The organism is Rhizobium bangladeshense (assembly GCF_001662075.1).
In the GTDB taxonomy this organism is placed as follows: domain Bacteria; phylum Pseudomonadota; class Alphaproteobacteria; order Rhizobiales; family Rhizobiaceae; genus Rhizobium; species Rhizobium bangladeshense_B.
Genome location: NZ_LYPL01000018.1, coordinates 1 through 112826 on the forward strand (window position 1 = coordinate 1; position 112826 = coordinate 112826).

105 protein-coding genes and 2 pseudogenes are annotated in these 112826 nt (G+C 61.9%); 50 read left to right on the plus strand and 57 right to left on the minus strand.

The genetic code is table 11. The features are described 5' to 3' along the window. From A7X77_RS33225 to A7X77_RS26970, 13 genes and pseudogenes are all read left to right on the plus strand, one after another. A pseudogene (locus A7X77_RS33225) lies at positions 1-129 on the plus strand (S-(hydroxymethyl)glutathione dehydrogenase); the annotation flags it as partial. A 3-nt stretch (positions 130-132) separates the two neighbouring features. Next, entirely contained in the window at positions 133-969 is an 837-nt protein-coding gene (gene fghA / locus A7X77_RS26915; RefSeq protein ID WP_064685897.1) for an S-formylglutathione hydrolase, read from the plus strand. 55 nt (positions 970-1024) lie between these two features. Continuing rightward, entirely contained in the window at positions 1025-1597 is a 573-nt protein-coding gene (gfa, locus tag A7X77_RS26920; RefSeq protein WP_064685898.1) for an S-(hydroxymethyl)glutathione synthase, read from the plus strand. A gap of 404 nt (positions 1598-2001) precedes the next feature. After that, a complete protein-coding gene (locus A7X77_RS26925; RefSeq protein WP_064685899.1) occupies positions 2002-2718 on the plus strand; it encodes a GntR family transcriptional regulator in 717 nt (238 codons plus the stop codon). Beyond that, positions 2715-3626 carry a dihydrodipicolinate synthase family protein gene (locus tag A7X77_RS26930; RefSeq protein WP_064685900.1) on the plus strand — a complete coding sequence of 304 codons (912 nt, stop codon included), beginning with the start codon at positions 2715-2717 and terminating at the stop codon, positions 3624-3626. The genes A7X77_RS26925 and A7X77_RS26930 overlap by 4 nt, the downstream gene beginning before the upstream one ends. Next, entirely contained in the window at positions 3619-5136 is a 1518-nt protein-coding gene (locus tag A7X77_RS26935) for an aldehyde dehydrogenase (RefSeq protein WP_064685901.1), read from the plus strand. Before A7X77_RS26930 ends, A7X77_RS26935 begins: the two co-directional genes overlap by 8 nt. Continuing rightward, positions 5133-6479: an NAD(P)/FAD-dependent oxidoreductase gene (locus A7X77_RS26940; protein WP_064685902.1), complete on the plus strand. Its 1347-nt coding sequence runs from the start codon at positions 5133-5135 to the stop codon at positions 6477-6479. Before A7X77_RS26935 ends, A7X77_RS26940 begins: the two co-directional genes overlap by 4 nt. Positions 6480-6551: 72 nt before the next feature. Then, positions 6552-7403, plus strand: a complete 852-nt coding sequence (locus tag A7X77_RS26945; RefSeq protein WP_064685903.1) for a glycine betaine ABC transporter substrate-binding protein — start codon at positions 6552-6554, stop codon at positions 7401-7403. Between the two features lie 87 nt (positions 7404-7490). Continuing rightward, positions 7491-8582, plus strand: coding sequence for a quaternary amine ABC transporter ATP-binding protein (locus tag A7X77_RS26950; RefSeq protein ID WP_064685904.1), 1092 nt, complete (start codon positions 7491-7493; stop codon positions 8580-8582). A 21-nt stretch (positions 8583-8603) separates the two neighbouring features. Then, positions 8604-9452: an ABC transporter permease gene (locus tag A7X77_RS26955; RefSeq protein ID WP_064685905.1), complete on the plus strand. Its 849-nt coding sequence runs from the start codon at positions 8604-8606 to the stop codon at positions 9450-9452. Further along, a complete protein-coding gene (locus tag A7X77_RS26960; protein ID WP_064685906.1) occupies positions 9449-10300 on the plus strand; it encodes an ABC transporter permease in 852 nt (283 codons plus the stop codon). The genes A7X77_RS26955 and A7X77_RS26960 overlap by 4 nt, the downstream gene beginning before the upstream one ends. 16 nt (positions 10301-10316) lie before the next feature. Next, positions 10317-11315, plus strand: coding sequence for a 4-hydroxyproline epimerase (locus A7X77_RS26965; RefSeq protein ID WP_064685907.1), 999 nt, complete (start codon positions 10317-10319; stop codon positions 11313-11315). Between the two features lie 29 nt (positions 11316-11344). After that, complete coding sequence (locus tag A7X77_RS26970) at positions 11345-12358, plus strand: GlxA family transcriptional regulator (protein WP_064685908.1); 1014 nt, start codon at positions 11345-11347, stop codon at positions 12356-12358. Positions 12359-12361: 3 nt separating this feature from the next. On the opposite strand, the gene A7X77_RS26975 is transcribed toward A7X77_RS26970, so the two are convergent. Genes A7X77_RS26975 through A7X77_RS26985 form a run of 3 tightly spaced genes read right to left on the minus strand, consistent with a single transcriptional unit; the run spans position 12362 to position 16015 of the window. After that, positions 12362-13642 carry a M24 family metallopeptidase gene (locus A7X77_RS26975; RefSeq protein ID WP_064685909.1) on the minus strand — a complete coding sequence of 427 codons (1281 nt, stop codon included), beginning with the start codon at positions 13640-13642 and terminating at the stop codon, positions 12362-12364. A gap of 41 nt (positions 13643-13683) precedes the next feature. Further along, the gene (locus tag A7X77_RS26980; protein WP_064685910.1) at positions 13684-14772 is read right to left on the minus strand and encodes a hybrid-cluster NAD(P)-dependent oxidoreductase; all 1089 of its coding nucleotides are present in this window, start codon (positions 14770-14772) and stop codon (positions 13684-13686) included. After that, positions 14762-16015, minus strand: a complete 1254-nt coding sequence (locus A7X77_RS26985) for an aromatic ring-hydroxylating oxygenase subunit alpha (protein ID WP_064685911.1) — start codon at positions 16013-16015, stop codon at positions 14762-14764. The genes A7X77_RS26980 and A7X77_RS26985 overlap by 11 nt, the downstream gene beginning before the upstream one ends. 111 nt (positions 16016-16126) lie before the next feature. On the opposite strand from A7X77_RS26985, the gene A7X77_RS26990 reads away from it, so the two are divergent. Further along, positions 16127-17014, plus strand: a complete 888-nt coding sequence (locus A7X77_RS26990) for a LysR substrate-binding domain-containing protein (protein WP_064685912.1) — start codon at positions 16127-16129, stop codon at positions 17012-17014. Here A7X77_RS26990 and A7X77_RS26995 read toward each other — a convergent pair whose 3' ends face one another. Together A7X77_RS26995 and A7X77_RS27000 are read right to left on the minus strand one after the other, a co-directional pair. Further along, on the minus strand, positions 17015-18667 hold the full coding sequence (locus tag A7X77_RS26995; RefSeq protein WP_064685913.1) for an acyltransferase: 1653 nt from the start codon (positions 18665-18667) through the stop codon (positions 17015-17017). It abuts the gene before it with no gap. Positions 18668-18735: 68 nt separating this feature from the next. Continuing rightward, positions 18736-19230, minus strand: coding sequence for an Lrp/AsnC family transcriptional regulator (locus tag A7X77_RS27000; RefSeq protein WP_064685914.1), 495 nt, complete (start codon positions 19228-19230; stop codon positions 18736-18738). Positions 19231-19403: 173 nt separating this feature from the next. Here A7X77_RS27000 and A7X77_RS27005 point away from each other — a divergent pair, with 173 nt between their 5' ends. Next, positions 19404-19610: a hypothetical protein gene (locus tag A7X77_RS27005; RefSeq protein WP_064685915.1), complete on the plus strand. Its 207-nt coding sequence runs from the start codon at positions 19404-19406 to the stop codon at positions 19608-19610. Between the two features lie 29 nt (positions 19611-19639). After that, positions 19640-23347: a trifunctional transcriptional regulator/proline dehydrogenase/L-glutamate gamma-semialdehyde dehydrogenase gene (gene putA, locus A7X77_RS27010; RefSeq protein WP_064685916.1), complete on the plus strand. Its 3708-nt coding sequence runs from the start codon at positions 19640-19642 to the stop codon at positions 23345-23347. 128 nt (positions 23348-23475) lie between these two features. Here putA and A7X77_RS27015 read toward each other — a convergent pair whose 3' ends face one another. Continuing rightward, a complete protein-coding gene (locus tag A7X77_RS27015) occupies positions 23476-24327 on the minus strand; it encodes a sugar phosphate isomerase/epimerase family protein (RefSeq protein WP_064685917.1) in 852 nt (283 codons plus the stop codon). A gap of 330 nt (positions 24328-24657) precedes the next feature. Here A7X77_RS27015 and A7X77_RS27020 point away from each other — a divergent pair, with 330 nt between their 5' ends. From A7X77_RS27020 to A7X77_RS27035, 4 genes are all read left to right on the plus strand, one after another. Continuing rightward, on the plus strand, positions 24658-25545 hold the full coding sequence (locus A7X77_RS27020) for a sugar phosphate isomerase/epimerase family protein (protein ID WP_064685918.1): 888 nt from the start codon (positions 24658-24660) through the stop codon (positions 25543-25545). A gap of 63 nt (positions 25546-25608) precedes the next feature. Continuing rightward, positions 25609-26778 carry a mandelate racemase/muconate lactonizing enzyme family protein gene (locus tag A7X77_RS27025; protein WP_064685919.1) on the plus strand — a complete coding sequence of 390 codons (1170 nt, stop codon included), beginning with the start codon at positions 25609-25611 and terminating at the stop codon, positions 26776-26778. Positions 26779-26780: 2 nt separating this feature from the next. Then, a complete protein-coding gene (locus A7X77_RS27030; RefSeq protein ID WP_156668164.1) occupies positions 26781-27497 on the plus strand; it encodes a FadR/GntR family transcriptional regulator in 717 nt (238 codons plus the stop codon). Beyond that, positions 27494-28468, plus strand: a complete 975-nt coding sequence (locus tag A7X77_RS27035) for an NAD(P)-dependent oxidoreductase (protein WP_064685921.1) — start codon at positions 27494-27496, stop codon at positions 28466-28468. The genes A7X77_RS27030 and A7X77_RS27035 overlap by 4 nt, the downstream gene beginning before the upstream one ends. Positions 28469-28539: 71 nt before the next feature. Here A7X77_RS27035 and A7X77_RS27040 read toward each other — a convergent pair whose 3' ends face one another. The 7 genes from A7X77_RS27040 to A7X77_RS27070 all read right to left on the minus strand — a co-directional run bounded on the left by A7X77_RS27040 (position 28540) and on the right by A7X77_RS27070 (position 35241). Beyond that, complete coding sequence (locus A7X77_RS27040) at positions 28540-29616, minus strand: ABC transporter ATP-binding protein (RefSeq protein ID WP_064685922.1); 1077 nt, start codon at positions 29614-29616, stop codon at positions 28540-28542. Further along, a complete protein-coding gene (locus A7X77_RS27045) occupies positions 29616-30725 on the minus strand; it encodes an ABC transporter ATP-binding protein (RefSeq protein WP_064685923.1) in 1110 nt (369 codons plus the stop codon). The genes A7X77_RS27040 and A7X77_RS27045 overlap by 1 nt, the downstream gene beginning before the upstream one ends. Beyond that, entirely contained in the window at positions 30722-30925 is a 204-nt protein-coding gene (locus A7X77_RS27050) for a hypothetical protein (protein WP_064685924.1), read from the minus strand. Before A7X77_RS27050 ends, A7X77_RS27045 begins: the two co-directional genes overlap by 4 nt. After that, on the minus strand, positions 30922-31881 hold the full coding sequence (locus tag A7X77_RS27055; protein ID WP_064685925.1) for a carbohydrate ABC transporter permease: 960 nt from the start codon (positions 31879-31881) through the stop codon (positions 30922-30924). Before A7X77_RS27055 ends, A7X77_RS27050 begins: the two co-directional genes overlap by 4 nt. Before the next feature lies 1 nt (position 31882). Continuing rightward, positions 31883-32788: a carbohydrate ABC transporter permease gene (locus tag A7X77_RS27060; RefSeq protein ID WP_064685926.1), complete on the minus strand. Its 906-nt coding sequence runs from the start codon at positions 32786-32788 to the stop codon at positions 31883-31885. A gap of 157 nt (positions 32789-32945) precedes the next feature. Then, a complete protein-coding gene (locus tag A7X77_RS27065; protein ID WP_064685927.1) occupies positions 32946-34256 on the minus strand; it encodes an ABC transporter substrate-binding protein in 1311 nt (436 codons plus the stop codon). A gap of 346 nt (positions 34257-34602) precedes the next feature. Further along, positions 34603-35241 carry a TetR/AcrR family transcriptional regulator gene (locus A7X77_RS27070; protein ID WP_064685928.1) on the minus strand — a complete coding sequence of 213 codons (639 nt, stop codon included), beginning with the start codon at positions 35239-35241 and terminating at the stop codon, positions 34603-34605. Between the two features lie 97 nt (positions 35242-35338). Here A7X77_RS27070 and A7X77_RS27075 point away from each other — a divergent pair, with 97 nt between their 5' ends. The 4 genes from A7X77_RS27075 to A7X77_RS27090 are packed head-to-tail and all read left to right on the plus strand — an operon-like array spanning position 35339 to position 39045. Continuing rightward, positions 35339-36535, plus strand: a complete 1197-nt coding sequence (locus tag A7X77_RS27075; protein WP_064685929.1) for a Tm-1-like ATP-binding domain-containing protein — start codon at positions 35339-35341, stop codon at positions 36533-36535. Between the two features lie 12 nt (positions 36536-36547). Further along, positions 36548-37390, plus strand: a complete 843-nt coding sequence (locus A7X77_RS27080) for a phosphoenolpyruvate hydrolase family protein (protein ID WP_064685930.1) — start codon at positions 36548-36550, stop codon at positions 37388-37390. Between the two features lie 26 nt (positions 37391-37416). Continuing rightward, the gene (locus A7X77_RS27085) at positions 37417-37830 is read left to right on the plus strand and encodes a cupin domain-containing protein (protein ID WP_064685931.1); all 414 of its coding nucleotides are present in this window, start codon (positions 37417-37419) and stop codon (positions 37828-37830) included. A 24-nt stretch (positions 37831-37854) separates the two neighbouring features. Then, positions 37855-39045 (plus strand): M24 family metallopeptidase, encoded by a 1191-nt coding sequence (locus tag A7X77_RS27090; protein ID WP_064685932.1) that lies wholly within the window; start codon positions 37855-37857, stop codon positions 39043-39045. A gap of 76 nt (positions 39046-39121) precedes the next feature. On the opposite strand, the gene A7X77_RS27095 is transcribed toward A7X77_RS27090, so the two are convergent. Both A7X77_RS27095 and A7X77_RS27100 read right to left on the minus strand, forming a co-directional pair. Further along, a complete protein-coding gene (locus tag A7X77_RS27095) occupies positions 39122-39715 on the minus strand; it encodes a DJ-1/PfpI family protein (protein ID WP_064685933.1) in 594 nt (197 codons plus the stop codon). Positions 39716-39767: 52 nt separating this feature from the next. Further along, positions 39768-40466 carry a GntR family transcriptional regulator gene (locus A7X77_RS27100; RefSeq protein WP_064685934.1) on the minus strand — a complete coding sequence of 233 codons (699 nt, stop codon included), beginning with the start codon at positions 40464-40466 and terminating at the stop codon, positions 39768-39770. A gap of 95 nt (positions 40467-40561) precedes the next feature. Between A7X77_RS27100 and A7X77_RS27105 the strand changes: the two genes are divergently transcribed. From A7X77_RS27105 to A7X77_RS27125, 5 genes are all read left to right on the plus strand, one after another. Continuing rightward, the gene (locus A7X77_RS27105; protein WP_064685935.1) at positions 40562-41596 is read left to right on the plus strand and encodes an Ldh family oxidoreductase; all 1035 of its coding nucleotides are present in this window, start codon (positions 40562-40564) and stop codon (positions 41594-41596) included. After that, positions 41593-42822: an iron-containing alcohol dehydrogenase gene (locus tag A7X77_RS27110; RefSeq protein ID WP_064685936.1), complete on the plus strand. Its 1230-nt coding sequence runs from the start codon at positions 41593-41595 to the stop codon at positions 42820-42822. The genes A7X77_RS27105 and A7X77_RS27110 overlap by 4 nt, the downstream gene beginning before the upstream one ends. Before the next feature lie 13 nt (positions 42823-42835). After that, entirely contained in the window at positions 42836-44323 is a 1488-nt protein-coding gene (locus A7X77_RS27115; protein WP_064685937.1) for an NAD-dependent succinate-semialdehyde dehydrogenase, read from the plus strand. A gap of 10 nt (positions 44324-44333) precedes the next feature. Beyond that, positions 44334-45200, plus strand: coding sequence for an alpha/beta hydrolase (locus tag A7X77_RS27120; RefSeq protein WP_064685938.1), 867 nt, complete (start codon positions 44334-44336; stop codon positions 45198-45200). 298 nt (positions 45201-45498) lie between these two features. Beyond that, positions 45499-48039 (plus strand): methyl-accepting chemotaxis protein, encoded by a 2541-nt coding sequence (locus A7X77_RS27125; protein ID WP_064685939.1) that lies wholly within the window; start codon positions 45499-45501, stop codon positions 48037-48039. Between the two features lie 35 nt (positions 48040-48074). Here A7X77_RS27125 and A7X77_RS27130 read toward each other — a convergent pair whose 3' ends face one another. Continuing rightward, positions 48075-49400, minus strand: a complete 1326-nt coding sequence (locus A7X77_RS27130) for an NAD(P)/FAD-dependent oxidoreductase (protein WP_064685940.1) — start codon at positions 49398-49400, stop codon at positions 48075-48077. A gap of 231 nt (positions 49401-49631) precedes the next feature. Between A7X77_RS27130 and A7X77_RS27135 the strand changes: the two genes are divergently transcribed. After that, positions 49632-50108 (plus strand): Lrp/AsnC family transcriptional regulator, encoded by a 477-nt coding sequence (locus tag A7X77_RS27135; protein ID WP_040112276.1) that lies wholly within the window; start codon positions 49632-49634, stop codon positions 50106-50108. A gap of 295 nt (positions 50109-50403) precedes the next feature. Continuing rightward, positions 50404-50760 carry a cupin domain-containing protein gene (locus tag A7X77_RS27140; RefSeq protein WP_064685941.1) on the plus strand — a complete coding sequence of 119 codons (357 nt, stop codon included), beginning with the start codon at positions 50404-50406 and terminating at the stop codon, positions 50758-50760. A 270-nt stretch (positions 50761-51030) separates the two neighbouring features. On the opposite strand, the gene A7X77_RS27145 is transcribed toward A7X77_RS27140, so the two are convergent. From A7X77_RS27145 to A7X77_RS27160, 4 genes are read right to left on the minus strand one after another with little or no spacing between them, the layout of a single operon-like run. After that, positions 51031-52533, minus strand: a complete 1503-nt coding sequence (locus A7X77_RS27145) for an NAD(P)/FAD-dependent oxidoreductase (protein ID WP_064685942.1) — start codon at positions 52531-52533, stop codon at positions 51031-51033. After that, positions 52530-52832, minus strand: a complete 303-nt coding sequence (locus A7X77_RS27150; RefSeq protein ID WP_064685943.1) for a (2Fe-2S)-binding protein — start codon at positions 52830-52832, stop codon at positions 52530-52532. Before A7X77_RS27150 ends, A7X77_RS27145 begins: the two co-directional genes overlap by 4 nt. Further along, positions 52813-53940: an NAD(P)/FAD-dependent oxidoreductase gene (locus A7X77_RS27155; protein WP_064685944.1), complete on the minus strand. Its 1128-nt coding sequence runs from the start codon at positions 53938-53940 to the stop codon at positions 52813-52815. Before A7X77_RS27155 ends, A7X77_RS27150 begins: the two co-directional genes overlap by 20 nt. A gap of 54 nt (positions 53941-53994) precedes the next feature. Further along, the gene (locus A7X77_RS27160; protein ID WP_064685945.1) at positions 53995-55317 is read right to left on the minus strand and encodes an NAD(P)/FAD-dependent oxidoreductase; all 1323 of its coding nucleotides are present in this window, start codon (positions 55315-55317) and stop codon (positions 53995-53997) included. 399 nt (positions 55318-55716) lie between these two features. Between A7X77_RS27160 and A7X77_RS27165 the strand changes: the two genes are divergently transcribed. Then, positions 55717-56400: an aspartate/glutamate racemase family protein gene (locus tag A7X77_RS27165; RefSeq protein ID WP_064685946.1), complete on the plus strand. Its 684-nt coding sequence runs from the start codon at positions 55717-55719 to the stop codon at positions 56398-56400. A 132-nt stretch (positions 56401-56532) separates the two neighbouring features. On the opposite strand, the gene A7X77_RS27170 is transcribed toward A7X77_RS27165, so the two are convergent. The 11 genes from A7X77_RS27170 to A7X77_RS33230 all read right to left on the minus strand — a co-directional run bounded on the left by A7X77_RS27170 (position 56533) and on the right by A7X77_RS33230 (position 68587). Beyond that, positions 56533-58188 (minus strand): ABC transporter ATP-binding protein, encoded by a 1656-nt coding sequence (locus A7X77_RS27170; protein ID WP_064685947.1) that lies wholly within the window; start codon positions 58186-58188, stop codon positions 56533-56535. Further along, positions 58188-59042, minus strand: coding sequence for an ABC transporter permease (locus A7X77_RS27175; protein WP_064685948.1), 855 nt, complete (start codon positions 59040-59042; stop codon positions 58188-58190). The genes A7X77_RS27170 and A7X77_RS27175 overlap by 1 nt, the downstream gene beginning before the upstream one ends. After that, positions 59039-59989, minus strand: coding sequence for an ABC transporter permease (locus tag A7X77_RS27180; protein ID WP_064685949.1), 951 nt, complete (start codon positions 59987-59989; stop codon positions 59039-59041). The genes A7X77_RS27175 and A7X77_RS27180 overlap by 4 nt, the downstream gene beginning before the upstream one ends. Before the next feature lie 86 nt (positions 59990-60075). Beyond that, entirely contained in the window at positions 60076-61686 is a 1611-nt protein-coding gene (locus tag A7X77_RS27185; protein ID WP_064685950.1) for an ABC transporter substrate-binding protein, read from the minus strand. Positions 61687-61746: 60 nt separating this feature from the next. After that, positions 61747-62460 (minus strand): HAD-IA family hydrolase, encoded by a 714-nt coding sequence (locus A7X77_RS27190; protein ID WP_064685951.1) that lies wholly within the window; start codon positions 62458-62460, stop codon positions 61747-61749. Positions 62461-62678: 218 nt separating this feature from the next. Further along, positions 62679-64055 (minus strand): aspartate aminotransferase family protein, encoded by a 1377-nt coding sequence (locus A7X77_RS27195; protein ID WP_064685952.1) that lies wholly within the window; start codon positions 64053-64055, stop codon positions 62679-62681. Between the two features lie 11 nt (positions 64056-64066). After that, positions 64067-64903, minus strand: coding sequence for a GNAT family N-acetyltransferase (locus tag A7X77_RS27200; protein WP_064685992.1), 837 nt, complete (start codon positions 64901-64903; stop codon positions 64067-64069). A gap of 179 nt (positions 64904-65082) precedes the next feature. Beyond that, complete coding sequence (otnK, locus tag A7X77_RS27205) at positions 65083-66363, minus strand: 3-oxo-tetronate kinase (RefSeq protein WP_064685953.1); 1281 nt, start codon at positions 66361-66363, stop codon at positions 65083-65085. Between the two features lie 270 nt (positions 66364-66633). After that, entirely contained in the window at positions 66634-67410 is a 777-nt protein-coding gene (gene otnI / locus A7X77_RS27210; RefSeq protein ID WP_064685954.1) for a 2-oxo-tetronate isomerase, read from the minus strand. 11 nt (positions 67411-67421) lie between these two features. Then, positions 67422-68366: an L-threonate dehydrogenase gene (gene ltnD / locus A7X77_RS27215; RefSeq protein ID WP_064685955.1), complete on the minus strand. Its 945-nt coding sequence runs from the start codon at positions 68364-68366 to the stop codon at positions 67422-67424. Next, positions 68363-68587, minus strand: coding sequence for a hypothetical protein (locus A7X77_RS33230; protein WP_156668166.1), 225 nt, complete (start codon positions 68585-68587; stop codon positions 68363-68365). The genes ltnD and A7X77_RS33230 overlap by 4 nt, the downstream gene beginning before the upstream one ends. Between A7X77_RS33230 and A7X77_RS27220 the strand changes: the two genes are divergently transcribed. The 4 genes from A7X77_RS27220 to A7X77_RS27235 all read left to right on the plus strand — a co-directional run bounded on the left by A7X77_RS27220 (position 68573) and on the right by A7X77_RS27235 (position 72405). Continuing rightward, positions 68573-69571 carry a LacI family DNA-binding transcriptional regulator gene (locus A7X77_RS27220; protein ID WP_064685956.1) on the plus strand — a complete coding sequence of 333 codons (999 nt, stop codon included), beginning with the start codon at positions 68573-68575 and terminating at the stop codon, positions 69569-69571. The genes A7X77_RS33230 and A7X77_RS27220 overlap by 15 nt on opposite strands. Before the next feature lie 16 nt (positions 69572-69587). Continuing rightward, positions 69588-70256: an aldolase gene (locus A7X77_RS27225; protein ID WP_064685957.1), complete on the plus strand. Its 669-nt coding sequence runs from the start codon at positions 69588-69590 to the stop codon at positions 70254-70256. Positions 70257-70448: 192 nt separating this feature from the next. Next, positions 70449-71117: a haloacid dehalogenase type II gene (locus tag A7X77_RS27230; protein ID WP_064685993.1), complete on the plus strand. Its 669-nt coding sequence runs from the start codon at positions 70449-70451 to the stop codon at positions 71115-71117. Between the two features lie 13 nt (positions 71118-71130). Beyond that, positions 71131-72405: an NAD(P)/FAD-dependent oxidoreductase gene (locus tag A7X77_RS27235; RefSeq protein ID WP_064685958.1), complete on the plus strand. Its 1275-nt coding sequence runs from the start codon at positions 71131-71133 to the stop codon at positions 72403-72405. Positions 72406-72487: 82 nt separating this feature from the next. On the opposite strand, the gene A7X77_RS27240 is transcribed toward A7X77_RS27235, so the two are convergent. From A7X77_RS27240 to argE, 6 genes are all read right to left on the minus strand, one after another. Further along, positions 72488-73945, minus strand: coding sequence for an NAD-dependent succinate-semialdehyde dehydrogenase (locus tag A7X77_RS27240; RefSeq protein ID WP_064685959.1), 1458 nt, complete (start codon positions 73943-73945; stop codon positions 72488-72490). A 69-nt stretch (positions 73946-74014) separates the two neighbouring features. After that, a complete protein-coding gene (locus A7X77_RS27245; protein WP_064685960.1) occupies positions 74015-75058 on the minus strand; it encodes a tartrate dehydrogenase in 1044 nt (347 codons plus the stop codon). A 9-nt stretch (positions 75059-75067) separates the two neighbouring features. Further along, the gene (locus A7X77_RS27250; RefSeq protein ID WP_064685961.1) at positions 75068-76531 is read right to left on the minus strand and encodes an aldehyde dehydrogenase family protein; all 1464 of its coding nucleotides are present in this window, start codon (positions 76529-76531) and stop codon (positions 75068-75070) included. Positions 76532-76655: 124 nt separating this feature from the next. Then, positions 76656-77009, minus strand: coding sequence for a cupin domain-containing protein (locus A7X77_RS27255; RefSeq protein ID WP_064685962.1), 354 nt, complete (start codon positions 77007-77009; stop codon positions 76656-76658). 38 nt (positions 77010-77047) lie between these two features. After that, the gene (locus A7X77_RS27260; protein WP_064685963.1) at positions 77048-77971 is read right to left on the minus strand and encodes a 2-hydroxyacid dehydrogenase; all 924 of its coding nucleotides are present in this window, start codon (positions 77969-77971) and stop codon (positions 77048-77050) included. 23 nt (positions 77972-77994) lie between these two features. Further along, positions 77995-79119 (minus strand): acetylornithine deacetylase, encoded by a 1125-nt coding sequence (gene argE, locus A7X77_RS27265; RefSeq protein ID WP_064685964.1) that lies wholly within the window; start codon positions 79117-79119, stop codon positions 77995-77997. A gap of 208 nt (positions 79120-79327) precedes the next feature. Here argE and A7X77_RS34230 point away from each other — a divergent pair, with 208 nt between their 5' ends. Further along, a complete protein-coding gene (locus tag A7X77_RS34230) occupies positions 79328-79459 on the plus strand; it encodes a hypothetical protein (RefSeq protein WP_280950358.1) in 132 nt (43 codons plus the stop codon). 1 nt (position 79460) lies between these two features. On the opposite strand, the gene A7X77_RS27270 is transcribed toward A7X77_RS34230, so the two are convergent. Together A7X77_RS27270 and A7X77_RS27275 are read right to left on the minus strand one after the other, a co-directional pair. Continuing rightward, a complete protein-coding gene (locus tag A7X77_RS27270) occupies positions 79461-79661 on the minus strand; it encodes a hypothetical protein (protein ID WP_040112258.1) in 201 nt (66 codons plus the stop codon). A 247-nt stretch (positions 79662-79908) separates the two neighbouring features. Continuing rightward, the gene (locus A7X77_RS27275) at positions 79909-80220 is read right to left on the minus strand and encodes a hypothetical protein (RefSeq protein WP_064685965.1); all 312 of its coding nucleotides are present in this window, start codon (positions 80218-80220) and stop codon (positions 79909-79911) included. 287 nt (positions 80221-80507) lie between these two features. Between A7X77_RS27275 and A7X77_RS27280 the strand changes: the two genes are divergently transcribed. Next, complete coding sequence (locus A7X77_RS27280; protein ID WP_064685966.1) at positions 80508-81413, plus strand: LysR family transcriptional regulator; 906 nt, start codon at positions 80508-80510, stop codon at positions 81411-81413. 53 nt (positions 81414-81466) lie between these two features. After that, on the plus strand, positions 81467-82597 hold the full coding sequence (locus tag A7X77_RS27285) for an HPP family protein (protein ID WP_064685967.1): 1131 nt from the start codon (positions 81467-81469) through the stop codon (positions 82595-82597). A 62-nt stretch (positions 82598-82659) separates the two neighbouring features. Here the strand turns inward: A7X77_RS27285 and ydiJ are convergent, their stop codons facing one another. The 4 genes from ydiJ to groES all read right to left on the minus strand — a co-directional run bounded on the left by ydiJ (position 82660) and on the right by groES (position 88129). Then, the gene (gene ydiJ / locus A7X77_RS27290) at positions 82660-85728 is read right to left on the minus strand and encodes a D-2-hydroxyglutarate dehydrogenase YdiJ (RefSeq protein ID WP_064685968.1); all 3069 of its coding nucleotides are present in this window, start codon (positions 85726-85728) and stop codon (positions 82660-82662) included. Positions 85729-85805: 77 nt separating this feature from the next. Beyond that, positions 85806-86072 (minus strand): hypothetical protein, encoded by a 267-nt coding sequence (locus tag A7X77_RS27295; RefSeq protein WP_064685969.1) that lies wholly within the window; start codon positions 86070-86072, stop codon positions 85806-85808. 66 nt (positions 86073-86138) lie between these two features. Then, positions 86139-87767, minus strand: a complete 1629-nt coding sequence (gene groL / locus A7X77_RS27300; protein WP_064685970.1) for a chaperonin GroEL — start codon at positions 87765-87767, stop codon at positions 86139-86141. 47 nt (positions 87768-87814) lie between these two features. Next, positions 87815-88129: a co-chaperone GroES gene (gene groES, locus A7X77_RS27305; RefSeq protein WP_064685971.1), complete on the minus strand. Its 315-nt coding sequence runs from the start codon at positions 88127-88129 to the stop codon at positions 87815-87817. Between the two features lie 354 nt (positions 88130-88483). Here groES and A7X77_RS27310 point away from each other — a divergent pair, with 354 nt between their 5' ends. The 4 genes from A7X77_RS27310 to A7X77_RS27325 all read left to right on the plus strand — a co-directional run bounded on the left by A7X77_RS27310 (position 88484) and on the right by A7X77_RS27325 (position 90023). Then, complete coding sequence (locus A7X77_RS27310; RefSeq protein WP_064685972.1) at positions 88484-88774, plus strand: hypothetical protein; 291 nt, start codon at positions 88484-88486, stop codon at positions 88772-88774. An 83-nt stretch (positions 88775-88857) separates the two neighbouring features. Then, on the plus strand, positions 88858-89214 hold the full coding sequence (locus A7X77_RS27315) for a hypothetical protein (protein WP_064685973.1): 357 nt from the start codon (positions 88858-88860) through the stop codon (positions 89212-89214). A 57-nt stretch (positions 89215-89271) separates the two neighbouring features. Continuing rightward, positions 89272-89598, plus strand: coding sequence for a DUF2934 domain-containing protein (locus A7X77_RS27320; protein WP_064685974.1), 327 nt, complete (start codon positions 89272-89274; stop codon positions 89596-89598). Between the two features lie 5 nt (positions 89599-89603). After that, positions 89604-90023, plus strand: a complete 420-nt coding sequence (locus A7X77_RS27325; RefSeq protein ID WP_064685975.1) for an HD domain-containing protein — start codon at positions 89604-89606, stop codon at positions 90021-90023. A gap of 54 nt (positions 90024-90077) precedes the next feature. Here the strand turns inward: A7X77_RS27325 and A7X77_RS27330 are convergent, their stop codons facing one another. Next, positions 90078-91181: a flavodoxin family protein gene (locus A7X77_RS27330; protein WP_064685976.1), complete on the minus strand. Its 1104-nt coding sequence runs from the start codon at positions 91179-91181 to the stop codon at positions 90078-90080. A gap of 246 nt (positions 91182-91427) precedes the next feature. On the opposite strand from A7X77_RS27330, the gene A7X77_RS27335 reads away from it, so the two are divergent. Both A7X77_RS27335 and A7X77_RS27340 read left to right on the plus strand, forming a co-directional pair. Continuing rightward, positions 91428-93803: a PAS-domain containing protein gene (locus A7X77_RS27335; protein ID WP_432431353.1), complete on the plus strand. Its 2376-nt coding sequence runs from the start codon at positions 91428-91430 to the stop codon at positions 93801-93803. A 46-nt stretch (positions 93804-93849) separates the two neighbouring features. Continuing rightward, positions 93850-94359, plus strand: coding sequence for an HIT family protein (locus A7X77_RS27340; RefSeq protein ID WP_064685994.1), 510 nt, complete (start codon positions 93850-93852; stop codon positions 94357-94359). On the opposite strand, the pseudogene A7X77_RS34455 reads toward A7X77_RS27340, so the two are convergent. The 9 genes and pseudogenes from A7X77_RS34455 to A7X77_RS27385 form a co-directional block, all read right to left on the minus strand. Further along, a pseudogene (locus A7X77_RS34455) lies at positions 94356-94778 on the minus strand (type II toxin-antitoxin system VapC family toxin). The gene A7X77_RS27340 and the pseudogene A7X77_RS34455 sit on opposite strands and share 4 nt — an antisense overlap. Then, positions 94778-95020 carry a type II toxin-antitoxin system Phd/YefM family antitoxin gene (locus A7X77_RS27350; protein WP_064685977.1) on the minus strand — a complete coding sequence of 81 codons (243 nt, stop codon included), beginning with the start codon at positions 95018-95020 and terminating at the stop codon, positions 94778-94780. The pseudogene A7X77_RS34455 and the gene A7X77_RS27350 overlap by 1 nt, the downstream one beginning before the upstream one ends. Before the next feature lie 170 nt (positions 95021-95190). Next, the gene (locus A7X77_RS27355; RefSeq protein ID WP_064685996.1) at positions 95191-97041 is read right to left on the minus strand and encodes a DUF2264 domain-containing protein; all 1851 of its coding nucleotides are present in this window, start codon (positions 97039-97041) and stop codon (positions 95191-95193) included. Between the two features lie 75 nt (positions 97042-97116). Next, positions 97117-98391: an ABC transporter substrate-binding protein gene (locus A7X77_RS27360; protein ID WP_064685978.1), complete on the minus strand. Its 1275-nt coding sequence runs from the start codon at positions 98389-98391 to the stop codon at positions 97117-97119. A gap of 40 nt (positions 98392-98431) precedes the next feature. Then, positions 98432-99145: a YesL family protein gene (locus A7X77_RS27365; protein WP_064685979.1), complete on the minus strand. Its 714-nt coding sequence runs from the start codon at positions 99143-99145 to the stop codon at positions 98432-98434. A gap of 20 nt (positions 99146-99165) precedes the next feature. Then, the gene (locus A7X77_RS27370) at positions 99166-100275 is read right to left on the minus strand and encodes an ABC transporter ATP-binding protein (RefSeq protein WP_064685980.1); all 1110 of its coding nucleotides are present in this window, start codon (positions 100273-100275) and stop codon (positions 99166-99168) included. Between the two features lie 15 nt (positions 100276-100290). Then, on the minus strand, positions 100291-101463 hold the full coding sequence (locus tag A7X77_RS27375) for a glycoside hydrolase family 88 protein (RefSeq protein ID WP_064685981.1): 1173 nt from the start codon (positions 101461-101463) through the stop codon (positions 100291-100293). Positions 101464-101467: 4 nt separating this feature from the next. Then, positions 101468-102304, minus strand: coding sequence for a carbohydrate ABC transporter permease (locus tag A7X77_RS27380; RefSeq protein WP_064685982.1), 837 nt, complete (start codon positions 102302-102304; stop codon positions 101468-101470). Further along, complete coding sequence (locus tag A7X77_RS27385; RefSeq protein ID WP_064685983.1) at positions 102301-103257, minus strand: carbohydrate ABC transporter permease; 957 nt, start codon at positions 103255-103257, stop codon at positions 102301-102303. Before A7X77_RS27385 ends, A7X77_RS27380 begins: the two co-directional genes overlap by 4 nt. Positions 103258-103503: 246 nt before the next feature. Between A7X77_RS27385 and A7X77_RS27390 the strand changes: the two genes are divergently transcribed. Then, positions 103504-105297 (plus strand): heparinase II/III domain-containing protein, encoded by a 1794-nt coding sequence (locus tag A7X77_RS27390; protein WP_064685984.1) that lies wholly within the window; start codon positions 103504-103506, stop codon positions 105295-105297. 34 nt (positions 105298-105331) lie between these two features. Continuing rightward, complete coding sequence (locus tag A7X77_RS27395; protein WP_064685985.1) at positions 105332-106171, plus strand: hypothetical protein; 840 nt, start codon at positions 105332-105334, stop codon at positions 106169-106171. Between the two features lie 84 nt (positions 106172-106255). Here the strand turns inward: A7X77_RS27395 and A7X77_RS27400 are convergent, their stop codons facing one another. From A7X77_RS27400 to A7X77_RS27415, 4 genes are read right to left on the minus strand one after another with little or no spacing between them, the layout of a single operon-like run. Continuing rightward, positions 106256-106987 carry an amino acid ABC transporter ATP-binding protein gene (locus A7X77_RS27400; RefSeq protein ID WP_064685986.1) on the minus strand — a complete coding sequence of 244 codons (732 nt, stop codon included), beginning with the start codon at positions 106985-106987 and terminating at the stop codon, positions 106256-106258. Beyond that, positions 106968-107627, minus strand: coding sequence for an amino acid ABC transporter permease (locus tag A7X77_RS27405; protein WP_064685987.1), 660 nt, complete (start codon positions 107625-107627; stop codon positions 106968-106970). Before A7X77_RS27405 ends, A7X77_RS27400 begins: the two co-directional genes overlap by 20 nt. Continuing rightward, a complete protein-coding gene (locus tag A7X77_RS27410; RefSeq protein WP_064685997.1) occupies positions 107624-108328 on the minus strand; it encodes an amino acid ABC transporter permease in 705 nt (234 codons plus the stop codon). Before A7X77_RS27410 ends, A7X77_RS27405 begins: the two co-directional genes overlap by 4 nt. A 59-nt stretch (positions 108329-108387) precedes the next feature. After that, on the minus strand, positions 108388-109191 hold the full coding sequence (locus A7X77_RS27415) for a transporter substrate-binding domain-containing protein (protein WP_064685988.1): 804 nt from the start codon (positions 109189-109191) through the stop codon (positions 108388-108390). Between the two features lie 205 nt (positions 109192-109396). On the opposite strand from A7X77_RS27415, the gene A7X77_RS27420 reads away from it, so the two are divergent. The 3 genes from A7X77_RS27420 to A7X77_RS27430 all read left to right on the plus strand — a co-directional run bounded on the left by A7X77_RS27420 (position 109397) and on the right by A7X77_RS27430 (position 112628). Then, positions 109397-110446 (plus strand): LacI family DNA-binding transcriptional regulator, encoded by a 1050-nt coding sequence (locus A7X77_RS27420; protein ID WP_064685989.1) that lies wholly within the window; start codon positions 109397-109399, stop codon positions 110444-110446. 123 nt (positions 110447-110569) lie between these two features. Beyond that, positions 110570-111238: a response regulator gene (locus tag A7X77_RS27425; protein WP_064685990.1), complete on the plus strand. Its 669-nt coding sequence runs from the start codon at positions 110570-110572 to the stop codon at positions 111236-111238. Next, a complete protein-coding gene (locus A7X77_RS27430; protein WP_064685991.1) occupies positions 111228-112628 on the plus strand; it encodes a sensor histidine kinase in 1401 nt (466 codons plus the stop codon). Before A7X77_RS27425 ends, A7X77_RS27430 begins: the two co-directional genes overlap by 11 nt. The last annotated feature ends 198 nt before the right edge of the window (positions 112629-112826 follow it).

Genomic DNA, 112826 nt, shown 5'->3' on the forward strand with positions numbered 1-112826 from the left:
GACTGGTACATGCAGGGCAAGATCCAGATCGACCCGATGATCACCCACACGATGCCGCTCGAAGACATCAACAAGGGCTTCGAGATGATGCACAAGGGTGAAAGCATCCGCGGCGTGGTGGTCTACTAAGCCATGAAAACCATCTCGATCGACAAGTCTTACGGCGGCACTCAGGGCGTCTATTTCAATCGCTCCGAGGCCTGTGACTGCGACATGACCTTTGCGGTGTTCGTGCCGCCGCAGGCGGCCGAGGGCAAACGCCCGGTTCTGTGGTATCTGTCCGGCCTGACCTGCACGCATGCCAATGTCATGGACAAGGGCGAGTATCGGCGGCTTGCCGCCGAACTCGGGCTGATCGTCGTCTGCCCGGATACCAGCCCCCGCGGCGATCACGTTCCTGACGAGCCCGACAATTGGCAGTTCGGCAAGGGCGCCGGATTTTATGTCGATGCCACCGAGCCGCCGTTTTCGGCGAATTATCGCATGTACAGCTACATCACCGACGAGCTGCCGCGCCTGCTTGCCGCGGAATTTCCCGCCGACATGGACCGCCAGGGGATCTTCGGTCATTCCATGGGCGGACATGGCGCCATCACCATTGCGCTCAAGAATCCGGGCCGGTTCCGGAGCTGCTCGGCTTTCGCCCCGATCAGTCATCCCTCGGTTTCCGGCTGGTCGAAACCGGCATTCCGAAAATATCTGGGGCCGGATGAGAAGACTTGGCGGGCCCATGACGCCTGCTCGCTGATCGAGGACGGGCACCGGTTCTCAGAATTCTTGGTCGATCAGGGGACGGCGGATTCATTCCTGGAGGATGGGCTGCGTCCCAACGAACTCCGGCAAGCCTGCGAGGCGGCGGGTATTCCCCTCAAGCTTCGCATGCAGGAAGGCTACGGCCATTCCTACTTTTTCATTTCGACATTCATGGAAGACCATCTGCGATGGCACGCGCAGAAGCTCGAAAAATGATTGCAGGGCTTGGCTGGGCATAACGCAAACGGCCAGGGAGGGAAGGAGAGAAGCAATGAGCAGCATAGCCATACATCCGGCAGTGGATTCAGGCTTTCGAGCGACTGACGCTGCTTTCACAGGCGGGACGCTGGTGTGCAAGTGCGCGAGCAATCCCGTGAAGGTCAGGATCAAGGGCGATATCGCCCACAATCACGCCTGCGGCTGCACAAAGTGCTGGAAGCCGAAAGGTGCCGTCTTTTCGGTCGTGGCTGTAGCGCCGACCGAAAACGTCGAGGTGCTGGAAAACGGCGACAAGCTCGCCGTCGTCGATTCCGCCGCCCTGATCCAGCGGCATGCGTGCAAGCAATGCGGCGTGCATATGTACGGGCCGGTCGAGCGCGAACACCCATTCCAGGGATTGTCCTTCGTCCATCCGGAGCGCTTCCAGGAGGGCGGCTGGGCAAAGCCGACTTTTGCGGCCTTCGTGTCGTCGATCATCGAAAGCGGCTTCGATCCTTCGAAGATGGACGCCGTCCGGTCCCAGCTGAAAGCGTCGGGCCTCGAGCCCTATGATTGCCTCTCGCCCGGCCTGATGGACTATATCGCGACCTGGACCGCCAAGAAGAGCGGCGTCCTGGCCGCGTAATTCTTCGGGGGGCGCCCAACAGGTGCTCCCCGAATGCCGCCGCCATCCGCATGTCGGAACCTCCAGCGATGGCCGGCGCTCGCGGCTCTTGAGGTCCGGTGATCGATCTCGGCCGGAACCAAGCCCACCGACCTGCCACGACAACGCATGAGACGAACTCCGCGGAGGCTGCCTCCGGCGGAGCTTTTGTCGTGTCCGTCACTTCCGCAGCGGCATCAAGCGTCCATCGGGGAAAAGGTCTTCGTCCCTGGGGACACCGGTCATCGTTGGCGCTCAAGCCCATACATCGCCGATTGTGTAATCATCGAATTATTAATGTGTACATAGAGTACACAATTATTGACTCCTCCTGAAGGGCGTGTCATTTTCCCCGGCGTAGAGCAACAAGCGGCCGGAGATCGACGATGGCGAAGACACCCAAGAGCAATCTCTACGAAGACCTGAAACGCCAGATTCTGACGATGGAGCTGGATCCGGACGCTGATCTGGACGAGGTCAGTCTGAGCGAGAAGTACGGGCTGTCGCGCACGCCGGTGCGAGACATATTCCGTCGCCTTGCCGGCGAGGGCTATATCGATATTCGCGAAAACAGGGGTGCGCGGGTCATTCCGATGAACCACTCCACGCTGCGGAATTTCTTTCTCGTTGCGCCGATGATCTATGCGGCGATCGGCCGTCTCGCGGTGCAGAACTTCAAGCCCGCCCAGCTTTCCGACCTGAAGCAGACGCAGGAACGATTTCGCGCCGCCAGCGAGACGATGGACCCGCTGGCAATGGTGCTGGAGAACAATCGATTTCACGAAATCTTCGGCGAGATGTCGGGCAACGTCTACATGCAGCCGAGCCTCGGCCGGCTGCTCATCGACCACGCGCGCATCGGCCACACGTTTTTCCGGCCGAGAAACGAGGACATGCGGCGGCGGCTTCGGCTGGCCGTCGAGCATCACGACAGCTTCATCGCAGCGCTCGGCGCTCACGATGAGGATGCCGTCGTCGATCTCGTTTTCGAACACTGGGAATTGTCCCGCGAGAACATGGAGATGTTCATCGCTCCGCAAGGCCTCAAGGCGGACGCCTTCGTCGGCGGTCCGGCCACGCAATTATTGGAGAAGTCATCGTGAAATTTGAGGGGATTTATACACCGGCGGTGACGCCGCTCGACAAGAATGGACAGATTGACCGGGCCGGGTTTTCCGCCGTGCTCGAGTCGCTGATCGAAGCGGGCGTCCACGGCATCATCGTCGGCGGCTCGACGGGCGAATACTACGCCCAGAGCAGCCAGGAACGGTACGAACTCGCAGCCTACGCCAAGGAAGTCATCGGGACGCGGCTGCCGCTCATTATCGGCACCGGCGCCACGCGTACCGAAGATTCGGTCGAATACGCAAAATCGGCAAAGGAAATCGGCGCGGACGCGATCCTGGTGTCGTCGCCGCCCTATGCGCTGCCGACCGAACGCGAAAACGCCGTTCATGCCCTGACCGTCGACCGCGCCGCGAACCTGCCGATCATGCTCTATAACTACCCCGCCCGCATGGGCGTGGTGATGGGCGAGGAATATTTCTCCCGTGTCGGCAAGTCGAAGAACGTCGTCGCCATCAAGGAAAGCTCGGGCGACATGGGCAACCTTCACCGGCTCGCCCGGAAGTTTCCGCATATTTCGCTGTCCTGCGGCTGGGACGACCAGGCGCTCGAATTCTTCGCCTGGGGTGCGAAGAGCTGGGTCTGCGCCGGCTCCAACTTCCTGCCGCGCGAGCATGTCGCCCTTTACGAAGCCTGCGTCATCGAAAAGAATTTCGACAAGGGCCGGGCGATCATGAGCGCGATGCTGCCGCTGATGGATTTCCTCGAATGCGGTAAGTTCGTCCAGTCGATCAAGCACGGCTGCGAGATCATTGGCCTGAGGGCCGGCCCGGTCCGCGCGCCGCTGCGCGGTATGACCTCCGAAGAGAAAAGAACCCTTGAGACTGTCGTCGCCACTTTGAAGCGCACGGTCGCCCAGATCACGTCGGGAGCCAACCATGCATGAACCTTTGACCGCCGCCGAATACAAGGCACTCGCCCAAGAACTCCATGTGCCCACCAATGCCTTCATCGACGGCGCGTACCGTCCGGCGAAGTCGGGCAAGACCTTCAAGTCCACCAATCCCGCGACCGGCGAACTCCTCGCCGAAATCGCCGCCTGTGATACAAGCGACGTCGACTATGCCGTCGCCAAGGCCCGCGAAGCCTTCGACGATGGCCGCTGGCGTCAGCTGACGCCTGGCGCGCGCAAGGAAACGCTGCTCAAGTTCGCAAAGCTGCTGGAGCGCAACCGCCACGAGCTTGCCGTCATGGAAAGCCTCGACAGCGGCAAGCCGGTCCGCGAGTGCCAGACCGTGGATGTCCCCGACACGATCCACACGATCCGCTGGCATGCCGAGCTGATCGACAAGCTGTACGACAACACCAATTCCGTCGGCCCCAATGCGCTGGCGATGGTCGTTCGTGAGCCTATCGGCGTGGTCGCCTGCGTCCTGCCATGGAACTTCCCGCTGCTGATGCTTGCCTGGAAAATCGCACCGGCACTCGCCGCTGGCTGCTCGGTGATCGTCAAGCCCGCTCAGGAAACCACGCTGACGACGCTGCGTGTCGCTGAACTGGCGCTCGAGGCCGGTATCCCGGCGGGCGTTTTCAACGTCGTCACCGGCAGCGGCAAGGATGTCGGCGAACCGCTCGGCTTGCATATGGACGTCGACATGGTCGCCTTTACCGGATCGACCCCCACCGGCCGTCGCTTCCTCCACTACTCTGCCGATTCCAACCTCAAGAAGGTGGTGCTCGAATGCGGCGGCAAGAACCCGGCCGTCGTGCTTGACGACGCCGAAGACCTCGATCTCGTCGCCGAGCAGGTGGTCAACGGCGCCTTCTGGAATATGGGCGAAAACTGCAGCGCATCCTCGCGCCTCATCGTTCACGCCAGCATCAAGGACGAACTCCTCAAGCGGATCGGCGCCTATATGCGCGAGTGGAAGACCGGCGATCCGCTCGATCCGGAAAACCGCATCGGCGCGCTCGTCAGCAAGAGCCATTTCGAAAAGGTGAGGTCGTTCCTCGACGACGTGAAGAGCGAGAAGCTTTCGCTGGCCTTCGGCGGGCAAACCCAGGACGGCGTCTTCATCGAACCCACGGTCGTTGACGGCGTGACACCTGCCAGCCGCCTGTTCAAGGAAGAGATTTTCGGGCCGATCCTGTCGGTAACGACATTCGAGACCCTCTCCGAAGCCGTGGCTCTCGCCAACGACACCAATTACGGCCTGACCGCGTCGGTCTACACGGGCAGCCTGCGCAATGCGATCCGGGTGTCGCGGGATATCCGTGCGGGTCTGGTCACCGTCAACTGCTTCGGCGAGGGCGATGCGAGCACGCCGTTCGGCGGCTACAAGGAGTCCGGCTTCGGCGGCCGCGACAAGTCGATCTTCGCCCACGACAATTATTGTGAACTGAAGACCATCTGGATCGACGTATCCGAACGCTCGGTCGACGAGACGATCCGATGAGCCGTCATGTGATCAAGCACCTGCCGACGGATACCGGTGTCTCGGGGTGGGAGGCGACCAGCGAGCGCGCCTTTCCCGTGACGGCGCTTGAACACGACATCACCGCCGACTGGCTGATCATCGGCGGCGGATTTGCCGGCCTGTCGGCGGCCCGCCGTCTCTCGCAGTCGCGCCCTCAGGACAAGATCGTCATCCTGGAGGCGCGCGAACTCGCCAAGGGCCCGGCCGGCAGGAATTCCGGCTTCATGATCGACGTGCCGCACAACCTGTCCTCGGGCGAGTATTCGGTGTCCGATGAAGAGGCGACCAAGGATGAGATCCGGCAGAACCGTCTGGCGATCTCCTTCGCATCGGATGTCGCGGCCGAATACGGCCTCTCGAGGGAAACCTTCGATCCCTCGGGCAAGGTGAATGCGGCCGCATCCGAGCGCGGGCTCGGGCTCAACGACAACTACAGGAAGTCGCTGGAGAAGATCGGCGAGGAACATCGCGTTCTCGACGCCGACCAGATGCGGGAGATGACGGGCTCGCGCTATTATCGCGGCGGGCTCTATACGCCGGGCGCGGTGATGATCCAGCCCGCCGACTATATTCGCGGCCTGGCGCGCGGCCTTTCCTCGAAGGTCGCCATCCACGAGCACTCGCCGGTGCTGGAGCTTTCGTGCGAAGGCCGGACCTGGAAGGCGAAGACCGCACGCGGCTCCGTTTCCGCGCCGAAGGTCATTCTGGGCGTGAACGGCCATATTCAAAGCTTCGGCCATTTCCGCGGCCGGCTGATGCATATCTTCACCTACGCCTCGATGACGGCGGCCTTTTCCCAGAACGAATTCGGCGGCGATGTCACCGGCGTCGATCGCTGGGCCTTGCTGCCGGCCGATCCGATGGGCGCGACGGTGCGCAAGATCACCACCGACGGTCGTTCTAGGATCGTCGTCAGGACGCGGTTCACCTATGACCCGGGCCTCAAAGTGTCGGAAAAGCGCGTCGCCGGTATCGCCGCCGAACAGCGCCGATCGTTCGACGCCCGGTTCCCCGGAATGGAGCGCCTGCCGATGGAATATAGCTGGGCGGGCGCGCTCTGCCTCAGCCGCAACCATGTGCCGGCCTTTGGTGAGGTCGAAGAAGGGCTGTTTTCCGCCTGCTGTGAAAACGGTCTCGGCACCGTCAAGAGCACGCTTGCGGGAATGATGGCGGCCGACCTGGCATCGGGCGCCGGCAGCCCCGAGCTCAACAAATTCAAGAACCAGCCGGAACCGACCAGACTGCCGCCAGAGCCCATCGCATGGCTCGGCGTCAACTCGGTCATCCGCTTTCAGGAATTGCGTGCAGGCCGCGAGGGATGATCCCTCGGGTCACGCAATATGAAGCTGCCCGTTCGCAGACTTCAAAGGGAACGCAAAACAGGAGTAACAACAATGAAAAATTTGTGGAAGGCGCTTTGCGCTGCCGCGCTGATCGGGATCAGCGTCCTGCCGGCCCGCGCGGAAGAAAAGACGATCAATCTGGGCACGATGGCGTGGGAAGACCTGACGCCCATCACCGGCATCACCAAGAAGGTTCTCGAAGATGCCGGCTACACGGTGAAGGTGACCGAGTTCTCCGAATGGGGCATCGCCTATGCCGCTCTCGCCAAGGGTGACATCCAGGCTCTCACCTCGCAGACGGATTATGTCGCGCAGGATTACTGGGACAAGAACAAGAACCGTCTCGAAAAGATTTCGCCGGTTTCGCACGGCCTCTACCAGGGCGTCGCCGTTCCCAAATATGTCCCGATCGACTCGCTGGAACAGCTCAATGAAAACGCCGACAAGTTCGGCGGCAAGATCATCGGCATCGAGCCGGGCGCCGGCCTGATGCGCGATACGGCGAATGCCGTCAAGGACTACGGTTTGAAGCTCCAGCTCGTCGAGGGCAGCACGGCCGCAATGACGGCGGCGCTGAAATCCGCCTACGATCGCCAGGAATGGATCGCCGTGACGATCTGGGAGCCGTCGTGGATGGTCCAGAAGTACGAGGTCAAGTACCTCAAGGATCCGAAGGGCGTATTCCCGCCGCCGCAGACCTATTACTGGATCGGCCATAAGGGCTTCTCCGAAGAATACCCGCATGCCCGCGAAGTCATGGCCAGCGTCTACGTGCCGATCGCCGACATCACCACCATCAACGGTGCAGTCAAGGACGGCAAGACCATGGACCAGGCTGTGCAGGATTGGATCGGCGCCCATGCCGACCTGATCAAGCGCTGGGAGAACATCAAGAAGAACTAAGACGTGTCGTGGCCGTCCGCTCCATCGGGCGGCCACCCTGAAGCTCAGCGAAAAAAAGCCAGCGCCATTGGCTCAAAGGGGATCGCTATGAAAGCCGCCAATATCGATGCCAAGGATGTCCTGATCGACTGTCAGTCCCTCTGGAAAGTTTTCGGGGGCAAGTCCGCTGCGGCGATGAAGTCGATCAAGGAGCGCGGCCTCGGCAAGAAAGAGGTTTTGCAGGAATTCAACTGCGTCGTCGGCGTCTCCGATGCGAGCATCGAGGTCCGGCGCGGCGAAATCTTCTGCATCATGGGACTTTCGGGAAGCGGAAAATCGACGCTCATCCGCCTCCTCAACAAGCTAATCACGCCGAGCTCCGGCAAGGTTCTCGTCAAGGGGCGCGACCTTGCCAGCCTGTCGCCCGTCGATCTCCGGCAGATGCGCGCCAAGAACATCGGCATGGTGTTTCAGAGCGTCGCTCTCCTGCCGCATCGCACCGTCCTGGAAAATGCGGCCTTCGGCCTCGAGGTCCAGGGAATTGCAAAGGGGGAGCGAAACAAGACCGCCGCCGCCGCCCTCGAAAAAGTCGGCCTCGCCGACTGGGTGAGCCGCTATCCCAATGAGCTTTCCGGCGGCATGCAGCAACGCGTCGGGCTTGCCCGCGCGCTCGCCTCCGACCCCGAGATCATCCTGATGGACGAGCCGTTCAGCGCGCTCGATCCGCTGATCCGGCGTCAGCTTCAGGATGAATTCCGCCAGCTGACGAAAGCGCTCGGCAAATCCGCCGTGTTCATCACCCATGATCTCGACGAGGCGATCCGCATAGGCGACCGCATCGCCATCATGAAGGACGGCGTCATCATCCAGACCGGCACGGCTGAAGAAATCATCCTCAACCCGGCCGACGCCTATGTGGCCGAGTTCGTCGCCGGCATATCCCGCCTGCATCTGATCAAGGCGCATTCCGTCATGCGCAGCGTTGCCGAATTCCAGCAGAGTGTGCCGAACTCGGATATCGCGTCGCTGGCTCGCACGACGCCGGACGCCGACATCGACGAGCTCATCTCTTTGACGATGCAGTCGGACCGCGACGCCATAGCCGTTGTGGATAATGATCAGGTGGTCGGCGTGGTTACACCGCGCAGCCTGCTGATGGGCGTCAAGGGAACCTCCGCCCACGATCTCACGGTGGCGTGAGTCCAACTGGAGCTGATTGACATGGATACTTCAGCCTTCACTGACGTTTTCGACGAATGGACGGACTCCGCGCTCGAATGGGTGAGCGACAATGGAGAGTTTCTCTTCGAGTATATCAGACAGGTTCTGGAAGGTCTCTATGATGGGATCCTCTGGCTCCTGGAGCTTCCGCCCTTCTACGTCGTCGCTCTGGTCGTGGCGCTGATCGGCTGGCGGCTGGTCAATGTCTGGTTTGCGCTGCTCAGCGGCATCGCCCTGGCGCTTTGTTTTTCGATGGGGCTCTGGCCGGAGACGATGAGCACTCTGGCCCTGGTGCTGACCGCGACTGCGATCGCCCTGGCGATCGGTATTCCGATCGGTATCGCCGCCGGCTTCTTCACCGCGCTCGATCGCTTCATGGAGCCGGGCCTCGATCTGATCCAGACGCTTCCGCCCTACATCTACCTGCTGCCGGCGATTGCCCTGCTCGGCTACGGGCCGGCGACGGCGCTGATCGCGACCGTGATCGTCGCGGTGCCGCCGGCAATCCGGCTGACCTCGCTTGGTATCCGCATGACGCCCAAGGAATTCATCGAACTTGGAGAGGCGCTCGGGATGACGCCGGCAAAGATGTTCTTCAAGATCCGTCTTCCCTTTGCGCTGCCGAGCATTATGGCAGGCATCAACCAGAGCCTGATGATGGCCTTCGGCATGGTGGTCATCGCCGGCATCGTCGGCTCCGGCGGGCTCGGAGAGACGATCTATGGCGCGATCAGGACGCTCGATATCGCGACCTCGATCAATGCAGCAATTGCAATCGTGGTACTGACCATGGTGATTGACCGGATAACCCAGAGTGCTGCCCGCCTGGGAACAGGGAGGAAGTCATGAATCCTGCGGACCTGCAATTTTCGCCGGGCGCTTTCCTGGCTCCGGCCGTCGATTGGCTCAACACCAACCTTCATCCGCTGTTTGCGGCGATCAGTACTGTCGTCGAAGCAGTCCTTTCGGCAATCGAGGCGGCGCTTCTCTTCGTGCCTCCCTTTGCGCTGATCGCGATCGTCGTCGTCCTGGCGTTCTTCGCCGTCAGCCTGCGCGCCGCCATCCTTGCCGGCCTTTGCCTCGGTTTCTGCCTTCTTGTCGGGCTGTGGACGGCATCGATGCAGACGCTCGCGCTGGTCACCGTCGCCGTCATGATTTCCGTGCTGATCGCCTTCCCGATCGGCGTGCTCTGCTCGCGCTATAAGACGCTGGAGGCCGTGGTTCGCCCGATCCTCGACGTGATGCAGACCGTGCCGCCATGGGTCTATCTCATTCCGGCGGTGATGATCTTCAGCCTCGGACGGGTGCCGGCCATCATCGCCACCATCGTCTATGGCATTCCACCGATGCTGCGCCTGACGACGCTCGCCTTCAACCAGGTGCCGAAGGTGTTCATCGAGCTCGGCAGCGCCATCGGCGCACCGCCTCGCTCGATCCTCTGGAAGATCGAGATCCCGCTCGCCAAGCAGACGCTGCTCGTCGGGCTCAACCAGTGCATCCTTCTGTCGCTCGCGATGGTGGTGCTCGCCGGACTCGTCGGCGCAGGCGGTCTCGGCGCGGAAGTGACGCGCGGCCTGACGCGCATGGAGATGGGGCTTGGCCTCCGGGCCGGCCTTGCGATCGTCGCGGTCGCTCTTCTGCTCGACCGGCTGTCGCGCGGCCTGCTCGATCGCGGCGGGATGCCCAAGGCGAGGTGAGCAAGGATATCATTGGATGAAAAACAGCTTCTTCTGCATCGATGCGCATACCTGCGGTAACCCTGTTCGTCTCGTCGCCGGCGGCGGGCCGTTGCTTCCGCACGCGCCGATCAGCGAGCGCCGGGAGATATTCCTCCGTGACCATGACTGGGTTCGCAAGGCACTGATGTTCGAGCCGAGGGGCCATGACATCATGTCGGGCTCGATCATCTATCCGGCCTATCGGGACGATTGCGATTTCGCCGTGCTGTTCATCGAGGTGAGCGGCTGTCTGCCGATGTGCGGCGCCGGCACAATCGGCACCGTGACCGCCGCCATAGAGGAAGGGCTGGTCAAGCCGCGTGAGCCCGGAAGAGTCGCCATCGAAACGCCGGCGGGCAGGGTCGACGTCACTTACGAGGAGAAGGACGGCTACGTCGATTCCGTTCGTCTCCACAATGTCGCGAGTTACCTTCATGAGAGTGATGTCGAGGTGGATGTGCCCGGAATTGGCCGTCTGCGCGTCGATATTTCCTATGGCGGCAACTATTATGCGGTCGTCGAGCCGCAGGAGAACTGGAGCGGGCTCGAGGACATGAGCGCCTCCGACATCGTCGCCTGCAGCCAGAGGCTCAGGGCGGCACTTGCCGGCATCTGCAATCCCGTTCACCCCGACGATGCCAGGATCTCGGGCGTGCATCACGCGATCTGGTGCGATCGTCCCATCAACGACGTGTCGGACGGACGCTGCGCGGTCTTCTACGGCGAGAAGGCGATAGATCGCTCGCCGGGCGGAACCGGCACATCCGCGCGCATGGCGCAGCTGCATGGCAAGGGACGGCTTACCGTCGGATCGAGCTATCGTCATGAAAGCCTGATCGGAACCATCTTCGAGGGCCGGGTGGAAGCCGAGGCAAACATCGGACCTTATCGCGGGATTCTGCCGAGTATCGGCGGCTGGGCGAGGGTCATCGGCCACAACACCATTTTTGTTGACCATCGCGACCCTCTAGCGCACGGTTTTCAGATCAGATGAGCGCATTCAGGAACGGTGATGAGATGACAATGCGACCTGGGCAGCATCGGCAGGCAGACGGCGCCGCGAAACCCGCTGCCCGGCTCAAGGTCGGGTTTGTTCTGTCGCGATCGTTCACGCTGTCGGCCTTCGCGCTGTTCGTGGACACGCTGCGGCTTGCCAGCGACGAGCAGGATCGTTCCGGACGAGTGCTTGCCGATTGGCAGGTGATCGGCAGCACGCGGCATCTGATCACCTCGAGCTGCGGCGTCCAGGTCGCTCCGACGTCGGATTTCGTCGACCCCACCCGGTTCGACTACATCGCCGTCGTCGGCGGCCTTCTGAGCGTGGAAAACCCCGTCGATCAGCAGACCATCACCTTCCTCAAGCAGGCGGATGCCAAGAAGGTGCCGCTGATCGGCGTCTGCACCGGTACGTTCATTCTTGCCGCCGCGGGCCTGATGAAGCGGCATGAATCCTGCGTCAGCTGGCTGCATTACAAGGAGTATCGCGAGCGCTTCCCCGACCTCAGCGTTCGCTCGGACCGGCTTTTCAATCTCGATCGCCAGCGCGGATCCTGCGCCGGCGGCAGCAGCAGCGCCGATATGGCGGCCCTGCTGGTCAGGAAATACATCAGCCGCGATGCGGAACGAAACGCGCTTGAAGTGCTGCAGATCGAGAAGGCTCGCGCTCCGGCGGACATTCAGCCCCGGCGTCCGCTCTACGACGATTACGACGATGCGCGCGTCAAGGCGGCGATGATCACCATGGAGCAGTTCGTCGACGGCAGCATGCCGATCGAGAAACTCGCCGCCATGGTCGGGCTCTCCAGGCGGCAGCTGGAGAGGATCTTCATCGAGAAGACGGGAATGTCGCCCGCCAAGGCCTATAATCGTGTCCGCATGGAGCGGGCAAAATCGATCCTCGCCCAGTCGAAGGCGCCGCTGATCGAGATCGCGCTGGATGTCGGCTTCGAAAACGCCTCGCAATTCACGAGGACGTTCAAGCGTACATTCGGGCAGACGCCCTCGCAGCATCGCGCGGCCGCTGCGAGAGCGCACTGAGTTTCAGATTTCTTCCCAGGGAAAGCTGTCCAGCCGCTCGGCGCCCTTTGCCGTGATCAGCGCCTGGGTCTCCAGTTTGATGCTTTCGGAGCCGGCCTCGGCGATCAGGCTTTCGACATTGAGCACCATACCTTCCTCGATGATGCCGCTGAAATCGGGATCGAAATCCGGATGCAGCAGGACACCGGGCCACTCATCCGCCATGCCGGTTCCGTGCAGGGCGAGCGTATAGCGATAAGGCTGGTATTTCTCCGGAATCCGCCACGACAACTCGTTGAACTCGCCGAAGGTCATTCCCGGCTTGATGACCGAAAGATTGTGCTCGATCTGATCCCTGGCCGCCGCGTAAAGCTCCTTCTGGTTGGCGTTCATGGCGACGCGGCCCGCCGTCCATGAGCGCGAGAGATCCGCGCAATAGCCGTAGGGGCCGATCATGTCGGTATCGAAGGAAATCATCTCGCCGCGCCTGATGACGTAATCCGAACATTCCTGATACCAGGGATTGGTTCTCGGACCCGCGGTCAAGAGCTTGGTTTCGAGCCATTCGCCGCCGCTGCGCGCATTTTCGAAGTGAAGCTCGGCCCAGATCTCGCGCTCGGTGCGGCCGGGCTCGGAAATCTCGTACATCCGCGCCATGCCTGCTTCGCAGACGCGGATCGTCCACCGCATCAGCTCGATTTCCGCGGCGCTCTTGATCGACCGAGCCCGCTCGGCCAGTTCCTGGCCGTCGAGCAGCGTCAATCCGCGTTCCCTGAGTTCGAAAGCGCCTGACGGTTCGAGCCTGTCCACCGCCAAGCGCCTGTTGCCGCCATTGCCGGTGACGAGGGCCGCGATCTCGTCGGCCCAGGCTTTCATGCGCGGCTCCATGAGGTTTCCCGCCGTGAAGAATATCCACGACTTCGCTGGCCGGACCTCGTCGATGCCGGACAGTCCCTCATTGACGTGTTCGGCGCCTTCGAATTCGAAGAGGATCGCCGGACCGTCGGCGAGGATCAGGGCGTAGCGCGACGGATTGTGCATCGTCCAGATGCTCATATTCGAGGAATCGAAAGCATAGCGGATGTTGACGGGATCGTAGAGCAGCAGGGCACCGCAATCCCATTCACGCATCTTTAGGCGCAGCCGCTCCAGCCGGTAGCGGCGCGCCCGGTCGAGCGTTGCGGCCGGCACGGGGCTGATGAGCGGCCGGTCGGCTCCCTCGGGGTTGAGATAGGCCTGCTTTCTCTCGTCCTTGAAGACGGTCGAGCCGGACGGCTCGGTGGAACAGCTTTCGTCTCGCAGCATTCGAGACAATCCTTCCTGTTCGTGAGGTGGGTGGGCGGCGCTTAGCGCTCGATGACGAGATCGCTGAGCGGCTTGGAGCAGCATGGCAGGAAGAAACCGGCGTCGATTTCCCGCTGGCGGATCCCGCCATTATGGTCCATCTCCACCGAGCCGGAGACAAGCTTCGACTTGCAGGTCCCGCAGACGCCGTTCGAGCAGGAGGAGGGCAGGCGGACGCTGCCTTTCTTTGCCGCTGAAAGCACGGTCTGGTCTGCGGGGACTTCCAACGTCTTGTTCTGTTTCGAAAATTCGACCTGGAAAGTCCTCGTCGCCGGCTGTGCTTCGACGTCGAGGCCTGGTTCGTCAATGACCGCGGCGTCGAAGCTCTCTTCGATATAGTTTTCTGCCGGGAGGCCGAGAGCAGCCGTGATCGAACGAGCGGCTGCCATGAACGGCGCGGGACCGCAGCACATGACGACACGTTCGGCGATGTCGGGAACGGCAAGCTTGAGGAATTCCGGCGAGATCCGGCCGGTCAGCCCTGGCCATGATAATTCGCCGGCGACCGTCTCGGGAAGAAACTGGAGACGCAGTCCCTTCATCCTCATTGCGAGCCCCGAAAGGTCATGGCGAAAGATCAGATCGGCAGGCGTTCTCGCTGCGTGCAGGAAGACGATGTCCGACGCTTCGTAGCGGTCCGCCAGGTCACGTGTGATCGACATGACAGGCGTGATGCCCGAGCCTCCGGAGAGCAGCAGAAGCTTGATCTTCTCGCCCTTGGGCCGGATGAAATGACCAAGCGGTCCCTGACCCTTGACGGTCATGCCTGGTGCCATATGGTCGTGGAGCCAGTTCGATATTCTGCCGCCGGGCACGCGCTTGACCGTCACCGTAAAGGTGTTGCTTCGATGGGGCGACGACGAGATGCTGTAGCACCGCGCCTCGCCATCCGAACCCATCGGGAAGTCGAACAGAAAGTACTGGCCGGCATCGAAGTGGAAATGCTTGCCTTCGGGCGACGCGAACGTGAAGCTTTTGACGTCATGCGTCTCCTGATGGACGTCGAGACAGACGAGGGTCTCGTCAGTCTCCGGATCCCAGACCTGCTGCGCGCTCTGACCTAGGCGCATGGATGTCAGATCAATACCCATGAGCGCGCATCCGGTCGATGTACCAGGTGGCGAACTTGTCGAGGTTCGTCTCGGAGAAGCGGGAATAGGGCCCCGGCTGATAGGCGGGATCGAGAGCGCCGGCATGGGAGCGGGCGACGAGGTCGGCGTCCTGATCCGTCGTTGCGACCCAGACATCCGTCAGCTTGTCGAGGTCGTAATCGACCCCTTCGACGGCGTCCTTGTGGACCAGCCACTTGGTCCTGACCAGCGTCTTGCCGGCCGAAAGCGGGATGACGGTCGCCACGACAGCATGGTCGCCCATGAAATGGTTCCAGCTGTTATGGCCCCAGAGATGCGTGTCGCCGAGATCCTTGCGGGTCATCTGCCCGAGGAGCTTGGAAGAGGCGGCGGTGGCGTCATGGGTCTGAGATTCGCCGGCGCCGGCGATGATCAGCCGCTGCGTGCGGAAGTTCGTGGCGCAGTCGGCGAGCTGCTCGATGGCGGCGGATGGGAAGCCATCGGCTTCCCATGCCTGAGTGCGTTCCTCGTAGAGCCGGAAATGCTCCTCGGCTTGTTCGCAGTCTTCGGGGCTCAGCGTTTCGGGATCGAAGCCGAAGTCGAGATCGACGAAGGAGACGCAGAGCTCTGGATGGTTCGCGGAGCAATGATAGCACTCGCGATTGTTCTCCATCGTCAGCTTCCAGTTGCCGTCCTCGATGACGTCGGTCTGGTGGGCGATCTTGGCATTGCGGATGTCGTAGGGTGCGAGGCGCTCGACCATCGCCTGCTCGAGAGCGGAAATGTCCTCGGGCGGATTGTCGGACAGGCAGACGTAAATCAAGCCGCCGATTGATTTGAAGGTAACCGGCTTCAGACCGTGACAGTCCTTGTCGAAATCCTTGCCCATATGGGGGGCATAGCTAAGCTCGCCCGTCAGCTCATAGGTCCAGGTGTGATAGGGACAGACGAGCTTCGAAACGATCGTCTTGCCCGGGTTGAGAAGACGGGAGCCGCGATGGCGGCAGACATTGTGCAGCACGCGGATTTCGCCGTCGTCGTCGCGCAGGAGGATCAGGCTTGTCTTGCCGATGTCGACGACGGTGGCGTCGCCGGGCTCCGGAACATCGCAGTCGAGGCCGACGCAGATCCAGTGCTTGTGGAAGAAGACATCGATGTCCGCTTCGAACACGTCTTCGCGGATGTAGAGCCCGGCCGGCAGCGAATGGCCGTCCGGGCGGGAGTCGAGAAGCGCCGAAATGGAAGAAGGAAGCCTGTTTAGCATGAGAACTCCTTATGTGATAGTTTCCCCAGATTGCTCTCGCAGCGCAGGGCTTTCAACGGCATAAAAAATCAGCTTCGCATAAGTTTTTGTCATGCGAATAGGAGTCTCGTGATGCAATTTCGAAGACGGCTGCCGTCACTGACGGCGCTGGTGACGCTGGAAGCGGTGTTGCGCAGGAAGAGTTTCACCCTGGCGGCGACAGAGCTCGGCGTCACTCAGGCGGCCGTCAGCCGGCAGATTGCATCGCTGGAGGAGGAGCTCGACCAGCCGCTGTTCCTGCGCAAGCACCGGGCGATCGAGCCGACGCCGGCCTGCGTCAGCCTCGGCGCGACACTGGCGAAGAGTTTCGCCGATATCGCCGAGAGCGTGGAAGCAATCCAGTCGCGCAGCCAGGACGTGGTGACGATCGGCGCGACCGTCGCGTTCTCTTCTTTCTGGCTGCTGCCGCGGCTGGCCGAATTCCGCCGGGCCAATCCCGGCATTCTGGTGCGGGTGATATCCCAGGATAACCCGATCACTCTGGACGACGGGGAGATCGACGTGGCGATCCGATACGGCGTGCCGCCCTTCAGCGATGGAACCGTCATCGCCTCGCGCGGCGACGTCGTCTGCCCCGTCTGCTCTCCCGACCACCTCCGACGCCGGGGAAGTGGCCCGCTCGGCCCCGCCGACGAATTCATCGAAACGGATGTTCTCGATCGCTCCTGGTATGGCTGGGCGCAATGGGTGTCGCTGACCGGCGGCGATGTCGAGATCAAGCCGTCGCTTCGCTTCAACCATTACACCGAAAGCATCGGGGCTGCGCGCGCGGGGCAGGGGATCGCTCTTGGTTGGCGCATGCTGATCGGCACCTTCCTGGAGGACGGAACCCTGGTGCCCGTCTCGGAAACCGAACTTGCCGCCGAAGGCCGCTACAACGTGATCGTGCCGATCAAAGCCAAGCGCAGCAATGCGCGCGATCTCGCCGCCGCCTGGCTGACGGCATCGTTGCACGGTTGATCAGAGGCCGAGGCCTGGGATCGCCGTTCGATGTACGCCCTTCGGGACGAAGGCGAACTGATCCGCCAGGCCGAGGAAGTCGGCCGCCAGGTGAATGACCGAAAGCCACATTTCCGTTCCCTGCAGGCTCGGCTCGCCGCCGTCGGCGAATGGGAAACCTTCGCCATCCCGCCATCTGTTGAGCGCTCGCGAGATGAGCCTGCGGGCGATCGCCTCGCCATCGGTGCGCCGGTAATCGGTCTGTCGGGCGATCAGCGTGAGCGGATGGATCGTATCGAGCAGGTTGCAGGCATTGTATTTCTCGGCAACGAAGCCCTTGTGGTTGTGGTAATTGAGATGAACCGTTTCGAGCGAGGCGTGCGAGTGCGGAAGCGGCATGCCGAACTGCGCGTAGGTGCCGCGCGTCAGGCGATAAAATCCGTTCACCGGCTGGAGCCATCCCTCCAGTGCCGTCGGCTCGCCCCAGAGGCCGGAGACGCTGTTGGCATTGCGGCTCAGCCACTCGAAGAGCGCCTGCCGCGGTCCTTTGATACCGAAATACCTTGCGTTGAAATACATCGCGGTTCCGATGGCATCGACGACGCTGCCGGAGTACCATGCCCGGCTCGACCAGGGCAGGGCGCTCAGCCATTGCTCCAGCTCCTGTGCATTGATCTGAACCGCCTGGATCGGGTGCCGTGGCCCGGAGCCGAGCAGCTCGAGCACATAGCCGACCGAAAGCACATTGTAGAGCGCCTTCGGATCTTCTCTTAACGCCCGGTCCTGCAAACGTGAATGCGCTTCCGGGAAAAGGCCGGTCTCCCGATCTTGAAGACCCTGAAGACGCTCGACGGTCTGCGACGGATCGAGCCCGGGCGGCAGATGCCCGAAGCCGGCAGCGATCTCGATGGCATCGCAGAGATGCCGGATCGCCGGCCGCCTGATCCCGTCGGCTTCCAGCGATTCATAGCCGTCAGGTGCTTTCCAGCGCGCAAGGATATCAGGCCATTGCTCTCTCGCCTTCTGCCCAAGCCTGACCAGCCGATCCTCGATCTCTCCTATCCCGGATTTCCTCGCCGGTGCGCCCCGGCTCCGCAGCACCTTTGCCGGTACGCCGCCGGCAATCGCAAGCGCAGGAATATCTTGCGTGACGACCGCCCCGGCCGCAATGACGGCGCCGTTGCCGATCGTGACGCCATCGAGGATCACGCAATTGGCGCCGATCCAGACATCGTCGCCGATCACAATGCCAATGCTGACGACGCCCTGGCGATGGATGGGCCGATCGGGATCGTCGAATCCGTGATTGAAGCCGACGATCGAGGCATGCGAGGCAATCCTGACCCCATTGCCGCACGTCACCTTGCCGGAAACGCAGGCATAGGGATTGATCGAGCAATCCTCACCGAGGATCACATCGCCCCGCACCAGCGCATGCCCCGCAATCCAGGATCGTTCGCCCACCGCCAGGCTCTCGGTGAAGATCGCAGCATCTTCGGCGATGTAGGAAGTCTCGGCCAATTCGGCACCACATGCTCGGCGGAGTTCTGCCTTGCGGGCGAGATGAGCGGGATGATCGAGATCCACTGCTGCGCGCTCCCAGGGAAGAAATCTAAGCCGGCGTGCTTCCCTTTGTTCGGTTGCCGATAACGGAGCGCTGTTGGCTTGGTCCATCTTGATCCTCGTTCTCAGATTCAGCCGCCGAATATCGGTTTAGCAGGACTGTCGGCAGCCGTCTTCCTTCACGAAAGACTCGAGTCGAACTTGTCCCAGCCTTCCTTGATCGTCTCCATCGCGACGTTGGTCGAGGTGTTGGCAACATGGGGCAGCGTCGAGATGCGTTCGCCGAGGACGCGGCGGTAGCGGCCGATGTCGCGGGTGCGGATCTTCAGGAGATAGTCGAACCGGCCGGCGATCATGTGGCACTCTTCGACTTCCCGGATTTTCTTGATGGCCTCGTTGAAGCTTTTCAGCGCATCCTCGCGCGTGTCGGAAAGCTTCACCTCGACAAAGGCGATGTGGTCGAGCTGCATTTTCGATGGATTGAGGACGGCCTTGAAGCCTTCGATATAACCGTCGCTGATCAGCCGCTTGAAGCGAATCTGGCACGGCGTCTTCGACAATCCGACCCGCGCGGCGAGATCGGTGATCGATAGCCTGCCGTCCTCGGCGAGCGCGGCGAGGATCTTTCTGTCGAATTGGTCTAATTCACTAAAGAAATCGGTTTCTGCAGCCATCTGAACTCTCGTGAACGAATTAATAAGTTCATACAGCCTGAGAATGGCCAAAATCAAGTAAGATCGCGATTTGTGCCTGTGATAGGTTATGTGCCGGCAATGGAGGAACGCGTCCAACCGGCCGGCAGCTTGCCGGGACCGCTATCGGCGCCGAACGCAAAATGGGGAGTGACATGCACAAGAAAGAGACGGGTGAGGATCAAAAGCCGGATCTGCTCGTTCACTATCGACCACTGGCGATAAAAGCCGTGGCGGCGGCATTCACCCTTAAGCGCGACAAGCCGGATGCGCGCCCGCTCCGCGAGACGGAATATTCCGGCCCGATTTTCACGGACGATGCCACCTGTGATGATGAGCCCGGTGTTCCATTTATCCGTTAGACGAAACTTTCACTGATCAGGGATTTCCCATGTTGAACGCAGCGATCGACCCCGCATCCTCCAAAGAACCTGCCGGCGGCGTGCCGTTCGCCGCTTTTGCGCCGCCGATCCGGCCGCAATCGGAACTTCGCCAGGCGATCACTGCGGCCTATCGCCGTCCGGAAACCGAATGCCTGCCGCCCCTCGTTGCGGCCGCGCGCGTTTCCGAGGCCAAACGCTATGACATCCGCAGTACCGCTCGCACGCTGATCGAAGCTTTGCGCGCCAAGCACAAGGGCACCGGCGTCGAAGGGCTGGTGCAGGAATATTCGCTTTCCAGCCAGGAAGGCGTGGCGCTCATGTGCCTTGCCGAAGCGCTGTTGCGCATTCCCGATACCGACACCCGCGACGCGCTGATCCGCGACAAGATCGCTGAGGGCAACTGGACGTCCCATATCGGCGGCGGGAAATCCATGTTCGTCAACGCCGCCACCTGGGGCCTCGTCGTCACCGGCAAGCTGACGTCGACGGTCAACGCCCGCAGCCTGTCGGCAGCGCTGACGCGGCTGATCGCGCGGGCCGGCGAACCGGTGATCCGCCGCGGCGTCGACATGGCGATGCGCATGATGGGCGAGCAGTTCGTCACCGGTGAGACGATCGAGGAGGCGCTGAAGCGCGCCCGGCCGCTCGAAGCGCGCGGCTTCCGCTATTCCTACGACATGCTGGGCGAGGCCGCGACGACGGCCGCCGACGCCGAGCGTTATTTCAAGGACTATGAAAAGGCGATCCACGCCATCGGCAAGGCCTCGAACGGGCGCGGCATCTATGACGGCCCTGGCATTTCAATCAAGCTTTCGGCGCTGCACCCCCGCTATGTCAGGGCGCAGGCAGGTCGTGTGATGGGAGAATTGCTGCCCAAGGTCAAGGCGCTCGCCGTGCTCGCCAAGACCTATGATATCGGCCTCAACATCGATGCCGAGGAGGCCGACCGGCTGGAGCTTTCGCTCGATCTGCTCGAGGAGCTCTGCTTCGCGCCGGAGCTTGCCGGATGGAGCGGGCTTGGCTTCGTCGTGCAGGCCTATGGCAAACGCTGCCCCTTCGTGCTCGATTACATTATCGATCTCGCCCGCCGCTCCGGGCGCCGGATGATGGTCCGTCTGGTCAAGGGGGCCTATTGGGACGCAGAGATCAAGCGTGCCCAGCTGGATGGCCTCAACGACTATCCGGTCTATACCCGCAAGATCTACACCGACGTCGCCTATATCGCTTGCGCGCGCAAGCTGCTCGGTGCGCCGGATGCGGTTTTCCCGCAGTTCGCGACCCACAATGCGCAGACGCTGGCGACGATCTATCATCTCGCCGGTCCCGATTTCGCTGTCGGCAAATACGAGTTCCAGTGCCTGCACGGCATGGGCGAACCGCTCTATGACGAGGTCGTCGGCAAGGAAAAGCTCGACCGGCCCTGCCGCATCTATGCGCCAGTCGGAACCCATGAGACGTTGCTCGCCTATCTGGTGCGCCGCCTCCTCGAGAACGGCGCCAACTCCTCCTTCGTGCACCGCATCTCCGATCCGAACGTTTCGGTCGAGGCGCTGATCGCCGATCCCGCCGAGACCGTTGCGGCCATGCCTGTCGTCGGTGCTCCTCATGTACAGATCGCTGCGCCGAAGGCGCTCTACGGCCATGCCCGCGCCAATTCGGACGGGCTCGATCTCTCGAACGAGGCGACGCTGACGGATCTGGCGCAGGCGCTCGCCTCCACGGCCGCGAGCCCGTGGCATACGCTTCCGATCCTCGCCGACGGTTCCACGGATGGGGTGACGCGCGATGTTCTCAATCCTGCCGATCACCGCGACGTCGTCGGCACGGTCACCGAAGTGAAGGTCGAAGACGCGGCCCGTATCGTTGCGATGGCGGCCGACTATGCACCGCAATGGGCGGCCGTGCCGCCGGCCGAACGGGCGGCCTGCCTGGAGCGGGCGGCCGATATCATGCAGGCCCGCATCAAGACCCTGATGGGCATCGTCATGCGCGAGGCCGGCAAATCGGCGGCAAACGCCGTCGGCGAAGTGCGTGAGGCGATCGACTTCCTACGCTATTACGCCGAACAGGCGCGAAAGACCCTCGGGCCGTCCCACGCGCCGCTTGGGCCGATCGTCTGCATCAGCCCGTGGAATTTCCCGCTGGCGATCTTCACCGGACAGGTGGCCGCCGCGCTGGTGGCCGGCAATCCCGTGCTGGCCAAGCCCGCCGGCGTGACGCCGATCATCGCCTCGGAGAGTGTCAAGATTCTCCACGAGGCGGGCGTGCCGGTCGGCGCTCTGCAATTCGTGCCCGGCAGCGGCCGGCTCGGCGCCGGCATGGTCGGGGCTCCTGAGACCGCCGGCGTCATGTTTACCGGCTCGACCGAGGTCGCCCGCATGATCCAGGCGCAGTTGGCCGAACGGCTGTCGTCGACCGGCAAACCGATCCCGCTGATCGCCGAAACCGGTGGTCAGAACGGCATGATCGTCGACTCCTCGGCATTGGCCGAACAGGTCGTGGCCGACGTTATTGCGTCTGCTTTCGACAGCGCCGGCCAGCGGTGCTCGGCTCTTCGGGTTCTGTGCCTTCAGGACGATATCGCCGACAGGACGCTTGCCATGTTGAAGGGCGCCTTCCGCGAACTAACGGTCGGACGTACCGATCGCCTGAGCGTCGATGTCGGGCCCGTCATCAATGACGGCGCGAAGTCGGAGATCGATCAGCATATCGAGCAGATGCGCGGCGCAGGCTGCAAAGTGGAGCAGTTGAAGCTGCCCGCAAGTGCTGCGGCGGGCACCTTCGTTCCGCCGACGATCATCGAGATCAAGTCGCTGTCGGATCTGACCAAGGAGGTCTTCGGACCGGTCCTGCATGTCTACCGCTTCAAGAGAAACGGGCTCGACCGCCTGATCGACGACATCAATGCCTCGGGTTACGGCCTCACATTCGGACTTCACACGCGGCTTGACGAAACCATCGCGCATGTGACGAGCCGCATCAAGGCCGGCAACCTCTACGTCAACCGCAACATTATCGGCGCCGTCGTCGGTGTCCAGCCGTTCGGCGGCCGCGGCCTGTCGGGAACGGGTCCGAAGGCAGGCGGCCCGCTCTATATCGGCCGCCTGGTGCAGCGCGCCCCGGTGCCGCCGCAGCAGGATTCGGTTCATACGGACCTTGCCCTGCGCGACTACATCGTCTGGCTCGACAAGAAGGGCTTGTCGGGCGAAGGGGAGGCGGCGCGTGGTTATGCCGGCCGCTCGGCGCTTGGGCTCGAACGCGAACTCACCGGCCCGGTCGGCGAGCGCAATCTTTACGCGCTGCATCCGCGCGGCCGCATTCTGCTAGTGCCGCAGACGCAGAGTGGACTCTACCGCCAGATCGCCGCAGCGCTTGCAACGGGCAATCATGTCGCGGTGGATGCCGGTTCCCTCTCGAAATCGCTGCTCGCTGATTTGCCGGCTGCAGTCGGGAGCCGGCTTTCCTGGACCTCGGATTGGGAGAAGGACGGGCCATTCTCCGGCGCGCTGGTGGAAGGCGATCGCGACAGGGTTCTTGCCGTCAATAAGAAAATCGCCTCGCTACCCGGTCCGCTGCTGCTGGTCCAGGCTGCGACAACCGACGAGCTTGCGAGCGATCCCGAGGCCTATTGCCTCAACTGGCTGCTGGAGGAGGTGTCGACCTCGATCAACACTGCGGCTGCGGGCGGCAATGCAAGCCTCATGGCCATCGGCTAAGCAACGCGTCTTCCTCGAGCCGGAGAAAACGGCGGTCCTGCATGAGCTGCATGACCGTCGGCATTCCTTTGGCCGTTTTGGCCGCGTCCGCAGCTGTCCGGATAGAAGTCAGGCAGCCCGGTTGATAGTCATGCCGCCGCGCGCCATCCGTCGCGGATATGGCGGTAGCCTTCACGATAGACCGACTCCGGTGTCTCGGAGAAGTCGCGCCAGACCTTTGTCGCTGCGGCAAGCTCCTTGAGCGCCCGACCGAAGGCCTCGATTGTCAGCCATCCGTCGTAGCCGCTCGCGCGCAGGGCCCTGAAGGTTTCGGCCCAGGGAATGTTGCCACGGCCTGGTACGCCGCGGTCGTTCTCCGAAATGTGGACATGCACGATGCGGTCACTGTTTCGCGTGAAGGCGCCGATGGGATCGGCTTCTTCGATATTGCTGTGGAATGTATCGTACATGGCGCGGATATTCGGATGTCCGATTGCGTCGATATGTGCCGCAAGGTCATCCATCGTGTTGAACAGGTAACATTCGAAGCGGTTGAGCGCCTCAAGTCCGATGGTGACGCCGTGCTTTGCTGCATGATCGCCGATCGCCAGTTGTGAGGAAACTGAGCGCTTGAGTTCCGCCGCGCTCGGCCCGCTCCCCGAAAATTTTCCCAGCGTCGAGTGTAGCGGCCCGCTCAGCATTGTTGCGCCGAGCGCATCGCTGCAGTCGATTGCCCATTTCACGTAGTCGATGCCGCGCTTGCGGGTTGCGGCGTCGGGGGCGATCAGATTCATCGCGGGGTCGCCAATGGCGGAAACGGCGGTCCGTTCCAGGCCGATCCGGTCGAGCAAGGACCCGAGCCGCCGGTAGTTGTCGGGTGTGCCCGAAAAGACCGGAATTTCGACGCCATCAAACCCCGTCTCCTTGATGTCGCGTAACAGTGCCTCGTGTTTTCGGCCGACACTTGTCGTCCAGAGGAACATGCACATGCCGATCTTCATTTTTCCTCCCCTCGGCCTCGCGGCCAATACCCGTCAGCGGCTTTACTTAATCTGGTCATACCAAATGCACAATCGTGGTCAAGCCAGTTGATCCGCCGTGCTGAACGTCGAATTCGCACGTATCCGTGAAAATGAAGCGAAAACATCCGCGCCGCTTGGAAATCTAAGCAATTCAGGCTCGTCTTGCAGAGGCTCTGGAATTAGGTTAGATCTTTCAGACAACAAAAATTGGCCAAACCAGATTGCCAGGTAAACAAGCTGGTCAGGACAAGGGGATGTTTCGACGCCAAGTGGCTGTCGAGCGTGGCCGCAACAGTCTAGGAGGACCCCATGCATCTTTCGACACACAACTGGATGCGGGCCGAACCGCTCGCCGTCACGCTGAAGCGCATCAAGAAATACGGCTACGAGAGCATCGAGATTTCCGGCGAGCCGGCTCAGTACGACGTCAAGGAGACGCGTGCGCTGCTGAAGGAGCACGGCATCCGCTGCTGGGGCGCCGTTACGCTGACCCTCGGCGAGCGAAATCTTGCTGCCAGGGATGAAGGCCAGCGCGCCAGGTCAGTGGACTATGTCAAGAGCGTCATCACCATGGTCAGCGAACTCGAGGGCGAGATCCTCACGCTCGTGCCGGCGACGGTCGGCAAGGTCGTGCCGGATGGGACCGAGGAGGAAGAGTGGAGATGGGTGGTTGACGCCACCAGGGAGTGTTTTGCCCATGCTCAGAAGAGGGGCGTGCGCATTGCCGTTGAGCCGCTCAACCGTTTCGAGACCTATTTCTTCAACCGTGCCGCCCAGGCGCTGGCGCTCGCCGATGCCGTTAACCCCGAATGCGGGGTCTGCCTGGATGCCTTCCACCTGAACATCGAGGAGGAAGACGTGTATGAGGCGATCCGGCTTGCCGGTAAGCGCCTGTTCGATTTTCACATCGCCGATAACAATCGTTTCGCCGCCGGCCTCGGCCACCTCGACTGGCCGAAGATCATCGGCACGCTGAAGGAGATCGGTTACGACGGTGCCGTCACCAACGAATTCGTCGCTCCGGTTGACCGGACGCCGGCCACCAAATATCCGGACATGGTCGAGCGCAACCCCGTCGACATCCCCCCGGAGCAGCTGAAATTTATCCAGGACCACGGCTCGAGCCTCCTCACTGAGAAATTCTACGACGATCAGATGCGGATTACCGCCGAGACGATCCTGCCGCTGATCAAGTAACGAACGGAAGACATATGCCCGCGGCCAGCGGCCCGCGGGCCGTGAGGAGCGGGGATCCGGGACATGCGTATCAAAACCGTCGAGGCCTGGTGGGTCAAGATTCCCATCGAGGCGAGCCGTCAGCACCGCAGCGACTTCGGCCGGCTGACGACTTTCGATGCTGCGATCCTGCGTATCGAAACGAACGACGGCATCGTGGGTTGGGGAGAGGGTAAGAATGCCGCAGGCAGTGCGGGCACCTACGGCACGCTGGTACACATGATCAATCAAGAGGTAGGGCCAAAGCTCATCGGCCGCGATCCTGGCGACATCTCCACCATATGGGAGATGCTCTATAACGGCGTACGCCACGAGACGGCGGCGAGTTCGGGCCACGCCATGCCCGAGATCGCTCGGCGCGGCCTTTCCGTCGCGGCGATCAGCGCGGTCGACATCGCACTCTGGGACATTCTCGGCAAATCGCTCGGCGTCCCAGTCTGGAAGCTGCTGGGTGGCCGCAAGGCAGATAGGTTGCCAGCCTATGCCTCCGGCGGTTGGGAGAGCGCGGAGAAGATCGGCGAGCAACTCCGGTCCTATATCGCGGCCGGCGGTTTCAAGTCAGTCAAGATGCGGGTCGGCGCGATGGATCGTGCGCCGCATGTCTCGGCAGCGCGCGTGCGGGCGGCTCGCAAAGCGGTCGGCCCCGACGTCGACTTGATGGTCGACGCGCACGGCACCTATACTGTTGCCGAAGCGAAGCGGTTCATCCAGATGGTTGCCGATTGCGACCTCGCCTGGTTCGAGGAGCCGGTGATAGCCGATGACAAGCCTGGCCTGGCGGAGGTGCGCGCGGCCGGGAATGTGCCGATCGCTGCCGGCGAGAGCGAGGCGACGCGTTTTGCCTTCCGAGATCTTGCCATGCTTCGGGCCGCCGACATATTTCAGCCCGATCCGGCCTTCTGTGGCGGCATTACGGAGGCGATGCGCATCAGTTCGCTCGCCAGCGCATTCAACCTCCGTTTCGCCCCGCATCTTTGGGCCGGTGCGCCGTGCTTCTTCTCCGGCCTGCACTTGTGCGCGGCCTCCCCGGCAAGCTTCGTCATCGAATACTCGCTCGGCGCAAATCCGATGATCCATGACCTTGTCGAGGATTCTGTGTCTGTAAAGGACGGTATGATAGAGATCCCGGACAGACCTGGTCTGGGTTTCACAATCAATCAGCGGGTCCTGGAGACTCATGCGCAAAGACACTGACGATGAAAGAAAACTCCCTCCTCTCCGATCTCGCGGCACATCTTTTCTCAAACTCGAGCGACAACGGCCGCACGCCATCGGAGCGCGAGCTTGCGGAGCACTTCAGCGTCAGCCGCGGCCAGATTCGTGAGGCGCTGGCCATTCTGGAGGCTATGCGCATCGTCGAGCGCCGAGCCAAGTCGGGCATCTACCTGACGACGACGGAGGCGAGCGTGGAGGCAATGGCACTTTTTGCCCGCGCCGGTGTTCCGCTTGATCCCATCCTGATCTACGAGACCGTGGAGCTTCGCAAGATCCATGAGATCAAGGCCGCCGAACTCGCCTGTAATCGGGCGACGGAGGAAAATTACCAGCGCTTGCGCGATATCCTGGCCGCGTCCGAGGAGAAGCTTGCCGCGGGCGAGGGGCTGGCACGCGAGGACCGGGATTTCCATCTGGAGATCGTGCGAGCCACCAAGAATAGCGTCTTTTATCGGGTGTGCAGCGTCTATTACGTCATGGGCGAGCACCGGCTGCCGATCTATTTTGCCGATGCCGCCCGCAGCCGGCGCTCGCATGAGGAGCATATCCGCATCTACGAGGCGCTGCTTGCCCGAGACGGCAACCTCGCCCAGGCGCTGATGAGCGCGCATCTTCAAGGTGCCGAAAGCTATTGGAAGGGTCTCATCGGCGGTCCAGGCGGCAGCCGGATAGGCGTAACCGGCGGGAAGGGCCGATGAGCTTCATCTTTTCCACACATCCCCTGCATCCCGCGGCCGAGGCCATGCTTCAGGCTGCAGGTGATCTGCGCGTGGCTTCCGCGCCGGATCCAGAAACCCTGCTGCGAGAAGGCCGCGGCGCGGGCATTATTGTCGTGCGCGCGCCGATCCCGCCGGCCTTCTTCGAGGATGCGCCGGCGCTTCGGGCGGCGATCCGCCATGGCGCCGGCCTCGACATGGTGCCGATGGAGGCGGCGACCCGTGCCGGCGTGCTGGTCGCCAACGTGCCTGCTGTCAACGCGTCGACCGTCGCCGAGCACGTCATCCTGGTGACACTGGCCCTGCTGCGTCGCTTTCGCCAGATGGACCGGGAACTGCGCCAGGACGGCTGGGCGGCGGGCCGCGTCCAGTCGGATGCGGCCGTCGATCTCGGCGGCCGCACCATGGGTATCGTCGGTATGGGCAATGTTGGCAAGGCGATCTTCAAGATCGCGAAGTTCGGCTTTGGCCTGCAGGTGGTCGCGACGAGCCGGTCGCCCGAAAGCGTGCCGGAGGGCGCGCGCTTTCTGTCGATCGATGAGCTTGTCGCGCTGGCCGACATCGTCGTGCTCTGCTGCCCGCTGACGCCGGAGACGACTGGCTTGCTCAATGCCGGGCGCATTGGTCGCATGAAGCCCGCGGCCATCCTGGTCAACGTCTCACGCGGTCTCGTCGTCGATGACGCGGCGCTGATCCAGGCGCTGCGCGATGGCCGCATCGGCGGAGCCGCGCTCGACGTCTTCGCAACGCAGCCGCTGCCACTCGACCACCCCTATTTCGGCTTTGCCAACGTTATTGTCACTCCGCACCTGGCTGGTCTGACGGAAGAGAGCATGATGCGCATGGGAACAGGCGCGGCGAGCGAAGCGCTGCGCGTCATCAAAGGCGACTTGCCCGTCAATTTGCGTAATCCCGAAGTGGTAGAGCACTACCGCCGGCGCTTTCCGGCATAGCGGGCCATCCGATGGAAGCTTGGCTGTTTGCTGTGCCGCCGAGAGCATCGGCATTTTTCTGGCGGATCAGCTTAGCCGGCGTGCCGCAGGCTTACCCCGCTTCCGGCGTCAAACAGCACGACCTTTTCCGGATTCCACGAAAAGCGAACCGTGTCCTCGATACGAAGTACCGTTTGCGTCGGCACGGTCGCGTGGATGAACTTCTCGCCGGTGCGTAGCGTCACAATCTTTTCGACGCCATGGTTCTCCACGTCGTGTACCCGCGCTTCCCCTGGCGCGCCGCTGTCGAGGAAGATGTCCTCCGGACGGATGCCGAAGGTGAGCGGGCGACCGTCCGCCGCGATCGCGTGGCGGTTGCCCAACGGCAGCCGGTAGCCCTCGCTGGCCACTGCCTCGCCGCCGGCAAGCGTACCGGTGATCAGGTTCATCGGCGGTGAACCGACGGCGCGCGCGACGAAGGTGTTGACCGGGTTCCGGTAGATCTCCTGCGGTGTGCCTGTCTGCACCAATTGGCCGTTGTTCAGGACGCCGATCTTGTCGCCCATCGACATGGCCTCTATCTGGTCATGGGTGACGAAGAGGAAGGTCGCGCCGAGGTTCATCTGCAGGTTCTTCAACTCCGTGCGGAGTGCTTCGCGAAGCTTCGCGTCCAGCGCCGAAAGCGGTTCGTCCATCAGGAACACCCGCGGCTTGCGCACGATCGCCCGGCCGATCGATACGCGCTGCATCTCGCCTCCCGACAGCCGATCCGTCTTGCGGTCGAGGAGATGCTCGATACGCAGGGTCTTCGCCACTCGTGCGACTCGCTCCTGGATTTCCTGGGGCTCAATGCGGCGGATACGGGATTTCAATGGAAATTCCAGGTTCTCCCGAACCGTATAACGCGGGTAAAGCGAGTATTGCTGCAGCACCAGCGCTACGTCCCGCTCGGCGGCGCCCCAGTCGGCGACGTCGTGCCCGTCGATGAAGATCTGGCCTGCCGTCGGCTTCTCAAGACCGGCAATCAGGCGCAGCGTCGTCGTCTTGCCGGCGCCGGTCTGCCCGAGCAGCACGAAGAACTCGCCGTCGGCGATGTCGATGTTCAGGTTTTTAAGTGCTGTGTGGGTGCCGAAAGTCTTGGTGATGCCCTTGAGTTCGATATGCGCCATCAGAGTCTGATCCCAAGCGATGAACCGGTTGTCGTGTTGAAGAAATGCGCCTGGGCGGGGTCGATGCGGGCCCAGACGGCTTCGCCAGGACCGGGCACGAAACCGCTCTTGGTGCGTGCCCTGATCATTTGCTGGCCGACCTTCAGGTCCACGATATCGTGCGAACCGAGCGGCTCGATAATATGCGCCTCGACCGGAACGAAGCCCTCACGCGCCTCCCGCGAAACGACCACGCCCTCCGGCCGAACGCCGAGTGTCAGCTGCCCGTTCGCGGCCCTCGCCTCAGAGAGACGGTTGGCGAGAACCGCGGGGAACTCGAAGCCCGTTGGCCCATCGCCGACCTGGACGCTCGTGTGGCCGCCCGTTTCACTGACGGTTGCCGGCGCCATGTTCATGACGGGGCTTCCGACAAACTGCGCCACGAACATGTTGGCGGGTTGCCCGTAAACCTCTTCCGGCGTGCCGACCTGCTGAAGGATGCCCTCGTGCATGATGACGATGCGGTCGGCGAGCGACATGGCCTCCACCTGGTCATGCGTCACGTAGATGGTGGTGGAACCCTGCTTGATATGCAGACGCTTGATTTCCGCCCTCATCTCCTCTCGCAGTTTCGCGTCCAGCGCACCGATCGGCTCATCCATCAGCATGGCCTTTGGGCGTCGCACCAGCGCGCGGCCGATTGCGACACGTTGCATGTCCCCACCTGACAGCGCCGATGGCTTGCGGGCCAGCAAATCGGTAATGCGCAGCACGGCGGCGATCTCCCGGACCGCCCTATCGACATCGGCGCGGCTCATCCGGGTGGCGCGGAGCGGGAAGGCGATGTTTTCGTAGACCGTCATGTGCGGATAGAGCGAGAAGGACTGGAACACCATGGCGATGTCCCGCCCGGATGCCTTGATATGCTGCACCGGCCGGCCATCGATCAGGATGTCGCCGTCGTCGATCGTCTCCAGACCCGCGATGGCCCGCAACGTCGTCGTCTTGCCGCAGCCCGATTGTCCGAGCAGCACGATGAACTCGTTGTCGGCGATGGCGAGATTGAGGTCTTTGATGACCTGGACCGCCCCGAAATACTTCTGGATGGCGCGTAGTTCGATCTGCGTCATGTATCGCTGCCTTCGTCTCGTTGCGCATCCTGGGGGATTTTGCTCGTCACCATGAAGGCGATCAGTCCGACAAGCGTCATCGTCATGCCGTAGCGGTGCAGAAACAGGTTCCAGGGCTGGCAGAGCGCGATGATGCCCAAGATCATCAGATACTGCGAACCGGGTTCGAGATATTTCTGGTTGAAGGCGCGAAAGGTCATTTGCGGATCGCTCCGAAGCTCATGCCGCGCAGGAGATGGTTCCTGAGCAGGAAGGTAAAGATGGCGACCGGTAGCAGGAACAGGAAGGTACCTGCCGCGATGACCGTCCAATCCGGCAGTCCGGAGCCGACCTGGCTCGGGATGAAGGGTGGAGCGGTTTGCGCCCGCCGGTTCGTCATGATCAGTGCAAATGCATATTCGTTCCAGGCCGTGATGAAGCAGAAGACGGCTGTCGCGGCTATGCCGGTCGCCGCTTCCGGAATGACGATCTTGAAGAAGGCCTCCATCCGCGTGTAGCCGTCGACGAGGGCGGCCTCCTCGTATTCCTTCGGGATCTCGTCGATGAAACCCTTCATCAGCCAAACGGAGAAGGAAAGGTTGAAGGCCGTGTAGAGTATGATCAGGCCCCAGTGCGTGTCGTTGAGGCCTACGACGCGGTACATGAGGAACATCGGGATCGCCACGACAACGGGCGGAAGCATGCGCGTCGACAGGATGAAGAAGAGAAGGTCTGCCTCCCCCTTCACTCTGAAGCGCGAGAAGCCGTAGGCGGTGAAGGTACCCATGCCGACTGCCAGCACGGTGGAGGTAATGGCGACGATCAGCGAGTTCATGAAGCGGTTCGGATAGCCGGATGGCTGCACCTCGCCGCGGCCGGAGCGGACGATCTTCTCACCGCCGTCGAACACCATCCGCTCCCACCAGGGGGCGGCGGCATATTCTTCGGGCGTCGGCACTCCGCGCAGCTGCGAGCGCTTGGTGAAGAGCTTCACCAAGGGTGAGAGTTCCGGCTCAAAGAGCACTGTCGGCGGTATGGTTGTGGCGAGGTTGCGCGGCTTGAAGGCCGTGGAGGTGATCCAGTAGATCGGCGCCAGGAAGATCAGCGTAATGACGAGTACGGCGGCGATTGCGACCCGGTTCAGCGCGCGTTCGGAGCGGGTTTGGACGGCCGCCATCTCAGCGCTCCTTCACTTTGTTAAGGTACTTGACGTAAATGTTGGTGATGGCGAGGATCATGATGAGCACGATGTAGGCGAGTGCGCAGGAGCGCCCCGTCTGCCATTCCTGGAAGGCCATCTTATAGAGCCGAATGGAGATTACTTCCGTCGTCGGCTGGCTGGTCAGGATGTAGGCGAGGTCGAAGGTTTTGAAGGCTTCCATTGTACGGAAAATGATTGCGATCATCAGGATCGGCGCCACCAGCGGCAGCGTGATGCGGAAGAAAGTATAGAACGGTCCTGCCCGGTCGATCGCCGCTGCCTCGTAAAGGTGCTTTGGCACGGCCGAAAGGCCGGCGAGCGACAGCAGCATCACGAAGGGCGACCACATCCAGATGTCCGTGATGGCGACCGCATAGAGCGCCACATCCGGATTCGACAGCCACTCGAAGGAGCCGAGGCCGAGCGTGTAGTTGATGATGCCAAAGGAGGGATCGTAGAGCAGCTTCCAGAAGAGGCCGACCACTGCCATCGACAGCATCATCGGCAGCAGCAGCAGTGTCGTCAGAAGACCCTTCAGCGGAATATCGCGGTTGAGCAGCATCGCCGTGCCGAAGCCGACGATCACCTGCCCCGTCACCGAGACGATCACATATTTCGCGGTGATGGCAAAATTCGACCATATGAACGGATCATTGAGCAGCTCGCGATAGTTCTGCAGGCCGACGAAATTGGCCGGCGCGTTCGATGAGGCGCGAAAGTCGGTGAAGGAATAGCCGAGCGAATAGATCAGCGGAAAGATGTTGAAGACGATCAGGAACAGGATCGTCGGGATGATGAACAGGTTGCGAATGCGGATGTCGCTCATGCCGCGCGACGCGGCACGCGAGTTCGTGTCCAGCGATGTCATGACTGCGGTGGCCAATCCTCTCCTCCTCCGAGAGTTCGGCGCCGGATGCCGGAAGGCATCACGATGCGCGAAGTGAATGCCGGGCGCCGCGCCCTCTCGAACCGCGCCCTTCGGCGCGAGATGCAGAATGAAATGGGAGGGGCGGCGGAGCCCCTCCGCTGATCGCGTTTTGCTACTTGTTACGTCCGTATTTCTTGAACGTCGCGTTCCAGTCAGCCGCCAGAGCGTCGAGCGCTTCCTTCGCCGAGCCTTGGCCGGCGGTGACGAAGGGATAAATGCGCTGGTTCATCTGGATCAGCAGTTCGGCATATTCAGGCGTTGCCCAGAAGTCCTTCACCTTGAACATGGTCTCGTAGAAGGCCTTGTTATACGGTGTCGCGTTCTGAAATTCCGGGGATTCAAGCACCTTGGCGCTTGCCGTGTAGCCACCGAGTTCGGCCCAGCGCTTCTGGGTCTCGTCCTTGATGAACCATTCGAGGAATTTCATCGCCTCTTCCTGGTTGTTTGAATAGGAGATGACCGATATGCCCTGGCCACCGAGCGCTGCGAACTGCTCGCCATTCGGGCCTGCCGGGTTGGCAAAGAAGCCGGTAACCTTGGCGTTCGGGTTCGACGCCTCGTTCACCAGAGCAGGGAAGAAGGCGAAATAGTTCATGCTCATCGCCGCCAGGTTCTCGGTAATCGCCTGGTTGTTCTCGACGAAGAAGGACTTGGCCCAGCCCGGAGGCGTAAAGCCGTAAAGCTCGCGATACAATTCGAGCGCTTTGACGTTCTTCTCAGAGTTGATGATGCCGTCAACCTTGTAGGTCTGGTAGTCGCCGAGTTCTCCTCCGAACGAGAAGATTGCGTTCTCGACACCCATGACGAGACCGTCATAAGAATTGTCGGTGTAGATAGCTATTCCGTAGCGCTTCTGATCTGGGCGATGGAAGAACTCGGCGATGTCGCGCATCTGGGCCCATGTCTTCGGCGGGGCGAGGTCGTAACCGTATTTCGCCTTGAACGCCTCCATCTCCTTGGGATCTTCGAACCAGTCCTTGCGGTAGGACCAGCCGACGGCGTCACCTTCTGCAGGAACTGACCAGTACTTCTTCGAGTTCGCCGGATACTCGGAGTAGTATTTCACCGTCGCCGGAGCCATCACCTGGGTCAGATTGTGCTTGGTGAAAAATTCCGTGAGATCGACGTAGTGTCCAGCTTCTGACGCAGCCCCGATCCACTGGCTGTCGCCGACGACCATGTCATAGGCTGAGCCCTTTGCGTTGAATTCGGTGAAGGCCTTGGTCTGAAAGTCGGACCATGGTGTCGTCTCGACAGTGACCTTGACGCCGGTTTCAGCCTCGTATTCGTTGGCAAGTTCCTGAAGGTAATTTGCCGGGTCCCACTCGGCCCAGAAAATCGTCAGTTCCTGGGCCTGTGCGGACGTTCCGCAGGCCCACATCAATCCGACACCGGCGACGAGACCGGTCATTGTTTTGCGCATAACGTTTCCTCCCATTTATGCACGCTTCCCGCGTCGTCGCGGGCCTCCCGATCTGGCTTCTTGATCCTCCTGGGTGGTTTTCGTGCCGGGGTCCTCCCCGACCCCTAGCGCGTTTCAGATCTCAAGCCTGAATATTATATCCCTGATCTGGTAGTACCAAACGCCATTATCGTCAAGGGCGGCCCTTGGAGAGCTTCATCAACGGCATGTCTTCCAGAATTCTGGACATTTTCCCGCGATTTGCGGCTCCATTGATGCAGCCCTGTCGGGCGTCTCACTTTTCGCATCGCCAATGACGACCACGAACATGTCTTCATCTGGTCGAACCAGTTGACGGGCTTCCATATCATCCTTTGCTCTCAGCCTGACGTAACGCGCTGTCAACGAGCGCCTTGGCAGCCCACTCGGCAACAGACTGGGCGCTTTCAGAGGTCAGGCCCCAGATATCCTTCAGAACGATCAGCACCTCGACGCCGAAAACAAGCGAAAGCGCCTGCGCAAGGCGTTCCCGGGACTCCGGCGGCACGGCGCCCTGCAGGGGGGCCGTCACGGACTTCAGCAGGTCGACCCGGTGGCCGCGCGTGAACAGCGGCTCGTTGCCGAGCGTTCCCGCCTGGCGCTGCGCCCACTGGTCCAGCGAAAGTTTCAGCGCGGCCTTGAAAGTGGCCTCGAACTCGTCGATGCGCGGCATCGCGGTCGCCAAAAGGTCGGCGACGCGGGTGCGTGCATCCGGACTGTCGGACGACCAGCCGAGTATCGGTCCCAGAGCTTCATCGACCACGGCATGCACGAGCGCGGCCTGACTCGGAAAGTAGCGGTAGGCCGTCGCGCGCGACACTTCGGCGGCCTCGGCCACTTCGCTTACCGACGGAGTAATGCCCGACTGCATGAGTCGCGTTGCTGTTTCGAGCATCAGTTTTCGCGTGCGGGCACGTGGGCCTCGCTCGGTCCTCGCTGTTTCGCTCTGTTGACGTGAGACATCCATATCTTTATGATACGCGCGTCTCACAAATTTGCAAGGGCCCACCGCTTGCCCCGAGGTGGGATATGCTGGGAGGAACCCAACCGATCTCGGAGGGGAAATGAAGCAGATCTACGTGGTCGGGACGGCCGACACGAAGGGCGAGGAGCTTGCCTACCTCGCCGCTTGCATCGAAGCGGCGGGCGGGGCTGTAGTACGCGTCGATGTCGGCAGCCGTGCGCCCCGGACCGCTGTCGATGTGAAGGCCGATACGGTTGCGGCATGCCACCCCGACGGTGCTGTAGCCGTCCTTGCCTGTGAGGACCGCGGAAGGGCGGTCGAAGCGATGGGCATTGCCTTCGCGCGCTTCCTCGTGGGGCGCCAGGACATCGCCGGCATCATCGGTATCGGTGGCGGCGGGGGCACCTCGATCATAACTGCGGGCATGCGCCAATTGCGGCTCGGCCTGCCAAAGATCATGGTCTCGACACTCGCCTCCGGCGATGTTGCTCCCTATGTCGATGTTTCCGACATCGTGATGATGCCTTCGGTCACGGACATGGCGGGCCTGAACCGGCTTAGCCGCGTCATCCTCCACAACGCCGCCCAGGCGATCACCGCCATGTCCCACCGGCCGGCTGAGGTGACTGCATCGAAACCGGCGCTCGGGCTTACTATGTTCGGCGTGACTACACCTGCCGTATCCGCCATGGTCGAGCGCCTGCGGACGGATTATGACTGCCTGGTCTTCCACGCTACCGGCACGGGCGGGCGGGCAATGGAGAAGCTGGCCGACAGCGGTCTGATTTCAGGCGTGCTCGATATCACGACGACCGAGGTCTGCGACCTGCTTTTCGGAGGCGTCCTGCCTGCCACCACGGACCGTTTCGACGCGATCGCCCGCACCGGCCTGCCCTATGTCGGCTCGGCCGGCGCGCTCGACATGGTGAACTTCTGGGCTCCGGAGACTGTCCCGCAGCGTTATGCTGGCCGGCTGTTTTACCGCCACAACCCGAATGTCACCTTGATGCGCACGACCTCGGCCGAATGCGCTGAGATCGGCCGTTGGATCGGCGAAAAGCTCAATCTCTGCCACGGCCCCGTACGCTTCCTCATTCCCGAAAAGGGCGTCTCGGCCCTCGATGTCGAAGGCGGTGCGTTCTTCGATCCGCAAGCCGACGCCGCGCTCTTTGCCGCGCTTGAGGCGACGGTGAAGCCAACGGTGTCGCGACATATTGTTCGCCTGCCGCTCCATATCAACGACCCGCACTTCGCAGAAGCCGCCGTCGCGGCCTATCGTGACATCGCCAACCCCTGAGAGACAAAATCGATGCCAGCCATACCGCGCAAGACCATCCTCGAAAAATTCCACGGCATGATCGCAGCCGGTGTGCCGATCGTCGGCGGCGGCGCCGGCACCGGCATCTCTGCCAAGGCTGAGGAGGCAGGCGGCATCGATCTCATCATTATCTACAATTCTGGGCGCTACCGCATGGCGGGGCGCGGGTCTGCGGCCGGACTGCTGGCCTACGGCAATGCCAACGAAATTGTGAAGGACATGGCGCTCGAAGTGTTGCCGGTCGTGAAAAAGACGCCGGTGCTCGCCGGCGTCAATGGCACGGACCCCTTTGTGCTGATGCCGCGCTTCCTCGCCGACCTGAAGGCTATGGGCTTTTCAGGTGTACAGAACTTCCCCACGATCGGCCTCTTCGACGGCCGGATGCGGCAGAGTTTCGAGGAGACAGGCATGAGCTACAATCTGGAGGTCGAAATGATCGCCACCGCCCACGGGCTCGACCTGCTGACGACGCCCTATGTCTTTAACGAGAGCGAGGCTATCGCCATGACAGTCGCCGGCGCCGACATCGTCGTGGCGCATATGGGGGTAACGACCGGCGGCACGATAGGCGCCACATCCGGCAGGTCGCTCGATGACTGCGTCGACGAGATCGCCGCGATCGCCAAGGCGGCGCGGTCCGTGCGCGACGACGTCATCGTCCTCTGCCACGGCGGCCCTATCTCCATGCCGGAGGATGCGCGCTACGTCCTCGAGCGTTGTGCTGGTTGCCACGGCTTTTATGGTGCAAGCTCGATGGAGCGCCTGCCGGCGGAGGCTGCAATCCGCAAGCAGACGGAAGACTTCAAGGCGCTCGCCCTTAGCGCGGTCGTCTGATGGAAGGGCATGGAGGAGGCCGTTTCATGGAAAAGGACAAGTACTTCATCTATCCCGAGGATGTGAGCGCCTTCGGTTTCGACTGGGGCAAGCTGTCGCTGACCGTGGCGCCCGAGGTCAACGGCGCCAGCCGCTTTTCCGGAGGCGTCGTCGAACTGCCAAGTGGCGAGGGCCATTCCCGCCACAATCACCCGGGCGCAGAGGAAATCATCTTCGTGATTTCCGGCGAGGGCGAGCAGATGGTCGAGGACGAGAACGGTAATCCGATGACGCGGCAGGTCGCCAGCGGCTGCACGATCTATATTCCCGAAAGTCGCTTTCATTCGACCAAGAACACTGGCGGCGGGCCTATGCTCCTCTTCGTGGTCTATTCACCGGCGGGACCGGAGCTTGCGCTTCGCGATTTGCCAGACTTCCGCCTGCTGCCGCAGGGCCTCTGAGGCGATATTCTGGGAGAAAAGACAATGAACGACAATGCCGGGCAAACAAGGCAGCCCACCGTGGCGCCCTTCGATACGGCCAAGCTCGACCGCCTCATGGAGGAAGCCGGTATCGACGTCATCGTCGCCACCTCCAAACACAACACGCAATATCTCATGGGCGGCTACAAGTTCATCTTCTTCGCCGCCATGGATGCGATTGGTCATAGCCGGTACCTGCCGATCTTGATTTACGAGAAGGGCACGCCTGATCACTCCGCCTATGTGGGGAACCGCATGGAAGGCGCAGAGCACCAGAATAATCCATTCTGGACGCCCGCCGTGCATACGGCGACCTGGGGCACGCAGGATGCAGCGGGGCTCGCCGTCGAGCACCTGAAGAAAATCGGCAAGACCGGTGGGCGCATCGGCATCGAGCCAGCCTTCCTGCCGTCCGACGCCCGCGATCTTCTTGCCTCTCGGCTGGATGGCGCTCGATTTGTCGATGCCACGCATGTTTTGGAGCGGCTGAGGGCCGTCAAGACACCGGACGAACTGGCAAAGCTTAGACGCGCCTCCGAACTGATCACCGACTCGATGCTGGCGACGATCGCGGCGGCACGCGCCGGTTCGACGAAACTGGAGATCATCGAGCAACTGCGCCGGGAGGAGACGAACCGCGGGCTGCACTTCGAATATTGTCTGCTGACGCTCGGCGCCAGTCACAACCGCGCGGGCTCGCCGCAGGCCTGGGCCGAGGGTGAGATCCTGTCGATCGATTCAGGCGGCAACTATCACGGATATATCGGTGACCTATGCCGCATGGGCGTGCTCGGCGAGCCGGATGCGGAGCTGGAGGACCTTCTGGCCGAGGTCGAATGCATTCAGCAAGCGGCCTTCGCCAAGGTCAGAGCAGGGGCGCCAGGCAGTGAAATGATCGTGGCGGCGGAAGCCGAGCTCAAAGCCTCGCCATCAGCGGCCTATACCGACTTCTTCTGCCATGGCATGGGCCTCATCAGCCACGAAGCACCATTCCTCATGACGAACCACCCCGTCGCCTATGAGGGTGTCGATGCCGACAAGCCACTGGAGGCCGGCAGTGTGATCTCGGTCGAGACGACGATGCTGCACCCGAAACGCGGATTCATCAAGCTGGAGGATACGCTCGCCATCACCGATGGCGGCTATGAAATGTTCGGCGACCGTGGACGAGGCTGGAACCGCGGCGGAGTGTGATTGCGCTCCGTGAGCCCTCAATGGAAGGCCCGGCAGATGTCACTGCCGGGCCTTTCCGTTTCTTGGTGCGGTGGTCTCAGTTGTGGCGGATCTCCGTTCCCAGCACCTTCAGGCATTCGCGCATAAAGGCGGCGAGCGCGGTCCAACCCTTGGCCGAGACCATTGAACCATCGACATGGGCCTCGGTTGGCGACAGGTCGATATAGGTTCCGCCCGCCAGGGTGACCTCGGGCTCGCAGGCAGCAAGCGCACCCACCGTCTTGCCGCTAACGACACCGTCGACCGCGATCAGGATCTGGACTCCGTGGCAGATAGTGAATATCGGCTTCCTCTGCTCATGGAAGTGGCGCACCATCGCCTGCACGCGTTTGTCGGTGCGGATATATTCCGGTCCGCGCCCGCCGGCACAGTAGACAGCATGATACTGGTCGAGTTGTTCCGCGGCTTCGGAAAACGTCTTGTTGATCGTGACATTGTGCCCGAGTTTCTCCGTATAGGTCTGATCCCCCTCGAAATCGTGCAGCGACGTCCTGAGGATGTCGCCGGCCCTCTTGTCCGGGCACACGACGTGCACCGTATGACCGACCGCCTCCATCGCCTGCTGGAAGACGAAGATTTCATACTCCTCGGTGAAATCGCCGGTGAGCATCAGGATTTTCTTGCCTGGCATGGGTTCTCCTCCTCGTTGTCAGATGGGCAGGCGGGTCTTGCTTTCCGATTCCTCAGATCTCGTCGAACGCCGGCAACAGCCGGTCGCGCGAATGTTCGATGTGGATGCGCATTGCGCTCGCAGCCGCAGCGGGGTCGCGCGTCGCAAAGGCATCGAGCAGCATCTGGTGCTCGCCGAGTGCCTCCTCGGTGACACGGCGATGGAACATCAGGCGAAAGATGTGGAAATGCGTGTGTTGGAACGCCAGCGTCTCGCGGATCAACTCGTTCCCGGCAAATTCCATGATGCGGTCGTGGAAAATAGCGTCCTTGCGGGCGAAGGCCGAATAGTTCGCTCGTTCGTCCCTGTTGTCGCTATGGGTCATCACGCCCGCGGCCTCCGTCAGGATGGCCAGCTTTTCATTGTCCATCGACTCGGCCGCCTTCGCAGCGCCGGCAGGTTCCAGCAGCAGACGGAGTTCGTAGAGTTCGTCGAAGCGGCGGCGCGTGATCTGGGGCGCGGCGCGATAGCCGATGAGATGCTGCTTTACGACGAGACCCTCGCCTTCGAGCCTTCCGAGGGCTTCGCGGATCGGCGTGTGGGAGACGTTGAACTCCCTTACCAGGTTGTCGACCGTGATGCGCGCGCCCGGCGCGATCTTCAACGACATGAGCTGGTTGAAGATTGCTTCATAGACATCGCCGGCCAAACTGTTGGCGCGTGGTATCTGGGTCGTCGCCGTCGAAGGTTCTTTGCGTCTTGCCGAAATCATCTGCTGCCTTGCCTCTTGACAGGTTCAATCGCTAGCACGATGCTGCCCCCAAGGCAATCCTATATCCTATACGATTTAATATAGGGAAGAAAATCATGCGAGTATCCGAAGCCGCAGCCCTCGCGCTTGCCACCCGTCTGCTGGAAGAGCATGGCGCGCCGCGCGACCATGCAGCCCTGCAGGCACGCGTCCTGGTAACGGCCGAGATGAAGGGGCATCCCTCGCATGGCCTCTACCGGCTTCCGCGCCTCGTCGAACGGATCAAGCGAGGTGTTGTTGACCCGCAGACGAGGGGAACGCAGCGCTGGCGCGCGGATGCTGTTCTGGAGGTGGAGGGTTCTTCGGGATTTGGTCCCGTCGTCGCCATGGCCGCGATCGAGCGGCTGGCGCCTCACATTCCTGATCTAGGAATCGGCCTCGCCGCCGTGCGCAATGCGAACCACCTCGGCATGCTCGCGTATTATGTGGAGGCCATCGCTGCGATGGGTTTCGTCGGCATCGCGCTTTCGTCGAGCGAAGCCCTCGTCCATCCATTCGGCGGTACACGCGCTATGCTCGGCACCAACCCCGTCGCTATCGCCGTGCCGACCGCCGGGGATCCCCTCGTGCTGGACCTTGCCACCAGTCTCGTGCCGATGGGCCGGATCCATCACCATGCTGCGACCGGCAGGCCCATTCCCGAGGGCTGGGCGCGTGATGCGGCTGGTAAGCCGACGACCGATCCGCAACGCGCCAAGGACGGCGCGATTGCACCCTTCGGCGATGCGAAGGGCTATGGCCTCGGCATTGCGATCGAGCTGCTGGTGGCGGCTCTTGCGGGTTCGGCGGTCGCACCGGATGTGCGCGGCACGCTCGACAACCGGTCGCCGTGCAACAAGGGCGACATCTTCATCTTGATCGAGCCCAGTCTGGCGCCGGGACTTCCGGCGCGGCTGTCGGCCTATCTCGCTGCGGTGCGTGCTTCACCATCCGAAGTGGCCGGCGAAGCGGTTCGCGTCCCAGGCGATCGTGCCCGCCGCCGGCGCTCGGTTGCAAGCCGGAACGGTTTTGAGGTCGACCAGCGCCTCTGGGAAGACCTCAACGCGCTTTCCCCCTCCCGCATACTGGCCTTCGAGGGGCAAAGATCATGAGCCTGTTTGCCGCCTTGAGGCTGCCGCGGGAAATCCTGTTTGGCATCGGTCAGCGCCATGCGCTCGCGCGCGTCGCCAGCAGGACCGGGCGGCGCGCACTCGTCTGCACGGACGCGCGTTTTGCCGCAACGCCGGTCTTCGCGGAAATGATCGCCGCGGTCGAAACCGCCGGCATTGCCGTACTCGTGCATGACCAGACGCTGCCGGACGTGCCGCGCGATACGGTCGCGGTCTGCGTCGAGGCCGCCCGCGGCTTTGAGCCCGATATGGTGATCGGCATCGGCGGTGGCAGCTGCCTCGACCTGGCGAAATGCGCCTCGCTGCTGCTCACTCATGGCGGCGCACTTGTAGATTACTACGGTGAGTTCAAGGTGCCGGCACCGGTCCTGCCGGTCATCGCGGTGCCGACGACGGCAGGCACAGGCTCCGAGGTGACGCCAGTTGCGGTTGTCTCGGATCCCGACCGCACCCTGAAGGTAGGCATTTCCAGCCCATATCTCATCGCTGCAGCGGCGATCTGTGATCCGGAACTCACCTTATCCTGCCCGCCAGAGCTCACCGCGATCGCCGGGGCGGACGCGCTGACGCATGCGATCGAAGCCTTCACGGCCATGCGCCGCCCCGGCGACCCGGATCTCGCGCAGCAGCACGTCTTCATCGGCAAGAGCGATCTCTCCGACCAGTTCGCCCTGCATGCCATCCGGCTCCTTGGCCGGAGCTTGGAAAAGGCCTTCGCCGACGGCTCGGACATCGATGCACGCGCCGATGTGATGATGGGCGCGCTCGCTGCGGGCTGCGCCTTCGGAACCGCGGGTACCGCTGCGGCTCATGCGGTGCAATATCCCGTCGGCGCCGTCACTCATACGCCGCACGGGCTCGGCGTGGCGACAATGCTTCCCTATGTCATGACATATAATCGCCGTGTCGCTGCCCCGGAGATCGCCACTGTCGGCAGGGCGCTCGGCCTCGGCCCCATCGGGGTGGAGGACGACGAGACGCTTGCCGATGCCGCCATCGGCGAGGTCAGTCGCCTGTTCGCCGCAATCGGCATTGCGCCGACGCTCGCCGGGCTCGGCCTGCCGGAAGACCGGATCGACTGGGCGGCCGAACAGGCGCTCGGCATCGGCCGGCTGATCAAGAATAACCCACGCTCCCTGGATTCGGCCGGCATGCGCGCTCTCGTGCGTGCCGCCTATAACGGCGACTTCGCCGCTTCCGCCCTCTGATTAGGAAACAATCATGAACGTCAACCAGAATCCTCCACATCCAGACCACGATTCCTTCGGCCTCGGCTCGTTTTCCCGCGGCCTCCATATCGGTGGCGCCTGGCGGCCCGCAGCGGGCGAGGGCCGCATCGAGGTGGTCGATCCCTCGACCGAGGCGATTATTGCCGCAGTGCCCGATGCAACGGCCGCGGATGCTGCGGCGGCCGTTGAGGCTGCCGCAAGCGCAGCGGAAGGCTGGCGCGAGACGCCCCCGAGAAAGCGTTCCGAGATTCTGCGCCGCTGCTTCGAACTTATGGTGGAGCGTTGCGAAATGCTTGCCAGGCTCATTTCGCTCGAGAATGGCAAGGCGTTGCGCGACGCGCGCGGCGAGGTGGCCTATGCGGCGGAGTTCTTCCGGTGGAACGCCGAGGAGGCGGTGCGCATCTCGGGTGAGTTCGGCATTGCCCCGGCCGGTGCGAACCGGATCGTCGTCGATTACCAGCCTATCGGGGTCTGCGTTCTCGTCACGCCGTGGAATTTCCCGGCCGCGATGGCGACCCGCAAGATCGCTCCCGCCCTTGCCGCAGGCTGCACCGTTGTCCTGAAGCCAGCAAGCGAGACGCCGCTGACAGCCTATGCGCTTGCGGCTCTCTACGAGGAGGCTGGTGTGCCACCCGGTGTCGTGAACGTGATGACAACATCGACGCCTGGCCCCGTCATCGCCGCCATGCTGGCCGACCCGCGCGTGCGAAAACTCTCCTTCACAGGCTCGACGGGCGTTGGCCGCACGCTTCTGGCGGAAGCGGCCAATAATGTCATCTCCTGCTCCATGGAACTCGGCGGCAACGCGCCATTCATCGTTTTCGACGACGCGGACATTGACGCGGCGATCGAGGGGCTGATGATTGCGAAAATGCGCAATGCCGGTGAGGCCTGCACGGCTGCGAACCGCATTTATGTCCAGTCCGGTATTCACGATGCCTTCGCGGAGAAATTTAGCCGACGCATGGCAGCGCTCAGGGTCGGCTCGGGTGTGGATGTTGCTACCGAGTGCGGTCCGATGATCACACGCAAGGCAGTGGAGAAAATCGAACGCCTGGTTACCGACGCCATTTCGCGCGGCGCACGCGTTCTCTGCGGCGGACAAAAATCAGTAGGACGGGGCTTCTTCTATCCGCCGACGGTGCTTGTCGATGTTTCCCCAACCTCGGACATGGGCTGTGAGGAGATTTTCGGTCCCGTTGCGCCGCTCTACCGTTTCGAGAGCGAGGCCGAGGTCATCGCTGCCGCCAACGATACCGAGTATGGCCTCGCCGCCTATATCTATACCCGCGACATTGGCCGCGGCATGCGGGTCGCCTCCAAGGTCGAAGCTGGCATGATCGCCCTCAATCGTGGACTGGTCTCCGATCCCGCTGCCCCCTTTGGCGGTGTGAAGCAGAGCGGCCTCGGACGCGAAGGAGGGCAGCATCACGGCATCGCGGAATTCATGGAAGCCAAGTACATTGCCACAAGCTTCTGAGGAGGAGCCTTTGGCCGCCGATCCGTTCCGAATTCGCGATCATGTTTCAGATTTCGACGAGATCGTCGGCGATATCCGTGCCCGCAGTCTTGCGACCCGGCGCACTGTCACAATGGAAGCCAGCATCGCCTACGGGACAGGGCCGGGCGAGACCCTCGATATCTTCCTGCCGGATAATCCCAGCTTGGACATGCCGATCCACATGTTCATTCATGGGGGCTATTGGCGGATGTTTTCCAAGGAGGACTATTCCTGCGTCGCGGAGACCATCACCGGCGCCGGCGCGGTCGCAGCGATCGTCGACTATTCGTTGATGCCCGGCGCGAGAATGGACGTCCTGATTGGTCAGGTCGTGAAAGCCAAGGCTTTCCTGCTGGCGCACGCCGATCGTTTCGGCGCCACACCGAAGCGGTTCTCCGTCAGCGGTCACTCCGCCGGTGCACATCTCGCAACCTTTCTCTTCCATCGCGCGCCAGCGCCTTCAAGCGTCGTGGCTGCTTTCCTGCTCGGCGGGCTATACGATCTCGAACCCCTGCAAACCTCCTTCCTCAGTAACGAGATCGCCTTGAGCGACGAGGAGGTGCGACGGTTTACGCCCATGCGTCACGAGCACGATCCTGCGACGCGTGTCGCTCTGATGACCGGCGAACTGGAAACTGCTCCGTTCAAAAGCCAGGCAAATGCGTTCAGAGACGTTCTTGCTGCCCAAGGGCTCGAAGTGCTGGCAACGTACGCTGCAGACGGGAATCACATGAGCACGGTACGCGATCTCGCCGTTGCTGGAACACCTGTGGCGGCAGCATTGCGCGCCCTAATTGCCAATGATGCCGACGAGGAACCGAAGCAATCAACCTCCCCAGACCGCCGTTTTTCGTGATGTGGCAGTCGAAGATCGATGCATCGTCATAACCGGGTATCGATTTGTACCGGCGTCATCGACGCCAAACACGGGGCTTGTCGGGACCGGATGAGGGTAGGCCGCGCTCTTCCGCCATTTTACCTTTGCCGAACAACTCGACACCATTGACCATTTTTTTAGGACTTATCCCTATCGTCATCGCCTCAGGCGCTGCCACCGCCAATTGAGGACGTTAGTCGATTTGCACGGAGTCGTGCTGTTGCGTGGTGGTGTGCCGGATTGAGAGCCGAATTGCTGGGCGGGGGCCACACATTTCATGTCGTTAATTGATCGACTGTTACAGCGTATGCGGATCGTGACGAAGGTCCTTTTCTTTGTGGTGCCTCTCGTCGTCCTCATCGCCGGCATCGGCCTATTCGGCTATTTCACGGCTGGTACCCTGAATGGCCAGATGACGCTGACGCGGCAGACGATCGATACGCTTTCCAGTTTTCAGCAGCTGCGATCCTCGCTGACCGCCTTTGCCGACCTCCCGACACCGGCGACGCGCGATCGGCTGGTCGCCAGCATCGCCGATCAACAGAAGGGTGCGGCGACGCTCGATGCCATGTTGATCAATCCCGCCCAGAAACAGCAGATCTCCGCCGTGCGCGAACTCGGGGCTAAGATGCAGGGCGGCGCCGACGCGCTTTGGGCCGTCTCGCAGGAGCGCAGCAATACCGAACAGGCAATCGACAACGCCGTCGCCCAACTGTTCAAGGAAAGCCAGACCGCCCGCAAGCAGCTCGACGTTCTTCAAGACCAGGCCAACGGCAAGGAGGCCTTCGTCCGGGCGCTTCTTCTCGACGCCTCGGCCTACAAAAATCTCGCGGGACGCATTGCGAAATTGCGCAAGGCGACCGCAGGCGCAGCCGACCCTCAGAAACTTGCTCAAGCCATCGGCAGCCTTCTGCCGCCGCTGGTCAAGGAAGTCGGCGCGAGCGAGGCGCTTGGCTCCGATAAGGCGAAAGGTCAGATCGCCCCGCTGAAACCGGTTCTGGACAGGCTTGCCGCGATGGCGAAGGACAGCGCCAATTTGTCGCTCGACGTCCATGCTCCCGTCGACCAAGATCTGCAGCGGTTCGAGGAGCAGTTTGCAAAACTTGCTTCCGGCAATGCGGATACGGCTATCGAGCGCTTTGCCGGCATGGATGCGAGCATAGCAACTCTTCGCACCATGGTGGCGATCGTCAATGCCGCTTTCAAATCGATCGACGATCTGCGACTGCATCTCAGCGAGATGAACAGGCGGGTCGATGCCGAGTCGCGGGATGCGGTTCTGGTGGATCTGAATGCTCTACGCGAAAGCGCTGCAAAGCTTGAGCCCTTGAGCGGCAAGAACGCCGCTTTGAAGGATCTTGCCAATAAGATCGAGCCTTCCCTTGCCTTGATTGAAAAGGGCACCTCGGCACTGATATCGATTGCCGATCGATGGCAGGGCGACAAGCAGGCCGCGACCGAGCTGGTGGCGGCCGCAAGTCACACGCTCGAACAGTTCGTCAGCACGGCGCAGGAGAGCGGCAAGGAAATCAGCCAGCGCTCGGCCACCATGTCCCTTTCGGCCATGATTGCGGGCACGGTGCTCGCCATCATCGGCGGCCTGATGCTGATCGAAACGCTGCGCGGACCGCTGAAGCGGATTACCCAGACGATGACGAGACTTGCCGCCGGGGATCTCAATGTTCCGATCGGCGACGGCAAGCGTGGCGACGAAATCGGCGATATGATCCGGTCCGTGACCGTCTTCCGCGATCAGGCGCTCGAAAAGACAAGGCTTGAAGAAGTCGCTGAAACGAACAGGGCGCGGGACGAGCAGGAACAGGCTCGCCGCGCAGCCGAACAGGCACGCATCGAAGCTGAGCAGAGCGAGGCGTTGGACGTCCTGTCCGACATGCTCGGCAAACTCGCCGACGGCAATCTTGCTGCGGTGATGAGCGAGGAACTGGCCGCCGATTATGTCGCGATGGCCAGGACCTACAACCAGGCGATCGATGCGCTGCGCCGGACGCTCGCCGAGGTCCGCAATACCACCTATGAAATCGCCGAGGGCAGCACCAACCTTTCGGGTGCGGCCGACGATCTGGCGCGGCGCACGGAACAGCAGGCCGCCGCGCTCGAAGACAGTTCACGCGTTCTTGGCGAGCTGACCGCCAGCGTCCGCACGACGGCGGAAAACGCGCGCCAGACATCGGTTTCCGTCGCCGAGGCGCACCGGCAGGCGGAGCATTCGGCGGCCGTCGTCGCCAAGGCCGTCGAGGCGATGGACGCCATCAACCGGTCGTCGGACAAGGTATCGAGCATCATCGGCGTGATCGACGAGATCGCCTTCCAGACCAACCTTCTCGCACTCAATGCCGGCGTGGAGGCGGCGCGCGCGGGAGAGGCAGGCAGGGGTTTTGCCGTTGTCGCGCAGGAAGTGCGCGAGCTTGCGCAGCGCTGCGCCAAGGCCGCCCGCGAGATCAAGGATCTCATCTCCAACAGCGCATCGCAGGTCGGCACTGGCGTTCGGCTCGTCGAAGAGACCGGCGAGGCGCTTTCGGCGATCATGGAGCACTTCACCTCGATCAACGGGCTGGTGCAGGTCATCTCGACGGCGACGAGCACCCAGTACAAGGGGATCGACGAAGTCAATAACGCCGTTCGCGACATCGAGCATATTACCCAGCATAACGCCGCCATGGTCGAGGAGAATACCGCGGAAATTCACAGGCTCCGGCAGCAGGTGGAACTGCTGAACGAACGCATCTCCCGCTTCCAGACCGCAGACGGCCGCAGGGCGTCACAGGCCGCCGGCCAGCGGATCGCCCTGGCCTCCTGAGCGGCGCGTCATGTCTTCCTCTGGGACGCGCCTCTTTAGAAATCGGCGACTTTGCCCCAGGCGGCCGCCGCGAAGCGGCTGGGATGGTAGGGCCGCGGATCGACGATCGGCTCATCGCCGGTGACGATATCGGCAATCAGATGACCGGCGCCGGGTCCGATGCCGAAGCCATGACCGCTGAAGCCAGCAGCGAGGATCAAGCCGGGGAGGGTGGCGAGCTCACCGATCCCAGGCACGCCGTCCGGCGTGCTGTCGATATAGCCCGCCCAAGCTGCACTGATGCCGGTGTCCTTCAAGACAGGCAGAAGCTCGAGCGCCCGTGCAAGCGTCACGGCAATGGTGGCCGCGTCGACCGCCGGGTCGAGGATGCGCATGCGCTCCATCGGCGTCGGGCTGTCGAGCCGCCAGCGCGCCAGGGATTCATGGCCGGAACGAATTCCCTCCAATCCGCCGGGTGCGAGGCTCCGCCAGCGCCGGGCGAACATCGGCAGGAACTGCGGCGCGAAACGGAGCTGCTGTGCGGTGGGATCGACCCGGCCGCGGCCGCTGATCGCCAGCGTGTAACCGCCATCGCCGCGACGCGTCACCGAAACTGCCGATGTATGCAGCGCATCCGGCAGGCCGCTCGCGCCTGGTGACACCGACAGGATCGACGAGCGGATCGAGGCTTGTGGAAATCGGATGCCAAGCTGCCGGCAGAAGGAGGAGGCCCACGCCCCGCCAGCCAGTATTGCGACTTTTGTCCGGATCGGGCCGTGCTCGGTAACGACACCCGCAAGCCTGCCGCCTTCAATGTCGATGCCACGCGCTGCGCAGGATTGATGCACTGTGCCGCCGAGCTTCAGGATCGCACGCGCCACGGCCGGCGCGGCATTGGCCGGATCGGCGATCCCGTCCGTTGGTGAAAACACCCCGCCCTTCCAAGCGGCGCCGGTGGCACGCCCCCGTTCGGTTGCTTCCGCGCCGTTCAGCATATGAGTCGTGACGCCGACCGACCGGGCAAAATCGCGCCAGCGAGCCCAGCCGGAAAGTTCGTCCTCACTGTTGCTGAGATAGAAAAGACCACAGCGCCGGAAGCCGGTGTCCTCGCCGGTCTCGGTCGCGAATTGCTCCCACAGATCGAGGCTCTTCGTCGACATCGGCAATTCCCGGGCGTCGCGGTTCTGCTGCCGGCACCAGCCCCAATTGCGGCTCGACTGTTCCGCCCCGATCAGGCCTTTCTCGACCAGGGCGACCTTCAATCCGCGCCGGGCGAGATAATAGGCAGCGAAAACCCCGACGATGCCGCCTCCGATCACCACCGCATCGGCGGCAGCGGGCGGCTGTGGTGCGGTGTCGACGCGCGTGAGCGGTGCGGGCATGGTAGGGTCTCCGGTTCAGGACTAGTTTAACGGATCCGCAGCCACGCCTTTGCCGGAGATCGACCGGCGGCAGCAGAAGATTCTGTCTTGTGAGGAGCCCGGCAGCCGTTTGTGCTTCGCCCTGTCCCGCAATCTGATCGACACCGCCCCGGTATGTGTTAAGGTCGGTGTTGGGAAGCCGCAGCATAATCTGCTGTGTCGCTGGCGGTCTCAAGCACACGAAGGCGCGTGATGAAACTCGATCGGATCGACATAAAAATCCTCTACGAACTGCAGAAGAATGGCCGCGTCACCAATGTAGAACTCGCCGAGCTGGTCAACCTGTCGCCGAGCCCGTGCCTGATGCGGGTGAAGAAGCTGCAATCCGAAGGTTACATCGAAGGCTATTCGGCTCAGATCAATGTCAGCAAGCTCGGCCAGACGCTCACCGTGTTCACCGAGATTACGCTGAAGAACCATCGCCAGATCGACTTCGCCCGTTTCCTGGCGGTAATCGAGAAGGTCGATCAGGTGATCGAATGTCATCTGGTTTCCGGAGGCTATGATTATCTCTTGAAATTCGTCACCGCCGGCATCGACGAATATCAGACGATCATGGAACGGCTCACCGACATGGACGTCGGCATCGACAAATATTTCAGCTTCGTCGTCCTGAAGTCGCCGATCATCAAGGCACATATGCCGCTGACAACCTTATTCCCGCATTAGAGAGCGCGCATCGCTCTTAGTGGCCCGCACGTGGCCTCCTCGGTGACAGCTGTCGCAGCAGTCGGCAGGTTTGGCTGGATCGTGGAGAGATTTCGAAATTATCGGCTAAAACAACGCTTTGTTCGGCAACGCCAACTTCCGCATTGCCTTAATCTCGGGTGCCACCACGATCCACCCCAGGGGCAATAGGGGTCCGCACTGCTCAACCTGGCCACTGCCCTATCGCGCTCGGAAGCAGTCTACCCCCCCCCCCGCCTCGTAGATTCAGAACTGCCTCCCAAAGAAGGAAGATGACATGTCACTGCTGGTCACCATCGACACCGATCCGGATTTCACTCCAAAGGATGCGATCCCCGGACCGGAGCGGCTCATTTCGGGCAATCCCTTTTTCAAGACTTGGGCCCAGGATGCGTCCAAGGGAGAGAAGGTGTTAACCGGCGTCTGGGAAGCGACGCCCGGCGAGCATCATTCGATCAAGGGAACGACCTACGAATTCTGCCACATCATTTCGGGTCTCGTAGAAATCGAGGAGAAGGGCGGGGAGACGAAAACCTACCGTGCTGGTGACAGCTTCGTCATGAAGCCGGGTTTCGTCGGTGTTTGGCGGACGATCGAGACTGTCCGCAAAATCTATCTTTGTGTTTACGAGTGACCGCACAAAACTCAGGTGCGCCCGACGATTGGCGCACCTGTGAATTCAGCAATGGGCGATTTCGGGAATTTGAACCGCCGCGATAGTGCGCCTCCTCAAAAGCCCACGGCGATGGTCTGCCCGCTCTTGTGATGCTACGGGGCTCGTGAGCAGCTCCTTCGGTGCCCGCCTCACAATCGCTCCACTGCGATCTGCGAACGCTCCATCAGTTCTTGCCGACGCCGCGAAGATGAGCGCGACGACAATGCCCGACGACAGCGGCAGGGGAGATCAGTGGTCCTGCGCACCATCGGCGGCCCTTTCGACGAATCCGGCGACGGCGATGATGGCTGTCTCCGTGTGCGGCAAAGCGGCCAGCTCGCCAAGTGTCACAGGTTTGACGGGAGGGCGCAGTCGATAGTAACCGACCTCGCCGGCCGCAACGCCACGGCATTGTGCCAGGAGTTCAACCGCGGTCAGACCGCATAGCCGGCCTTGACACGGTCCCATTCCACATCGTGTGAACGCCTTCATTTGGTTGGGGCCCGGCACGCCGAGTGCCGCAACTTCACGCAACTTACCGGCTGTGATTTCCTCGCAGCGGCAGACGATGGTGCCGTCGTCTGCCGGCACACGAAACGTTTTGGCGGGTCGGAACCGATGCTCGATGAAAGTCCTGCCTCTGAGGGCGCGAGCGAGCTTTCGTGCGAGTCGGCTCCGACGCTGTTCGTAGGCGCCCTGCTCAATGCGTTTTAGATCGAGCGCCGCACTCAGGCCAGCGAGCTCTCCCTGTAGGGCTGAGGCAATCGCCCCGACGATTCCCGCCGCATCCCCGGCGATCGAAACCCCCGGAACCGAGCTTGCGCCGCAAACGTCGACAGTCGGGCGGGCGGCGGCCGAGCGCTCGTCCCAGACATAATCGCAGCCGGCGGCCAGCGCGAGATTGAGGTTTGGTGCGATCCCTTGGTGCAGAAGGAGCAGGTCGCCCGGAATGTCCCAGGATCTGTTGCCGCGACGAACCCTTAAAGCGCTGAATTGTCCGGAACCGACTGCCTCGATCGCAGTCACGCCGCGGATGACACGGGTTCGACGGCGAACGTCGAAGAGGAGGTTCAGGCCCTTGAGTGCATAGGGTGACGTGGCAAAGGTAAACATGTGCGGCAGGGCTAAGCGCCAGTTCTCGACCGGCGTGGTATCGACGACTGCCACCACGGACACGCCTGCCCGGAGAAGTTGGCTTGCCAGCAAGTACAGCAGCGGCCCGGTCCCGGCGAGAATGGTTCGCCCGGTCGGCACGAGACCCGACGATTTCATCAGGATCTGCGCCGCCCCCGCCGTCATGACCCCGGGCATGGTCCACCCCGCGAACGGGAACGGACGCTCGAGCGCGCCGGTCGCGAGGATCACGCGATGGGCTGCGATCGGTCGAGCGATGCCACCGAGCGAGATCCCGACCTCGAGCGGATGCGCGCCGTCGCCAGTTTCCTCGTCGGCAGGCCCGACGCTCCAGACCGTCGCCCGACGGGCATAGCTCAAGTCTGCCGCCAGAAACCGCTCTATGAGCATCCGACCGGCAGCGTAGTCCGGCCCCATGCGCGCGAGATCGGCGTTCGAAGCCCGGTCCACCGACCGATAGATCTGGCCGCCGGGGGATTCGTTTTCGTCGGCCAGCAATACGGTGATGCCCTGGGCCGAGGCTTCAACGGCTGCCGCGAGGCCGGCAGGCCCCGCGCCAACAACGATCAAGTCGTAGGCAGGCGCGAGATCAGCGGCAGAGTGAATGTTCCGGATCATGCTTCCTGTCCCACCACGCCCGCGCCATCCTGCGTTTCGACCCGCATGCCCTCTGCCACGGTGATCAGGCAAGCCTGTCGGTTCGCCCGGCCGTCGATCTTGACGAGGCACTCGAAGCACACGCCCATCATGCAATAGGGACCGCGGGCAGCGCCGGAAACCGGAGAGCGGCGGGTGGTGCAATGTCCGGCAGCCAGTAGCGCAGCGGCGACGCTGTCGCCGCTGCGGGCGGTGGTCGGCGCGCCGTTGAATGTGAAGGAGACCGAACTCTCGGTATTGTTAGGCAGTCGTCGGAACACGGAACCTCCGGGAATGAAATGCGGAGAGATCTGCGCAGAGACCGCCGGCCGAAATTTGCCTCGGCAGTACCAGCGCATGGTTCGCAGCCAGGGTTACGCCGGAATGACAGGCGAATGCAAACGCACCTGGAAACCTCTCAGATTGCTCGTAAATGGGGTAGCCGTCCGGCGTCACGACGCGGAACGCCGCCCAGGTCCGCACCGCCTTGACATCCCTGAGAAGTGGGAATGTGCGCACAGCGCGCTCGGCCAGGACCGCCGTAATCGGCCCTCGCGGCCGCTGGTGATCGATCGTCGCTTCCTTGCTCTCGCCGATCAGCACGGAGCCCTCATCTGTCTGTCGCAGGTAGCCGGTGGCATGGCTGAGGAAGGGCTTCAGCCGCTCGGTGACGATAATTTGGCCGCGGCTGGGCGAGAGGGGAACGTTCAGCCCAACCATCGGCGCGAGGGGGGTGTTGCCGATTCCGGCAGCAATCACAATCTTGCCGGAAGTCAGCGTCCACCCGTCCCCAGTCAATTCGAACGCGCCGGCCCGATGGTGGATCCCAGTCGTCTTCCGATGCGGCAGATAATGAACGCCACGCTGCTGCAGCGCCTTGTGAAAGGCGGCGAACAGCCGCAGCGGGTTTGCGTGTCCATCCAGAGGACTGAAAATCGCGCCTGCCACGGTCTCCCCGACCAAGGGTAAGCGGCGGCGTGTCTCCGCCTGATCGAGTATCTCATATTCGAGCGGCGGAGTACCGTCCGCATCCATTCCCCGCTGGCTGGCGAGCTTCGTCATGGATGCGACGCCGCGCTCCAACTCCGTTGGCGTGAGCCGAATTGAGAAACCGCCCGATTGGACAAAACCGGTGTCGATGCCGGTTTCAGCCTTGAGTTCGGCTGCCAGCCGATGCCAGTTCGCCGTCGAGGTTCGCGACCAACGGGAGTAGGCCGCGTTGCCGAGGCCCTTGCTTGAGCTCCAGACGAGACCGAAATTTGCCCGGGCGGCCCTGTTTGCCAAGTCGCCTTCATCGACGATTGCGACCCTTTGTCCGCATCTCGACAGGCCCCAGGCTATCGATACGCCTACCAGCCCGCCGCCGATGACGATGACGTCGTAATCCATTCCGCTAGCTTTCCCTAGGCACCCCACGGGCCTTCTCCGGATTTGGCCTCACGATTAGATTGCGCCGACTTTGACCTTCGAACCGTCAAGGAGACGCGACAGGCGGAAGGGGGTGGGGTCGACACAGGGTGTATCATTGGCAACCAGGTCGGCCGCCAGGCGGCCGATGCCCGGGCCAAGACCGAAGCCATGGCCGGAGCAGCCCGCGGCCAAATAGAGCCCTCTCACACCGTCGGCCGGCGAGATGACCGGCACCGCGTCCGGCGTGAAATCCACGTAGGCTCCCCAGCTGTCGGCGAGTTCGACACCCGCCAATGCAGGAAACTGCTCGGTGACCCGTTTCAAAATAGCCGCAATCGTGCGGCGGCTCGGCGGCGGGTCAAGAACGCGCATCCGCTCGAAGGCCGATGGTTTACTCTTGTTCAAGCTTCCGAATGCTTCCGGACCCTGGAGGAAGGATTTGCCGATGCCGAACTGCACCGCTTTCAGACGCTTCATGAACATCGGCATGAACCAGCGGGCGTAGCGTATGCCTTGTGGGGTGATGTCGAGCATCGCCCTGCCGCTGATCGCAAGCGTGTAGCTGCCATCCAACCGGCGGGTCAGCGCGCAGTCCGGTGTATAAATCGCCTCGCCCACATTCGCTGTGGGCCGCGTACGAAGCGCTGTCTGGCGCACGCTGGCTTGCGGAAACAGGACTCCGTGCTGGCGACAGAACATGGACGTCCAGGCACCGCCGGCGCAAAGAACGGCTTGGGTCCGGATCAGCCCCTTTTCTGTGATCACCCCGGCTACTGCTCCATTCGCCAGATCAAGACCTCGCGCAGCGCATTCTTGATGGACCGTTGCTCCGAGTTTGCGAGCGCCCTCAGCGATCGTCGGCGCGGCGATGGCAGGCTCGCCCTTGCCATCGTCAATTGAATGGACTCCGCCGAGCCATCGGCGGCCATTTGCCGGGATTGCGGCAGCCGCTTCTGCGGCACCAAGCATCTTCGTATTGACTTGGAACTGACGGGCCGTATCACGCCATGCTTCCCATTCCGCCAGTTGCTGCGGATTGTCGGTAGCGTAGAGCAAACCGCATCGACGAAAACCGACGTCCGCGCCAATTTTGGATTCAAACTCACTCCAGAGCCGCAGCGCGACGCCCGAGAGCGGCAACTCCCGCTCATCCCGGTTCTGCTGGCGGCACCAACCCCAGTTGCGACTCGACTGCTCGCAGCCGACTTGGCCTTTTTCGACCAGGGCGACCGAGAGTCCCCGCTCCGCTAGAAAGAAGGCCGCCGTTGCGCCAATGATGCCGCCGCCGATGACGACGACATCCGCCTTGGCGGGGAGTTCTGCATCGCTGTGTATTCGTTTGAGGAGTGGAGACATGGAGACTGACCTGAATTGATTGGAGCCGATCTATACGGCTCTGTTTGCTGCCCCTGCGGCAGAAGCATCCGAGGCAATGACGACTATCGCGGTAGGCTGCCTGGATCAAAGATTGGTGTCACGGCGCGTCCTCGAAGTGAACTCAGGTGAAGCTACCGGAGGAAGGCGAGCAGGATGCATCGAATGAAAACGCAGGGACGGCGGAAAGTTCCGTGTTCGGCGACATGACAGTCAAAACTTCGGCCGTCGAGCAGGTAAGTTGTCAAGCATCCTCTGACGACAGTGGTTTCGGATCGACTTCCGGTCGGAACACGACAGATGCCGGTTTCAGGGCCACACCAACCCGACTGCTGCCGCTCCAATTGATGAGCGCGCTCAACCAAAATAGAGATCTAAGCCATGCCTACGGAATTTCATGACTCCCCTGCGCTTGCCATGATCCATACGGTTCCCGGGATCATCCCCGCATTTAACGAACTCGTCGGTCTCCACCTGCCCGGTTGGCGCTCGTTCAACATGTTAGACGAGAGCCTGTTGGGAAACACCATTCGCGAAGGCGCGCTGTCACCTCAGACCATGCGGCGGCTTGCGGGTCACATTTGGTCGGCGATGGATGCAGGGGCCTCGGCGGTCCTCGTCACCTGTTCCTCGCTCGGTCCTGCGGTGGATGCGGGAACGCCGCTCTGCCCCGTACCGCTCTTTCGGATAGATGATGGCATGGCGATTGAGGCGATCCGACGCGGGAACCGAATTGGCGTCCTTGCAACCCTGGCTACGACAATGAATCCTACAACCCAGCTAATTGAACGCCATGCTCAAAGAATAGGGCATAGGGTTTCCGTGACCGGTCGTCTTTGCGATGGCGCCTTTGATAAATTGCGGAGCGGGGACAGGGCGGCGCATGATGCGATGGTACGTGAAGGCCTCGCTTCGCTTGTGGGAAGCGTCGACGTGGTCGTACTTGCTCAAGCGTCAATGGCGAATGCTCTCAATAAAATGAGCGAGGCATCGGTACCGGTCCTTACTAGCCCTGAGCTTGGTGTCCTGCACATGTCCTCCGCACTGAACGCGCTCCCACGTTGAAGCAAGTGCGCACAGTTGGGCCAGCGGTTCACCGGTTTATCGCAAAGCAGTGACCAAAGAAGGCCCCGCGCAGGCTGCGCGGCATCGTCTAGACAAACCAGTCTACCGCGAGCCGCACCATCGGACCTGACCTCAGTGCCGGCAATAGGCCCGCACGAGTTCTGGATCCTGCCTGAGCCCATCGAGCCACGCCGGATCGAGCGTCGGTACGGACGAGAACAGCAGTTGCGAATAGGGATGTTGCGGCGCTTTCACTTTCGAGGGGGTGATTTCCTCGACTTTCCGGCCGCCGTACATCACGACGATCTCGTCGCAGATCGCCTCCACCACCGAGAGGTCGTGGCTAATGAAGATGTAGGAGAGGCCGAGTTCGCGCTGCAATTCCTTGAGCAGGTCAATGACGGCGGCAGCGACAACGGTGTCGAGGGCCGAGGTGATCTCGTCGCAAAGGATCAGCTTCGGATCGGCGGCGAGCGCCCGGGCGAAGTTGACGCGCTGCTTCTGTCCACCCGAGAGTTCTCCCGGCCTGCGGTGGCGCAGGTTGCGGGGCAGGCGCACCATGTCGAGCAGTTGATCGATCCTGATGTTTTGCGCCTGTCGACCCATGCCGTGGTAGAACACCAGCGGCCTGGCGAGGATATCCTCGACGGATTTCGCCGGATTGAGGGCGGTATCGGCATATTGGAAGACGATCTGCATCTCGCGCAGCTGATCGCGTGAACGCTCGCGCGCATTGCGGCGCAGCTCCGTGCCGTCGAAGACGATCTTGCCGGTTGCGGCCGGCAGGATGCCGGCGATTGTGCGCGCGAGAGTCGACTTGCCACAACCGGATTCGCCGATGATGCCGAGGTTGCGTCCTCTTTCGACCGTCAGGCTCACATGCTCGACCGCGCGAACGAGAGGCAGGCCGTCAGCTTGGCGCTGCCCGTAACCGGCAACGACGTCTTCGATCTTCAAGAGCGGCGCCGTCGCGTTCTCGGCAAGGCTTGTTGGGCCGCGCGGTTTCGGTTCGAAGGCTGCAAGCAGTTGCCGGGTATAGGGATGCTTCGCATCGTTGAGGATTTCTTCGGTGGTGCCGATTTCCTGGGCCTGCCCCCCTTTCAATACCACGATGCGGTCGGCGATCTGTGCGACGACAGCAAGGTCGTGCGAGACATAGACGCCTGATATGCCGCCCTTCTTCATGACCGATTTGAAGGCGCGCAGCACTTCGATCTGGGTCGTCACGTCGAGCGCAGTCGTCGGCTCGTCGAAGATGACAAGGGTCGGGTTGCCGATCAGCGCCATGGCGGCAGCCAGACGCTGCAGCTGACCGCCGGAAACCTGGTGCGGATAACGGCTGCCGATCGTTTCCGGTTCGGGCAGGGACAGCGCCCGGAAGAGTTCGACCGCCTTGGCACGCGCATCTTCCGGCGACATCAGCTGATGTATACGCGTGACCTCGATCACCTGATCCATGATCGATGTGGCCGGATTGAAGGCGGCGGCGGCCGATTGCGGCACGTAAGCGACCTCCGTGCCACGTAGTTCGGCGCGCTGTTTTTCGCTTAGCCTAACCACGTCCTTGCCGCCGACCAAAACACTGCCGCCGGAGATGCGACAGCCCGGGCGGGTATGGCCCATAAGGGTCAGGGCGATCGTGGTCTTGCCGGAGCCGCTCTCGCCGATCAGCGCGACGATTTCGCCCTCGGCAATGTCGAGGCTGACGCCTTTGATGATCTCGACGCGCCGGCCGGAATCGGTGGTTGCTTCGACCCGGAGGTCACGAATGTCGACGAGATTGGCCATTACTCACTCCGATCGCGGATTTTCTGCGGCAGGTTGTCGATCAGCAAATTGACACTGATTGTCAGGCTGGCAATGGCGAGCGACGGAAACATGACCGCCGGCGCACCAAACGGAAGACCGCCGATATTCTCACGCACGAGTGCCCCCCAATCGGCATAGGGTGGCTGGACGCCGAGGCCGAGGAAGGAAAGGCCGGAGAGCAGGAGAACGATGAAGACGAAGCGGAGCCCAAAATCGGCAAGTACGGGACCCACGATATTGGGCAGGATTTCGGATCTGATCAGGTAAAGGGTGCTTTCACCGCGTGTGCGGGCGACGGTGATGAAGTCCATGGAATTGACGTTGACGGCGAGCGCCCGAGCGAAACGATAGGAGCCCGGGATATAAATCACCGAAAGGGTCAGGATCAGAACCGGGATCGACGATCCGACGGCTGCAACCACGACCAGGCCAAAGAGCTTGGACGGAATGGAATTCATGGCATCGAGGAATCGGGACAGCAGCGTATCGAGCCAGCCACCGGCGACGGCCGCGATCATGCCGAGCACGACGCCGCTGAAGCAGGCGATCGTCACTGCTGCGAGCGAGATGCCGACCGTGTAGCGCGCGCCCATCAGGATGCGCGAGAAGACATCGCGGCCGAGATAATCCGATCCCATCCAGAACTGCTGGGATATCGGCCCGAAATAGTCGTAATCGACGATTTCGCCCACCGGGTAGGGGATGAGCAAGTGCGCGAAGATCGCGATAAAAGCCCAGAAGAGGATGGCGGCGAGCCCCACGAGCCCGACGAGGTTGAAGCGGTAGCCGAGCCGGCGCGTCATGGCGGGCTGTTGTTCGATATGGGATGTCATCGCAACCTCGGATTTGAAAGAATGGCAATGATATCGGCAAGCGTGATGAGGATGAGGTAGCCGACACAGAAGATCATAGCGCAGGTCTGAATGAGCGGCAGGTCGCGCGTGGCCACCGCATCCACCATCAGTTTGGCAATGCCCGGATAGTTGAAGATGGTCTCGACGATGATGACCCCGCCCAGCAGATAGGATAGCGAAAGCGCGATCGCGTTGACGATCGGACCAAGGGCGTTCGGCAATGCATGCTTCAGAACAATGCGACTGCGGGAGGCGCCTTTCAGCAACGCCATTTCGGCATAGGGCGTGTTCAGAGTTTCAACCACGGCAGCCCGCGTCATCCGGATCATCTGCGCCGATACGCCGAAGGTCAGTGTGATCACCGGCATCGCATAGACCCGCAGTAGATCGGTGAAGGATTTCGCTTCATTCGTAAAGGAAATTGCCGGGAGCCACTGCAGATAGACCGCAAAGAACAGGACGGCCGATGTTGCGATCATGAATTCGGGCACGGAGATCACGCCAATCGTAAGCACCGTGACCGCCCGGTCATAGAGCGAGCCCCGCATCATGGCGGCCGTGATGCCGAGCGTCAGCGCGATCGGAACCGCGAACATGGCGGTTATGCCGGCGAGTTTCATAGAGTTTACGAAACGCCCTCCGATCAAGTCGGCGATCGGCATGTCGTTGGCGTAAGACGTGCCGAGGTCGCCGGACAGCAGCCCTGTCATCCAGTAGACGAAACGCAGGAATGCCGGCTCGTCGAGATGCATGGCCTTGCGTAGCCCCTCAACCGCCTCCGGGGTCGCGGCCTGCCCGAGCAGGATCGACGCCGTGTCACCGGGAAGCATCGTCGTTGCGAAGAACACCGCGAAGGAGACGATCAGCAGCGTGACAGCGGAGATGAACAGTCGACTGGCAATAAGAGACAGGACCGGATTCTTCATATGCAGGCCTCCCGTCGGCCGTTGGCTGACAGTATATTACGAAACAGGGGGACGAGCGGGGGCTTATCGCCCCCGGCATATGCCGATCAGCCTTCCAGCCAGATATATTCCGGGAAGGAGTAGCCCATCATGCCGCCGAGCGGGTTGGTCTCAAGTCCCTTGACCTTGGAGGACACCGCATCGACGTTAGAGAGGTAAGCCGGAATGATGGTGCCGGCTTCTTCCGACACCATGACCTGCATCTCGTTGTAGATCTCGCGGCGCTTGGCCTGGTCGAGCGAGCCGCGCGCTTCGAGCAGCATCCGGTCGAATTTTTCCGACTTGTATTGGCTCTCGTTCCATGGCGCATCGGATGCATAGAGGAGCGAGAACAGGATGTCAGGTGTCGGCCGCGGATTGATATTGCCAAAATGGATCGGCGCCTTGAGCCAGTAGTTGTCCCAGTATCCGTCGGACGGTACGCGCTGCACGTCGAACTTCATGCCGATTTCTGCGCCGGCGGCCTGGACGATCATGGCCATGTCGATTGCCGAATTCGCTGCATCGGACGCGATCACCGGGATCGACTGACCGAGAAGGCCGGCTTTCTCGAAGAGGAACTTTGCTTTTTCGGGATCGAACGCTTTCGGTTTCAGGTCCCCATTGTAATAGAAGTTCGACGGGGAGATCGGCTGATCGTTTCCGATCTCGGCGAGCCCGCGCAAGGCCGATTTTTGAATCTGCTCGCGATTGATCAGATATTTCATGCCCTCTACGAAGCCCTTTTTGTCGCCGGGCGCTGTGTCCAGGCGGATATTCAGGTTCGTGTAATTGCCGGCGGTCGTCTTATTGAGGAAGAATCCTTCCTTGCCGTCCACGAGGCGCACAGAGCGCGGATTGATGGCGGCAGCGAGGTGGATGTCGCCCGAGAGCAATGCATTGACGCGGGCGTTGTCCTCAGCGATCGCGAAGAATTCGAACGAGTCAACGTTCGGATGGTCGGGCTTCCAATAATTCTTGTTCTTCAGGCCGACCGAGCGAACGCCGGGCTCGAAGACCTCGCGGACGAAAGCGCCGGTACCGTTGCCCTTGGAGAAGTCGGTCGTGCCGTCGGCGACGATCATGAAATGGTGCATGCCGAGGATCATCGGCAGGTCGGCATTCGCGGTTTCCAGCGTGATCTCAACCGTCAATTTGTCGACCGCCTTGAACCCGGTCATCTGCTTGGCGATCTTGGCGACCTTCGAGCCGACCGCCGGGTCGAGATGACGCTTCATCGAGAAGACGACGTCGTCGGCCGTAAGCGGCTTGCCGTCGTGGAAGGTAACGCCGCTGCGCAGCTTGATCGTCCAGACCTTTGCGTCCTTGGTTTCGACCGACTCGGCGAGCTCCATTCGCGGCGTGCCATCGGACTGGATATAGGTCAGGCGATTGTAGAAGGCGCAGCAGCGCACATAGTCGGTCGAAAGCGAAGCCTTCGCCGGATCGAGCGTGTCGGCCGTCGAGGACGACCAGCCGGCCGCCTTGAGGGCGCCGCCGGCAACGGGCGTGGCCGCGACCGCCTGCGAGGCGCGGCCGAGGATGAGGCCGCCCGCAGACATCGCGACGCCGCCCGCCAGCATCAGTTGCAGAAGTTCGCGCCGAGTCGCGCCGCGGCGGATGGCGGTTTCGATCATGGCGTCGTCGGCTCTGGTCCAATTGGTGATCTTGTCGTTCATCTCATTCCCCTTTTCTTTTGCGGCGGCTGCCTTGCGAGGCGAGTCCGCACCGGTTCATAGTCAGGCACGCGCGGCGGCCACGGCAGCGGAAAGGCCTGCCATGGACGTGAAATGATAGTCTGGGGTCGTGAATTCGGCCGGTTCGATCGTGCCGCCGTAACCCTTCTGGTCATGGCGCCGCTCGATCCAGCAATTGGTCAGCCCCAGCTTCCTGGAAATCCCGATATCGTGATACTGGCTCTGGGCGACGTGCAGGATGTCGTCCTTCGAATGGCCTTCCGAGGCGATGTAGCCGAAGACCTTCTCGAAGAATGCAGGATCGGGTTTTTCGGTCCCGGTATCGTCGGCGGTGAAGGCGGCATGGAAGGGATTGCCGAGCTCCTTCTCGAAGAAAGCAAAGGCCCAGCGGCGGGCATTGGTCATTGCAACGAGGCGGTAATTTTTCGCCAGGCTTGCCAGTGCTGCGGCGCTGTCTGCGAAACCCTTCCAGCTCTTCGCCGAGTCCCGCAGCCGCTCGCCATATTTGCGATCGACGGGCAGGCCGAGCTTCGGTGCGATCGCCAGATAGACACGCACGAGGTCGTCGGGAAAGAGGTCGGCGTCGTCGGAGTAGCGGGCCTCACGATAGAGGCTGAGCGCCCGCTCGCCATCGACTTCATGCCCCGTTTCGGCAGCGATCTCGGCGAGACAGGTCTTGATGCCGCCCTCGAAGTCGATGAGCGTACCGACGACGTCGAAGGTCATGTACTTGAATTCCGGAAGGCTCTTGCTCACGCGAATTCCCCAGTGTTCGGCTCCGATGGGAGCACGGCTTCTGAAAGAAGAATTTTCTGTTCCCGGCGGGATCTCTGTCCCGCTCTTTATGAAGGCCCGCATTTGTCGGGATCCGGGCCTTTCGTCTGTTTCAGTTTGTCACCTGCCCTGCGCCGGATTCTCCGAAAAGGCGCTGTGGGGCGGCACAAACTACCGAATCTGACCGTTTCGCGGTATTTTCAGGCCTGCAGCGCCCGGCGCACATCCGGGTCCTCAAGCGTCTCGTCCAGCGTGATGCGCGTGCGCTCGACGATCGCATCGATTTCCGCTTCGGTGCAGCATAGCGGCGGCGCATGACCGAGGACGCCGTTGCCGAAGGCGCGGATGACGAGGCCGTTCTCCCAAGCGCGATCGAAGATCCGGCGGGCGGGTTCGGCGGATGCCGGCAGCGGCGTCTTGTTGCTTTTGTCGACCACCAGCTCGACGGCCGCGAGCATGCCGCGGCCACGGACATCGCCGACGAGTGGGTGATCTCTCAGCGATTGGAGACCCCGCATCAGCCGCGCGCCAGCCTTGACGCCATTCTCGAGAAGGCCGTTTTCGTAAAGCTTCAGGACTTCCAGGCCGACGGCGGCGCTGACGGGATGAGCCGAATAGGTGTAGCCGTGACCGATAGCGGTGGCGCCGGCCCCCTCGGCAATCGTTTCATAGACGTGGTCGGACATGAAGACGGCGCCCATCGGGACATAGCCGGAGGTGAGGCCCTTGGCGGTCGTCATGAAATCCGGCACGACCCCTTCCTCGCTGCAGGCAAAGAGCGGCCCGGTGCGGCCAAAGCCGGTGATCACCTCATCCACCACGAAAAGGATGTCATGCTCGCGGCAGAATTGGCGCATTGCCTTCACCCAGCCTTTCGGCGGTACGAGGACGCCTCCCGAACCCTGGATCGGTTCGACGTAGAAGGCGGCGACTCGCTCCGGCCCGATCGCCTCGACCTTGCTTTTCAATGCCGCGAGCGAGGCTTCGATGATCGCCTGCGGATCATCGCCGACAGGGTTGCGGTAGGCGTAATGAGACGGAATCTTATGCTGCCAGTCGAAGGGAATGCCAAAACCGGCATGGAAGGCAGGCAAGGCAGTCAGGCCCGCACCGACTGTCGAGGAGCCGTGATAACCCTGCTCGACCGAGATGAACTGATCGCGTTCGGGCCGTCCACGGGCGTTCCAGTAATAGCGGATGAACCGGATCGTGCTGTCCACCGCGTCGGAGCCGCCGAGCGTGAAGTAGACATGGTTGAGATCGCCCGGCGCCCGATCGGCGAGTTCTGCGGCAAGCCGGATCGCCGGCTCGGAGCCGAGGCCGAAATAGGCCGTTGCGTAGGGAAGCTCCCGCATCTGCCGGGCCGCTGCCTCGACGATGCTCTCGTGACCGTAACCGGCATTGACGCACCAGAGGCCGGCGAAGCCATCGATCAGCTGTTTGCCGGAGGCGTCGGTGACCGTTGCGCCCTTGGCCGAGGCCAGCACGCGCACGCCATGCTTTTCATGACTGCGGTAGGAGGCTACCGGATGGATGAGATGGGCGCGGTCGAGTTCGATGAGCGAGTTGGGGTACATGGGATCTCCAATCAGCCGAGCGCCTGGCTGGCAAGGGCGAAGGTGGTGGCAGCAGGGGCGGCGGCGTGGCCGACCGATGGGTTCTTCATTGCGATGGCGCCGTCGACTTCAGCGAAGCCGTGTTCGGCGAGCCATGGGGAAAGTCCGGCCGCGGCCGTCGTATCCACCCTGAGGAAGCGTCCTGGCCGCCTGGCGACGTGATGTTCGATGAGTTTCCTGGCGTCGTCGATGTTTGTGGCAACCACGGGTCCGATCACCTCGCCGCGGCCGAAAGCGCGCAGGCAGGCGAAGCCCGACACGCCGGCGTCGCGACGAATGACCGCGAACTCGCCGACCTTGGCGAGATAGGAGAGTAGGTCTTCGCGATCGGCGCCGAAGGCAAGGCGATCGAGTGCCATGATGGCAGGGAGATCGTCGGCGGTGGCGGTCTCCGTGCCGGCCGGCGCAGGGATTTCTCTGGCTAGGCCTTGGTGCTGCAGCACGGTTCCGGTTTCATGAAAACCAAGCTTTTGGTAGAGCGGCAGGCCCGCCCTTGTCGCGACCAGCCGGAGCGGGCGGTTTCCTGCGATCTGCAGCGCGGCCTCCATCAGCCTGCGGCCGAGGCCGCGCCCACGCGTCGTCTCGTCGACGATGACCATGTTGATGGTGGCGCAATCTTCCTTGTACCTCGTGACGACAACGGTGCCGACGACCCTGTCGTCTTCAGTTGCGACCATTCCCTCGCTCAGGGCGAGCGCCATCTGCCAGTCTTCCGTCCTATGCGGCCAGCCCGCCTGTCGGGAAAGCGCAAGGGCGGCGTCCAGATGGTCGGGCCTGAACGCGGCGATCTCGATCTGACGTGTTTGCATGGGGCGATCCTTGATGTTCTGCCCGCAAGTCTGCCGGAGTGCCGGCGGGCAGATCATCTGAAGGCCGTGGTTCAGGCAGTATCTTATGGCTTTGCGATCAAGGGTCGCCGAATCTTATGCTGGCGGACCGGCCCTCTCGTAAACCGCTTGCTGCGAGTGTGTTGCAGGCCTGAGTCTGGTTACTGCATCATCGCCAGCGCGGCAGTGAAGAAATCTTCGTCTCCGAAATTGCCTGATTTCAACGCCAGAAGCATGTCGCCTTGCGCATTGCCAACCGTGCGCAGCACCGGCACGCCGGGAGCGATTTCGGGGCCGATCAGAAATGCCGGGATGGCGAGCTTGTCGACTGCGGCCCCCGATGTCTCGCCGCCCGCGACCACGAGGCGCCGCACGCCTCTTTCCACCAGTTCGGCGGAGATGATCGATGTGGCGGTCTCGATCGCGTGGCCCGAGGCCTCCCGCCCATAGTGCGATTGCAGCCGGGAGACGGTTTCGGGGGCCGCGCTCGCGGCGACCACAACGGGGCCGGCAGAAATGCGGTCTCCGGCCCAGGAAATCGCCGCGGCGATCTCATCCGGGCCGGCGGCCAGCAGCCGCTCGGGATCAAGCCGCAGCACGGGCATCGCTCGTTCGGCGGCGTCGATCTGGCGCAGTGTCGCCTTCGAACAGCTGCCGGCAATGATCGCCGAAAGCCCGCCGACGGGGCGAGTGACATCTTCGCCCGTCGCGCGGCCGGATATCCGGCCGGAGCGGACGAGCGCGCGGGCAAGGCCGAGGCCGAGGCCGGACGCGCCGGTGGATACCGGTGTTTCCACCGCGATCTCGCCCAGCGTTTCCAGATCCGTTTCGAAAATCGCGTCGGCGATAGCCATGGTCGCGCCCGTCCTTCCCAGGGCATCGAGCTTCGCCTTGGCGGCGGCCGGTCCGGCTGCGATTGCTGGGAGATCGATCAGTCCGACGGTGCCGCGCGATTGCCGGGCGAGAACCCGCACGAGATTGGCGTCGTGCATTGGGTTCAGTGGGTGGTCCTTGAGCGGGCTTTCGTTCAATGGCTGGCCGCCGACGAAGAGGTGGCCGAGATAGACGGTGCGTCCTGTCTCCGGAAAGGCCGGTGTAACCAGTACGCCGCCACCGCCCGCAGCCTCGCTCAAAGCCTCGGTGACGGGACCGATATTGCCGGCATCGGTAGAGTCGAAGGTCGAGCAGATCTTGTAGAGCACATGGCCCGCGCCCTGCTGGCGCAACCAGCGCTCAGCCTTGGTCGCAGCGGCCACCGCCTCCGAAGCTGGAACGGAGCGGATTTTCAGCGAAACGACCACAGCATCGACATCCGGCAGCGCCAGTGACGGATCGGGAATGCCGACTGTCTGCACCGTGCGCAGGCCGTTCTTCGTCAGCGTATTGGCGAGATCGGACGCGCCAGTATAGTCATCCGCGATCGATCCGAGCGAAATAGCCATTGTTAGAGCCTTTCCTGGTTAGATGAAGCATTCTGCCGGAGCAGGTTTTCGTTAGGGCAGAGGCGATTAGCGACGGGCATGCCCCTTGATATGTTCGAGCCGATCGCCTCTGATCCTGGCAGAAAGATGCCCGGCCTTTCTGATTGGCTGAAACGGGCCGGCTGATACCGGCCGGCGTGGCCGTAGAGTTTGGCTACGACGTGCGCCGGCCGGTCGGCCATCCGACTTCGCTTGAGCCACCAGAATGTTTCAATCTGACCACGAAAGGCTCTAGCTCCGTGCAAAAGGGGCAAACCAGCCCAGACCGTCCAGCGTCCGGCCGCGCGGAATATATTCGCAGCCGATGAAGCCGTTGTAACCCAGCCGGTCGATTTCGCTGAACAGGTATGGATAGTTCAGCTCTTCCCCGTCTGGCTCGTTGCGTGACGGTACGCTGGCGATCTGAATATGGCCGGTGATCGGCAGCAGGCGCCGCAAAGCCATGGCGACGTCACCATGGAGAATCTGGCGGTGATAGATGTCGAATTGCAGCTTCAGGTTCGGCAGACCGCATTCGGCGATCAGCTGCTCGGCCATGGCGAAGTCGTTGAGGAAATAACCTGGCATGTTGCGCCCGTTGATCGGCTCAAGCAGAAGGTCAAGGCCCTTTTCAGCAAGTCGGCCGGCAGTGTAGGCGACGGAGCGCCGGTAGGCGGCGCCGGCGTCTTGATCATAGGGATCGGCGATACCCGCCATCAGGTGCAATCGTCTGACGCCGGTCGCCGCCGCATAATCCAGTGCCCGCCCGACATTCGCCTTGAGGTCATCGAACCGACCGGGAAGGGCCGCGACGCCGCGCTCGCCCGCAGCCCAGTCGCCCGGCGGCAGGTTGAACAGGGCCTGCTGCAGACTGTTGCGGGCGAGCCGTTCGGCGATGGCCTCCGGCGGAGCCTCGTAGGGAAAAAGGTATTCGACGGCGGAAAAGCCCGCATCGGCTGCGGCGTCGAAGCGGTCGAGGAAGGCCCATTCGTTGAACATCATCGTCAGGTTGGCGGCGAAAACGGGCATGTCGACGCTCCTTACCGGCTTTGCGGCTCTTTAGCGGAGCCGGGCAATTCCGCGCCGGAAAGCTGCGCGTAGAGCCGTGCGAGCGAGGCATCGTCGTCGCGGCCCATGCCGGCTCCGGCCGCGGCCAGGTACATCTGCAGGGCGGCTGACGCCAGCGGCGCCGGATATCGTTCGGAGCGGGCCATATCCTGGACGATACCGAGATCCTTGACGAAGATCTCGATGCTGCTGAGCGGAGTGTAGTCGCCGGCCAGCACATGCGGCACGCGGTTTTCAAACATCCAGGAATTGCCGGCCGAGGCGGTGATGACTTCATAGACCTTGACGAGGTCGAGGCCCTGCTTGGCCGCAAAGCTTATGGCCTCGCAAGCGGCCGCGATGTGCACGCCGGCGAGAAGCTGGTTGATCATCTTGAAGGCGGCGCCGGTTCCGGGGGCGTCGCCGAGCTGGTAGACCTTGCCGGCCATCGCGTCGAGGGCGGGACGCGCCCTATCGAAAGCCTGTCTGGAGCCCGAGGCCATGATCGTCAGCTCGCCTTGCGCCGCCTTGGCAGCGCCGCCTGATATGGGCGCGTCGAGATAGTGCAGGCCGAGAGCCTCGGACCTCGCCGCCAGATCGCGCGCGACGGCGGGGTCCATCGTCGCCGACGAGATGAAAACTGCGCCGGGTTTCATCGTAGCCGCAATGCCCTGCGGCCCAAACAGCACTGCGTCCGTCTGTGCACCGTTGACCACCACGGAGACCACGATGTCGGCGTCCTTGGCAGCGTCGGCAGGGTAAGCAGCGCCACGTCCGCCCTCGGCCACGAAGCGATCGACCGCCGTCGGCGTTATGTCGCATCCAACCACGTCGAGACCGGCGCGCTTCATCGACCGCGCCATTCCCATTCCCATGGAGCCGAGGCCGATGACGGCTGCGACGATGGCGGCGCCAGGGTTTTCAGCACGTCTTGTCATGGCACATCCTCCGGTCGCCAGCCGATTTTGGCAGCGCTGCCAATCTTTCTAAACCATTCCCGCAGCGCTGCCAACGGGAAATTGGCAGCGCTGCCAAATATATCTTGCTTCTTGCCCGAAGTGGTGAAAAATGAAGCCCGCTGCGACCGCCCACGAAGCGACTGCTTCGCGCCGGGCGCTTCCCAAAGCCGGATCCGAAATTGACGATGGAATTCAAACATCAGCCGACGGTCACCCTCGCAGAGGTCGCAGAAGCGGCCGGCGTCGGCGAGAGCACGGTGTCGCGCGTTCTGCGCAACCACGGTTCTTTTTCGGGCAAGACGCGCGAGCGGGTAATGGCCGCCGTGGAACGGCTGGGCTATGTGCCGAACCGGATCGCCGGAACGCTGGCTTCCACCACTTCGCGTCTTGTCGCCTTTGTTATTCCCTCATTGTCTAACATCGTCTTTGCCGACGTCCTGGGCGGTGCCGGCGCCGTCCTGGAGGAAAACCGATATCAGGCGGTCTTCTCGGTGACCGACTATGATCCGGCTAAGGAGGAGGCGCTCGCCGCCGCGATGCTTGCCTGGCGGCCGGCGGCGGTGATGCTGGCAGGATACGAACATACCGAAGGCACGGCGAAGATGCTGCGCGCCAGCGGCTGCCGGGTTGTGGAACTGCTCGATCTGGACGGCGATGCGCTGGATATCGCAGTTGGCTTCTCGAACCGCGCGGCCGGGCGGGAGAGCGCTGCCTTCCTGCTCGGGCGCGGCTACAGACGGATCGGCTATGTCGGTCACGACCTGAACCGTGATACCCGCGCCGGCAAGCGCTTTTCCAGCTTTTGCGAAACGCTCGACGCCAACGGCACGCCCCTGGTCGCCCACGAAATTCTTGCCGGCCCTTCCTCGGTCGAGAACGGCAGGTTGGGCCTGGAGCGACTGCTTGCATGGGCGACCGATCTCGATGCCGTCTATTTTTCCAATGACGACATGGCGTTGGGCGGTTATTTTCATTGTCTGGCGCAGGGGATTTCGATCCCGTCGCAGCTCGCCATTTTCGGCTATAACGGCCTCGATATCGGCCGGGCGATACCGCAGCCGCTGTCGACCATCCGGACGCCGCGCGTGGCGACTGGTGAGATAGCCGCGCAGCTGATCGTCTCCAAGGCGCCGCCCCAGGCCGTCGATCTCGGCTTTGAACTGATCGAGGGGGCAACTGCCTGATATTGGAGGAAGTGTCATGTCCGACGCGCGTCAGCGTGAAGAAATCTGCCGATACGGGCGCTCGCTATTCGAGCGCGGGCTGACGCCCGGCTCGTCGGGCAACATATCGTTGCGACTGGAGGACGGAGGCTGGCTGGTCACGCCGACCAACGCCTCGCTCGGCTTTCTCGACCCGGCTCGGATATCGCGGCTCGACGCCGGAGGCCGGCTCCTATCCGGCGACAAGCCGACCAAGGAAATCCCGCTGCACACAGCCCTCTACGATACGCGCGGCAGCGCCCGCGCCATCGTCCATCTTCATTCCACTCATGCGGTGGCGCTGACCATGCTGCCGGAGATCGATCCGCGTGCCGCCTTGCCGCCGATGACACCATATTATCTGATGCGCGCCGGCGAAACGGCGCTGGTTCCGTATTACCGTCCCGGCGATCCGGCGGTGGCCGACGCGATCCGCGGGCTGGCCGGCAAATATTCGTCGGTGCTTCTGGCCAATCATGGGCCCGTCGTCGCCGGTGACAGTCTGGAGGCGGCGGTCTTCGCAACCGAGGAACTGGAGGAAACGGCGAAGCTCTATCTGCTGCTGCGCAACCTCAATCCCCGCTTCCTCAGCCCGGAGCAAGTGGCCGATCTCGTCAAGACCTTCGGCCTCGATCTTCCCTCGCACCACGATCACGATCACGATTGAACCCGTCGTCGCTTCGAGGATCATCGAGCTCGACGGCATGATCGCCTGCGGGAGCGCGCAACCTTCTGCCAAACCCCGCTTTCGATACGATAGATTCTGCTTCCGATGCCGCCGATTCAGGCAAGAGATGGGCAAAGCGGTGCCTATGATTGTGAACACGTTCCCCAGTTCCGATCGTTCGAGGATATGCAGATGACTACGTTCCGTCCGAAATACATCACTTTCGATTGCTACGGCACGCTGACCAACTTCCAGATGGCGGAAGCAGCGCGCGACCTTTACGGCGTCCAACTCGACGAGCCGCGTATGGCGGAGTTCATCAAGAATTTCGCCGCCTATCGACTTGATGAGATCATGGGCGCCTGGAAACCCTATGCCGAGGTGGTTCACAATTCGCTCGAGCGGACATGCAAGCGCAACGGCGTGACCTTTCGTGACGAAGCCGCGCAAATGGTTTACGAACGTGTTCCGACCTGGGGGCCGCATCGCGACGTACCTGAGGGTCTTGCCAGGGTTGCCAAGGAAATTCCCTTGGTCATCCTGTCCAACGCCATGAACGCCCAGATCATGTCGAATGTCGAAAAGCTCGGGGCGCCCTTCCACGCAGTCTATACCGCTGAGCAGGCCAATGCTTACAAGCCTCGTTTCCAGGCTTTCGAATACATGTTCGACATGCTGGGCTGCGGGCCGGAGGACGTGCTGCATTGCTCGTCTTCCTTCCGCTACGATCTGATGTCGGCGCATGATCTCGGCATCAAGAACAAGGTCTGGGTCAATCGCGGCCACGAGCCGGCCAACCCCTATTACGGTTATGTCGAAATCCCGCATATTTCAGGCCTACCGGGCGTCGTCGGGCTCTGATGGAGACAATCGGATGCAGTTCCAATCCTACTGGCACGCCACGGCCCCCCCTTTTGCGGAGGCGGCCAAAGGTCCTGTCGAAGGACATTATGACGTGGCCGTCATCGGCGCCGGTTTCACCGGGCTTGCAGCCGCGCGCCAGCTCGCAAAGGCCGGCGTCAAGGTCGTCGTGCTCGAGGCCGAGCGGGTCGGCTGGGGAGCATCGGGACGCAATGGCGGCCACCTCAACAACGGGCTCGCCCACAGTTTCCTGTCCGCCAAATCCGCACTCGGCGTTGAGCGGGCCGTTGCACTCTATCGGGCGTTCGATGCTTCCATCGATACGATCGAGGCAATCATAGCGGAGGAGGGGATCGACTGCAGTTTCCGTCGTGCCGGGAAGCTGAAGCTTGCCTCCAAGCCACAGCACTTCGATGCCATTGCCCGGAATTTCGAGGCCGTGCACAGGGAAGTCGATCCGGACACGGCGCTTCTGACGGCAAATGAGCTGAAGAGCGAGGTGGGATCGCCCTTCCATGGCGCGATGCTCTCGAAGAAGAGCGCGATGATGCATATGGGCCGCTATGTCGTCGGACTTGCCGCCGCAGCGGTCCGCCACGGCGCGACCGTCTTCGAACAGGCGGCGGTGGTAGCTCACAGGCAGGGTAACGGCCGCCACCGCCTTGAGACCGCGCGGGGCACCGTCACGGCCGACCACGTGCTGGTTGCGACCGGCGCCTACACGCCGTCGCTCTTCGGCTATTTCCGCCGCCGGATCATTTCCGTCGGCAGCTTCCTGATCGCCACCCGTCCGCTGAGCGATGCCGAAATCGCCGCGACGATGCCGGGAAACCGGACCTGCGTCACGTCGATGAACATCGGCAATTATTTTCGGCTGTCGCCGGACAAGCGGCTGATCTTCGGCGGTCGCGCCCGCTTTTCCGCCACGTCGGATCAACAATCGGACGCAAAGAGCGGCGATATTCTGCGCGCCAGCCTGGCGGAAATCTTCCCGCAGCTTGCCGGCGTCGAGGTCGACTATTGCTGGGGCGGCCTCGTCGATATGACGAAGGACCGGTACCCCCGCGCGGGCTATGTCGACGGCGTGTGGTACGCCATGGGCTATTCCGGCCACGGCGCCCAGCTTTCCACCCACCTCGGCATGATCATGGCTGACGCCATCATGGGCAAGGCGGACCGTAATCCGGTGAAGGGGCTTGAATGGCCCGCAGTTCCCGGCCATTTCGGCAAACCGTGGTTCCTCCCGGTTGTCGGGCTTTATTACAAGACGCTTGATCGCTTCAAGTAAGCGAGAAACAACAGCAGTTCGCATTCTAATCGCGAAAGCGGCGCCGGAATGATTTTCCGGCGCCTTTTGTTCTTCCGGTGGCTCAAGCGAGCCCGCCGATGTGGAAGCTCTTCATTTCCAGATATTCCTCGATGCCGCATTGCGCGCCCTCGCGACCGAGGCCGGATTGCTTGACGCCACCGAACGGGGCGACCTCGGTGGAAATGGCGCCGGTGTTGAGGCCGATCATGCCGAATTCGAGCGCTTCGCCGACACGCCAGGAGCGTTTCAGGCTCTCAGTGTAGAAATAAGCGGCAAGGCCGAAGGGGGTGGCATTGGCGATGCGGATCGCCTCTTCCTCTGTGTCGAAGCGGAAGAGCGGCGCAACCGGTCCGAATGTCTCTTCACTGGCAAGCTGCATCTCGGTCGTCGCGCCGCCAAGCACCATCGGCGCCACATATTGATCGCCGGCCGGTATCGAACCCGCCGTGGCGAGGATCTTAGCGCCCTTTTCCACAGCATCGTCCACATGGCGCTTGATTTTCTCGATCGCCGCCTTGTTGATCATCGGCCCGATATCCGTGCCGGCATCGGTACCAGCCCCGACCTTCATGGCCGCGACCCGCGCGCCAAGCTTGGCGGCAAAGGCCTCGTAGACGCCGGACTGGACGAGAAGGCGGTTGGCGCAAACGCAGGTCTGGCCGCCATTGCGGAATTTCGAGGCGATCGCGCCTTCCACGGCAAGATCGAGATCGGCATCGTCGAAAACGATGAGGGGCGCGTTGCCGCCGAGTTCAAGGCTGAGCCGCTTGACGCTGTCGGCCGCGCCGCGCATCAACAGCGAGCCAACGCGGGTCGAGCCGGTGAAAGAAATTTTGCGGACGGTCTGGTTGCCCATCAACTCGTCGCCGATTCCGGCCGGCATGCCGGTGACCATGTTGATCACGCCCTTGGGTATGCCGGCCCGCTCCGCAAGGACGCCAAGCGCCAGCGCCGAAAACGGCGTCAAGTCGGATGGCTTGATGACGACCGTGCAGCCGGCCGCGAGCGCCGGCCCCACCTTGCGGGTGATCATCGCATTAGGAAAATTCCACGGCGTGATGATCGCCGATACGCCGACGGGTTCCTTCAGGACGACGATGCGCCGATCTGCTGTCGGTGAGGGAATGGTCGTTCCGGCGATACGGCGGGCTTCCTCGGAGAACCATTTGATGAACGAAGCGCCGTAACGGATTTCGCTGCGTGCTTCCGCCAGTGGCTTGCCCTGTTCCCTGGTGAGGATCAGCGCCAGATCCTCGATATTGTCGAGCATCAGATCGTGCCAGGCTTCCAGCAAGGCGGCGCGCTCGGCATGGGTCTTTTTCCGCCACGAGCCAAAGGCTCTTTCCGCCGCCGCGATTGCGGCCCGCGTATCGGCTCCGTCCATATCCGGCACCGTGCCCAGCACGTGCTGTGTCGCCGGGTCGGTCACCTCGATCGTACGCCCCGCTGCGGCCCCGCACCATTCGCCGTCGATGAGACCTTGCTGGCGAAGCAGGCTGCCGTCTCTCAATCCGTTCATTTTATGCCCTTTCATCAGAACAACATTTCATTTCCACAAGTTCGGGCGCGCAGTTTGGCGCGGCATCCGCTAGTCGAGTGCTGAAAGCACCGACGCCGTGATCGCGTCGGTTTTGTCCTTGCCGGGAATTACGCCGATGCCGCGCGCCGTCGTCGCTTCGATTGCGGCCATCACCTTTCCGGCGGCAGCCGTTTCTCCGAGATGCCCCAGCATCATTGCGCCCGACCAGATGGCAGCGATCGGATTGGCGATCCCGAGATGAGCGATATCGGGCGCGGACCCATGAACGGGTTCGAACATGGACGGAGCCGAGCGATCAGGATTGATGTTGGCGGATGCCGCAAAGCCGAGCCCGCCTTGGATGGCGGCGCCGAGATCGGTCAGAATGTCGCCGAACAGGTTGGAGGCGACCACGACATCGAGGCTTTCAGGCGCCATGACCATACGGGCGGCCATGGCGTCGATATGGTAGCTCGTTACCTCGATATCGGGATATTCCGCAGAAAGCCTCTGGGTGATCTCGTCCCAGAAGACCATCGAATATTTCTGCGCGTTGGACTTGGTCACCGAGGCAAGCTTGCCGCGCCGGGCACGCGCTTGCTCGAAGCCGAAACGCAGGATGCGTTCGACGCCCTTGCGGGTGAAGATCGCGGTTTCGATCGCCACCTCGTTGTCAGTGCCCTGATGGACGCGGCCGCCGGCGCCGGAATATTCGCCCTCGGTGTTTTCACGAATGCAGAGAATGTCGAAGCGATCAGACCGCAGCGGACCCTGCACGCCCGGCAGCAGCCGGTGCGGGCGGATATTGGCATATTGCACGAAGGCCTTGCGGATGGGCAGGAGCAGCCCATGCAGCGAGACGGAGTCAGGCACTTTGCGCGGCCACCCAACGGCGCCGAGCAGAATGGCATCGAAAGACCGCAGCGTCTCGATGCCTTCGGCGGGCATCATGCTGCCATATTCGAGATAGTAGTCGCAGGACCAGGGGAAACGAATTGCCTCAAGAGAAAATCCGCTTGATCCGGCTGTCTTTTCGAGCACGGCCCAGGCTGCTTCGGTCACATCCCGGCCGATGCCGTCTCCGGGCAGAAGGGCGATCTTGTAGGTTTTCATCGCAGTTCCTTAAAGGCTGATGAGCACGCTCTTGCTCTTGCGGTTGGCGTGATAGGCTTCGCGGCCGAGATCCTTGCCGATGCCGGACTGCTTGTAGCCGCCGGTCGGCAGGATATGGTCGCGCGAGCGGCCGTAGCGGTTGACCCAGACGGTGCCGGCCTGCAGGCGGCGGGTGAGGCGGATCGCGCGCGAGAGATCGCGGGTGAAGAGGCCGGCGGCCAGCCCATAGGCGGGATGGTCGGCCAGCGTCAGTGCCTCCTCCTCATCCTCGAATGTCTGGATGGTCAGCACCGGTCCAAAGATTTCTTCCAGAACCGCGGGCGATGTTGCCGTTACGCCCGCTATCAGCGTCGGGGCGTAAAAATAACCTTCGCGGTCGAGCCGGTGGCCGCCCGTGAGGCATTCGGCGCCGCCCTCGATCGCGGCCCGGATGATGCCATCCATGCGGCCGATCTGGCGTTCGGAAATAACGGGCGAATAATCAGTCGTTTCCTCCCAGGTGGGTCCGGGGCGGATTGCCGCCAACCTCGCGAGAAGTGCGGCTGCGAGCGCTTCCGCCACCTTCGCCTCGACGATGAGGCGGGATCCGCAGACGCAGGCTTGGCCGGCATTGGACAGAATGCTGCCGGCGATGGCGCCTGCCGCGAGTTCGAGATCGGCATCGGCGAAGACCAGCTGAGGGCTCTTGCCGCCGAGTTCCAGTGTCATCGGCTTCACGCCGGTCCGGGCGATATTGGCCATGATCGCCGCGCCGGCTGCGGTCGAGCCGGTGAAGCTGACCTTGGAAATCCCCGGATGTCCGGTGATGGCGGTTCCTGTGGTCGGACCGTCGCCGAGAACGACGTTGACGAGGCCGGCGGGCAGGCCGGCCCGCACCGAAAGCTCGGCAAGGTAGAGTGTCGAAAACGGCGTCATTTCCGAAGGTTTCAGCACCACTGCATTGCCAGCTGCCAGAGCTGGAGCAAGCTTCCACCCTGCCATCGACAGAGGAAAATTCCACGGAGTGATGGCGCCGACGACGCCATAGGGTTCCGTTACGATCATGCCGAAATTCGCGTCGTCGGTCGGGACGAGATCGCCGCCTTCCTTGTCGGCGAATTCGGCAAAGAAGCGGATCTGCTCGGCGGTGACGGCGATATCGCCGGCAACGAGCTGGCCGACCGGGCGGGTCGAGGAGAGCGCTTCGAGCTTGGCGAGGGTCTCCGCCTCGGCTTCGATCAGGTCCGCCCAGCGCTGCAGCGCCTTGGTGCGCTCGCGCGGCCGCACGCCACCCCAGTTGCTGCCCTTCAATGCTTTTCCCGCCGTCTCGACGGCGTGGTCGACAAGGGCTTCGTCGGCAAGCGGACAGCCTGCATAGGCCTTGCCGTCGGACGGCCGAGACATGTCGATGACAGCTTCGGCCGGAACCAGCCGGCCGCCGATGAAATGTCCTACGGGCAAGGAAATCGTGTTTGGGTCGAAGCTGAGTGTCATCGCATGTCCTCGGGATGGGCTAACACAAGCCTAACCGGGGAAAGCGAGCAGCATGCATCGACCGGAGGTGCCGAGGCGGCGAAAAATTGCGTTTTCGCCGCCGCCACCAGTCAATTCTACGGCGTCACGTGACGGTCACGTAAATCTTGCGCACCGTCTCGATCGTCTTCCAGACGCCGACGAAGCCAGGTTTCATCACAAAACTGTCGCCGGCCTTGTAGACCACCGGATCGCCGCCTTCGGGTGTGAGTTCGACCAGGCCGGAAAGGATATGGCAGAACTCGAACGTCTCGCCTTTGATCGAACGCGTCTCGCCGGGCGTTGCCTCCCATACGCCGGTATGAACCGTCTCTGCGCGGGCAACATCCTGCGCCCAGGTCTTGAAGGTGGGACTGCCCGAGATCAGGCGCTCGGGAAGGGGAGCGGAGTCGCGCGGCGCTTGAAGTGGGTTGGTGTCGATCGTCTTGAGCAGGGACATGGCTTTTCTTTCCGGGGTTTACGTTTGAACGGGATAAATCAGTAGCCGCGGCTGCGGTTGATGAGCCCGATCGGATCGAGGCCCGCCCGGTGCCGCTTGATATTGTCGATCACCGCTGCCGCTGCCGTTTCGGCTTGGGTGACACTGGCAATGTGCGGCGTCAGCAGGATTTGCGGATGGATCCAGAAAGCGTGATCCACAGGCAGGGGCTCCGGATCGGTGACATCGACGACGGCGCCGGAGAGATGCCCGGTATCGAGGGCATCGACGAGCGCCTGATGATCGAGCTGCGCGCCGCGGCCGACATGGACGAGCGCAGCGCCGGCCGGCAGCCTTGCGAAGAGCTCGGCATTCAGAAAGCCGCGCGTTTCCTCTGTCAGCGGAAGCAGGCAGACGAGAATGTCGGTGGTTGCAAGCAGGGTGTCGAGACCCTCGCTGCCGCTAAGGCAGCGCACGCCGCTGATCGCGCGTGGACTGCGGCTCCAGCCGGAAAGTGGGAAGCCGAAGGGTTGGAGACGTTCGAGCACTGCGCTTCCAAGCATGCCGAGCCCAAGCACGCCAATGCGGCGTTGTGCGGCCTGTACCGGTTTGATCGGCTGCCAAATCCCGCGCCGCTGCTGGTCGAGATAGGCCGGCAGGTCGCGATGGAGCGCGAGGACGGCGAGTGTCGAATATTCCTGCATCATCCTGACGATTCCTTCCTCGACCATGCGCACCACCTTGACCCGCGCAGGCACGGTATCGATGCGGAACTGGTCGATGCCGGCGCCGATCGAGAACAGGATTTCGAGATTGCGATAGCGCGCGAGATCGTCGGGTACGGTCCAGGTGATCAGGTAGCGCACAGCCTCCGGTTCGACGGATGCCGGGTCCATGGAAAAGGCGATGTCGGGCAGTTCGCGCGCGAAGGCTTCTGCGAATATGGTCCCGCGCTTCGCGTCGGAATTGAAGAGAAAGGTCATTGCATCGGCTCCTTGATCTCAAGTCAGGCGGTGCAGCGGCGGGCGAGCGCTTCGACCATTGCCTGGCAGGCCAGGAGTTCGCTACGGTGAATGAATTCGTCCGGCTTGTGGGCCCGGCCGATATCGCCCGGCCCGCAGATGATCGCATCGATGCCGGCGCGCTGGAAAAGGCCGGCCTCGGTGCCGTAGCTGACGGCGGAGAGCGGTTCGATGCCGGTCAGTTCGCCAAGCAGGCGTGCAAGCGGCGCATCGGCGGCAAGCGATAGTGCCGGATAGGCGCTGAGTTCCCGCCATTCGACCTCGAAGCCGCGATGCGGCAGCGCCTCGGCCGCCGCGCGCAGCGGCGCCAGCAGCATGGCGGGATCGACGCCGGAAATGGCTCTCGCTTCGAACTCGGCCTCGCAGGTATCGGGGATGATGTTGACCGCCTGGCCGCCCTTCAACGTGCCGACCTGGAGAGATGAGTAGGGCGGCTCGAACACATCCGCGAATGGGCCGTCTGTCAGCCGCACTGCTTCGGCATTGGCGCAAGCCAGGACGCTGCTCATTGCGTGGATCGCGTTCAGTCCCTGGTCCGGGCGGGAGGAATGGCCGGACCGGCCCCTGACCGTCAGCCGGGCGGCGGCCTTGCCCTTGTGGGCGCGGATTGCCCGCATATTGCTCGGCTCGCCGATGATCGCGCCGAGAGGGGGGCTACAGAGTTCCGGCAGCCGGGCGATCATGTGCGGGACGCCGCGGCAGCCGGCCTCCTCATCGTAGGAAAAGGCGAAGTGGATGGGCCGGCAGAGCCGCATTGATGCGAGCGTCGGAACGGCAGCAAGAACGGCGGCCAGGAAGCCTTTCATATCGGTAGTGCCGCGGCCGTAGTAGCGACCCGCTTCGGAGCGCAGGCGGAAGGGGTCGCTGCTCCAGCCGGCCTCGGCGGCGGGGACCACGTCCATATGGCCGGAGAGAATATAACCCGGCACTTCGTTCGGACCGATCGTTGCAAACAGGTTCGAACGGTCACCCTCGGGGCCTGGAAGCTCTGCGGCGGCGATGCCGTGACTTTGCAGATAGTGCCGGATCCAGGCGACGATCTCGCCGTTCGGTGTTCCAACGACGGAGGCGAAACCAACGAGCCTTTCCAGAATATCAGTTGCCTGCATGGGCGTCCTCACGGCGGGGGATATCGAGGCGATCGGGCTTTGCGGTCAATGGTGCCGTTGGGCCTATCGCGTCTGGTCAACGACTGTAGAGACCTGCCCTGGCTTTATTTGCCGAAAGTGCGCCGGATTTGGTCGATTGTTGTGTTTGCACGGGCCTCGTCAGTGAATTGTATCGCGCAATCCGTCCTAATCTCGACGAGGAGTTTCCATGGGTAGCTTTCCCTGGGGGCTTGCCCGGGTTGCTGCCGGATGTGGAACTGTCGCCAGGCGCCGCGTTAACGTGGCCTTCTCGCTTCACGAGTCGAAAACCTATGCGCTCGTCAGCCAGGCGCTCGGGTGAATTAAGCGCCGGGACAGAGGGGCAGCGATGCCAGATCCTGAATGCGTTCGCACTCGGGTCTGAACGAGCGATATTGCCAGGAACCCTCAGCAGTTTCTCGCCGATATACGGTCTCGAGCCAGAACACCGTGTCGTCGATCGGCAGTACGGGATGCCACGCATACCACTGCGACCAGATCTTTCCATTGTCGTTGCCTATCATCGCCCTCTCTCCTGAGCGGTCTGCTCCGGCAAATATTCAGAGGAGGAGAATGGTATTACAGAATTATTCTTCTACGAAGATCCTTTTAGGATTAGTCAAAATTGTCCTTCACCCAAGGCGCGATTGCGCACGACATGAATGAGCACGATCTGTTTGCGGGGGCTCTGCGAGCCGCATGATGGAACGAGAACGGCTTTCCCAAAGGCGTCATCCCCGTCCGCCTGCTCGTCCGAGGCCGAGCGGATGCTCAGCTGATCGTGCGCAGCCCGAGATAAGCGGCCAGGCAGACCGCGGAAAAGCTGATGGTGAGCCTGGGTCTGGCGTCGTCGAACATTGCCGCCAGCGAAAGGCAAAGGATCAGGATGACCGTTTTCGCCCAAAGATCCTGATCGGAGAGGGTGAAGGCGACTGCCGCCAGAAAGACCGCACTAGCGACGATCGTGACGGGTGCGGATTTCTCGGCGAGATCGCCGCCAGAAAAATACGGCAGGAGAAAGCGCCGCATGCTCAGGCCTGAAGCGACGCTTAGAAGAAGACAGGTCAAGACAAGGTGCAACATGGGTCGTCGACGATCGCTCTGCAGATAGCGTGTAGATGCAAACGCCATGCCAGCTGCAATTGCCCCGCCAGAGAGGCGAGGCCGCGGCGTCTTTGGCTATTTCGGTGGCGGCGCGATCCTTTTTTCGGCAGTGCCGGCTTGTCAAAACGTTGATTGGGGCGGACGCAGTCACGGCAAACCGGGGAATGGAGAGACGGATCGTGCGGCGCGGAAACCCGCTTGAGCGGAGGCAATGATTTTTATATAGAGAATGATAAATCACCTAAATTCTGAAAAAGAGATTTTCTTTGGACCTTTCCTCGATCGAGATATTTCTCGCCGTCGCCAACGACCGCAGCGTTACAAAGGCTGCCAAAGCCGTCGGGCGGGTGCCGTCGAACGTGACGACACGTATCCAGCAACTGGAGGAAGATCTCGGCGCTTCCCTCTTCAGCCGAGACGGCAAGAAGATGACGTTGACGCGGGAGGGCGAAACGTTTCTCACCTATGCCAACAGGCTCATGGCGCTTGCGCTCGAAGCGCGCCAAGCCGTTCGGCCACTCGCCCCATCGGGAACTTTGCGGGTCGGAACAATGGAGAGCACGGCGGCAAGCAGGCTGCCGGCGGCGCTGACGCAATTCAACCAGATGTGGCCTGACGTATCGCTGCATCTGACGATGGGCGCGTCCCGCGATCTCGCCCGCGATGTTCTGGCCGACGCACTGGACTGCGCCTTGATTGCCCGGCCACCGAAATCGATGCGCGAAGATGACAGCGATTTCGATGCCGAGCTCGAGGCGCTGGCGGTGGAGACGGTCTTCGTTGAGAATCTGTTGATCGTGCTGCCGTCCGGGCATCCCGCCATCAAATCCGCCGCCGACCTGCGTGTCGGGGCGCTCGCCGCTTTGGAGCCCGGCTGCACCTATCGCAGGATCGCCGAAAACTGGGTGCGTCAATCGAGCGCCCTGCCGACGAGCGAGCTCGGCTCCTACCACGCGATCCTGGCGAGCGTTGCGACAGGCAATACCGCAGGTGTCATGCCGAAATCCGTGCTCGACCTCATGCACTGGCCGGCGGTTCTCCCAACCCATCAGCTTGGCCCCGTCGAGACGCTGTTGGTGTCGCGCAGGGATAACCGCCCCAGCGCCTTTAGCGCCTTCCACGAAATCCTCAGCGCGACCAAAGGCAGAGACATGAGGCTGGCGACAAACTAGTTTCTCCGTCTTCCTCCTTCGCCAGACAATCCTCGCTTACAATTGGTCTTTGCATGCAATATCCCGTTTCCCCAAAGATGGGGCAGAGCCGTTTTCGCCGCTTTCGCCTGTTTTCGCCCATCCTGGCCGGTGCGACTTTACGAGAGCGATTGATCGCCTGTTTCGGCGCGTTGCTGGGCATCGGTCTCACCGGCGTCATCAGCGGCTATCTGTTCGGGCAAGGGCCACACCTACCCTTGATCGTCGCGCCGATGGGAGCCTCGGCGGTGCTGCTTTTTGCGGTGCCGGCAAGCCCGCTGGCGCAGCCATGGTCGATTATCGGCGGCAACACCATCTCCGCGATGATGGGCATCATTGCCGCTTACTTCATTCGTGATCCTATCATCGCAACCGGCGTCGGAGTTTCATTGGCAATCGGGGCGATGTCGTTCACGCGATCGCTCCATCCTCCGGGAGGGGCTGCGGCGCTGACCGCGGTGCTCGGCGGTCCCGTCGTTGCCGGCTGGGGCTTCCTCTTTCCCTTCGTGCCCGTCGCCTTGAACTCCTGCATTCTCGTTGCACTTGGCCTGCTGTTCCACAAGCTTTCCAAGCGGAATTATCCGCATGTCGTGCCGAAGCCGGCGGAGAATCCCCATCAGACGATCGACCTGCCATCTGCCGTGCGGGTGGGCTTTCGCGAGGAGGATGTCGATTCCGCCCTGGAAGCGCTCGATGAAACCTTCGATATCGATCGGGCCGATCTCAGCCGGGTGCTGCGGCAGGTCGAGTTGCAAGCCGCCATCCGCTCCAACGGCAAAATCAGCTGTGCCGATATCATGTCGCGCGATTTGATCGCTATCGGCAAGGCTTCGGAACCGGATGCCGCACGGCATCTTCTCCTGAAGCATAATATCCGGACGTTGCCGGTGAAGGATCCGGAGGGCCGTCTCGTCGGCACCGTCGGCCTGCGGGAGTTGTTCGCGTGCGGCGATACGATTGCCCATGCGATCTCCAAGCCGGCGGTGGCGAAGGCTTCGGACGCCGCTCTGTCGCTGCTGCCCGTTCTGACCGACGGGCGCACGCATGCCGTCATCATTGTCGATGACGATCATCGGATCCTCGGACTGATATCGCAAACGGATCTCCTGAGCGCCGTGGCGCGGCTGCTGCCGAGTGACGGCGAGGCGATCGCGGCCGTGGCATGACCTCGCGGAGCGGCTCGGCTGCCACAGGCCGGTTTAGGCATCACGGCCACATGCTTTCGTCGTCAGTTGAGTGGGGACGCCGTGTGTGACCGTGGGATTGCGGGATTTTCCGACACTATCCGGGCAATGACCTGGAGCGGATGCGGGATGCGCCTGCCGTCGATTTCCTTCACCTGGGAGCGGCAGGAATATCCGGTCGCCATGAGGATATCGGCATCGCCAGCTGCATCGAGCTCCGGTTTCCAGCTCATCGCATAAAGGCTCTCGGAGATCGGCCGGTTGCGGGCCTCGTGTCCGAAGGTGCCGGCCATGCCGCAACAACCGGTTTGCGCCGCCTGAAGATCGACGCCGAGGCTGTCGAACACCTTTTGCCATTGTGCGACGGAGGCCGGCGCATTGGTGCGTTCTGTGCAGTGAGCCATCAATCGGAAGTTGCCGCCTTTAATGGCAGAAGGCGAAGCAGTCAGCCGGTCGAGGTTGGCGGCGAGCCATTCCTGTGGAAGCAGGACCGTTGCCTTGAGCAACCCCTTATATTCGCTGCGGAAGGCGAGCGTCATGGACGGATCGAGGCCGACGAGCGCGACGCCCGCTTCATCCAGTCGCTCCAGATAACGCGCGGTCCGCTTGGCCGCAGCCTCGAAGCGTCCGAGATAACCGTGAACATGCAGGGCCTTGCCGTTGATGTGGGACGCCGCAAGAAGGGGCGCCAGTCCCATTTTCCGGGCGATCCCGATGGCTGCCAGCGCAACATCGGGATCGAAATAGGTGGTAAAAGCGTCGGCGACGAAAACCACGCTCCGCTGCCTTTCCTGCGGCGACAGGGCGTCGATCGATTGTGGCGTCGCAAGCGGCACGTCGAGGTGGGCGGCTTCCTTTGCGAGCGAGATATGCGGTAGACGCGGCAGGGAGGTCAGCCCGGCGACACGCATCATGGTTCTGCCGGCGCGCGTGCCCACGACCAAATTATAGGCGGGCCGGATGCGCCGGACGAGCGGCAGGGTGGTTTCGATTGCCGCGACCAGCGGATCCTTCAGCGGGCGGAGGTAGCGTCCGTAATAGAGTTCCAGGAATTTCGAGCGGAAGGCCGGCACACTGACCTTCACCGGGCACTGCCCCGCGCAGGCCTTGCAGGCCAGGCACGTGTCCATCGCCGCGCGCACCTCATGGGAAAAGTCATCCCGGTTTGCCGGGTTCAGCGAATTGAACGCCCGCCGCGCCAGGCCGGCGAACGGAATGCTCCGCCGCATGCGCATCGCCTCCTGTCGGGGATCGATGTCCTTCTCGGCAAGCAGCCTCAGCCATTCCCGCATCAGGGCGGCGCGCCCCTTGGGCGAAAATCGCCGGTCGCGCGTCGCCTTATAGGAGGGGCACATCGGGCTCGTCTCGTCGAAATCGAAACAGGCGCCGTTGCCGTTGCAATAGGCGGCGTTGTCGAAGGCGGACCGGATTTCGTTGCCGATGATGCGGTCCGTATCTCCGCGCAACGGGACGTCGTCGATCTTCGTCAGCACTTCCGCGGAAGGGGTTGCGATCTTGCCCGGATTGAGCCGATTCTCAGGATCGAAAGCCCGCTTGATCTCCTGCAGGCTGGGATAGAGATCGCCGAAAAACTCCGGCACATATTCCGAACGCACGCCCTTGCCATGCTCTCCCCAGAGCACCCCGCCGTATTTGCGGGTAAGCGCCACGACGGCGTCGCTGACCTCCCGAACCAGCCGGACGTGATCGTCGCGGGTCAGATCGAGTGCCGGCCGCACGTGCAGGACGCCGGCATCGACATGGCCGAACATGCCGTAGGAGAGGCCGGCGCCATCGAGAAGCGCGCGGAACTCGCGAATATAGGCCGCCAAATTCTCCGGCGGCACGGCCGTATCCTCGACGAAAGCGACGGGCCTGACCGGCCCTTCCACATTGCCGAGCAGGCCGACCGCTCGCTTGCGCATCGACCAGATCGCCTCGACATCGGCATGGCTCCGGGCGATCGTATAGCCGGCATGGCGCGCATTCGTACCGGTGTCGAGCGCGGCGGTCACCTGCGCAAGCTTGCGCTCGAGTTCGTCTTCATTATCGGCAAGCACTTCGGCGATGTTGATGCCGTTCGTGGCGCTGCCCGGATCGTCGGGAAAGAAGCGGGCGATGCCGGTCCAGACGATATCGCCTTTCGCGAGGCCAAGCACTTTCTCGTCGACCGTTTCGACCGAGGCGACCTTCAGCGCCACGAGGTCGAGCGCGTCCTCCAGGGCGGCGTTGAAATCGCAGTAGCGGATGTTGATCAGCGCTGCATGGGCCGGGATCGGCAGAAGGTTGAGTTCGGCTTCGGCGATCATCGCCAGCGTTCCCTCCGAGCCGCAAAGAACGGCATTGAGGTCGAAGCGTCCGTCGTCACGCCTGATATGGGCGAGGTCGTAGCCGGTCATGTAGCGGTTGAGCTTCGGAAAGATCTCGGCGATCTGCTCGCGCTTCTCCAGCGCGATCCGATCGACCCTGCTGTGGATCTCACCAACGCGATCTTTTCGAGCGGTGATCTCCGCGAGCGCCCCCGCTTCGAGCGGCCGCGACCAGAAATCGGAGCCGTCCATCAGGACGATACGCAATCCGAGAACGTGGTTGCTGGTCTTGCCGTAGAGGCATGAACCCTGGCCGCAGGCATCGGTGGAGATCATGCCGCCGATTGTGGCGCGGTTGGAGGTGGAAAGTTCGGGCGCGAAGAACAGGCCGTAGGGCTTCAGAGCCCGGTTCAGCTCATCCTTGACAACGCCCGCCTGGACACGCGCAATTCTGCGGACAGGGTCGATGTCGAGAATCGATTTCATATGCCGCGAACAATCCACCACGACGCCCGATGTCAGGGATTGACCGTTGGTGCCGGTGCCGCCGCCGCGCGGCGCGATGCTTATCTCCCGGAAGGCCGATTCCGACAGCACGGCCGCCACGACCTGCAGGTCTTCGACGCTCATTGGAAAGAGGACGCCGGTCGGCTCGACCTGGTAGATGGAATTGTCGGTTGAGAATACGGTCCGGCTCGCCGCACCGGTCTCGATATCGCCGTCAAATCCCGCCTCGACGAGCCGCTGGAAAAAACCCGCGGCGGGAAGCGGGATGGGAGCCTTCGGCTGGAGGCGTGGGATCATTTCGAAACCTTCAGAATGCACTCGAGCCTGTCACTAGCGCATTGGTTCGAAAATCGGAAGGCGTCGTCAGCGGCCTGTCAACCGGTCGGCGTGGCCGCCGATCGGTTGACAGCGCCGTCCGCTTCGAAGAGGCCGCGGGCCGCCCCGACCATCGACTGCAGGTGGTTAGGGTCGCGCACGCCCTGTCGGTAGAGCTCGATGATGATGCTCGCCATTCGTTCGGCTTCGTCGCTGTCCCTTGCTATCGCATAATCGGTGCTGAGCTTGTCGAAGACGCGCTGGCAGGTTGCAAGATCGCGGGAGTCCAGCGGCACCTGCGATCGGTTTGTGATCGTTTGAACCATCTTATTCCCTCAGAAAACAGCCCGCCCGGACATCATCCTGTCGGGGCGGGCCGGCGATCTTTCGTCTCAGAAGTCCATGCCGGGGCCGCCCGGCATTGCCGGAGGGGCATCCTTCTTCGGCTTCTCGGCGACCATGGCTTCCGTCGTCACGAGAAGACCGGCGATGGATGCCGCGTCCTGAAGCGCGGTGCGAACGACCTTCGCCGGATCGATGACGCCCTGCGCGTAGAGGTCGCCATATTCACCGGTCTGGGCGTTCCAGCCATAGGAGAACTCGCTCTTCTCGCGCAACTTGCCGACGATGATGGAGCCTTCCGCTCCGGCGTTTTCGGCGATCTGACGAGCCGGCGCCTCAAGTGCGCGGCGAACGATGTCGACGCCGACGCGCTGATCGTCATTGGCGGTCTGGACTTTTCCAAGCGCCTTGACGCTACGCAGCAGCGCCACGCCGCCGCCGGGCAGAATGCCTTCTTCGACCGCTGCTCGGGTTGCATGCAGCGCATCGTCGACGCGGTCCTTCTTTTCCTTCACTTCGACCTCCGTCGAGCCGCCGACGCGGATGACGGCAACGCCGCCTGCGAGCTTGGCAAGACGTTCCTGCAGCTTCTCGCGGTCGTAGTCGGAGGTGGTGTCTTCGATCTGCGCCTTGATCTGGGCAATACGGCCTTCGATGTCGGACTTGGCGCCCGAACCGTCGACGATCGTGGTGTTCTCCTTCTCGACCGACACCTTCTTGGCGCGACCGAGCATGTCGAGTGTCACGGATTCGAGCTTGATGCCGAGGTCTTCGGAGATGACGGTGCCGGCCGTGAGCACGGCGATGTCTTCGAGCATGGCCTTGCGGCGGTCGCCGAAGCCAGGGGCCTTGACGGCAGCGATCTTCAGGCCGCCGCGCAGCTTGTTGACGACGAGCGTTGCAAGGGCTTCGCCTTCGACGTCTTCGGCGATGATGAGGAGCGGCTTGCCGGACTGGACGACGGCTTCGAGGATCGGCAGCATCGATTGCAGGTTCGAGAGCTTCTTCTCGTGGATCAGGATATAGGGATCCTCGAACTCGACCCGCATCTTGTCGGCATTGGTGACGAAGTAGGGGCTGAGATAGCCGCGGTCGAACTGCATGCCTTCGACGACTTCGAGTTCAGTTTCAGCGGTCTTGGCTTCTTCAACCGTGATGACGCCTTCATTGCCGACCTTTTCCATCGCCTCCGCCAGGAAGCGGCCGATTTCAGCATCGCCATTGGCGGAGATCGTGCCGACCTGGGCGATCTCGGAATTGTTGGAGATATTACGGGCGTTGGCCTTCAGTTCCGCGACGATGGCGGCGACGGCAAGATCGATGCCGCGCTTCAGGTCCATCGGGTTCATGCCTGAAGTAACGGCCTTGGCGCCCTCCTTGACGATGGCCTGGGCGAGAACCGTCGCCGTCGTGGTGCCGTCGCCGGCGATGTCGCTGGTCTTCGAAGCGACCTCGCGGACCATCTGGGCGCCCATGTTCTCGAACTTGTCTTCGAGTTCGATTTCCTTGGCGACCGAAACGCCGTCCTTGGTGATGCGCGGCGCGCCGAAGGACTTGTCGATCACGACGTTGCGGCCCTTCGGGCCAAGGGTCACTTTCACGGCGTTGGCCAGGATGTCGACGCCGCGCAAGAGCTTCTCGCGGGCTTCGACGTTGAATTTGACTTCTTTAGCAGCCATGTCCTCACTCCTTCATAGGCAGCTAGCATTGACCACGTCCTGAGGGTTCAGGCGGCCTGCTTTCCTTCGCTCTGGGCCTCGATGATGCCCATCACGTCGCTTTCCTTCATGATCAGCAGGTCTTCGCCGTTGATCTTGATCTCCGTTCCGGACCACTTGCCGAACAGGATGCGGTCGCCGACCTTGACGTCGAGCGCCTGAATCTGGCCTGCATCATTGCGCGCGCCGGGGCCGACGGCGATGACCTCGCCTTCCTGCGGCTTTTCCTTGGCGGTGTCGGGGATGATGATGCCGCCCTTGGTCTTTTCCTCGGAATCGACGCGGCGGACGAGAATGCGATCATGAAGCGGTCGGAACGACATGTTTTCCTCCAATGGACAAACAATAATGATGTTGTTCCCCTGGCCGGACCGGATGACGAGGTCCGGGCGGGTGCAAAGTCGCGCGCCTTGCGGGATTGATCTGGTTCGACGGTTTTTCGATTTCAAGGGGCGGCGCAGAAAAATTAGCACTCGCTGCCGGCGACTGCTAATGGCCCGCGGGGAACAGAAGACCGGCTCCTGCGTTCGAACTAATGACGATGGTCGTCCCCTCGTCTCGAAGACGAATTCAAAACTGTATTCCGGCTTGAATCCGGATTTCGGCGTTCCTAGCTCTCAGGCGATCGAGGCTCGATGAGCTCGATCACCGTCCCACGTCTTTTAGGAGTGAGTGACATGGAAGAGAAGACCAATATAATCAAAGACCTCACTATCGAGGAACGCGAGGAAATCTTCGTCGACATTGCTCGAACGCTGGAGGATACGGCGCGCGAGGCTCTCGTCGAGGGCAATATGCACTTTGCTGTACTGTCGAACAACATGGCCGAAGCGATCCGCATCAACGCCGACGAACTCGCCCGGGACGATCCTGAGAATGCCGAGCGCGTATTGCTCCAGGCGACAGCAATGATCTCGCAATTCGAGGCCGTGCACCCCTATCGCATGGTAAGCATGGCCGTTCACTGATTGCCGCGCTCAAATCAATCGCCAGCGTGCGGAACTCTCACAGCTGGAGAAGGTTAATGGATCACAGCATCGAAAGGTGATCCATGACGACTTCGAAAACCAACACACCACCCGAAAGCGGAACAGACGACGCGCGTTCCTTCGACACGCAACGGGCCGAGGTCGATCGCCAGAGAGCATCGGACGCAGCCCGGCGCAACGCGAGTTCAACATCGGATCGCGACAGCGGCACCGAAACGCCAAGCCTGAAACTCGCGAAAGAGTATCTGAGCCTCGGTGGGCGCCGCCGGTCCAAGATCGACGACAATATCACCACTGTCCGCCAATGGGAGGAGGATCCGCCGGCGGCCGAACGCTTCTGGCAGGAGCGGGTGGAGACGCTTTCGAAGGCTGAGCGCAAGCAGGTGGAGGATTTTCTCCCCACCATCAACACGCCTTGAAACACGGCCGCTCGAGGCGAAACCAAACTGCGAGGTCTGGTCGAACTGGAGAAGATCATGGCCACAGACAAACACGAACAGATACGCCGGCGGGCCTACGAAATCTGGGAGGCCGAAGGCCGCCCTGAAGGGGCGGATCTGCGTCACTGGATGCAAGCCTGCGACGAGCTGGCTGGTGAGGACGAGGATGAGACGCTGCAGGACCTGCTCGATCAAGACGACAGGGACGACGCGGCGCTGCTTCAAGGCGCCGGGGAAAGCGGCGATCTCGATCGGCCACGCCCCGGATTTGGTCAAAGTGCCGGGGCGACACCGCCCGATATCGAGATAACCACGGGGGAGAAGCCTTCCCGGCAAAAGATCAGAGAGACCGAAGGACCGTAATCGTCATGCAGCATCTCGACCACGCCATGCAGATCGCTATGGAGGCACATGACGGCCAGACGGACAAAACCGGCCGGCCTTTCTTCGAGCACTGTCAGCGGGTCGCGCTTCTCGTGCCCGGCGACGAGGCTCGAACCGTCGCCTACCTTCACGACGTCGCCGAAAAAGGCAATGGCTGGACGCTCGACAGGTTGAAAGAGGAAGGCTTCCCGTCGGCGATCATCTCTGCGGTGGATGCATTGACCCGGCGGCCTGACGAGCCGGACGAGGAGTTCGTCAGACGTGCGGCAGCAAACCCGCTCGCTTTGCCTGTCAAGCGGGCCGACCTCGAAGACAATCTGCGCCAAGCCGAACAGGCCGGCAAAGACAAGCAAAAATATCAAAGCGGTCTGGATCTGCTACGCGATATTGAGAACGGACAATAATGTTCTCCTCCGGTAGCCCAGCGAAGGTCTGGCCGGCAAGAGGCGTTCGTGTCGCTATTTCTGACGCGGCTGCCGCAAGCCGGCGCCGGCAGCGATCTGGCGGCCTTGGCGCCTGGCGGCAGCGGCTTCGTATAACGTTCGAGCCGCATTGCGGATTTCCTCCTGCATCGCCTGGTCTTTCTCGTATGCCGCATGGTTTGTCGCGTAGGGTTCCCAGTAACCAATATAGCGGTCGATTTCCGCAAGCGGGCCGGCTGGTATAAGATCCATCGATCTCAGCCAGTCCGAGAGGTTCCTCCGGACACTCTCCGAACCTTCCGTATCACCGTGAACGATGACGGAAAACAGACGGCCTTCCAGATGCCGCGGATAGGGCCATCCGTTCATCTCCAGCTGTTTTGCCTGGTCGGCATGTTTTCCGTGCGTGCTTGTCGGATCCGGGTTGCCGCCGTCGGCACAGACAAGCCGGTCGATCATCAGCTTCAGCGATGACGGCGCCTGATACCAGTGCACCGGCGTGACGATCATGATGCCGTGCGCCTCGACCCACATCGGGTAGATCTCGTTCATCCAGTCATGGATCTGTCCGAGCGAATAGTTGGGATAACAGGAACAGGGCCAATGACAGAGAGCCGCCGCAGTGGAGAAGCAGGCTTTGCACGGATGGATCTGCCGGCCGTATTCCGAGGCGAGCCGGCTCAAGTCGAGGATCTCGATCTTCACATGGGGCTGCTGCTCCAGCACCTCCCTGGCGATATCGACCATGCGGTAGCTCTTCGAAATCTCCCCCGGGCAGGTGTGTTCGCTGCGCGTCGAGCCGTTGACGAGAAGGAGACGGGTAGGGCCGTTCGGATCGTCATGCCGCTTTTCCGCGTCACGGATGGCGTCGCGGGCCGCCAGCCACTCTTCAGCCAGATCATAATCGGGATCAGCAAAGCCGGGTCCGGCCTTGCGGGTCTTCGGGCTTTTTCGCGAATTTGCGTAGGCTTCCCAGGCTGCCGAAGCGAGTCGCGCAAGCTCGTCCTGCAATTTGCCGTAGGCCGGATCGTGAAATTGATTGAGAAAGCGCCGCTTGAATTCATGCTCGTCGAGCCGCGGGCTGGGACTGCCTTTGCGCGGTTCGAGATCAGAGGCTGAAGTGGCAACATTGGCTGGCATGGGAACTCCTGAGGCCGGTGCTTTGCTGAACGCACCGGCAGATACTGTGTTCCCCGTCATGCCATCGATGGGCCGATGCAAGCGGAGCGTCGAGCGCAATTCCTCCGGAATTTCAAGAGTAGCCGCCAGCCGCTAACCATTTCCTGACCATGAAACAGGCCGCGATGCCATGCCGACCAGCGGTAAGTCGCTTATTAACTCATACGACTTATAGTCGCGGCCACTTGGACGAACGGGGGAGTAGTCTTGTCCGACGCGCTGCACATGATCTCTGCAATGGGTGGTGCGTTGACGGGCCTGCCCGGACTTGGCGATTGCCTTGATCAACACGATATCGTGCTCAGCGTTCACCTCGATCGAGATGAATTTCACGAATGCGTCGCCAAGCGGCCGTTACCGAACCTTATCCTGCTCGACGCCCTCTCGTCGGAGGGACGCGGTCTCGAAGACTGCCGGCGTCTCAGGGAAAACGCCGCAACGCGTGATATCCCTGTGATTATCCTGGTCTCGCCGCAGGACGAGCAAAGCAAGATTGCGGGGTTTGCCGCCGGTGCGGTGGATTGTGTCTCCAACCGCGTGTCCGCCGCCGAACTCGTCGCTCGCATCAAGCGACATATCGACCTCGGCGCGGCGCAGGCGCGACTGCAGCGGCGCAACGAGCAACTCGACACCGCGCTTGCCAGCATGGGACAGGGTGTGTGCCTGTTTGACGAGGGCGGCCGGCTGCTCCTTTCAAACAATCATTATGCTGAGGTTTACGGACTCGATCCCGCCGTCATCCATCCGGGGCAGTCCCTGGAAGACATCCTGAATCTGAGACATGAGGTCGGTGCTGTTCCCGCCACTTCGACGTCGGACTATCTCGCCTGGGCCGAAGCGACCAATATGGGCGACGTGCCCCAGGATTGGATCAAGGAACTTAAATCCGGCCGGATCATCCGCGGCTATCATCAGCGGACGCCGGGGGGCGGCTGGGTATCGACCCATGAGGATATCACACAGGCCTGGTTCGCGGAAAAAGCCCTTGCAGAGGCGCACGTCCAGGCAGAACGCGCCGAGCAGGAGGCGCGGGCGGCGCATGCCCGGCTTCTGGCAGCTTTCGAAGTCGTCCCGGAAGGCCTCGTCCTGTTCGACGCAGAAGACCGCTTCGTCCTGTGGAACCGACGATACGAACAGCTTTACGCCGAAAGCGGCGATATGCTTGTCAAAGGGATGCGCTTCAAAGACCGCCTGCGTGCGGGCCTCGAACGCGGCCAGTATCCGGAGGCGGTCGGGCGCGAAGAGGAATGGCTTGAGGAGCGGCTGGCCCATCATGCCGAGCCCACCAGCAAACACGAGCAGCGTCTGCCCGGAAACCGGTGGATCCGGATCGAGGAACGCCGGATCTCCGAAGGGGGCAGCGTCGGCATCCGAGTCGACATCACCGATCTCAAGATGCAGGAGGCGTCGTTCAGGCTGCTGTTCGAAGGCAACCCGATGCCGATGTGGGTGTATGACCGCGATACCTTGAAGTTCCTCCATGTCAACCAGGCCGCCATCGATCATTATGGCTATCGTCTGGAGCAGTTCCTGACGATGACGCTGCGTGACATCCAGGCGCCGCGGGACGCCGCACGGGTCACGTCTGCCGTCTTCGACGCCGAGGATCCAGCCGCCACGACCTGCTCCTCGCGCCACCTCAGGGGAGATGGCGGCGCCATTGAAGTCACCGTCTATTCCACCTGCTTGAACTACAAGGGCAAGGCGGCATCGCTGATGGCCGTCGTCGACGTCACCGAGGCCAAGCGTGCCGAAAAGGCATTGCTGCAGCACCGCGATACGCTTGAGGAGATGGTGCGCTCCCGCACTGTCGAATTGGCGCGGCAGACGGAAGAACTCGAACGCATGCTCGAACAGGAAAAGCAGATCAACGAGTTGCAGCGCCAGTTCGTCTCGATGGCGTCGCATGAGTTCCGCACCCCGCTGGCGGTGATCGACGGCGCGGCGCAGCGGCTTATTCGCCGCAAGGAGGCGGCGACGCCGGAATTCCTGGCCGAAAAGGCCGACCAGATCCGCAGCTCGGTGTCCCGTATGCTCGAACTGATGGAAAGCATTCTTGCTGCCGGGCGGTTGGATCATGGCCGGATCACCATCGTGCCCAAGCCGTGCTCAATTGCTGAAATCATCGAAACCTGCAGCGCGCGTCAGGAAAGCATTCGGCGGTCCCATCGCTTTCTGCTCGAACTCGACCGGATTCCTCAGACCATTTATGGCGATCGCCCCGCGCTCGATCAGGTCTTCAGCAACCTGTTCTCGAATGCCGTCAAATACGCGCCGGATTCTCCAAACGTCCATGTGACGGGATGGCAGGAAGGGGAAAGTGTCTGCATCACCGTGCGCGACGAAGGCATCGGCATCGATGCCGACGACCTCCCGAAGATGTTCCAGCGTTACTTCCGCGCCAGAAGCTCCACAGGCATTGCCGGCACCGGCATCGGCCTCAATCTCGTCAAACTGATCGTCGAGCTTCATGGCGGAACGATCGAGGTGACGAGCAGCCGTGGAAGCGGCACGACCTTCACGCTGCGGCTTCCGACCGGCGCCGAGATGTCGGATGAACCGCGCGTTGCTGCTGCCCGCTAGGCGAGGGGCAACGGCTTCCTTTCACTCGCGACGTCAGAGGCTCACAATGAGCGACCGCCAGCCGTTTGATCTCAAAGCTTATGTGCAGGACATTGCAGCAAGGCCATGTTTTATCTGCGGCTTGGCCAGGAATGACCCCGCTTTCTTTCACCATCGCATTTTTGAAGACGATGAGACGATCATCTTCCTGAGTAAATATCCGACGCTACCGGGATATTGTCTTGTCTGTCCGAAGGAGCACCTTGAGGATTTGGCGCAGGATATATCGACGGATGAATATCTTCGGCTGCAGGAGAAGGTGCACCTTCTATCTCGTGCCTTGAAAAGCACCTTTGATGCCGAGCGAATTTATGTGCTTTCGCTCGGCAGCCAGCAGGCCAATAGCCACGTACATTTCCATGTCGTTCCCTTGCCTTCAGGCATGCCCCTTGAGGAACAGCAATATCACGCATTGATGGCAGAGCACGGCATTCTGCAGATACCTGACGACGAGATGGCAGAGATGGCACGGCGGGTCACTGCAGCATATCATTCGGAGATAGCGGATCGTTGTTAGACTTCACGGTGCTCAAGTGGCCCGAGGATGGTGATGCCTTCGCGGCGCGCGGCGTCCACCATCTTTCGATCAGCGGTGGCCAGAGGCAGGCTCTCGGTTTTCGCCAGGGCAACATAAGTCGCATCATATGCCGTGAGTGCATAGCGGTTCGCCAGATCGAGTATCAAGCCATCGCCGCCTGATCCGGCATCCTCCAAGGACAAGCCCCGCAATTATGTCATCAGTAGCACCGCTTCGCCGGATCGAAGCCGTCCACGTCGCTCGGCCATAAGAAACAGGTTACGGGTTTCGAACCAGAATAAGGTCGGTACTAATCCAACCCTCGTGTTGAGATCGGACATAAGCCGGTCGGCCGCATCGTGCTGCTCATCAGGGAGAAACCACGCTGCGGCGATTGAGGCGTCAAGGACAAAGGTCATCAGTAACGTCGGCCTTCGTCACGCCACTCGCGGATTTCCTCCTGCGTCGTGAATTGACGGCTGGCACGTTGAGCTTTGATCTCGGCGATCAGTGCAGTGATATCGCTTTCGCGGCGAATGCGCGAAAGCCGAGCAATCGGCTTGTTGCCGCGGGAGATGATAACCTCTTCGCCGGCCTCGACCTTGGCGAGCAGTTCTGACAGATGGGTCTTTGCTTCCGCGACTTTAACCTTGACCGCCATGACGGCTTCCCTTGCTGTTGCATCTATCATCGAGCAGGCGCCGCGCACGGCGGTCTGCCGATATCTTGAGCGATGATAGGCTCCAAATTGCAACTTGGTCAACCGCAAACCAACTTGCCGCGCGGCGGCCTCAACACCGGACTGCGGGAGGGCGGAGAAAGGCTTTGAAGCTACAGCTGCAAAGCGAATGCCGGCACCCGAACGCCCTTCTCACGAAAGTACCGCTCCAACTCATCAAGGTCCGGGCAGACCGGCGGGTTATCCAGCGCCTGCGCCCAATTCTCCTGAACAGGCAAAGCCATTGCCGCGGTCGCAAGCACGGTCGTTCCCGGGCCGATATCGCCGCGCAGCTGCGGCAGCAGGGTCTTGGCGTGGATGAGGTTGGTGTTGGGGATCGGGCTCATCGTGTGGCCGGTTCTCGGATGAGGCGAGAGGTCGACGATGGCGCTGATATCGGTCTGGCCGTACCAGACGGCACGGCCTTCCGCCTGCTCGGATCGGTCGGCGTTGAAATCGGCGCGCTCGATCGCAAAGCCGCCCTCGATGGTGCTCAGCGCACGCGGCGTCGCGATACGGTGAATGCGAATGTGCCAGGGGTTGGCGGGAAGCAGCCAGGTTTCGATGGCGACGTCGTTCCAGGGGCGCCAGCGGGAATAGAGCCGGTCGCCTGCGATCAGCGCCTCTTCCATGATTTCGCGCATGCGGAAATGAACGCCGTCGTCGGAGAGGCCGAGCATACCGTCGAAGCTTGCGGCGGCGAAATGGCGGTCATCGGCCTCGATGTTGAAGCCATAGCGGGTGGAGTAGGCGAATTTCGAATATTTCTCGTTTGCACCGCGCATTTTGTCGTGCTGCTGGCCGGAGGAGAGCACGACCACGTTTCCCGGCGTGTGCATGGCGATCATGCCGGCCTGCTCCAATGCCACCGGCGCGGGGAATTCCGGCTGCGGTGCTTCTTCGGCGGTCCAGAACGGATCATCCTGGGGAAGGGCGAGCGGCAGGAAGAATTTCAGCGCCCAATAGGGCGAGCCGGGCGAATTATAGCTCTCGCTCATCAAGAGGTTCGGATAGCCGTAGCCGACCGAGAGCACGCCGTCGCGATCGGCAATGGGCATCGCCGACCACCAGCGGATATGGCGCATGTAATAGCCCTTGATCTCAGCCCAGGGCAGCGCCTCGACGCCGGCAAAGGCGAGGGCGCCCCAGAAGCCGCCCGCCGCGAAGCGATAGGCCTGGCTGCGGCCGAAGGCGAGGGCTGCGCCATCGGGGCCGAACCAGTGGCGGATATCCCCGGCAAAGGCCCGGGCGCGATCGCGGAACCGGTCTTTTCGCGCGTCGTCGCCGCGCGCCAGCACGGTATAGATCAGGCCGTAGAAATGCATGGCGAAGGGTATGTAGTGGTCGACCCGCCGCACCGGCCCGTCACGATACCAGCCGTCGCCGAGTTCGAAGGCTTCCAGCTCGTCGAGATAGGCGACGGTTTTGCCGTGGTCGAACGCCACGCCGACGCGCTCCAGGCCGAGATCGATCAGGACGCGGAAGAATTTCCAGTTGTTGTCGATGAATACCAGTTCGCGCGCCGCAAGAAGATAGGTGGCGACCGTCTTCTTCTGACTGTCGTCGAGCGGTTCCCAGATGTGTTCGGGAACGAGCGCCAGCGCGAAGCCGACGGCTGCGAGCTCGACCAGCCGCTGGTTGCGGTCGGCGAGATCGCCCCAATATTCGGGATGAGCGGGATTGGTCCCGTTTGAGAGACCGCGCCGATAAAGATCCCAATGCGGAAAATGCCCGCCGCCGGCGGCAAGGGGGACGATCCCCCAGAGCGGCCGGGCAAACCCCTCCAGGTCCGCCGCCGCCCGATCGAAAATCGCGCCGGCTGCACCGAGACGCACGCGGGCGCCGCCTTCGGAAAAATAGGGCAGGAGCGGCGCGAAGAGATCGTTGACAGCCTTTGCGATGTCGTCGCGAGTCTTCAAAGGATTGCCGAAAAGCGGGTTGGCCCTGGCGGGATCATATATCATCGTCAGCTCGATACTTAAAAACAGGATCGGCCGCGGGCCATGCACCGGTCCGCGGCCGCTGATATTTCATAAGCCTTACTTGATGGCCTTCACGCCTTCGGTCATTTCCTTCAACCCATCGTCGACGGAAGTGTTGTCGGTCATGATCGAGTCATGCGCACGGTTGAGCACCACCTCGATCTTGGCGGCGTTCGGGTTGACCGCCATTTCCAGATAGGCCTTCGAGGGTATCAGCGCCTCCTTGCTGGCCGCATCCTCAGGGAAACCCGGTGTCGCCGCGATCTTGGCGCTGACGTCAGCGGTCTTGAGCGCGGGGAAGGTGCCAGTCGACGCGATGACGGCCGCGCCCTCGGGGCCGGTGACGAACTTGATGAAGTCGAGCGCAGCTTCCTTGTGAGTGGAATTGGCGTTGACCGCCAGGCCCGAAATCTGCGCCGCCGTCGTGCCGGCGGCAACGCCGTCCGGATGCGGGAACTTCACGATGCCCCAGTTCTTGCTCTTCGATTCACCCGATTTCACCTTGGCGATCTGGGTGCCGACGAACCAGGTTCCCATCGGCAGCATGCCGATCGTGCCGTTGAAGAAGAGCGCCGAATAATGCGTGTTCGACGTCTTCAGGAAGGCATAGGAGGGGATGGCGCCGTCTTTCTGCAGGGTCAGCGCTCTTTCGTACCAAGGCTTGAGGAAAGCGTAATCGCCATCGACCAGCGTGTGTTGTCCGTCGAGAATGCCGGGCAGCTGGACGGTGGAGCGCCAGGTATGCAGCAGCGCGCCATAGGTCTTGTTGGTGCCCATGCCGCCGGCAAGCTTTTCGGCAGTTTCGTCGAACTGTGCCCAGGTCATGTCATTCGTGGGATAGGGCACGCCGGCCTTATCGAAAATGTCCTTGTTGTAATAGACGACCCAGAAGTCGGACCGGAACGGTATCGAATAGATCTTGCCGTCGATGGTCAGTTCTTCGATCAGGCCGCCATAGGGCGCGGGATCGATCTTCTGATCTTTCACGAAGCCGCTGAGATCGGCGATGTTGCCGGCGCGGACCAGGTTGGTGTAGCCCGGCACGTCCTTGACGGTGACGATGTCGATGTCTTTCGAACCGCCGGTCAACTGCGTCGAGATCATCTGCTGATAGTCCTGCGAGCCGAGGTCCATCGGCTCGAACTTCACGTTGGGGTGTTTGGCCTGGTAGGCTTCGATCAGCGGCTTGTAATAGGCTGTCTTGTCCCAGTCCCACAACGCCCATTTGAGCGTCACCGCGTCCTCGGCAAGTGCAGCGCCTGCCGTCGTTGCGGCCAAGGTGAAACCCGCCACGGCGAGTTTCATCGTCCTCCCGAATTTATCCATATACATTCCTGTTCTCCTTCCCTGGATCGTCTCTGGATCAGTTGTTTCATGAAGCGTTTGGTGCATGCGGTTTACGGTGCGGGGGCAAGTCCAGAACCATCACCGCCGTCCGATGGACGCCGAATGCGACGGCGAACATTCCGAGTGAAAAATTGAAGGTCGCCGGCATGAAGACGGAAACCGGATAGAAGAGGATATGCGCGAGCCACAGCGCGGCGTTGAAGGCGAGTGCGGCAAGCGCCGGAAGCGGACGGACGACGGAGGCGAGCGCGGCGAGGCGCAGCAGCCGCAGAGCCGGTAGATCGCGCATCACCATCAGCGCGATGAGGTGGCAGGCGGTGACGGCGAGGAAAGCGGTCGCGACGAGGGCGATCGCGAGCGGTGCAGCCAGCATCAGATTATCACGCGCGCCGGCGGCATAGGTGACGATCGCGTGGACGCCGATTGCAAGCACGCCCGCCAAGGCGAGGCCCCAGGCGGTGGCGCGCAGGAAATATCGCCGGAATGCTTCCGTGAAGTCCCTCAGCAGATAAGTGTTGCGGTCTTCGACGAAGGCGACCGAGACGCGGGCCATGGCGACGAGCGCTGCCGGCAACGTCACCACAAGGAGCGAGGCCAGCAGGAACAGGATGTTCAGCTTGACCATCTCCCACCATTCGCGGGCGAGGATGTCGGCGAAGAGCGCAAGGCCGGTCTTTGCAGGCGCATCCTTCGGAATGCCCGGCCCCTCCTTCGTCCACATGTCCCGCAACCACTGCATGGCCGTCTCCCGCAGGCGCCTCAGTAAAGAATCGAGCGTTCCGTTTCCTTGTCGAACAGCTGCGCATTGCTCATGTCGGCGACCAGTGTCGCCTCTTCGCCGATGCCAGGCCGGAAGCGCGGCGAGACGCGGGCGATGAGATTGCGCCCGCCTGCCACCATGTTCAGGTGCACTTCCGAGCCCATGGGCTCGGCAAGCTCCACCACCGCCTTGAGGGACGCCAGATTCTCAGGCGGAATATCGGCCGGCGGCAGTTCGTGGAAATTCTCCGGGCGGATGCCGAGCACCAGTTCGCGGCCCTCATAGGGTGCGATCCTGCTCTTGTCGAAATGGGCGGGCAGCGGCAGTTCCCGGCCGTCGAAGACCGCGACGTAGCCATCGCCCCGGCGCAGGATGGTCGAGGGCAGCATGTTCATCTGCGGCGCGCCGATGAAGCCGGCGACGAACATGTTGACGGGACGGTCGTAGAGGTTCTGCGGCGTGTCGACCTGCTGGATATGGCCGTCTTTCATGACGACGATGCGATCGGCCATCGTCATGGCTTCCACCTGGTCGTGGGTGACGTAGATGAAGGTGGCGTTGAGGCGCTTGTGCAGCTTGGTGATTTCTGAGCGCATTGTGCCGCGCAGCTTGGCGTCGAGATTGGAAAGCGGCTCGTCGAGCAGGAAGACGGCCGGGTTGCGCACCATGGCGCGGCCGAGCGCGACGCGCTGGCGCTGCCCGCCCGAAAGCGCTTTCGGCTTGCGGTTCAGGAGATGGGTGATGTCGAGGATCTTGGCGGCATCCTGCACCTGCTTATCGATGAAATCGCGCGAGACTTTGCGCAGTTGCAGGCCGAAGGCCATGTTCTTGTAGACGGTCATATGCGGGTAGAGCGCATAGTTCTGGAAGACCATGGCGATGTCGCGGTCCTTGGAGGGGACGTCGTTCATGACGTCGCCGCCGATCCGGAGTTCGCCGCCGGAAATCTCCTCAAGCCCGGCGATCATCCTGAGCGTCGTGGATTTGCCGCAGCCGGAGGGGCCGACCAGGATGATGAATTCCTTATCGGCGATCTCAAGATCGATATCGTGGACGACGGTGAGCGCGCCGTAGGATTTGTTCAGCTCTTTAAGCGAAATGCTGGCCATCGGGTTCTCCTGACCTCACCAATAGGAAGACCAGCGGCGCGAAAGGCGCGTCAAAGCTTCCATGTAATAATAATCTCCCCAGGAGACGCACTCATCGACGCCCTCGCCGCGGCAGGTGTTGAACGGCGATTTCTTCGAATAGGTGGCGTGCAGCACCAGGCCGTTGGAAACGGTGGGATCCCTGACCGCATAGTGATCGGCAAGGCTCTTCACCATTCGCCGCGCCAGCATGCGGTAGCGCTCGGCTGTATCGGCATCGACGAGATCGGCCATCTCAAGCAGGCCGCAGGCGGTGATCGAGGCGGACGAGCTGTCGCGCGGCTCGCCGTCGTCATCGGAAAAGACGAGATCCCAATAGGGCACCATGTCGGCCGGCAGCCGGTTGAGATAGAAGGCGAGCAGCCGGTCGAAGGTCTGGCGATATTCCTCGATCCGCTCATAGCGATAGGAGATCGCCATGCCCGCGATGCCCCAGGCCTGCCCGCGCGCCCAGGCGCTGTCGTCCCGGTAGCCCTGCTTGGTGGCGCCGCGCACCGGCGCGCCGGTGACCGGGTCCATGTAGAAAGTGTGATAGGTGGAATCGTCCGGACGCACCGAATGGGCCAACGTCGTGCGAGCGTGGGTGAGCGCGATCTCGCGGTATTTCGGGTCGCCTGTCTCGCTGCTTGCCCAGTAAAGGAGCGGCAGGTTCAACAGGCAGTCGATGATGTAGCGGTATTCTTCCGCCTTGCCCTTGCGACCCCAGGCCTGGATGAACTGACCGATCGGCTGGAAGCGCTCGATCAGCTGGTCGGCGGCCAGGATCGCGGCTTTGCGGCCGTCCTCGTCCCCGACGAGCTTCCAGGCGGCGATGCAGGAGGGCGAATAGAGAAAGCCCATATCATGATGATCGGTCTCGATGCGGTTGACGATCCGATGCAGGAAGGACTGGACCTGGATCTGCGCGGCATGCCGGAAAATGGGATCGCCGCTATGTTCGAAGGCGAGCCATATTTCTCCCGGCCAGAAGCCGGCCGTCCATTGGTTGTTGGCAACGGCGGGATAGAAGTTGTTGACGCTCGAATGGTTCTGCGCAGCGTAAGTAAACCGAGGAAGGTTGCGCCTGACCTGCTCGACGGCAAGATCGAGCGCGGCGTTCACTTCCTTATCGGTGATCGGCTGCGGGGCGACTGTTGAAACGGCATTCATGGCTTTAACCCTTCAGTCCCGTCGAGGCGATGCCCTCGACAAAGAAGCGCTGCAGAGCGAGGAAGACGATGAGAACGGGCACGAGGGCGACGACGGAGGCTGCCATGATCAGCCCGTATTCGGCCGAATATTGCGAGATGAACATGCGCAGGCCGATCTGGACGGTCTTCAGCTCGGTCTTGGTGAGATAGATCATCGGGCCGAGGAAATCGTTCCAGGTGCTGACGAAGGTGAAAATCGTCAGTGTCGAGAGTGCGGGTTTGGAGAGCGGCAGCATGATGCGCGCCCAGATCTGATATTCGTTCATGCCGTCGATGCGGGCAGCCTCGCAAAGCTCGGTCGGGATCGACATGTAGAACTGCCGCATCAGGAAAACGCCGAAGGCAGTGAAGGCCTGCAGGCAGATCAGTGCCAGATGCGTGTTGTTGAGGCCGAACTCGCGCATCAGCAGGAATTGCGGCACCATATAAACCTGCCAGGGCATGGCGATGGTGGCGATATAGCCGAGGAACAGCGTGTTCTTATAAGGGAAATTCAGCTTGGCGAAGGCGTAGGCGGCAAAGCTGGAGGTGAGTAGCTGCAGCAGCGTGACGATGATCGTCAGCTTCGAGGTGTTGTAGATGAAAAGGGCAAGCGGGATCTTCGTCCAGATGTCGACGTAGTTCTGCCATTGCGGCTGCGACGGTATCCATTCGATCGGGAAGGCGAAAACGTCGCGGCTGAGCTTCAGCGATGCCGAGAGCATCCAGGCAAAGGGCATTAGCATGACAACCGTCACCGTGATGACGATGACATAGAGGAGGACCGTTTTGACGGTGATCTTGCGCCCGGCGATCCTCATGCCTCGTCCTCCCTCTGGCGACGGAACTGGAAGATCGTGACCGCGAGTACGAGGAAGAACAGCACCAGCGAAATCATGCTGGAATAGCCGAGATCCCAGGAAATGAAGGCCTCGTTATAGATGTGGTAGACAAGGACGAGCGTCGAAGTGCCGGGGCCGCCCTGGGTGATCATGAAGATCTGGTCGAACACCTTGAAGGACTGGATCGTCAGCATGACGGTGACGAAGAAAGTGGTCGGCCCGAGCTGCGGCACGGTGACATGGATGAATTTCTGCCAGGAATTGGCGCCGTCGAGATCGGCGGCCTCATAGAGTTCGGAATTGATGCCCTGCAGGCCGGCCAGGTAGATGACCATGTAATAGCCCATGTTCTTCCAGATGCCGAAGAGGATCACCGTCACCATCGCCCAGTGGCGGTCGGCCGCCCATCCCGGCATATTCTTCGGGTCGAGGCCGAGCGTGTAGAGGATCATGTTCACCGGTCCCATCTCGGGATTGAAGATCATGTTCCAGACGACGGCGACCGCGACCAGCGAGGCGACATAAGGAAAGAACATCGCCGTGCGGAAGAAATTCCGTCCCGCGATCTTCTGGTTGAGGAGGACGGCGAGGCCGAGCGCACAGAGCAGCGTCGCCGGCACCGAGGCGACCGTATAGATGATCGTGTTCCAGAAGGCGGCGACGAAGGCCTTGTCGTCGAATAGCCGCCAGAAATTATCCAGCCCGGCGAATGTAATCGCATTCGAGCCGTCCCAATGCATGAAGGCGAGGGCGAAGGCGAAGAGGATCGGGCCGAGCGTGAAGACGGCAAAACCGATGAAATTCGGCGCGATGAAGGAATAGGCGACCATCGCGCTGCGGATCTTGCGCTGGCGCTTGGATAGAGCCGCAACCTTTCGGCGTGGCGTTGCCGGGGCGCCATCCGTCGCGATCACCGAATTCGATATGGACACCGATGCTTCCTCCTGGTCGGCATTCTGCAGCTGGCGGCTTCTGGGTTTCCCTAATCTAAATCCAGAGCCGTTCGGGCGGATGGGCGCCGCCTGTTCTTCCTCCTGCCAAGGACATAGCACATCTCCGGTATTGGTCAAACAAGTTCTGAATAGATCATACAAATTTTATGGCGGGCGCCAAAAACATATGATAGGTGGGACTGAAGGCCAGGGGCCCGTCGATGCTTTTCCGGTGCGGGGAGGGACATGTTCAGCGAGATTTCAGGCGCTTTGCCGGACATCCTCGGCGATTTCACGCCGGGAGCCGTCTACTCCGATCGCGAGAGTTGGAAAGCGGTGCCGCAGGCCGTGCAGGACGTGGTCGTCCGCGACGCCGAGGCCGCGCTTGCGGGCGCATGGCCTTTAATCAAGGCCTCGGATTACCGGGATTACACGGCGACCGGCAATCGCTCGCGCTTCGAGGAGCTTTATTTCACGCGGCGGCGGATGCTCAACGATCTGGTGCTGGGTGAACTCGTCGATGGGAACGGGCGATTCCTGCCCCGAATCGTCGACGGCGTTTTCCTGATCGCGGAGGAAAGCGGTTGGCAGCTTCCGGCGCATAATGCCTATGGGCGCGGCGGTCCTCGTCTGCCGCTGCCCGATACTTCGCAGCCGGTCGTCGATCTCTTCGCGGCCGAAACGGCAGCCCTTCTGGCAACGATCGTTGCATTGTTCGGCGATGCGTTAGACGGCATCAGCCCGGAGATTGCCGCGCGTGTGAAACGCGAGATCGAGGCCCGTATCCTGACGCCCTATCGCGGCCGGCATTTCTGGTGGATGGGTGACGGCGACGAGCGGATGAACAACTGGACCGCCTGGATCACCCAGAACGTCCTGCTGGCCACCTTCTCGCTGACGACCGATCAGCCGACGCGCCGCGCCGTCATCGAAAAGGCGCTCGGCAGCCTCGATGCCTTCCTGAAGGATTATGCCGAGGACGGCGCCTGCGAGGAGGGCGTAGTCTATTACCGCCATGCCGCACTTTGCCTGCATGGCGCGCTGACCGTGATCAATCGCGTTGCGCCCGGCCTGTTCGAGGGGATCTGGCGGCAGCCGAAGATCCGCAACATGGCCGACTATATCGCCCAGATGCATGTGGCCGGCCGCCATTATTTCAACTTCGCGGATTCCTCCGCCGTGGTCGAACCCTGCAGCGCGCGCGAATATCTGTTCGGCAAGGCGGTCGGCTCCGAAATGCTCGCGGCCTTCGCCGCAACCGACCGGGCGGCAGCCGAGAGCCCGCACCTGCCGGGGGAATGGAACCTCTGGTATCGCGTGCAGGAGCTGCTGACCGGGCCGGCAATTCCGAAGGTCGAGGCGAATCCTGTGTCCGCGCGGGATATCTTCTATCCCGGCATCGGCTTGTTCGTCGCCCGCGACGGGCAGTTTTCGCTTGCCGTCAAGGGCGGCAACAATGGCGAGGGCCACAATCACAACGATGTCGGCAGCATGACGCTCTACAAGAACGGACGCCCATTCCTGATCGACGTCGGCGTCGAGACCTATACCGCCAAGACCTTCTCGCAGCGGCGCTACGAGATCTGGACGATGCAGTCGGCCTATCACAACCTGCCGACTTTCTCCGGCATCATGCAGTCCGCTGGCGAAGCCTACGCTGCCAGGGATGTCGAGGTCGAATTCGGCGAGGAGTGCGCGCGCATATCCCTCGATATTGCAGGCGCCTATCCCGAGGAAGCGCAACTGCGCAGCTATCGCCGCACGGTCTCCCTGCTGCGGGGGCGCCATGTCGAGATCGTCGATACCCATGACGGCGACCGGCCGGCTGTGCTGTCGCTGATGACGTGCCTCGCGCCGACCATCATCTCCGACAGAATAGATCTCGCCGATCTCGGCAGCATTTTTGTCGAGGGCGCCGGCGAAATCGAAGTCGATGAGATCGAGGTCAATGACATCAGGCTGAGATCGGCCTGGCCCGAGAGGCTCTACCGGCTGCGTGTGCCGCTCGCCGACAAGCGCCTGATGTTGCAGATAAATTAGAGAGTTAGAGCATGATGTCCTCCGGAGGTCGAGCATGGAATTGACGCTGAAGATCGTGGATGCCGATGGGTTCGTGCGGGCAAGCACCACCGGGCGGGACGAGACCTTTCTCGTCTATCGCCAGGATTATCGCGAGGGCGACTGCGTCGTCGTCGAAGCTTCCGAACCCGGGCATCTCTTTCTCGCCTTGGACAGCGCGATCCACCCCGGTTTTGTCTACATCAAGGAAAGCGCTTACTCGCTCGCCGTGCCTTTCGGCGATAAGCGCAAGTCCTATTCGCCAAATGCCTTCAAGGGGGACATCCACCGGCTTTCGGCGAGAAAGGCGCGGCCCGACGAACTCGCCCAGCGGCGCAATCTCGCTTTGAACCCCTGGGACGACCACGCCAATCGGGCGCTCTTCCCGCATGCGCGGGCCAATGTCGAGACCCGCGGCGAAGCGGTCTTCGCCGCGCGCAACGCGATCGACGGGGAAAAGGCCAACGATAATCACGGATTCTGGCCCTATACGAGTTGGGGCATCAATCGCGACCCCGAAGCCGCGCTGACGGTGGAGTTCGGTAGGCCCGTCCGGATCGACGAGATCGTCTTCTACCTCCGTGCCGATTTTCCGCATGATTCCTGGTGGGAAGAGGCGAGCGTCACCTTCTCGAGCGGCGAAACTTTTACCTTCCCGCTGGTCAAATCGGGCGCCGCGCAGGGCTTTGCGATTGAGGCCTGCGTCGTCGAATGGATCGAGCTGCATGGCCTGATTAAGGCCGAGGATGTCTCGCCCTTTCCGGCGCTGACGCAGATCGAAATCTGGGGAACCGAGGCCCCGGGCGCCGGAGATCGCAACCTCGCCGCCATTACCGCAGCTGACAAGCACGCCTAAAACGAATCGAAATTCATCTGAGCCAGATCATCGCTGCGACTGTCTCGGGTCGGGATCAACACCCACGACAAGGCGCAAAATCCGTTATTTGACGTCGGATTTCACGAACTGCCGGAGTTCCGGCGTCTGTGGATCGCCGAAGAGCATTGCAGACGGTCCCTGTTCCCAGATTTTTCCCTTGTGCATGAAGATCGTCTGCGTAGCGACACGCCGGGCAAAAGCCATTTCATGGGTCACGAGGATCATGGTCATACCATCGCGGGCGAGCTGTTCCATCACCGTGAGCACTTCTTCGGTGAGTTCTGGATCGAGCGCTGATGTCACCTCGTCGAAGAGCATGACCTTCGGCCGCATCGCAAGCGAGCGGGCGATGGCGACGCGTTGCTGCTGGCCGCCTGAAAGCTGGTCCGGGTAGGAGTCGAACTTTTCCGACAAGCCGACGAGCTTAAGTACCTCGTAGGCAACCTCGCGGGCCTTCACCTTTGCAACGTCCTTGACGATTCTCGGCGCCAGCATGATGTTCTCGCCCACCGTCAAATGTGGAAAGAGATTGTAGCTCTGGAAGACGATGCCGACATCGGTGCGGAGCTGGCGAAGCGCCTTTGCGTCTTGTCCAAGTGTATGGCCGGCAATTTCGATGCGGCCGGAATTGATCTTTTCCAGGCCGTTCATGCAACGCAGAAGCGTGCTCTTGCCCGAGCCCGATCGACCGATCAGCGCAAAGACTTCCCCGCGGCCCACCGTCAGAGATACTCCCTTGAGGACTTCGAGAGAACCAAAGCTCTTATGGACGTTTTCAACGACTACTTCCGGCATGAAGCCTCCTTTCCAGCAAGCGCGAGAGCTGGGACAATGGGTAACAGACGACGAAATAAAGCCCGGCGACCACGAGGAAGACGCGGAATGGCTGGAACGTCGCGTTGTTGATGAGCTGCCCCGCCCGGGCAAGCTCGACGAAGCCGATGATCGAGGCGATCGAGGTGTTCTTCACCACTTGGACGGCAAAACCGACTGTCGGCGGCAAGGAGATGCGCATCGCTTGCGGCAGGACCACATAGCGGTATTGCTGCAATCTGGTCATGGCGAGGGACTCCGAAGCCTCCCATTGCTGCTTCGGAACTGCCTGGATGCAGCCTCGCCAGATTTCCGCAAGATAGCCGGAGGCGTAGATCGTCATAGACGCTCCTGCGGCGAAGAGGGGCGGCAGTTCCAAGCCGGCGAGGCTTAGACCGTAGTAAGACAGGAACAGTATCATCAGCACCGGAATGCCCTGGATGATCTGGATATAGGTGGCTGCCGCAATTCGCACGGGTTTCGGCTGTGCCGTACGGGCCAGCGCAACGGTAAAGCCCAGCAGACCGCCGCCGATCAGCGCGATAACCGTCAGCAGAAGCGTCCATTGCAGCGATAGAAGAAGAAAGCCGAACTGATCGGGACCAAAGGTGGTGAGGGTCATGCCTGCACCTCCGGGAGTGCCGTCATCGCTTGCCGGCCGACACGGCGACCGAAAAGCCGCATGCCAATCAGGGCAAGAGCGGCACGCAGTGCCAGCGCCAAGCCAAGGTAGATCAGCGTGACGGCGATATAGATTTCGAAGGACCGATAGGTCTGCGATTCGATGAAGGCAGCCGAGGCGGCGAGTTCCTGGGTCGATATGGCTGAGCAAATACTGGAGGCCAGCATCATCAGCACGAATTGGCTGCACAGCGCCGGATAGACTTTGGCGATCGCCGGCACGATGATGACATGGCGATAGATTTGGAACCGCGTGAGCCCCAAGGCCTCGCCGGCCTCGATCTGCGACCTGTGGATTGCCTCGATGCCGGCCCGAATGATCTCCGTTGAATAGGCGGCAAGGTTGATTGTCATCCCGATCAGCGCGGCCGTATCGGCGCCGACGCGCAGGCCGAGGCCCGGCAGGCCGAAATAAACGATGAACAGCTGGACCAGGAAGGGCGTATTGCGGATGATCTCGACATAGGCATCGACCAGAAGGCGGACCACACCGCCCCAGATGGAGCGTACCGAGGCAAGCGCGATGCCGGCAGCGCAGCCGAGAATGATCGACAGCACCGACAGTTTGATCGTCAGCCAGATACCGCGGAAGATCTGCTCCTGGTATTGGGCCAGCACGCCGAACTGAAATGTGTAGGACATGAAGACTCCGTGGTTATGGGAAATCCGCCGGAGAAGTGGCCGGCGGATCAGAACTGCGGTCAGAACGTCGGCAGCGTCGGCATCGGCCGACCGGTCCACTTGGTCGCAATCTTGTCGAGATCGCCTGAGATCTTCATCAGATAGATAGCGGTGTTAAGCCATTGACGCAGTTCGAAATCGTCCAGCTTGGTGGCCATCGAGTTTCCCTGCTGGAAGAAAGTGAAGCCGACTTGCAAGCCGGCATCCGGGCGCTGCTTGATTATCGCATCGCCAACCGTCGAGGGCAGCGCGACGGCATCAACCTGGCCGGCGATCAGCGCCTGCGCGCTTGTGGAATCATCTTCGTAAACGACGATTTCCAGACCTGGAATCGCAGCCTTGCGGAGCGCCGTTTCCTGCGACGAACCCCGGTTGGCTGCGACGCGCTTGCCTTCGAGATCGGCAAGCTTGGCAAATTTCTGGTCCGGACCGGAGATAATGTCCATGTTGAAGGCGCTGTAGGGCTGGGTAAACATCACCGTCTTGGCACGCTCTCCCGTCGGCGCCAGGGTGGCGACGAGGAAATCGACCTTACCGGTCTGCAAGGCAGGAATGCGGGCCGGCGGCGTTAACGGCACAAGCTCGACCGGCAGCGATAAATAGCCCCCGATCAGGTTCGCGACATCGACATCGTAGCCGGTGGGGTTACCCTTTTCATCGACCATTCCCATGGGCGGCGCGCCGGTCAGCACGCCGATACGGACGGTGCCGCGCGAGATGATATCGTTCAGCGTGACGGCATTCGCCTCGACAGCAGACGCCAAGCCGGCCGCGACGATGCTTATCGCGGCGAGTGCGGTTCGGATGCTATTTGAAAACTTCATTGATCTTCCTCCTCTGGATGATTTCAAACGGTCACGCTTTCCGCTCGCTTCTCCTTGCGAACCCCGTGTGCCGGACCTCCCAACGCCAGCATAAGAGCCTCCATCGCGCCGATCGGACGGCTTGAGATAGCGTGCTGCCAGCTTTAAGGTTATCGCTAACCTTGCGTAAAGTTATCGATAACATAATGCTGCGTCAAGCGAATTCATGAGCATCCAAGAGCGGGAGAAAATCGTGGCTTCAGAGCGCCCCAAGACCGTCACACTAGCCGAAGTGGCCGCCAAGGCGGGGGTGAGCAAAATGACTGTCTCGAAGGTGTTGCGGGAGGTAGGCAACATTTCGGAGGAAACACGGCAGAGGGTGAGGCAGGCGGCGCAAGAGCTTGGATACCTGCCCAACAGCCTCGCCGGTACATTGAGTTCCCGCAGAAGCCGGATCGTGGCGGTCATCATCCCCTCGATCAGCGACATCGTTTATGCGGAAGTCCTCAGCGGGGTCAACGCCATGCTCAGGCCAAGCGGGTTCCAGACATTCATCGGAGAGTCGCAATTTGATCCCACCGTCGAAGCGGACCTGATCCGGGCAATGCTGTCGTTCCAGCCAGCCGGGCTCTTGCTGAACGGCGGCATGGCCAGGAGTGCTGATGCGGAAGCGCTTCTGGCGCGACGGAATTGCCCGGCAATCCAGCTTTGGGATTGCGACAGGAATGCGCTGGATTTCAGTGCCGGTCCATCGCATGAGGAGGCGGGGCGCCTGGTTGCCAAACATTTCTTCGATCGCGGCCTGAGGCGCATTGCCTATGTGGGCGCCGAACTCGACAAGGACCTCAACGCCCGCCGGCGTCATATCGCGTTGAAATCATCGCTTGTCGCCGCCGACATCGACCTCGTCAGCGTGACCTGCGAGGACAAGCCGCGGCAAGCAGTTACCGGACGCTTCCTGACGGAGCAACTCATGCGGATGCATCCTGAAATCGATGGCATCCATTTCCTCAACGACGCTATGGCGCTGGGCGGGCTTTCCTATCTGCACCAAGCAGGGCTTCCGGTGCCGGAGCGGATTTCCGTGGTCGGCTTCAACGGCACTTCGCTCGCCAATGCGGTCCGAACGCGGCTCACCACAATCGATGTGCCCCGCACGGAAATCGGAGAGAAGGCCGCACAGGCGCTGTTGCGGATGACCAAGGCAGAGCCCATGCCGGATTTTTGGCAAGCCCGGCTGGAAATGGTACAGGGCAATACGACCCTCGCCATATAGGCACCCATTGCCGTTTGGCGGCTTGGATGTGAGCCTCTCCTGATCCGCTTTGAATTTGGGTGTTCGTCAGCGGTGGCAACGGGTCGCTTCCGCATTCCCATCCGCACGTGCTAAGGAGATCGCATGCGACTGCTTGTGGTGGAGGACAACAAGGATCTGGCGGCCTGGCTGGGCAAAGCCCTGCGGCAGGCGCAATATACGATCGACATTGCCTATGACGGGGAGGACGCGGAGCATCTGCTCAAGGTGGCGGAATATTCGGCGATGATCCTCGACCTTTCGCTGCCGAAGCTTGATGGATTGACGCTTTTGAAGCGGCTGAGACAATCAGGCAACAAGCTCCCGATCATCATCCTGACTGCCAATGCGAGCCTGGACGGCCGGGTGGCGGGGCTCGACAGCGGCGCCGACGATTATCTCGCCAAGCCCTTCGAAATCGCCGAACTCGAAGCCAGGATCCGCGCGGTGGTGCGCCGCGGGCAGGACCGGGCATCATCGGAGATCACGGTCGGAAACCTGCGCTTTTCCGGCGGGACAAGGCAGTTCTTCGTCGAAGGCGAGCTGCTGCAATTGACGCCGCGCGAATATGCCGTTCTCGAGCAACTGGTCATGAAGGTGGGCAATACAGTCTCGAAGGCCGCGCTTTCCGAAAGCGTCTTCGGTTTTGACGACGAAGCGGATCCGAGCGCCATCGAAATCTATGTCCACCGGCTTCGTAAGAAGCTCGAGGTCAGCTCCGTGCAGATCGCGACATTGCGCGGCCTCGGCTATCTCCTCAGACATGTTCAGTAGCGTCTTCAGCAAGGGCGGCGCCGCCCTTGGCCGGCTCAGCCAGAGCCTCAGGGTGCAATTGCTGTCCCTCGTGCTGCTGACGCTGTTCGGCGCGATCGGCTTCAACCTTTACGACAGCTTCTGGACGGCGGACGCCACGGCAAAACTGGTGACGGATCGCACGCTTCTGGCCTCTGCCCGGGTGATCGCTGAGGCGGTGCGCGTCGATGAGGGCGGCAATGTTCAGGTCGATGTGCCGCCTGCCGCACTCGAGATGTTCGATACGGGGTTCGGCGACCGCGTCTTTTACCAAGTCATCACCGTGTGGGGCAATCTGGTGAGCGGCTTTCCCGACCTGCCGCTGCCAAGAGCCCAGCGCGTCGGCGAGGATCGCGCCTTCCACGGCGCGGACGTCCGCGTCCTGATGCTCGACCATCCCGTCGTCGGGCTTCCCGAGGACGGCACGATCTCGGTGACCGTCGCGGTGACGCATAACAGCCAGTTTGCGATGCGGCGGCAGCTGTGGCTTTCGGATTTTTCCAAGCAATTCGTGCTCGTCTTCGTCGCAAGCCTTGTCACCATCCTCGGCCTTCAACGCGGCCTGGCGCCGGCCCTGAGACTGCGGGATGCAGTGCGCCAGCGCGGCCGAAATCGTCTCGATCCGCTGGCGCCCGAGATGGTGCAGAGCGAACTGCGCCCGCTCGTCGATGCGCTGAACGACCATATGGAGCGGGTGCAGAGCCAGATGGCCGCGCAGCGGCGGTTCGTATCGAATGCGGCGCATCAGCTCAGAACGCCGCTCGCGCTGATTTCGACGCAGGCCAGCGTGGCGGCCCGAGAAGACGATGCGGTTCGCCGCGACGAGGCGCTCGCCGCGCTTCGCACCAGCACCGGGCAGATTTCCCGCCTCGCCGGCCAGCTTCTCACCCTGTCGCGGGCCGAGCCTGGGAGCCGGCGCCAGCGCAACGACGTGACGGATCTCAGCAAGGCCGCCCGCGAAATATTGGAAGCGCACGCCGAAGAGGCGTTAAAGCGCAATATCGACGTCGGGCTGGAAGCGGACCGCCCCGTCATCGTCGAGGGCGACGGCACGATGCTGCGCGAAATGCTGGTCAACCTCATCGACAACGCCATCCGCTACAGCGATCGGGATGGACGGGTGACCGTCTCGGTCGGGCAGGCGGACGGAAGCGCCGTCGTGATCGTCGAGGACAGCGGGCCGGGCATTCCCCAAGGCGAGCGCGAACAGGTCTTCGAACGCTTCTACCGGATCATGGGGACTCAAAGCGAGGGGAGTGGCCTCGGGCTTGCGATTGTCCGCGAGGTCGTCGAAGGGGCCGGCGGTTCGGTGTCGCTCGGCGATGCTGAGGGCGGCGGTCTGGTGGTGACTGTGCGGCTGCCGCCTGCTTAGACGCGAAGTGCCTCCATAAAGCGCTGGATCTGGCGCCCGGAACGAGCTGATGGAGCCCCTCGCTCTCTATCCGGCGTCATCCTCGGCCTTGTGCCACTGCTGTCCGGTTTAAATTTGGTGGACATGGCGCACGGTGTTGATTCTACTCGTATTCGGATGTTTGGCGACAATCCCGGACACGAAAGAGGAGCAACACCG

Coding starts and splice junctions, on each gene's coding strand:
- A7X77_RS27065 (WP_064685927.1), bottom strand. CDS start 34,256: ATGCGCAAAACAATGACCGGTCTCGTCGCCGGTGTCGGATTGATGTGG.
- A7X77_RS27420 (WP_064685989.1), top strand. CDS start 109,397: ATGAGCATCCAAGAGCGGGAGAAAATCGTGGCTTCAGAGCGCCCCAAG.
- A7X77_RS27180 (WP_064685949.1), bottom strand. CDS start 59,989: ATGAAGAATCCGGTCCTGTCTCTTATTGCCAGTCGACTGTTCATCTCC.
- A7X77_RS27395 (WP_064685985.1), top strand. CDS start 105,332: ATGGAATTGACGCTGAAGATCGTGGATGCCGATGGGTTCGTGCGGGCA.
- A7X77_RS27155 (WP_064685944.1), bottom strand. CDS start 53,940: ATGGATTACGACGTCATCGTCATCGGCGGCGGGCTGGTAGGCGTATCG.
- A7X77_RS27070 (WP_064685928.1), bottom strand. CDS start 35,241: ATGGATGTCTCACGTCAACAGAGCGAAACAGCGAGGACCGAGCGAGGC.
- A7X77_RS27105 (WP_064685935.1), top strand. CDS start 40,562: ATGCGAGTATCCGAAGCCGCAGCCCTCGCGCTTGCCACCCGTCTGCTG.
- A7X77_RS26950 (WP_064685904.1), top strand. CDS start 7,491: ATGAAAGCCGCCAATATCGATGCCAAGGATGTCCTGATCGACTGTCAG.
- A7X77_RS27275 (WP_064685965.1), bottom strand. CDS start 80,220: ATGTTGCACCTTGTCTTGACCTGTCTTCTTCTAAGCGTCGCTTCAGGC.
- A7X77_RS26940 (WP_064685902.1), top strand. CDS start 5,133: ATGAGCCGTCATGTGATCAAGCACCTGCCGACGGATACCGGTGTCTCG.
- A7X77_RS27240 (WP_064685959.1), bottom strand. CDS start 73,945: ATGAACGGATTGAGAGACGGCAGCCTGCTTCGCCAGCAAGGTCTCATC.
- A7X77_RS26975 (WP_064685909.1), bottom strand. CDS start 13,642: ATGCTGCGAGACGAAAGCTGTTCCACCGAGCCGTCCGGCTCGACCGTC.
- A7X77_RS26925 (WP_064685899.1), top strand. CDS start 2,002: ATGGCGAAGACACCCAAGAGCAATCTCTACGAAGACCTGAAACGCCAG.
- A7X77_RS27115 (WP_064685937.1), top strand. CDS start 42,836: ATGAACGTCAACCAGAATCCTCCACATCCAGACCACGATTCCTTCGGC.
- A7X77_RS27355 (WP_064685996.1), bottom strand. CDS start 97,041: ATGATATATGATCCCGCCAGGGCCAACCCGCTTTTCGGCAATCCTTTG.
- A7X77_RS27140 (WP_064685941.1), top strand. CDS start 50,404: ATGTCACTGCTGGTCACCATCGACACCGATCCGGATTTCACTCCAAAG.
- gfa (WP_064685898.1), top strand. CDS start 1,025: ATGAGCAGCATAGCCATACATCCGGCAGTGGATTCAGGCTTTCGAGCG.
- A7X77_RS26935 (WP_064685901.1), top strand. CDS start 3,619: ATGCATGAACCTTTGACCGCCGCCGAATACAAGGCACTCGCCCAAGAA.
- A7X77_RS27415 (WP_064685988.1), bottom strand. CDS start 109,191: ATGAAGTTTTCAAATAGCATCCGAACCGCACTCGCCGCGATAAGCATC.
- A7X77_RS27255 (WP_064685962.1), bottom strand. CDS start 77,009: ATGTCCCTGCTCAAGACGATCGACACCAACCCACTTCAAGCGCCGCGC.
- A7X77_RS34230 (WP_280950358.1), top strand. CDS start 79,328: ATGGGTAGCTTTCCCTGGGGGCTTGCCCGGGTTGCTGCCGGATGTGGA.
- fghA (WP_064685897.1), top strand. CDS start 133: ATGAAAACCATCTCGATCGACAAGTCTTACGGCGGCACTCAGGGCGTC.
- A7X77_RS27100 (WP_064685934.1), bottom strand. CDS start 40,466: ATGATTTCGGCAAGACGCAAAGAACCTTCGACGGCGACGACCCAGATA.
- A7X77_RS27260 (WP_064685963.1), bottom strand. CDS start 77,971: ATGACCTTTCTCTTCAATTCCGACGCGAAGCGCGGGACCATATTCGCA.
- A7X77_RS27055 (WP_064685925.1), bottom strand. CDS start 31,881: ATGGCGGCCGTCCAAACCCGCTCCGAACGCGCGCTGAACCGGGTCGCA.
- A7X77_RS27135 (WP_040112276.1), top strand. CDS start 49,632: ATGAAACTCGATCGGATCGACATAAAAATCCTCTACGAACTGCAGAAG.
- groES (WP_064685971.1), bottom strand. CDS start 88,129: ATGTCGTTCCGACCGCTTCATGATCGCATTCTCGTCCGCCGCGTCGAT.
- A7X77_RS27125 (WP_064685939.1), top strand. CDS start 45,499: ATGTCGTTAATTGATCGACTGTTACAGCGTATGCGGATCGTGACGAAG.
- A7X77_RS27390 (WP_064685984.1), top strand. CDS start 103,504: ATGTTCAGCGAGATTTCAGGCGCTTTGCCGGACATCCTCGGCGATTTC.
- A7X77_RS27270 (WP_040112258.1), bottom strand. CDS start 79,661: ATGATAGGCAACGACAATGGAAAGATCTGGTCGCAGTGGTATGCGTGG.
- A7X77_RS27130 (WP_064685940.1), bottom strand. CDS start 49,400: ATGCCCGCACCGCTCACGCGCGTCGACACCGCACCACAGCCGCCCGCT.
- A7X77_RS26945 (WP_064685903.1), top strand. CDS start 6,552: ATGAAAAATTTGTGGAAGGCGCTTTGCGCTGCCGCGCTGATCGGGATC.
- otnI (WP_064685954.1), bottom strand. CDS start 67,410: ATGCCCGTTTTCGCCGCCAACCTGACGATGATGTTCAACGAATGGGCC.
- A7X77_RS27045 (WP_064685923.1), bottom strand. CDS start 30,725: ATGACGCAGATCGAACTACGCGCCATCCAGAAGTATTTCGGGGCGGTC.
- A7X77_RS26985 (WP_064685911.1), bottom strand. CDS start 16,015: ATGCTAAACAGGCTTCCTTCTTCCATTTCGGCGCTTCTCGACTCCCGC.
- A7X77_RS27075 (WP_064685929.1), top strand. CDS start 35,339: ATGAAGCAGATCTACGTGGTCGGGACGGCCGACACGAAGGGCGAGGAG.
- A7X77_RS27035 (WP_064685921.1), top strand. CDS start 27,494: ATGAGCTTCATCTTTTCCACACATCCCCTGCATCCCGCGGCCGAGGCC.
- A7X77_RS27175 (WP_064685948.1), bottom strand. CDS start 59,042: ATGACATCCCATATCGAACAACAGCCCGCCATGACGCGCCGGCTCGGC.
- A7X77_RS27080 (WP_064685930.1), top strand. CDS start 36,548: ATGCCAGCCATACCGCGCAAGACCATCCTCGAAAAATTCCACGGCATG.
- A7X77_RS27350 (WP_064685977.1), bottom strand. CDS start 95,020: ATGGCGGTCAAGGTTAAAGTCGCGGAAGCAAAGACCCATCTGTCAGAA.
- A7X77_RS26990 (WP_064685912.1), top strand. CDS start 16,127: ATGCAATTTCGAAGACGGCTGCCGTCACTGACGGCGCTGGTGACGCTG.
- A7X77_RS33230 (WP_156668166.1), bottom strand. CDS start 68,587: ATGTTTGAATTCCATCGTCAATTTCGGATCCGGCTTTGGGAAGCGCCC.
- A7X77_RS27110 (WP_064685936.1), top strand. CDS start 41,593: ATGAGCCTGTTTGCCGCCTTGAGGCTGCCGCGGGAAATCCTGTTTGGC.
- A7X77_RS27310 (WP_064685972.1), top strand. CDS start 88,484: ATGGAAGAGAAGACCAATATAATCAAAGACCTCACTATCGAGGAACGC.
- A7X77_RS27320 (WP_064685974.1), top strand. CDS start 89,272: ATGGCCACAGACAAACACGAACAGATACGCCGGCGGGCCTACGAAATC.
- A7X77_RS26960 (WP_064685906.1), top strand. CDS start 9,449: ATGAATCCTGCGGACCTGCAATTTTCGCCGGGCGCTTTCCTGGCTCCG.
- A7X77_RS27380 (WP_064685982.1), bottom strand. CDS start 102,304: ATGAGGATCGCCGGGCGCAAGATCACCGTCAAAACGGTCCTCCTCTAT.
- A7X77_RS27430 (WP_064685991.1), top strand. CDS start 111,228: ATGTTCAGTAGCGTCTTCAGCAAGGGCGGCGCCGCCCTTGGCCGGCTC.
- A7X77_RS27040 (WP_064685922.1), bottom strand. CDS start 29,616: ATGGCGCATATCGAACTCAAGGGCATCACCAAGACTTTCGGCACCCAC.
- A7X77_RS27145 (WP_064685942.1), bottom strand. CDS start 52,533: ATGATCCGGAACATTCACTCTGCCGCTGATCTCGCGCCTGCCTACGAC.
- A7X77_RS27405 (WP_064685987.1), bottom strand. CDS start 107,627: ATGACCCTCACCACCTTTGGTCCCGATCAGTTCGGCTTTCTTCTTCTA.
- A7X77_RS27020 (WP_064685918.1), top strand. CDS start 24,658: ATGCATCTTTCGACACACAACTGGATGCGGGCCGAACCGCTCGCCGTC.
- ydiJ (WP_064685968.1), bottom strand. CDS start 85,728: ATGATCCCACGCCTCCAGCCGAAGGCTCCCATCCCGCTTCCCGCCGCG.
- A7X77_RS27250 (WP_064685961.1), bottom strand. CDS start 76,531: ATGACACTCAGCTTCGACCCAAACACGATTTCCTTGCCCGTAGGACAT.
- A7X77_RS27285 (WP_064685967.1), top strand. CDS start 81,467: ATGCAATATCCCGTTTCCCCAAAGATGGGGCAGAGCCGTTTTCGCCGC.
- A7X77_RS27330 (WP_064685976.1), bottom strand. CDS start 91,181: ATGCCAGCCAATGTTGCCACTTCAGCCTCTGATCTCGAACCGCGCAAA.
- A7X77_RS27220 (WP_064685956.1), top strand. CDS start 68,573: ATGGAATTCAAACATCAGCCGACGGTCACCCTCGCAGAGGTCGCAGAA.
- A7X77_RS27185 (WP_064685950.1), bottom strand. CDS start 61,686: ATGAACGACAAGATCACCAATTGGACCAGAGCCGACGACGCCATGATC.
- A7X77_RS27360 (WP_064685978.1), bottom strand. CDS start 98,391: ATGTATATGGATAAATTCGGGAGGACGATGAAACTCGCCGTGGCGGGT.
- A7X77_RS27375 (WP_064685981.1), bottom strand. CDS start 101,463: ATGAATGCCGTTTCAACAGTCGCCCCGCAGCCGATCACCGATAAGGAA.
- A7X77_RS27230 (WP_064685993.1), top strand. CDS start 70,449: ATGACTACGTTCCGTCCGAAATACATCACTTTCGATTGCTACGGCACG.
- A7X77_RS27370 (WP_064685980.1), bottom strand. CDS start 100,275: ATGGCCAGCATTTCGCTTAAAGAGCTGAACAAATCCTACGGCGCGCTC.
- A7X77_RS27165 (WP_064685946.1), top strand. CDS start 55,717: ATGCCTACGGAATTTCATGACTCCCCTGCGCTTGCCATGATCCATACG.
- A7X77_RS27410 (WP_064685997.1), bottom strand. CDS start 108,328: ATGTCCTACACATTTCAGTTCGGCGTGCTGGCCCAATACCAGGAGCAG.
- A7X77_RS27050 (WP_064685924.1), bottom strand. CDS start 30,925: ATGACCTTTCGCGCCTTCAACCAGAAATATCTCGAACCCGGTTCGCAG.
- A7X77_RS27365 (WP_064685979.1), bottom strand. CDS start 99,145: ATGCAGTGGTTGCGGGACATGTGGACGAAGGAGGGGCCGGGCATTCCG.
- argE (WP_064685964.1), bottom strand. CDS start 79,119: ATGCAGGCAACTGATATTCTGGAAAGGCTCGTTGGTTTCGCCTCCGTC.
- A7X77_RS27025 (WP_064685919.1), top strand. CDS start 25,609: ATGCGTATCAAAACCGTCGAGGCCTGGTGGGTCAAGATTCCCATCGAG.
- A7X77_RS27090 (WP_064685932.1), top strand. CDS start 37,855: ATGAACGACAATGCCGGGCAAACAAGGCAGCCCACCGTGGCGCCCTTC.
- A7X77_RS27315 (WP_064685973.1), top strand. CDS start 88,858: ATGACGACTTCGAAAACCAACACACCACCCGAAAGCGGAACAGACGAC.
- A7X77_RS26955 (WP_064685905.1), top strand. CDS start 8,604: ATGGATACTTCAGCCTTCACTGACGTTTTCGACGAATGGACGGACTCC.
- A7X77_RS27225 (WP_064685957.1), top strand. CDS start 69,588: ATGTCCGACGCGCGTCAGCGTGAAGAAATCTGCCGATACGGGCGCTCG.
- A7X77_RS27245 (WP_064685960.1), bottom strand. CDS start 75,058: ATGAAAACCTACAAGATCGCCCTTCTGCCCGGAGACGGCATCGGCCGG.
- ltnD (WP_064685955.1), bottom strand. CDS start 68,366: ATGACAAGACGTGCTGAAAACCCTGGCGCCGCCATCGTCGCAGCCGTC.
- A7X77_RS27325 (WP_064685975.1), top strand. CDS start 89,604: ATGCAGCATCTCGACCACGCCATGCAGATCGCTATGGAGGCACATGAC.
- A7X77_RS27000 (WP_064685914.1), bottom strand. CDS start 19,230: ATGGCTGCAGAAACCGATTTCTTTAGTGAATTAGACCAATTCGACAGA.
- A7X77_RS27085 (WP_064685931.1), top strand. CDS start 37,417: ATGGAAAAGGACAAGTACTTCATCTATCCCGAGGATGTGAGCGCCTTC.
- A7X77_RS26965 (WP_064685907.1), top strand. CDS start 10,317: ATGAAAAACAGCTTCTTCTGCATCGATGCGCATACCTGCGGTAACCCT.
- putA (WP_064685916.1), top strand. CDS start 19,640: ATGTTGAACGCAGCGATCGACCCCGCATCCTCCAAAGAACCTGCCGGC.
- A7X77_RS27295 (WP_064685969.1), bottom strand. CDS start 86,072: ATGGTTCAAACGATCACAAACCGATCGCAGGTGCCGCTGGACTCCCGC.
- A7X77_RS26995 (WP_064685913.1), bottom strand. CDS start 18,667: ATGGACCAAGCCAACAGCGCTCCGTTATCGGCAACCGAACAAAGGGAA.
- A7X77_RS27160 (WP_064685945.1), bottom strand. CDS start 55,317: ATGTCTCCACTCCTCAAACGAATACACAGCGATGCAGAACTCCCCGCC.
- otnK (WP_064685953.1), bottom strand. CDS start 66,363: ATGGCTATTTCGCTCGGATCGATCGCGGATGACTATACTGGCGCGTCC.
- A7X77_RS27030 (WP_156668164.1), top strand. CDS start 26,781: ATGAAAGAAAACTCCCTCCTCTCCGATCTCGCGGCACATCTTTTCTCA.
- A7X77_RS27340 (WP_064685994.1), top strand. CDS start 93,850: ATGAGCGACCGCCAGCCGTTTGATCTCAAAGCTTATGTGCAGGACATT.
- A7X77_RS26970 (WP_064685908.1), top strand. CDS start 11,345: ATGCGACCTGGGCAGCATCGGCAGGCAGACGGCGCCGCGAAACCCGCT.
- A7X77_RS27200 (WP_064685992.1), bottom strand. CDS start 64,903: ATGCAAACACGTCAGATCGAGATCGCCGCGTTCAGGCCCGACCATCTG.
- A7X77_RS27400 (WP_064685986.1), bottom strand. CDS start 106,987: ATGCCGGAAGTAGTCGTTGAAAACGTCCATAAGAGCTTTGGTTCTCTC.
- A7X77_RS27425 (WP_064685990.1), top strand. CDS start 110,570: ATGCGACTGCTTGTGGTGGAGGACAACAAGGATCTGGCGGCCTGGCTG.
- A7X77_RS26980 (WP_064685910.1), bottom strand. CDS start 14,772: ATGGGTATTGATCTGACATCCATGCGCCTAGGTCAGAGCGCGCAGCAG.
- A7X77_RS27235 (WP_064685958.1), top strand. CDS start 71,131: ATGCAGTTCCAATCCTACTGGCACGCCACGGCCCCCCCTTTTGCGGAG.
- A7X77_RS27005 (WP_064685915.1), top strand. CDS start 19,404: ATGCACAAGAAAGAGACGGGTGAGGATCAAAAGCCGGATCTGCTCGTT.
- A7X77_RS27095 (WP_064685933.1), bottom strand. CDS start 39,715: ATGCCAGGCAAGAAAATCCTGATGCTCACCGGCGATTTCACCGAGGAG.
- groL (WP_064685970.1), bottom strand. CDS start 87,767: ATGGCTGCTAAAGAAGTCAAATTCAACGTCGAAGCCCGCGAGAAGCTC.
- A7X77_RS27195 (WP_064685952.1), bottom strand. CDS start 64,055: ATGTACCCCAACTCGCTCATCGAACTCGACCGCGCCCATCTCATCCAT.
- A7X77_RS27170 (WP_064685947.1), bottom strand. CDS start 58,188: ATGGCCAATCTCGTCGACATTCGTGACCTCCGGGTCGAAGCAACCACC.
- A7X77_RS27015 (WP_064685917.1), bottom strand. CDS start 24,327: ATGAAGATCGGCATGTGCATGTTCCTCTGGACGACAAGTGTCGGCCGA.